The sequence below is a fragment of the Cohnella mopanensis genome, from assembly GCF_022352055.1.
GTDB classification, from domain to species: domain Bacteria; phylum Bacillota; class Bacilli; order Paenibacillales; family Paenibacillaceae; genus Cohnella; species Cohnella mopanensis.
Map to the genome: position 1 here is coordinate 1 of NZ_JAKRWM010000022.1, position 115,343 is coordinate 115,343.

At 49.6% G+C, this 115,343-nt stretch carries 109 protein-coding genes, 2 tRNA genes, 2 pseudogenes, 1 riboswitch and 1 other annotated feature (1 of these 115 running past the window's edge); of the genes and pseudogenes, 23 read left to right on the plus strand and 90 right to left on the minus strand.

What is annotated here, in order from left to right; all coding sequences use genetic code 11:
• Positions 1–142: 142 nt before the first annotated feature.
• Positions 143–233 (minus strand) — tRNA-Ser (locus L3D05_RS23125).
• A gap of 1 nt (position 234) precedes the next feature.
• Positions 235–310, minus strand: a tRNA-Asn gene (locus L3D05_RS23130).
• Between the two features lie 216 nt (positions 311–526).
• Here L3D05_RS23130 and L3D05_RS23135 point away from each other — a divergent pair.
• Positions 527–1,057 (plus strand): TetR/AcrR family transcriptional regulator, encoded by a 531-nt coding sequence (locus L3D05_RS23135; protein WP_239618750.1) that lies wholly within the window; start codon positions 527–529, stop codon positions 1,055–1,057.
• Between the two features lie 120 nt (positions 1,058–1,177).
• Positions 1,178–2,614, plus strand: coding sequence for an MFS transporter (locus L3D05_RS23140; protein ID WP_239618751.1), 1,437 nt, complete (start codon positions 1,178–1,180; stop codon positions 2,612–2,614).
• Positions 2,615–2,636: 22 nt separating this feature from the next.
• Here the strand turns inward: L3D05_RS23140 and L3D05_RS23145 are convergent, their stop codons facing one another.
• Positions 2,637–3,122 (minus strand): SprT family protein, encoded by a 486-nt coding sequence (locus L3D05_RS23145; RefSeq protein ID WP_239618752.1) that lies wholly within the window; start codon positions 3,120–3,122, stop codon positions 2,637–2,639.
• A 90-nt stretch (positions 3,123–3,212) separates the two neighbouring features.
• On the opposite strand from L3D05_RS23145, the gene L3D05_RS23150 reads away from it, so the two are divergent.
• Positions 3,213–3,569: a hydrolase/acyltransferase gene (locus L3D05_RS23150; protein WP_239618753.1), complete on the plus strand. Its 357-nt coding sequence runs from the start codon at positions 3,213–3,215 to the stop codon at positions 3,567–3,569.
• Positions 3,570–3,657: 88 nt separating this feature from the next.
• Positions 3,658–3,807 carry a cortex morphogenetic protein CmpA gene (gene cmpA / locus L3D05_RS23155; protein WP_239618754.1) on the plus strand — a complete coding sequence of 50 codons (150 nt, stop codon included), beginning with the start codon at positions 3,658–3,660 and terminating at the stop codon, positions 3,805–3,807.
• Between the two features lie 62 nt (positions 3,808–3,869).
• Here cmpA and L3D05_RS23160 read toward each other — a convergent pair whose 3' ends face one another.
• From L3D05_RS23160 to L3D05_RS23200, 9 genes are all read right to left on the minus strand, one after another.
• On the minus strand, positions 3,870–4,520 hold the full coding sequence (locus L3D05_RS23160) for a nitroreductase family protein (RefSeq protein WP_239618755.1): 651 nt from the start codon (positions 4,518–4,520) through the stop codon (positions 3,870–3,872).
• A 262-nt stretch (positions 4,521–4,782) separates the two neighbouring features.
• A complete protein-coding gene (locus L3D05_RS23165; protein WP_239618756.1) occupies positions 4,783–5,265 on the minus strand; it encodes an Rrf2 family transcriptional regulator in 483 nt (160 codons plus the stop codon).
• Between the two features lie 122 nt (positions 5,266–5,387).
• Positions 5,388–7,568 carry a Tex family protein gene (locus L3D05_RS23170; RefSeq protein WP_239618757.1) on the minus strand — a complete coding sequence of 727 codons (2,181 nt, stop codon included), beginning with the start codon at positions 7,566–7,568 and terminating at the stop codon, positions 5,388–5,390.
• Positions 7,569–7,624: 56 nt separating this feature from the next.
• Positions 7,625–8,383 carry a hypothetical protein gene (locus tag L3D05_RS23175; protein ID WP_239618758.1) on the minus strand — a complete coding sequence of 253 codons (759 nt, stop codon included), beginning with the start codon at positions 8,381–8,383 and terminating at the stop codon, positions 7,625–7,627.
• A 379-nt stretch (positions 8,384–8,762) separates the two neighbouring features.
• Entirely contained in the window at positions 8,763–9,998 is a 1,236-nt protein-coding gene (locus L3D05_RS23180) for an aminopeptidase (protein ID WP_239618759.1), read from the minus strand.
• Between the two features lie 77 nt (positions 9,999–10,075).
• Positions 10,076–10,426 (minus strand): type II toxin-antitoxin system PemK/MazF family toxin, encoded by a 351-nt coding sequence (locus tag L3D05_RS23185; RefSeq protein WP_182299522.1) that lies wholly within the window; start codon positions 10,424–10,426, stop codon positions 10,076–10,078.
• A 3-nt stretch (positions 10,427–10,429) separates the two neighbouring features.
• Entirely contained in the window at positions 10,430–10,711 is a 282-nt protein-coding gene (locus L3D05_RS23190) for a CopG family ribbon-helix-helix protein (RefSeq protein WP_182299521.1), read from the minus strand.
• 189 nt (positions 10,712–10,900) lie between these two features.
• On the minus strand, positions 10,901–12,088 hold the full coding sequence (alr, locus tag L3D05_RS23195) for an alanine racemase (protein WP_239618760.1): 1,188 nt from the start codon (positions 12,086–12,088) through the stop codon (positions 10,901–10,903).
• A 151-nt stretch (positions 12,089–12,239) separates the two neighbouring features.
• Complete coding sequence (locus L3D05_RS23200) at positions 12,240–13,373, minus strand: LolA family protein (RefSeq protein ID WP_239618761.1); 1,134 nt, start codon at positions 13,371–13,373, stop codon at positions 12,240–12,242.
• A gap of 395 nt (positions 13,374–13,768) precedes the next feature.
• Between L3D05_RS23200 and L3D05_RS23205 the strand changes: the two genes are divergently transcribed.
• Complete coding sequence (locus L3D05_RS23205; protein WP_239618762.1) at positions 13,769–14,416, plus strand: FusB/FusC family EF-G-binding protein; 648 nt, start codon at positions 13,769–13,771, stop codon at positions 14,414–14,416.
• 187 nt (positions 14,417–14,603) lie between these two features.
• Positions 14,604–15,137 (plus strand): DUF1697 domain-containing protein, encoded by a 534-nt coding sequence (locus L3D05_RS23210; RefSeq protein WP_239618763.1) that lies wholly within the window; start codon positions 14,604–14,606, stop codon positions 15,135–15,137.
• Positions 15,138–15,199: 62 nt separating this feature from the next.
• Here L3D05_RS23210 and L3D05_RS23215 read toward each other — a convergent pair whose 3' ends face one another.
• Complete coding sequence (locus tag L3D05_RS23215; protein WP_239618764.1) at positions 15,200–15,949, minus strand: SDR family NAD(P)-dependent oxidoreductase; 750 nt, start codon at positions 15,947–15,949, stop codon at positions 15,200–15,202.
• A 153-nt stretch (positions 15,950–16,102) separates the two neighbouring features.
• On the opposite strand from L3D05_RS23215, the gene L3D05_RS23220 reads away from it, so the two are divergent.
• Positions 16,103–17,008 (plus strand): LysR family transcriptional regulator, encoded by a 906-nt coding sequence (locus L3D05_RS23220; RefSeq protein ID WP_239618765.1) that lies wholly within the window; start codon positions 16,103–16,105, stop codon positions 17,006–17,008.
• A gap of 56 nt (positions 17,009–17,064) precedes the next feature.
• Here the strand turns inward: L3D05_RS23220 and L3D05_RS23225 are convergent.
• The 7 genes and pseudogenes from L3D05_RS23225 to L3D05_RS23255 form a co-directional block, all read right to left on the minus strand.
• Positions 17,065–17,523: pseudogene (locus L3D05_RS23225) on the minus strand (2-thiouracil desulfurase family protein).
• A gap of 121 nt (positions 17,524–17,644) precedes the next feature.
• Positions 17,645–18,856 carry an MFS transporter gene (locus L3D05_RS23230; protein ID WP_239618766.1) on the minus strand — a complete coding sequence of 404 codons (1,212 nt, stop codon included), beginning with the start codon at positions 18,854–18,856 and terminating at the stop codon, positions 17,645–17,647.
• Between the two features lie 10 nt (positions 18,857–18,866).
• Positions 18,867–19,319 (minus strand): MarR family winged helix-turn-helix transcriptional regulator, encoded by a 453-nt coding sequence (locus L3D05_RS23235; protein ID WP_239618767.1) that lies wholly within the window; start codon positions 19,317–19,319, stop codon positions 18,867–18,869.
• 158 nt (positions 19,320–19,477) lie between these two features.
• The gene (locus L3D05_RS23240) at positions 19,478–20,317 is read right to left on the minus strand and encodes a VanW family protein (protein WP_239618768.1); all 840 of its coding nucleotides are present in this window, start codon (positions 20,315–20,317) and stop codon (positions 19,478–19,480) included.
• A gap of 39 nt (positions 20,318–20,356) precedes the next feature.
• On the minus strand, positions 20,357–21,517 hold the full coding sequence (locus L3D05_RS23245; RefSeq protein ID WP_239618769.1) for a pyridoxal phosphate-dependent aminotransferase: 1,161 nt from the start codon (positions 21,515–21,517) through the stop codon (positions 20,357–20,359).
• Between the two features lie 172 nt (positions 21,518–21,689).
• Positions 21,690–22,358, minus strand: coding sequence for a M50 family metallopeptidase (locus L3D05_RS23250; protein WP_239618770.1), 669 nt, complete (start codon positions 22,356–22,358; stop codon positions 21,690–21,692).
• A 188-nt stretch (positions 22,359–22,546) separates the two neighbouring features.
• The gene (locus L3D05_RS23255) at positions 22,547–23,059 is read right to left on the minus strand and encodes a hypothetical protein (RefSeq protein WP_239618771.1); all 513 of its coding nucleotides are present in this window, start codon (positions 23,057–23,059) and stop codon (positions 22,547–22,549) included.
• Between the two features lie 130 nt (positions 23,060–23,189).
• Between L3D05_RS23255 and L3D05_RS23260 the strand changes: the two genes are divergently transcribed.
• The 3 genes from L3D05_RS23260 to L3D05_RS23270 all read left to right on the plus strand — a co-directional run bounded on the left by L3D05_RS23260 (position 23,190) and on the right by L3D05_RS23270 (position 28,886).
• Positions 23,190–23,603, plus strand: coding sequence for an Lrp/AsnC family transcriptional regulator (locus L3D05_RS23260; RefSeq protein ID WP_239618772.1), 414 nt, complete (start codon positions 23,190–23,192; stop codon positions 23,601–23,603).
• 96 nt (positions 23,604–23,699) lie between these two features.
• Positions 23,700–24,866 (plus strand): M20 family metallopeptidase, encoded by a 1,167-nt coding sequence (locus tag L3D05_RS23265; RefSeq protein WP_239618773.1) that lies wholly within the window; start codon positions 23,700–23,702, stop codon positions 24,864–24,866.
• Positions 24,867–25,262: 396 nt separating this feature from the next.
• Positions 25,263–28,886, plus strand: a complete 3,624-nt coding sequence (locus L3D05_RS23270; protein ID WP_239618774.1) for a glycosyl hydrolase family 18 protein — start codon at positions 25,263–25,265, stop codon at positions 28,884–28,886.
• 52 nt (positions 28,887–28,938) lie between these two features.
• Here the strand turns inward: L3D05_RS23270 and L3D05_RS23275 are convergent, their stop codons facing one another.
• Positions 28,939–29,790, minus strand: a complete 852-nt coding sequence (locus tag L3D05_RS23275; protein WP_239618775.1) for a helix-turn-helix transcriptional regulator — start codon at positions 29,788–29,790, stop codon at positions 28,939–28,941.
• A 129-nt stretch (positions 29,791–29,919) separates the two neighbouring features.
• Between L3D05_RS23275 and L3D05_RS23280 the strand changes: the two genes are divergently transcribed.
• From L3D05_RS23280 to L3D05_RS23290, 3 genes are all read left to right on the plus strand, one after another.
• Entirely contained in the window at positions 29,920–31,962 is a 2,043-nt protein-coding gene (locus L3D05_RS23280; protein WP_239618776.1) for a beta-galactosidase, read from the plus strand.
• A 137-nt stretch (positions 31,963–32,099) separates the two neighbouring features.
• Positions 32,100–33,833 carry a methyl-accepting chemotaxis protein gene (locus L3D05_RS23285; protein WP_239618777.1) on the plus strand — a complete coding sequence of 578 codons (1,734 nt, stop codon included), beginning with the start codon at positions 32,100–32,102 and terminating at the stop codon, positions 33,831–33,833.
• A gap of 155 nt (positions 33,834–33,988) precedes the next feature.
• Positions 33,989–34,405: a zinc ribbon domain-containing protein gene (locus L3D05_RS23290; RefSeq protein ID WP_239618778.1), complete on the plus strand. Its 417-nt coding sequence runs from the start codon at positions 33,989–33,991 to the stop codon at positions 34,403–34,405.
• Positions 34,406–34,494: 89 nt separating this feature from the next.
• On the opposite strand, the gene L3D05_RS23295 is transcribed toward L3D05_RS23290, so the two are convergent.
• Positions 34,495–34,941 (minus strand): hypothetical protein, encoded by a 447-nt coding sequence (locus L3D05_RS23295; protein WP_239618779.1) that lies wholly within the window; start codon positions 34,939–34,941, stop codon positions 34,495–34,497.
• Positions 34,942–35,142: 201 nt separating this feature from the next.
• Between L3D05_RS23295 and L3D05_RS23300 the strand changes: the two genes are divergently transcribed.
• Positions 35,143–35,349 (plus strand): hypothetical protein, encoded by a 207-nt coding sequence (locus tag L3D05_RS23300; RefSeq protein WP_239618780.1) that lies wholly within the window; start codon positions 35,143–35,145, stop codon positions 35,347–35,349.
• A gap of 540 nt (positions 35,350–35,889) precedes the next feature.
• Here L3D05_RS23300 and L3D05_RS23305 read toward each other — a convergent pair.
• From L3D05_RS23305 to L3D05_RS23375, 15 genes and pseudogenes are all read right to left on the minus strand, one after another.
• On the minus strand, positions 35,890–36,162 hold the full coding sequence (locus L3D05_RS23305) for an S-layer homology domain-containing protein (RefSeq protein ID WP_239618781.1): 273 nt from the start codon (positions 36,160–36,162) through the stop codon (positions 35,890–35,892).
• 149 nt (positions 36,163–36,311) lie between these two features.
• The gene (locus tag L3D05_RS23310) at positions 36,312–36,812 is read right to left on the minus strand and encodes a hypothetical protein (protein WP_239618782.1); all 501 of its coding nucleotides are present in this window, start codon (positions 36,810–36,812) and stop codon (positions 36,312–36,314) included.
• 93 nt (positions 36,813–36,905) lie between these two features.
• Positions 36,906–37,058, minus strand: a pseudogene (locus L3D05_RS26830) (IS4 family transposase); the annotation flags it as partial.
• Between the two features lie 99 nt (positions 37,059–37,157).
• The gene (locus L3D05_RS23320) at positions 37,158–37,736 is read right to left on the minus strand and encodes a hypothetical protein (protein WP_239618783.1); all 579 of its coding nucleotides are present in this window, start codon (positions 37,734–37,736) and stop codon (positions 37,158–37,160) included.
• Between the two features lie 14 nt (positions 37,737–37,750).
• Complete coding sequence (locus tag L3D05_RS23325; RefSeq protein WP_239618784.1) at positions 37,751–38,368, minus strand: suppressor of fused domain protein; 618 nt, start codon at positions 38,366–38,368, stop codon at positions 37,751–37,753.
• Positions 38,369–38,409: 41 nt separating this feature from the next.
• On the minus strand, positions 38,410–38,838 hold the full coding sequence (locus L3D05_RS23330) for an SMI1/KNR4 family protein (RefSeq protein WP_239618785.1): 429 nt from the start codon (positions 38,836–38,838) through the stop codon (positions 38,410–38,412).
• Between the two features lie 286 nt (positions 38,839–39,124).
• On the minus strand, positions 39,125–40,753 hold the full coding sequence (gene groL, locus L3D05_RS23335) for a chaperonin GroEL (RefSeq protein ID WP_239618786.1): 1,629 nt from the start codon (positions 40,751–40,753) through the stop codon (positions 39,125–39,127).
• A 44-nt stretch (positions 40,754–40,797) separates the two neighbouring features.
• Positions 40,798–41,082, minus strand: coding sequence for a co-chaperone GroES (gene groES, locus L3D05_RS23340; RefSeq protein ID WP_135152052.1), 285 nt, complete (start codon positions 41,080–41,082; stop codon positions 40,798–40,800).
• A 226-nt stretch (positions 41,083–41,308) separates the two neighbouring features.
• On the minus strand, positions 41,309–42,580 hold the full coding sequence (locus tag L3D05_RS23345) for a methyl-accepting chemotaxis protein (protein ID WP_239618787.1): 1,272 nt from the start codon (positions 42,578–42,580) through the stop codon (positions 41,309–41,311).
• A 165-nt stretch (positions 42,581–42,745) separates the two neighbouring features.
• A complete protein-coding gene (gene tatC, locus L3D05_RS23350) occupies positions 42,746–43,522 on the minus strand; it encodes a twin-arginine translocase subunit TatC (RefSeq protein WP_239618788.1) in 777 nt (258 codons plus the stop codon).
• 119 nt (positions 43,523–43,641) lie between these two features.
• The gene (gene tatA / locus L3D05_RS23355; RefSeq protein ID WP_239618789.1) at positions 43,642–43,863 is read right to left on the minus strand and encodes a twin-arginine translocase TatA/TatE family subunit; all 222 of its coding nucleotides are present in this window, start codon (positions 43,861–43,863) and stop codon (positions 43,642–43,644) included.
• Between the two features lie 40 nt (positions 43,864–43,903).
• A complete protein-coding gene (locus tag L3D05_RS23360; RefSeq protein ID WP_239618790.1) occupies positions 43,904–44,959 on the minus strand; it encodes a molybdopterin-binding protein in 1,056 nt (351 codons plus the stop codon).
• Positions 44,956–45,450, minus strand: a complete 495-nt coding sequence (locus L3D05_RS23365; RefSeq protein ID WP_239618791.1) for a MogA/MoaB family molybdenum cofactor biosynthesis protein — start codon at positions 45,448–45,450, stop codon at positions 44,956–44,958. Before L3D05_RS23365 ends, L3D05_RS23360 begins: the two co-directional genes overlap by 4 nt.
• A 55-nt stretch (positions 45,451–45,505) precedes the next feature.
• Entirely contained in the window at positions 45,506–45,997 is a 492-nt protein-coding gene (moaC, locus tag L3D05_RS23370) for a cyclic pyranopterin monophosphate synthase MoaC (RefSeq protein ID WP_239618792.1), read from the minus strand.
• A gap of 12 nt (positions 45,998–46,009) precedes the next feature.
• On the minus strand, positions 46,010–46,639 hold the full coding sequence (locus L3D05_RS23375; protein ID WP_239618793.1) for a 5-formyltetrahydrofolate cyclo-ligase: 630 nt from the start codon (positions 46,637–46,639) through the stop codon (positions 46,010–46,012).
• Between the two features lie 156 nt (positions 46,640–46,795).
• On the opposite strand from L3D05_RS23375, the gene L3D05_RS23380 reads away from it, so the two are divergent.
• The gene (locus tag L3D05_RS23380; RefSeq protein WP_239618794.1) at positions 46,796–48,712 is read left to right on the plus strand and encodes an ABC-F family ATP-binding cassette domain-containing protein; all 1,917 of its coding nucleotides are present in this window, start codon (positions 46,796–46,798) and stop codon (positions 48,710–48,712) included.
• Between the two features lie 421 nt (positions 48,713–49,133).
• On the opposite strand, the gene L3D05_RS23385 is transcribed toward L3D05_RS23380, so the two are convergent.
• The 8 genes from L3D05_RS23385 to L3D05_RS23420 form a co-directional block, all read right to left on the minus strand.
• Positions 49,134–49,946 (minus strand): class I SAM-dependent methyltransferase, encoded by an 813-nt coding sequence (locus tag L3D05_RS23385; protein WP_239618872.1) that lies wholly within the window; start codon positions 49,944–49,946, stop codon positions 49,134–49,136.
• Between the two features lie 32 nt (positions 49,947–49,978).
• Entirely contained in the window at positions 49,979–51,577 is a 1,599-nt protein-coding gene (locus tag L3D05_RS23390; RefSeq protein ID WP_239618795.1) for a 2-isopropylmalate synthase, read from the minus strand.
• A gap of 466 nt (positions 51,578–52,043) precedes the next feature.
• Positions 52,044–52,304, minus strand: a binding site (T-box leader).
• Between the two features lie 93 nt (positions 52,305–52,397).
• Positions 52,398–53,453, minus strand: coding sequence for a tRNA (adenosine(37)-N6)-threonylcarbamoyltransferase complex transferase subunit TsaD (tsaD, locus tag L3D05_RS23395; RefSeq protein WP_239618796.1), 1,056 nt, complete (start codon positions 53,451–53,453; stop codon positions 52,398–52,400).
• A complete protein-coding gene (gene rimI, locus L3D05_RS23400) occupies positions 53,450–53,947 on the minus strand; it encodes a ribosomal protein S18-alanine N-acetyltransferase (RefSeq protein ID WP_239618797.1) in 498 nt (165 codons plus the stop codon). The genes tsaD and rimI overlap by 4 nt, the downstream gene beginning before the upstream one ends.
• A gap of 1 nt (position 53,948) precedes the next feature.
• On the minus strand, positions 53,949–54,743 hold the full coding sequence (gene tsaB, locus L3D05_RS23405) for a tRNA (adenosine(37)-N6)-threonylcarbamoyltransferase complex dimerization subunit type 1 TsaB (protein WP_239618798.1): 795 nt from the start codon (positions 54,741–54,743) through the stop codon (positions 53,949–53,951).
• A complete protein-coding gene (tsaE, locus tag L3D05_RS23410) occupies positions 54,740–55,258 on the minus strand; it encodes a tRNA (adenosine(37)-N6)-threonylcarbamoyltransferase complex ATPase subunit type 1 TsaE (RefSeq protein WP_439647978.1) in 519 nt (172 codons plus the stop codon). Before tsaE ends, tsaB begins: the two co-directional genes overlap by 4 nt.
• Before the next feature lie 8 nt (positions 55,259–55,266).
• A complete protein-coding gene (gene thiL / locus L3D05_RS23415; protein ID WP_239618799.1) occupies positions 55,267–56,328 on the minus strand; it encodes a thiamine-phosphate kinase in 1,062 nt (353 codons plus the stop codon).
• A gap of 105 nt (positions 56,329–56,433) precedes the next feature.
• On the minus strand, positions 56,434–57,684 hold the full coding sequence (locus L3D05_RS23420) for a VOC family protein (RefSeq protein WP_239618800.1): 1,251 nt from the start codon (positions 57,682–57,684) through the stop codon (positions 56,434–56,436).
• 207 nt (positions 57,685–57,891) lie between these two features.
• Positions 57,892–58,025: riboswitch (cyclic di-AMP (ydaO/yuaA leader) on the plus strand.
• A gap of 6 nt (positions 58,026–58,031) precedes the next feature.
• Here L3D05_RS23420 and L3D05_RS23425 point away from each other — a divergent pair.
• Positions 58,032–58,829, plus strand: coding sequence for a CAP domain-containing protein (locus L3D05_RS23425; RefSeq protein ID WP_239618801.1), 798 nt, complete (start codon positions 58,032–58,034; stop codon positions 58,827–58,829).
• Positions 58,830–59,252: 423 nt separating this feature from the next.
• Here L3D05_RS23425 and L3D05_RS23430 read toward each other — a convergent pair whose 3' ends face one another.
• From L3D05_RS23430 to L3D05_RS23440, 3 genes are all read right to left on the minus strand, one after another.
• Entirely contained in the window at positions 59,253–59,816 is a 564-nt protein-coding gene (locus L3D05_RS23430; protein ID WP_239618802.1) for an FAD-dependent oxidoreductase, read from the minus strand.
• Between the two features lie 128 nt (positions 59,817–59,944).
• The gene (locus tag L3D05_RS23435; RefSeq protein WP_239618803.1) at positions 59,945–60,127 is read right to left on the minus strand and encodes an H-type small acid-soluble spore protein; all 183 of its coding nucleotides are present in this window, start codon (positions 60,125–60,127) and stop codon (positions 59,945–59,947) included.
• Positions 60,124–60,300 (minus strand): hypothetical protein, encoded by a 177-nt coding sequence (locus tag L3D05_RS23440; protein WP_239618804.1) that lies wholly within the window; start codon positions 60,298–60,300, stop codon positions 60,124–60,126. The genes L3D05_RS23435 and L3D05_RS23440 overlap by 4 nt, the downstream gene beginning before the upstream one ends.
• A 120-nt stretch (positions 60,301–60,420) precedes the next feature.
• Here L3D05_RS23440 and ku point away from each other — a divergent pair, with 120 nt between their 5' ends.
• Entirely contained in the window at positions 60,421–61,302 is an 882-nt protein-coding gene (gene ku / locus L3D05_RS23445) for a non-homologous end joining protein Ku (protein ID WP_239618805.1), read from the plus strand.
• Here the strand turns inward: ku and L3D05_RS23450 are convergent.
• The 3 genes from L3D05_RS23450 to catR all read right to left on the minus strand — a co-directional run bounded on the left by L3D05_RS23450 (position 61,299) and on the right by catR (position 64,220).
• Entirely contained in the window at positions 61,299–62,717 is a 1,419-nt protein-coding gene (locus L3D05_RS23450; protein WP_239618806.1) for a serine hydrolase domain-containing protein, read from the minus strand. The two genes, ku and L3D05_RS23450, sit on opposite strands and share 4 nt — an antisense overlap.
• A gap of 99 nt (positions 62,718–62,816) precedes the next feature.
• Complete coding sequence (locus L3D05_RS23455) at positions 62,817–63,773, minus strand: ATP-dependent DNA ligase (protein WP_239618807.1); 957 nt, start codon at positions 63,771–63,773, stop codon at positions 62,817–62,819.
• Positions 63,774–63,881: 108 nt separating this feature from the next.
• The gene (gene catR, locus L3D05_RS23460; protein WP_239618808.1) at positions 63,882–64,220 is read right to left on the minus strand and encodes a catDE operon transcriptional regulator CatR; all 339 of its coding nucleotides are present in this window, start codon (positions 64,218–64,220) and stop codon (positions 63,882–63,884) included.
• 136 nt (positions 64,221–64,356) lie between these two features.
• Between catR and L3D05_RS23465 the strand changes: the two genes are divergently transcribed.
• Both L3D05_RS23465 and ligD read left to right on the plus strand, forming a co-directional pair.
• Positions 64,357–65,124, plus strand: coding sequence for a DODA-type extradiol aromatic ring-opening family dioxygenase (locus L3D05_RS23465; protein ID WP_239618809.1), 768 nt, complete (start codon positions 64,357–64,359; stop codon positions 65,122–65,124).
• Positions 65,125–65,143: 19 nt separating this feature from the next.
• Complete coding sequence (gene ligD / locus L3D05_RS23470; RefSeq protein WP_239618810.1) at positions 65,144–66,031, plus strand: non-homologous end-joining DNA ligase; 888 nt, start codon at positions 65,144–65,146, stop codon at positions 66,029–66,031.
• A gap of 3 nt (positions 66,032–66,034) precedes the next feature.
• Here ligD and cls read toward each other — a convergent pair whose 3' ends face one another.
• The 13 genes from cls to L3D05_RS23535 form a co-directional block, all read right to left on the minus strand.
• The gene (cls, locus tag L3D05_RS23475; RefSeq protein WP_239618811.1) at positions 66,035–67,468 is read right to left on the minus strand and encodes a cardiolipin synthase; all 1,434 of its coding nucleotides are present in this window, start codon (positions 67,466–67,468) and stop codon (positions 66,035–66,037) included.
• A gap of 166 nt (positions 67,469–67,634) precedes the next feature.
• Positions 67,635–68,975 carry a UDP-glucose dehydrogenase family protein gene (locus L3D05_RS23480; RefSeq protein ID WP_239618812.1) on the minus strand — a complete coding sequence of 447 codons (1,341 nt, stop codon included), beginning with the start codon at positions 68,973–68,975 and terminating at the stop codon, positions 67,635–67,637.
• A 24-nt stretch (positions 68,976–68,999) separates the two neighbouring features.
• Positions 69,000–70,205, minus strand: a complete 1,206-nt coding sequence (locus L3D05_RS23485) for a glycosyltransferase (protein ID WP_239618813.1) — start codon at positions 70,203–70,205, stop codon at positions 69,000–69,002.
• A gap of 63 nt (positions 70,206–70,268) precedes the next feature.
• Positions 70,269–71,729, minus strand: a complete 1,461-nt coding sequence (locus tag L3D05_RS23490; RefSeq protein ID WP_239618874.1) for a right-handed parallel beta-helix repeat-containing protein — start codon at positions 71,727–71,729, stop codon at positions 70,269–70,271.
• 23 nt (positions 71,730–71,752) lie between these two features.
• Positions 71,753–73,219 carry an MOP flippase family protein gene (locus tag L3D05_RS23495; RefSeq protein WP_239618814.1) on the minus strand — a complete coding sequence of 489 codons (1,467 nt, stop codon included), beginning with the start codon at positions 73,217–73,219 and terminating at the stop codon, positions 71,753–71,755.
• A gap of 32 nt (positions 73,220–73,251) precedes the next feature.
• Positions 73,252–74,520 (minus strand): hypothetical protein, encoded by a 1,269-nt coding sequence (locus L3D05_RS23500; protein ID WP_239618815.1) that lies wholly within the window; start codon positions 74,518–74,520, stop codon positions 73,252–73,254.
• Entirely contained in the window at positions 74,489–75,781 is a 1,293-nt protein-coding gene (locus L3D05_RS23505; protein WP_239618816.1) for a hypothetical protein, read from the minus strand. The genes L3D05_RS23500 and L3D05_RS23505 overlap by 32 nt, the downstream gene beginning before the upstream one ends.
• On the minus strand, positions 75,778–76,926 hold the full coding sequence (locus tag L3D05_RS23510; RefSeq protein ID WP_239618817.1) for a glycosyltransferase family 4 protein: 1,149 nt from the start codon (positions 76,924–76,926) through the stop codon (positions 75,778–75,780). The genes L3D05_RS23505 and L3D05_RS23510 overlap by 4 nt, the downstream gene beginning before the upstream one ends.
• The gene (locus L3D05_RS23515; protein WP_239618818.1) at positions 76,923–78,011 is read right to left on the minus strand and encodes a glycosyltransferase family 4 protein; all 1,089 of its coding nucleotides are present in this window, start codon (positions 78,009–78,011) and stop codon (positions 76,923–76,925) included. Before L3D05_RS23515 ends, L3D05_RS23510 begins: the two co-directional genes overlap by 4 nt.
• The gene (locus L3D05_RS23520; RefSeq protein ID WP_239618819.1) at positions 78,008–78,988 is read right to left on the minus strand and encodes a glycosyltransferase family 2 protein; all 981 of its coding nucleotides are present in this window, start codon (positions 78,986–78,988) and stop codon (positions 78,008–78,010) included. Before L3D05_RS23520 ends, L3D05_RS23515 begins: the two co-directional genes overlap by 4 nt.
• On the minus strand, positions 78,936–79,913 hold the full coding sequence (locus L3D05_RS23525) for a polysaccharide pyruvyl transferase family protein (protein WP_239618820.1): 978 nt from the start codon (positions 79,911–79,913) through the stop codon (positions 78,936–78,938). Before L3D05_RS23525 ends, L3D05_RS23520 begins: the two co-directional genes overlap by 53 nt.
• A 27-nt stretch (positions 79,914–79,940) precedes the next feature.
• The gene (locus L3D05_RS23530) at positions 79,941–80,630 is read right to left on the minus strand and encodes a CpsD/CapB family tyrosine-protein kinase (RefSeq protein WP_239618821.1); all 690 of its coding nucleotides are present in this window, start codon (positions 80,628–80,630) and stop codon (positions 79,941–79,943) included.
• A complete protein-coding gene (locus tag L3D05_RS23535; RefSeq protein ID WP_239618822.1) occupies positions 80,611–81,360 on the minus strand; it encodes a YveK family protein in 750 nt (249 codons plus the stop codon). The genes L3D05_RS23530 and L3D05_RS23535 overlap by 20 nt, the downstream gene beginning before the upstream one ends.
• A 270-nt stretch (positions 81,361–81,630) precedes the next feature.
• On the opposite strand from L3D05_RS23535, the gene L3D05_RS23540 reads away from it, so the two are divergent.
• On the plus strand, positions 81,631–83,211 hold the full coding sequence (locus L3D05_RS23540) for a glycosyl hydrolase family 28-related protein (protein ID WP_239618823.1): 1,581 nt from the start codon (positions 81,631–81,633) through the stop codon (positions 83,209–83,211).
• A 1-nt stretch (position 83,212) separates the two neighbouring features.
• Here the strand turns inward: L3D05_RS23540 and L3D05_RS23545 are convergent, their stop codons facing one another.
• The 17 genes from L3D05_RS23545 to L3D05_RS23625 form a co-directional block, all read right to left on the minus strand.
• Positions 83,213–84,931: a glycosyl hydrolase family 28-related protein gene (locus L3D05_RS23545; protein ID WP_239618824.1), complete on the minus strand. Its 1,719-nt coding sequence runs from the start codon at positions 84,929–84,931 to the stop codon at positions 83,213–83,215.
• Complete coding sequence (locus L3D05_RS23550; protein ID WP_239618825.1) at positions 84,859–86,295, minus strand: hypothetical protein; 1,437 nt, start codon at positions 86,293–86,295, stop codon at positions 84,859–84,861. Before L3D05_RS23550 ends, L3D05_RS23545 begins: the two co-directional genes overlap by 73 nt.
• Positions 86,296–86,319: 24 nt before the next feature.
• Positions 86,320–87,897: a murein biosynthesis integral membrane protein MurJ gene (gene murJ, locus L3D05_RS23555; RefSeq protein ID WP_239618826.1), complete on the minus strand. Its 1,578-nt coding sequence runs from the start codon at positions 87,895–87,897 to the stop codon at positions 86,320–86,322.
• A 34-nt stretch (positions 87,898–87,931) separates the two neighbouring features.
• On the minus strand, positions 87,932–88,924 hold the full coding sequence (locus L3D05_RS23560) for a GNAT family N-acetyltransferase (protein WP_239618827.1): 993 nt from the start codon (positions 88,922–88,924) through the stop codon (positions 87,932–87,934).
• Positions 88,925–88,940: 16 nt separating this feature from the next.
• Complete coding sequence (locus L3D05_RS23565) at positions 88,941–89,975, minus strand: GNAT family N-acetyltransferase (RefSeq protein WP_239618828.1); 1,035 nt, start codon at positions 89,973–89,975, stop codon at positions 88,941–88,943.
• Entirely contained in the window at positions 89,972–91,162 is a 1,191-nt protein-coding gene (locus tag L3D05_RS23570) for a glycosyltransferase family 4 protein (protein WP_239618829.1), read from the minus strand. Before L3D05_RS23570 ends, L3D05_RS23565 begins: the two co-directional genes overlap by 4 nt.
• Positions 91,163–91,177: 15 nt before the next feature.
• Complete coding sequence (locus L3D05_RS23575) at positions 91,178–92,302, minus strand: polysialyltransferase family glycosyltransferase (protein WP_239618830.1); 1,125 nt, start codon at positions 92,300–92,302, stop codon at positions 91,178–91,180.
• Positions 92,303–92,305: 3 nt separating this feature from the next.
• The gene (locus tag L3D05_RS23580) at positions 92,306–93,232 is read right to left on the minus strand and encodes a glycosyltransferase family 8 protein (protein ID WP_239618831.1); all 927 of its coding nucleotides are present in this window, start codon (positions 93,230–93,232) and stop codon (positions 92,306–92,308) included.
• A gap of 55 nt (positions 93,233–93,287) precedes the next feature.
• A complete protein-coding gene (gene pseI / locus L3D05_RS23585; protein WP_239618832.1) occupies positions 93,288–94,340 on the minus strand; it encodes a pseudaminic acid synthase in 1,053 nt (350 codons plus the stop codon).
• A gap of 8 nt (positions 94,341–94,348) precedes the next feature.
• On the minus strand, positions 94,349–94,996 hold the full coding sequence (locus L3D05_RS23590) for a formyltransferase family protein (RefSeq protein WP_239618833.1): 648 nt from the start codon (positions 94,994–94,996) through the stop codon (positions 94,349–94,351).
• Entirely contained in the window at positions 94,990–96,033 is a 1,044-nt protein-coding gene (pseG, locus tag L3D05_RS23595) for a UDP-2,4-diacetamido-2,4,6-trideoxy-beta-L-altropyranose hydrolase (RefSeq protein WP_239618834.1), read from the minus strand. Before pseG ends, L3D05_RS23590 begins: the two co-directional genes overlap by 7 nt.
• Positions 96,030–97,238 (minus strand): UDP-4-amino-4,6-dideoxy-N-acetyl-beta-L-altrosamine transaminase, encoded by a 1,209-nt coding sequence (gene pseC, locus L3D05_RS23600; protein WP_239618835.1) that lies wholly within the window; start codon positions 97,236–97,238, stop codon positions 96,030–96,032. Before pseC ends, pseG begins: the two co-directional genes overlap by 4 nt.
• Complete coding sequence (pseB, locus tag L3D05_RS23605) at positions 97,235–98,215, minus strand: UDP-N-acetylglucosamine 4,6-dehydratase (inverting) (RefSeq protein WP_239618836.1); 981 nt, start codon at positions 98,213–98,215, stop codon at positions 97,235–97,237. Before pseB ends, pseC begins: the two co-directional genes overlap by 4 nt.
• A gap of 108 nt (positions 98,216–98,323) precedes the next feature.
• Positions 98,324–99,424 carry an SGNH/GDSL hydrolase family protein gene (locus L3D05_RS23610; protein WP_239618837.1) on the minus strand — a complete coding sequence of 367 codons (1,101 nt, stop codon included), beginning with the start codon at positions 99,422–99,424 and terminating at the stop codon, positions 98,324–98,326.
• A 46-nt stretch (positions 99,425–99,470) separates the two neighbouring features.
• Positions 99,471–100,760, minus strand: coding sequence for an aminotransferase class III-fold pyridoxal phosphate-dependent enzyme (locus tag L3D05_RS23615; protein ID WP_239618838.1), 1,290 nt, complete (start codon positions 100,758–100,760; stop codon positions 99,471–99,473).
• Positions 100,761–100,774: 14 nt separating this feature from the next.
• Entirely contained in the window at positions 100,775–101,653 is an 879-nt protein-coding gene (locus L3D05_RS23620) for an aldo/keto reductase (protein WP_239618839.1), read from the minus strand.
• Positions 101,650–102,456, minus strand: coding sequence for a cytidylyltransferase domain-containing protein (locus L3D05_RS23625; protein ID WP_239618840.1), 807 nt, complete (start codon positions 102,454–102,456; stop codon positions 101,650–101,652). Before L3D05_RS23625 ends, L3D05_RS23620 begins: the two co-directional genes overlap by 4 nt.
• Positions 102,457–102,613: 157 nt before the next feature.
• On the opposite strand from L3D05_RS23625, the gene L3D05_RS23630 reads away from it, so the two are divergent.
• From L3D05_RS23630 to L3D05_RS23640, 3 genes are read left to right on the plus strand one after another with little or no spacing between them, the layout of a single operon-like run.
• Positions 102,614–103,945, plus strand: a complete 1,332-nt coding sequence (locus L3D05_RS23630) for a DUF4910 domain-containing protein (RefSeq protein WP_239618841.1) — start codon at positions 102,614–102,616, stop codon at positions 103,943–103,945.
• Entirely contained in the window at positions 103,942–105,525 is a 1,584-nt protein-coding gene (locus tag L3D05_RS23635; protein WP_239618842.1) for a hypothetical protein, read from the plus strand. Before L3D05_RS23630 ends, L3D05_RS23635 begins: the two co-directional genes overlap by 4 nt.
• Positions 105,526–105,548: 23 nt before the next feature.
• The gene (locus tag L3D05_RS23640; RefSeq protein WP_239618843.1) at positions 105,549–106,856 is read left to right on the plus strand and encodes a DUF4910 domain-containing protein; all 1,308 of its coding nucleotides are present in this window, start codon (positions 105,549–105,551) and stop codon (positions 106,854–106,856) included.
• Positions 106,857–106,901: 45 nt separating this feature from the next.
• Here L3D05_RS23640 and L3D05_RS23645 read toward each other — a convergent pair whose 3' ends face one another.
• The 9 genes in view from L3D05_RS23645 to galU are tightly spaced (at most 40 nt apart) and all read right to left on the minus strand, a layout consistent with a single transcriptional unit that may run on beyond the window.
• Positions 106,902–107,483: a putative colanic acid biosynthesis acetyltransferase gene (locus L3D05_RS23645; RefSeq protein WP_239618844.1), complete on the minus strand. Its 582-nt coding sequence runs from the start codon at positions 107,481–107,483 to the stop codon at positions 106,902–106,904.
• Positions 107,480–108,760 carry a glycosyltransferase WbuB gene (locus tag L3D05_RS23650; protein ID WP_239618845.1) on the minus strand — a complete coding sequence of 427 codons (1,281 nt, stop codon included), beginning with the start codon at positions 108,758–108,760 and terminating at the stop codon, positions 107,480–107,482. Before L3D05_RS23650 ends, L3D05_RS23645 begins: the two co-directional genes overlap by 4 nt.
• Before the next feature lie 40 nt (positions 108,761–108,800).
• Complete coding sequence (locus L3D05_RS23655) at positions 108,801–110,153, minus strand: sugar phosphate nucleotidyltransferase (RefSeq protein WP_239618846.1); 1,353 nt, start codon at positions 110,151–110,153, stop codon at positions 108,801–108,803.
• Entirely contained in the window at positions 110,150–111,325 is a 1,176-nt protein-coding gene (locus tag L3D05_RS23660; RefSeq protein ID WP_239618847.1) for a glycosyltransferase family 4 protein, read from the minus strand. The genes L3D05_RS23655 and L3D05_RS23660 overlap by 4 nt, the downstream gene beginning before the upstream one ends.
• Positions 111,318–112,460 (minus strand): glycosyltransferase family 4 protein, encoded by a 1,143-nt coding sequence (locus L3D05_RS23665; protein WP_239618848.1) that lies wholly within the window; start codon positions 112,458–112,460, stop codon positions 111,318–111,320. Before L3D05_RS23665 ends, L3D05_RS23660 begins: the two co-directional genes overlap by 8 nt.
• Entirely contained in the window at positions 112,457–113,494 is a 1,038-nt protein-coding gene (gmd, locus tag L3D05_RS23670; RefSeq protein WP_239618849.1) for a GDP-mannose 4,6-dehydratase, read from the minus strand. Before gmd ends, L3D05_RS23665 begins: the two co-directional genes overlap by 4 nt.
• 8 nt (positions 113,495–113,502) lie before the next feature.
• Positions 113,503–114,456 carry a GDP-L-fucose synthase family protein gene (locus tag L3D05_RS23675; protein ID WP_239618850.1) on the minus strand — a complete coding sequence of 318 codons (954 nt, stop codon included), beginning with the start codon at positions 114,454–114,456 and terminating at the stop codon, positions 113,503–113,505.
• 14 nt (positions 114,457–114,470) lie between these two features.
• Positions 114,471–115,157: a sugar transferase gene (locus tag L3D05_RS23680; protein ID WP_239618851.1), complete on the minus strand. Its 687-nt coding sequence runs from the start codon at positions 115,155–115,157 to the stop codon at positions 114,471–114,473.
• A gap of 25 nt (positions 115,158–115,182) precedes the next feature.
• A protein-coding gene (gene galU / locus L3D05_RS23685; protein ID WP_239618852.1) for a UTP--glucose-1-phosphate uridylyltransferase GalU crosses the window boundary here: on the minus strand, positions 115,183–115,343 show its 3' portion. 733 nt of this gene lie beyond the right edge of the window; 161 of the gene's 894 nt are visible here — the last part of the coding sequence; its start codon lies off the right edge, out of view — the gene reads right to left on this strand; it ends in the stop codon at positions 115,183–115,185.

Sequence of the window (115,343 nt, forward strand, 5' to 3'; positions counted from 1 at the left end):
TGCGGTCTGCGGTCTGCGGTCTGCGGTCTGCGGTCTGCGGTCTGCTGTAAGGTGAACAGGGTGCGCTGAGGTATCCGAAAATCAAAAAGAGCCCTACAGCACAAGGCCGTGGACTCTTTCAAGTCGTCTTATTGAAGTTACATGGCGGGGAGAGAGGGATTCGAACCCTCGCACGCATGACACGTCTACTCCCTTAGCAGAGGAGCCCCTTATAGCCACTTGGGTATCTCCCCATGGCTCCCCGAACAGGACTCGAACCTGTGACAACTCGATTAACAGTCGAGTGCTCTACCAACTGAGCTATCAGGGAAAGTTTCAAAAGCGACAAGTAATAATTTATCATGGTTCGAAAATGAAGTCAAGCATTTGAACAATGTTTTTTTAATCTTTTTCAAAACTAATTTTCCGCGCAAAAAATCAAGAAATAAATGGCAGGAATTCATTGACAGCATCATCCTTTAAATGTTATTTATTGATTAATAAATCAAATTCAATAACAATTTCGATTAAAGGAGTCGATGCCGACGTGAGCCCCAAAGAGGAAGTCGTAGCAAGCCGGAAAGAACAGATCATTAACAGCGCAGCAGCCTTGTTCGCCTCTCAGGGTTACTACAAAACAACGACCGCCCATGTAGCGGAAGACGTTGGAGTTACCCAGCCTTATGTATTCCATTTCTTCAAATCCAAAGAACAGCTGTATCTTGCCGTATTAGAAAGAGCGTATGTAAGAATGATGAACGCCTTCTTCACGGTAGAAGCCCCTCCCGAGGAGCTAAGCATGCAAATGGGCAAAGCGTTTAACGGATTGCTGGAAACTCACAGGAACGAAATGCTGCTGCTTATGCAGAGCTTCACGACGCCCGAGCCGGCCATTCGCGAATTCGCCAAAGAAAAGTATTCTTTGATCTATGACCGTCTACTGGAAAGGTTTCAGAAAGCCGAAATCCCTAATCCGCAATGGGCGGCGAGCACGTTTATCTCATGCGGCCTGATCGTCACGTTGTCGGAAGTGCTGGAAATGCCGAAGTTATCGCCTTGGTCATCCGACCTCGTTTAATCGAGGTTTTCCGCAGCTTGTATTTATTTATCAATAAATCAAGATAATCAAAGCGGTAAGAATTTAATGCTACTAATCATTTATTTATTAATAAATAAAATATAAAAGGAGAGATTAACCATGTTTACACCCGCACGCGTACGTTTATTGTTCGTCACCTGCATCGCTTTGTTCATGGCCATGCTCGATAATCTGGTGCTCGGAGTAGCCCTCCCTTCTATTCAAAAGGATCTTGGCGCTACCTTGTCCGACCTGGAATGGTTTATGAACGCTTACACCCTTGCTTTCGCCGTCCTGCTCATTCCATTCAGCGTATTGGGCGACTCGATCGGAAGGAAGAAGGTGTTCTTAAGCGGGGTCGTCATTTTTACGCTTGGTTCGTTATTGTCCGGACTTAGCGACAGCTCCATGGAATTGATACTCTCAAGAGCGTTGCAGGGAGTAGGAGGCGCCGCTATCGTACCGCTCAGCTTGACGTTAGTGAACTCCGCCTTTCCGCCTGAGAAAAGAGCCGCAGCCATCGGCTTATGGTCGGGAATATCGGGTCTTGGCCTCAGCGTCGGTCCGCTCGTAGGGGGATTGATCATGGAAGGCGCGCCCTGGCAGGTTATATTCTACGTGAACGTACCTGTAGGTGTTATAGCGTTCGTTCTCGGGTTAAAATGGCTCGGAGAGTCGCGCGGAGTTCGCAAGCCGCTCGATCCCGTTGGCGTACTCCTGCTTACATCGGGATTGTTCGGCATTATTTTCGGCTTGGAGAGGGGAAATTCGGAAGGTTGGGGTACACCCATCGTATACGGCTCATTAGCTCTTGGCGGCTTGTTGCTCGTCCTGTTCTATTTCTGGGAGAGAACGCGTCAAAATCCGTTCGTGCGCTTCGATCTATTCCGAAGCAGAGCTTATACCTTCTACACGTTCGCTGGCTTCTGGATGAACGCCGGAGTATTCGGGGCTATATTCCTGCTCACCTTGTTCCTGCAGCAAGCACAAGGAAATACGCCGCTTGGGGCTGGAGTTAAAGAGATGGCCTGGACGACGATGACGATGATCGCCGCACCGTTAGCAGGTCTAGCCATCAGCCGGTTCGGGAATCGGACCGTTCTGCTCTTCGGACTGTTATTCCAAGCCGCCGCGCTTGCCTGGTTCGCGTTGATTATTCAATCGCAAGGCTTCGACTTCCCGTTCGTCTACATCTTAGGTCCAATGATGTTGGCGGGAACCGGCATGGGACTCAGCTTCACTCCGCTCTCTCACGGTCTGATCTCCTCGGTTCCGGAAGACGCGTCCGGGGAAGCAAGCGGAATGGGCAATGCTACTCGCGAACTAGGCGGAGTATTCGGCATCGCGATCAGCGGATTGATCTTTCAGTCGGGCGAGGCAATCCGGTCTCCTCAAGATTTTGCCGATCATATCGTTCCTAGCCTTAGCGTCGGCGCCCTCATGATGGCTATTGCTTTCCTTGGGATCGCTTTGTTCGTAAAAACCAAAGCTCGCGCAGCCTCTCCGGAAGAGCTTTCTCCGCAAAAACCATCCAAGCCGGCAGACTCCACGATTTAAATCGGCTTTTGCCCGGTCGAAATTAGGTGCCAACCGTCGGCTCAGTTTGCTGCTGTACCTGTAGTAGCTTGAGCCGGCCGCGGCAACGTCCGCACGCATACTTACGAGGGTCCGTACGCCGTTTGCGAGGATAATTCATTCCGCATGCCTGACACACGAGCAAGTACTTCACGGGAAGCCTCCTGGACGCTCCAGGCAGCGGACGGCAGTGACGCGTTGCGCCGACCTCGGCCAGCAACTGCTTGAAATCCGCATCCCGGTGCTGGAATCCTTTGCGTTGAAGATGCAAATGATAATGGCAAAGCTCGTGCTTAATAATGGCTTCCGTCTCTTCTTCGCCGTGAACGGCCAGTTGGTGCGGGCTAATCTCGATATTATGGCTCTTCGTGAAATAACGGCCGCCCGTTGCCCTTAGCCGCGAATTGAAAGAAGCGCGATGCAGGAACGGCCTGCCGAAAAAGGTCAGAGACACCCGCTCTATCCATTGTTGTAGCTCCTGATCGTTCATTTTCCATCCTCCCTGCTTGACCTACTTGAATTGTAGACTCGGATTGGGCTACACTGTCAAGTAGAAATGGTTGAGGGGAGTCCGTATCATATGCCTGAAATGTCATACGTTCTATTGCAGCAAGAAGATGGAGAGCTCCAGTTCGTGGAGATGCCCGCTTCCCATGCTTACCAATTAAGCGCCTTGAATTTACGTCTTCATAAAGAATTGTCCAAATTAACCGCGGACAACGTCCCGCAGCTCCCTAAAGCGATAGCGGAATTCCGCGCATTGGATTTGCTGGATGAGAACCAATCGCCGATCGGCGGCCTAACTTACATTAATGAACTGGAACAAACCTTCTCCTCGATTCGGGAAGGCTCCTATCCGCTAATCTCGTTATTAACGGAAATTCGGGCTCTGCAAGCGCAGCTTGAGCAATGGTATGAAGATGAGGATATGCTGTAAACATCTATCCGCCTAGGACCTGCACGGTCATCCGCCTAACCCCATATGCTATTCATACAGCATGTGATAGGGGAGGAGGACGACTTCGATGCCTCAATGGCTTTGCAACCAGCTCATGTCGGCATTCCAGAAAAAAGACCGTAGGCAAATTCGTCTGCTAAACGATTGCTGGTTTTATTACCGAGCCAAACCCGATAAATCCAAGGAAACCAAAGATACAATAGGGTTCAACCCGTGAACGATCAAAAAAAGAGCTTCTCACCCGCCAATGCTGGCAGGATCGAAGCTCTTTTTTGCTGTTTACAGGGTGAAATCATTCCATCTAACAACTTCGTCAACCGTTAACCGAACGGACGGATGTCCTTCTTTCGCGGCTTTGCCGATCGCGATCAGCATGATCGGAATATACCGCTCGCCGATTCCGAACGCCTCTAAGAACTTCTCCGCGTCGTAACCGCCCATAGGCACCGTGTCGTAGCCTCTCGCTTTGGCCGACAGCATCAGTTGCATGGACACTAGACCGCCGTCCGTATAAATAATTTTACGTGCGACATCCGGAGGTAAGGAAGAGTACATTTGCGTCGTTCTGGAAATAAAAGCATCTTTTGTCGCTTCAGGCATATAACCCGCTTCATGCGCACGATTATAGATCGTCTCGACAAGCTTGTAGCTTTCTAAGTCGCCAAGCACCGCAATGACCGCTGAAGCTTCTGCAACCTGCTGTTGATTGTACGCGATCGGAAGCAGCTTATCCTTCAACTCTTGGGAATCGATAACCAGAAACCGCCAAGGCTGAACGTTAGACGAGGAGGGCGCGCGTAAAGCTTCCGTAAGCAATTCCGTCATGTCTTCCTTGGAAATCTTAAACGTAGGATCGTAATTCCTTACGGAGCGGCGTCCATTGACGACTTCCGAGAATGTTGCATTCGACAAAACTTGTGTTGTTGTCATTGTTCATTCCTCCAATTCAAATGTTAAACTGAGACAAAACTACCACAGTTAATGAAACAAAAAACCTCATGGCCTGAAAGATAAAGATATTCCGTACACTGGCCGCCACTCGCTTTGCTTAGAATTCCCGACTTCAATCTGTGTTATTTCAAACACAGTTAGAACTAAAAAAAACGAATGACTGTGGCAAAGTTCCCTCGGAAATCAAAACCCGGTTAACTGTTGCGTATATTGCACAGTATAAATCGGTCAACTTGAAATGTCAACTGCTCAAATTCCCAATTTCATCTAGCGTAATTCCCTTGCAGTTATGGGCTCGTTCAGCGATGTCACCGATAGAATACCGACTCAGCACCTCTAGAATAGAACGGTCCATTTCCCTGGTCAACTCGCAAAAAATAACATTCATGTCCTTACCGAACGCATGCGATCCCGTCGTCTCCTTGATCCCGAGGGAGAGCAGATCGCTCACTTGCAATACGGAATAGACTTCCGCTAACGACACGGAATACGGGTCTTTACTTAACCGGTACCCGCCATCCCGACCTTCGCGGGTTTCCAATATTCCACCCTTGGCGAGATTAGCGAGAATTCGCCGTAACAAAGTCGCTTCAGATTGAAGCTGAACGGCTAACTCAGCGCTTGGACAAGTTTTGATGTTGTCTTTGGATAAAATGACAAGCGCTTGCAGCGCTAATCCAAACCATTTGGGATGATGGGATCCGACACATTTTTCCGGCTTCATTTTATCGCCTCCGATTGCTTGAATTGTATCGAACTATTGCCGCAAGAACAAGAGGTAAATGTAAACGTATCCTCTATAACGAAGCCCGAGGCGGCTAGATGTCCGCTCGGGCCCGGATAGAGTTAAGGTTGGCGCATCGTCAGGCTGACTCTGCCTTTTTTCAAATCGGAACCGAGCACCCAGACCGTTACCGTATCTCCAACCGCTACGACTTCGGTAGGATGTTTGACGAATTTGTTGCTAATCTGGGAAATGTGCACAAGACCGTCGTTCTTAATGCCGATATCGACGAAAGCGCCGAAATCGACCACGTTCCGAACCGTCCCTTTCAGCTCCATTCCCGGCTTCAAATCTTCGATATCCAGAACATCCGTGTGGAAAATCGGAGGCGGCAGTTCATCGCGGGGATCACGGCCCGGACGCTGCAAGCTGTCGATAATGTCACGAAGCGTCGGAATACCGACATCGAGCCTTGCGGAAACTTCTTCAAGCCGGATTTCCTTTAATTTATCTTTAAGCGTTTCAGTACCGATATCCGTTAATTTCACTCCGAGATCCTTGAATAACTTACCGACGACATCATACGATTCCGGATGGATCGGCGTGCGGTCGAGCGGGTTTTTGCCATCGGAGATGCGTAGAAACCCTGCGCACTGCTCGAAGGTTTTGGCGCCGAGCCTCGGAACTTTCTGAATTTGCGAACGTTCGACGAACTTCCCTTTCTCCTCGCGGAGCTTCACGATATTGCGGGCCATCGTTGCATTAATGCCCGACACGTAAGACAGCAACGACGGAGAGGCCGTATTCACGTCCACGCCGACGTGGTTAACCGCGGATTCGACGACTCCCGACAAGCTCTCGTCCAATCTTTTCTGCGTGACGTCATGCTGGTATTGTCCTACGCCGATCGCTTTCGGCTCGATCTTAACGAGCTCAGCGAGCGGATCCTGCAAACGGCGGGCGATGGAAACCGCGCTCCGCTCGGACACGTCCAGCTCGGGGAACTCTTCCGCCGCCAGCTTGGATGCGGAATAGACGCTCGCTCCAGCCTCGTTAACGATAAGATATTGCAGGCTGCGCTCGGGCATAGCATGGATGATGCCGACAACGAACTGCTCCGTCTCCCGCGAGCCCGTTCCGTTGCCGATGACGATCAGTTGAATGCCATATTGGTTAATCAACCGCCGGAATACGACTTCCGCCTCGGCTTTCTTATTGTGCGGAGGAGTCGGGTAGGTGACTGCGACTTCCATCAGTTTGCCCGTATCGTCCACGACCGCCAGCTTACAGCCTGTCCGGAAAGCCGGGTCGACTCCAAGCACGACGCGACCTTTAACAGGAGGTTGCAATAGCAGATTACGCAAGTTTTCCGAGAAGATGCCGATCGCATGCTCCTCCGCCCGCTCGGTCAATTCGCCGCGAAGCTCACGCTCGATAGAAGAGGCAATTAGCCGCTTATATGCATCCTCCGCGGATGCAGCAAGCGTATCCCGCGTAACTGACGGCCCTTTTAACGTCCTGCGGTTAAGTTCCTCGACGATCCGTTCCGTCGGAACGTCGATCGATACGGACAGAATCTCTTCCCGCTCGCCGCGGTTCATCGCCAGAACCCTATGGGGAGGCAACCGCTTCACCGGTTCGGAATATTTGTAATACATCTCATAGACGGATTCCGCTTCCGCATCCTTCGCTTTGCTGAGTAACGTCCCTTGATCCCAAGTGAATTTACGGACCCAACGGCGAATGTCCGCGTCGTCGGCGATTCCTTCAGCCACGATATCCGATGCGCCCTGAATGGCATCCTCGGGAGTTGGCACTCCTTTATCTGCATTCACATATTTCGTTGCCTCGCCCAACAAATCGCCTTGTCTAGGCTGAGAGAGAAGCCACTGCGCTAACGGTTCAAGTCCGCGCTCTTTGGCGACACTCGCGCGGGTTTTCCGCTTTTGCCGGTATGGCCGATAAAGATCCTCGACTTCCTGCAGTTTCGTTGCCTTCTCGATGGCCGCCTGAAGCTCTGCGGTCAGTTTGCCCTGCTCGTCGATCAGGCGAATGACTTCGCCTTTGCGATCCTCAAGCCCCTTCAAGTAAGTGCGACGATCATCGATGGCGCGTAATTGCACTTCATCGAGCTCGCCGGTCATTTCTTTGCGGTATCTCGCGATAAAAGGAATCGTGTTCCCGTCGTCCAGAAGAGACGCCACGGTTCTGACTTGCCCTAAGCCAAGCGATAATTCGCCGGCGATCTGCTTCAACATTCGTTCCTGCGAAGTGTGTATTGCCGTTTCGTTGCCAACGCTCATTAATAAGTGCCTCCCGCTACTATATACATCCTATTATTATGTAGTTGTTTCCAGCCTTAATCAAGCAGCCTTATGACAACAACAGCTATTTCAAAGACCAACGACATTGAGGCAATCGCCGACGCGGGCTCATTAGTGCCGTGTGGCGGCACTAATACACTGGAAACCCTGCTCGCGAGCTCATTAGTGCCGTGTGGCGGCACTCTTACGCCGGAAACCCTGCTCGCGAGCTCATAAGTGCCGTGTTGCGGCTCTATTACGCTGGAAACCGTGGTCGCTTGCTCATTAGTGCCGTGTGGCGGCACTCTTACGCCGGAAACCCTGCTCGCGAGCTCATGAGTGCCGTGTGGCGGCACTATTACGCTGGAAACCCTGCTCGCAAGCTCATTAGTGCCGTGTTGCGGCACTATTACGCTGCAAACCCTGCTCGCGAGCTCATTAGTGCCGTGTGGCGGCACTATTACGCCGGAAACCCTCCTCGCGAGCTCATTAGTGCCGTGTGGCGGCACGATTACGCCGGAAACCCTGCTCGCGAGCTCATTAGTGCCGGGTGGCGGCACTATTACGCTGGAAACCCTGCTCGCGAGCTCATGAGTGCCGTGTGGCGGCACTATTACGCCGGAAACCCTCCTCGCGAGCTCATTAGTGCCGTGTGGCGGCACGATTACGCCGGAAACCCTGCTCGCGAGCTCATTAGTGCCGGGTGGCGGCACTATTACGCTGGAAACCCTGCTCGCGAGCTCATTAGTGCCGTGTGGCGGCACTATTACGCTGGAAACCAGTCTCGCGAGCTCAATAGTGCCGTGTGGTGGCACTTTACGCTGAAACCACTCTAGCGAGCTCATTAGTGTCGTGTGGCGGCACTATTATGCTGGAAACCCTGCTCGCGAGCTCATTAGTGCCGTGTGGCGGCACTATTACGCCGGAAACCCTGCTCGCGAGCTCATTAGTGCAGTGTGGCGGCGCTATTACGCTGGAAACCCTGCTCACGAGCTCATTAGTGCAGTGTGGCGGCGCTATTACGCTGGAAACCCTGCTCACGAGCTCAATAGTGCCGTGTGGCGGCACTATCACGCTGAAACCACTCTCACGTGCGAAATAGTACCATAGCGAACCGCTATCCCCTCACTTACCGTAAAAAACGCCTCCCCGGCATTGGAAGCCCGGGAGAGGCGACTTATGAATTATGGTTGATTAGATCGCCCAGTTTCCTTTGCGGAAGACCGGCACGACCGTTCCGTCGGCCTGCACGCCATCGATGTCCATTTCCGCGGAACCGATCATGAAATCGACATGCGTAATGCTAGAGTTGACGCCATTGCTCGCCAGTTCTTCCGGAGACATATGCTTGCCGCCTTCGACGTTAAAGGCATACCCGCTTCCGATAGCCAGATGGTTCGAAGCGTTCTCGTCGAATAACGTGTTAAAGAAGAGCACGTTCGACTGCGAGATCGGGGATTCGTGCGGAACGAGCGCGACTTCGCCTAAGTAATGCGAGCCTTCGTCCGTATCCACCAGCTGTTGCAAAATATCCTGCCCCTTCTCCGCTTCGGCGCGGACAATCCGGCCTTTCTCGAAGGTGATCTTGAAGCCATCGATAATATTGCCTCCGTGGCTTAACGGCTTCGTGCTCGATACGTATCCGTTCACGCCCGTTTTCTCCGGAACTGTAAATACTTCTTCCGTAGGCATATTGGCCATGAACGGAATGTTGTTCGCGTTCGTGCTGCTAGCCGCAACCCATATGTGTTTCTCAGGCAAGTCAATCGTAAGCTCCGTTCCCGGCGCCGTATAACGAAGCGTACGGAAGTGCTTCTCATTAAGTATATCGCTCTTGTGGTGAAGAGTCGCATTGTGCTCTTCCCAAGCTTTAACCGGATCGGGAGCATTCAAGCGAACCGACTTGAAGATCGCTTCCCATAGCTGATCTACCGCGTGCTGCTCCGAGTCGCTGTTCGGGAACACCTTAAGCGCCCAATCTTTCGTCGAAGCCGCGACTACCGTCCAGCTTACTTTATCCGCTTGAATCGCTCTTCTGAATTCAGCAAGCCCTTGACCGGACGCCTTCTGATAATTGCCTATGCGCTTGGAGTCGATTCCTTTCAGCAAATCCGGATTCGGCGAAATGATCGAGATGAACGCGGCGCCATTGGCTACGAATGCGTTTCTTTTGGCCGTTTCCCATTCCGGGAACCGTGTAAACACATCATCCGCCGCCTTCTCGTACTTCAGACGGGATAACGTCTCGTCAATCCAATCCACATGCACGTTGCTAGCTCCGGCTTCGTACGCTTTACCCGCAACTAGACGAACGAGGGTAGCCATTTCGACCGAACCCGTAATAAACACCTCTTGGTTCTCTTGCACGTTTACTCCGATTCTAACGATGAGTTCCGCATATTTTTCAAGTTGTTCGTTCAATGTTGTCATATTCAAACCTCTCCAATCTCGTCGTAAAGTCACAAAAACGACAGGAAACCGCTCTCGCAGCCCCTGTCTCCGTATGTTCAAAAATCAATTAATCCTACGCTGATCTGCAAAGCTTCATCCACTTTGCGCATCGTTTCGTCGTCCAAATGCGTAATTTTGTCCGTTAAACGTTGCTTGTCGATCGTCCGTATTTGTTCCAGCAGGATAACCGAATCCCGCTCCATGCCATGGGTTTTCGCTTCGATTTCGACGTGGGTTGGCAACTTCGCTTTCTGGATTTGCGCCGTTATGGCCGCTACGATGACCGTCGGACTGAATCGGTTGCCGATATCGTTCTGAATAATCAGAACCGGGCGCACTCCGCCCTGTTCCGATCCGACGACCGGCGACAAATCCGCATAGAAAACATCCCCGCGTTTCACAATCAAAGTTTACACCCCGCTCACAAGGCGACCGAGTATATTTTCCGCATCCTCTTCCGCGTGAAACGCTTCAGAGGCCATATGCAGATTGATCTTAGCCATTTCCAAATACCCGCGCTGCATCGCGTCGCGAATTAACCGCTTCTTGCGATCAACCAGGTAGTGCTTCATCGCCTGGCGAATAATCTCGCTGCGGTTCGTGTTTTCCTTGGCGACGACAAAGTCGACTTCGCGCAACAAATGATCCGGAAGACTGATCATAATGCGTTTCGTATTGTGTAAATTGGCCACCGAACGGACACCCCCAAAGATTTTCCAACAAGCACCCTATTTCCCAGTATGCATGAGTTAGCTTAGAAATATACGATTTCGCGGTCATTCATCTTACCGCCCTTTGGCGGCGACATAGTCGTACTAATAATAATTCGATAGACGGATTTAACAATCCTGCCTTTACGGGGCAGAAAAAACCTTCCAATATTATCCTAATATCGGATTAACAACCGAGACGATCTCCCCGCCGCTTCTGTAAATACGCGGAACCCGCGCCGCCAACATGCAGATCAATTCATAAGGAATCGTGCCTAGTTTGGCTGCGACCTCTTCGGCAGTAAGAACGGCGTCTCCTTGCCGACCAATCAGCACGACCTCTTCTCCGGGTTGAATCTTCGGGCTGTCGGACGTTTCCGCTTCATTCAGACGGACCATGCATTGATCCATGCAAATCGTACCCAACACAGGAACCCTGCGTCCACGGACAAGCACTTCCGCTTTACCGCTTAACATTCGGCTAAAGCCGTCCGCATAACCGATCGGAAGGGTGCCGATAGTCTCCTCGCCTTGCGTAAAATAGCGAGTACCGTAGCTGATGCCCTCTCCAGCCGGCAGGTTCTTGATATGCACGACGGATGTTTTCAAAGAAAGTACCGGTTCTAATCGCAAATGTTCGGTATTCACTTCATCGCTTGGATATAGACCGTACATGCTGATGCCTAACCGTAACATTTGACCTACATGCTCTGGCAAATCGATTCCCGCGGCGCTGTTGCCGCTGTGAATGATGGAAATCGGCAGCCCGGAACGGCGTACGTAATCTACCACGCCTGCAAATCGCTCGATCTGAAGAAGCGTATACGCTTTATTGTCTTCATCCGCGCGAGCATAATGGGTGAACAGACCTTCTACTTCCAATTGGGGAATTGAGAAGGCTCTCTCCAGAAAACGCTCCGCTTGTTGACCCGGCAGCAAACCCAGTCTACCCATACCGGAATCGATCTTGATATGCGCCTTTAATTTACGGCCGGATGCGCTCGGAGGAAGACTCTCTACCTCATCTAACATTTGATCTCGATATAACGTAACGGTAATGCCTTGCTCTCTAGCGAGCAAATAACCTAGCGGAGGCGTATATCCCAACACCAGAATAGGAGCGTCGATTCCTGCGGCCCGCAATTGCAACGCCTCATCCAGGAACGCGACCCCCAAGTAATCGGCGCCGGAAGCCACCGCTCTTCTTGCAATCTCTACTGCCCCGTGCCCGTAAGCATTCGCCTTGACCGATGCCAACAATTTGGTGCCAACGGCTAAATGTTCACGGAAAACCCCGATATTACGATCAAGGGCGTCTAGGGAAATCTCGGCCACGGTTGGCCGGTAATAACAGTCCACGGACCGTTCACCTACCCTGCTGCGAAAAGCTACAATAAAGTAATGTTACCGGGAGGAGGGGGTACTGTCAACGTTATTCAAGCAGGCAACCTTTTCCTTCTTGGAACAGATCAGGGCCGATCAGGAAGCGATCGGCCCTGTTTGACCTGTCTTATTTCCCAGAAGATTGCTCCATCGTTTGCGCGATGCGAATCATATCTTCCTCAGGCAAATCTTGCGAGCTTAAGCGATATTCCACGCCATCATTGCTCCACGTGAGCGTTTTCGTCTCGCCTTCCGTCAAATGCCCGAGCGTAAAGCCAAGATCGCGTACGAGCCCCGCACTTAACGTGACTGCCCTATCCTTGGCTACCATCTCCACGATCGTGAAGTCGTAGCTGCCCGAGTAGCGAAGCATCACGCCTTGAGAATCCCCAATCTGCAGATCGCTATGATCCTGAAGCTCCACGCCGGCAGGCAGAGCCTCCGCGTCCGGCTCTATCATCGAGAAGCTAACCGGCTCGGCAGGCATCCCGGTTCCATCCGGCTGCGCGGAAGTCTCATCGCTCGGCGTTACCGTAGCTTCCGGAGAGGAACTGGCATTCGGCGCTGCCGAAGAATCGGGGCTCGCGCTACCCTCTCCGGTATCGGAAGGCTTCGCATTCGGCGCTATTCCCATGTTCTTATTCATGTCGAACGCCGATTTATCGAACTTCTTATCGAAGTTGAACGAGTCGAAGGCGACCTCGACCATCTTGTTGCCGTTCGCGTCCGATACCTCTACATGGCTTGGCGCATAAGTCTTCTGATCCAACCAGATCTTCTGGCGGGCGAACGAACCGTTCTGATAGTTTCCTGCCATTACGTCGAATACGTAGCTATCCTTGTCCGTCGTGAACTGTCTGGAGTTATCCAGGAGAATGCTCTTCGCTAATGTCTGGAACAAGTACACTTGGCCTTGGTTGTCCGGCCAGTCGCTTTGGAACCGGTAGCTCTTGTTGAGCTGCGGCGTCAGAACGAACACCCCTTCTTCATTGCGTAGAACGATTTGCGTGATATCCCTCTTAGCGTTAGTTAATGAAATGCGATACAAATCCGGTTTCTGGTACCATACCTCGACTTTGTACTCAAGCGGCTGCTGTCCTGTATGTAATGTCATCGTACCGCTGCCTTCATAACTCTCCATCTTGGTTACGACTTTGTCCAGGTCCTTCACGATCGAATCCGCATTTTTGCTCCCGCAACCGGCCAAGAAGATGACCGAGAATAGGGCAATAGCGGTGATCCATGAAATCCGACGACGCATGCGATCCACCCCTCTGCACATTAATAATTCCATGGTTCATTTCTATGAGGGGACTTGACCAATTATGCAGACGAGTTCCGGCTTGGACGAGAGACAAGATATTTGACAATAATAATCGGCAGGAATGTCATCAAAGGATGATCTTTGCCCGGGTAATTGAAAAGCCTTGCCGGTTTATATATACTAACCCTATCGTTCATACGAAGGAGCTGGTAACGATGGCAATAAACGATTGTCGGAATAGCACAGCTCATGCAAAGCCTGTTCAAGGGGCGATACTTTGCATGGGCGAAACGTTGGTCAATTTTGAATCGCCCGTATAAATAGTCATCGTTTCTAGTCATGGGCTTTGCACCTTATTTCCCGCAAAAATTACGGATAAGGGGCTGTAAGCTATGCAAAAACCATTTATTAGAAACCATCAATATAACTTGATAAAAAAACAGGCACGTCTTGTGCAAAATGCATTACGGACGGTGTCCGACCGCAATGTCATCCAATCCGTCAGGGAAGGTGCTGAATACACGATTGCCGAGCAGTTCCGGGAGCCGGAGCAGCGTGAGAGGGTCCAGGGTATTTCTCTGTTGGAGACGTCGGAGCAACTTGAAGCGTACCTCCGGGAGTTGGAGCTCTATCTGCTGGAATTTCCGGAGCTGACGGAAATTCAGATACGCAAGCTGTTCCCGAAGAACAAGAAGCTGAAGGTTCCCGATCTTAAGCAGATGGACCGCCGGTACATGTCCTATCTAAGCTGGATGGATATCGCCACGAATAAGCTGTTCATGGTTTATCCTGTAGACGGCCAATTCGTCGGCCTGGAAGGCAGATACACCCCAATCAATAAACAAGGCTACTGCTTTATCTGCAACAAACAGGAGGAGCTCGCCCTGTTCTCAGCCCTCTCGAAAAAGAGGCCGGAGAAGTCCTCACCAGACTACTATAAAACGGTAGGCAATTATCTGTGCACGGATAGTCAGGCGTGTAATGAGAATATGACCGACCTGTCTGCTTTGGAGAGATTCATAGCGTCCGTTATGGCCTAAGCCATCATTGAGCAACTCTTTGGCTTGTAGTTGATTGTAAACATGAAAACCATTGAATCCATATGCGCGGTCTCTGCATACGGTTCAATGGTTTTTTGCTTCTTGCAAACAGCATTATTGAAATTACTTTTCTTGGCGGATATAATGCTAAAAATAGGCTCTAGGTTATTGGAGGATACGAGACGATATGACGATCTATATCGCATTGATAAGAGGGATTAACGTCGGAGGAAATAATAAGGTTCCTATGGCCGAGCTTAAAAAGGCCTATGAAGCCATAGGCCTTAATCGAGTCCAAACCTATATCCAAAGCGGTAATGTGCTATTCGAGTCGGAGGAAAGCGCGAATATGCTACGTCCCAAGCTTGAGCAAGCGATAGAGGAGACTTTCGGCATCAACGTCACCGTCGCCTTGAGATCCGCCGAACAATGGGAACGGATCGTTGCGAATTGCCCCTATGGCAGAGAAGCACTATTAGAAGGCGCGAGCATTCAAGTCACCGTATTAACCGAACCTCCATCTCCGAAAGCCATTGCCGCACTGGAAGCGAGCAAGGACGTCGATGAGTACCATATCCATGGACTGGAAATTTACTTCTTGTTCCGACGAAGCATGCTTGATTCCAAGCTTGCCAAAAGCCTCACTAAGTTAGGGAATACCGCTACCTCTCGCAATATGAACACGATGAATAAATTAGCGGAGCTGGCTAAGAAAATGTAAACGATGCATGCTTAATAGAGGCTGCCTAATGAACGGCAGCCTCTTCCTTATCCTTAACCCGTTTATTTAAATGAAGCATACCCCTGATCGACCATGACGACGCTTCCGTTAATGGCTTCAGCTTCCTCTAGGGAAACCAAGTACACGGCATTCGCAACCGTCTCCGGTTTCGTCAACTCGCCACCCATAACCTTCGCGCGCATGCTGTCCAGCATGCCGCTATCCTTAAATCCCTGAATGATCGGCGTATCTACGGCTCCGGGAGCTACAGCAATAACCCGAATGCCATGCGGAGCTAATTCCAATGCCGCCGATTTGCTCATCATAATGACTGCGCCTTTAGTGGCATGATAAGCAAACGTACCCGGAGAAGCCAGGAATCCGAATACGGACGCCGTATTAATGATTACGCCCCTAATTCCGAGTTCCTTCATCTTATTACCCGCCGCGATAATGCCATAGGCAACGCCATGCTGATTCACCGCGATCGTTCTATGGTACAGATCCATATTTTGCGACAGAACCGGTCCCGCTCCACCGATTCCGGCATTATTGTACATCACGTCGATACGGCCATATAACTCGACCGCTTTATTCACTAACGCTTCGACATCCGCTTGATTGGATACATCCACCTTTACGAACGACGCCTCGCCGCCTTTGTCCTGAATCAGCTTAACCGTTTCTTGCCCGCCGGCTTCGTTATAATCCGCCACGACCACTTTATCGCCTTTGCTGGCGAATTTGAGGCTGGCTTCCCGTCCGATTCCGCTAGCTCCACCCGTAATAACCGCTACTCTTTGCGTAGTCAATTGAATGACCTCCTGATGTATGAAATGGTTGAATGGATTGTTGCTTGGCATGTACAACTTCCTTGCTTGCCTTCATTGTACTCTCGATCTATGATTATTAAAATTTAAGCTTTCTAAACATTCATTAAGATAGACTAAAGGATTGATGCCGGAATGCAGCTGGATCAACTAACGTTCGTCGTGGAAATCGCCAAAACAGGTTCATTGACCGCAGCCGCGAACAACATGCATGTTACGCTCTCCGCCGTCAGCCAATCCCTCTCGAATCTCGAAGCGGAACTTGGCATCCCTCTATTCGTCCGCTCGCGCCTTGGAGCGACGCCGACCGCGGAAGGACAAGAACTCATTAAAAAAGCCTTCGAAATCGTAAATAAAACAAAAGAACTGAAGGAGCTTGCCGCCAGCTATTCCACTACGCAGACGGGAGAGCTTCGACTCGCCGCCTTTCCCGGCCCTTTACTGCTCGCCATGGATGCCATCATCGACTTCAAGCAGGCATATCCATATATTCGCTTGGAAATTCACGAGAAAAGCATTACCCAGATCATTGAAGATGTTCGCCATGGAAATACCGATCTGGGCCTTATCATCATGTTCGAGCCTATGCAGCATAAAGTATCCGGGTTAAGCTACGGTCGCTTGATGGAAGGCAGAATGGTCGTTGCCGTCAATCGGGATAGTCCGCTTGCGCTAAGGAAATCGGTTACGTTGGAGGAATTAAGGCACGAACCGCTCGTTCTGTACGACGACGAGCAGTTGAAATGGTTTATGGAGCGCTATCAATCGATTTTCGATCCGGCTAACTTGTTATTTTACACAAATAATACCGCAGCCATTAACAAGGCTGTCAAAGACGGCATGGCTTCCACCATAGGACTTCATTTTTCGTTCCTTAACGAGCCGTCGATCCAGAACAGGGAAATCGTCACCGTTCAATTAGATATTCCCGATAGGCTTCCGGTATATTTGGCATGGGTTCGTGCGGAGGGCAAACATTTCCCTAAAGCATCTGAATTGTTTATCCAGAAATTAAAGCATCGCTTAGAACAATACGACTAACACAAAAACGCAACGGCTGCCGATCGCGGCAATCGTTGCGTCATTCATATCTCGTTTTACAGCCGATCCAGCTCCCGCTCGATTTCGTCCAATTGGTCCTCTCCGAATACCTTGATGCCATGCTTGCGCAATAGCTCGGCCGTCGTCCCTTCCCCGGGCACTTTCCTATCCGTGAACGTCCCGTCGTAGATGAACAAGCTGCCGCAGGACGGACTGTCTTGCTTCAGAATGGCGACCTCTACCCGATGCTCTAGCGCTAATTTCAATGTCGCTTGAGCCCCTATCTCGAACGGTTACGTTACATCGATGCCCGTTCCGGTGACGACGCGGTTCCCTTGCCTCTGCGCATCCGGTCGGGGAGTGGGCAACCCTCCGACTACCTCGGGACAAATATGCACGAATCGCCCTTCCTCGTACCATCTTAGAAAACGCGAGTCGAGACAAGGAACATCCCCGTTGTCGTATCTGACTTTATGCCCTAACAAGCAAGCACTGACCAATACTTTCCGAGCCATGGCATTCCCCTCCGTTATAGGTCATCTTGAAGAGACTTCTAATAAGGGTATTCTCCATATCCGTTCTAATTCCTTTAATTCCCATGTGAATTATATAATTTAAATGCGTCCGTTATCGTTTTCAAGACACGACCGTCTCCCTCATCGCTCTACTTTGCATCTGTACCGCCACGAACACCACAAGGAACAACACCATAAAACCCGCAGCATAGCGGTACATGACCGCATAGTCGGACACCGCCGAGATCGCTCCTAGAATGAAAGCACCCGCGGCGACTCCTAAGTCCGTGGAGTTGTAGAACATGCTATTGGCCATTCCATACTGCGCTTGCGTCGAAGAGCGAAGCATCCATGCTTGCAGCGTCGGTTGAATCGCACCGAAACCAAGCCCGTACAGTAAAGCCGATACGATAAGCATAGGCATGGTCGTCGCGAAGGAAAGTACGGTCAAGCTCGCAATCACGCATAGTACGGCAGGGATTAGAACGGCGGCAGGACCTCTTCTATCGAACAATTTACCGGATATTGGACGGATAACAATAATCGTAATCGCATTGAAAAGGAAGAAGAGACCCACCTGCTCCAGATGCATTGATTCCCCGAACAATGCGATAAAGCTCAACAATCCTCCATAAGTTACGGCGAGCAACACATTCAGAAAAGCTGGAAATAATAATTTCTTATTAAATGGCGGTTTGGATGGAGATCCTGTATTCGAGACCTCACCGTTCGAAGATCGAAGCTTCTGAGGGCTCGGCGGAATCGCCCGAGACAGCAGAAGGATAGGGAATGATAACAGAAGCGTTACCGTCCCGATCGTGGCCAGCATCCCGAACCCCGAAGCCTTCATCACATTCAGGCCGATCATCGGTCCAATCGACATCGCAAGGCTAGTCGATAAGCCGAAGTAGCCTATCCCTTCCCCCATTCTTCTACTCGGAATGATCTGCGACACCAATGTCGGAACAATCGTGCTGGCCATCCCGAAGCCGACTCCGTAGCCCACGCGCATTAGCAGCAAAGATCCGATCGAATCTGCCAATACGTATATGCAGGTTATGAATGCGGCAATTCCAAGACCTATATATAGGAGTACATTGCGATGAACTTTTCTCATTAGCATAGCGGTCAGGAACCGGGTAGCGATCGCAGTTATCGCGAATATGCTCGTTACCAGGCTGACCATCATGTCGCCGACATGAAACTCATCCTTCACATACGCCGGGAAAGACGCCAGCAGCATCTGCAAATTAAGGAATAACAATAAAGAACTTATCGTTAACGCGAGAAAGGATTTCGTCCATAGTCTAGGTTGTTGATCTTGTTGCGGCACGGTTAATCTCCTACTCTCTTTCTGTAATTTCGTTCACATGGCTGCCGATTCTAATCATCAGCTTCATCAAGGTTTCGTACTCCTCTACGGAAATACATTTCTTGATCACTTCGTCCACGTGTTTCTCGATCGGAATCGTCTCTTGAATCAGACTTTTCCCCTTGTCCGTTATATAGACTTTGAAGGAACGACGGTCATTCTCTCCAATCTGTTTGTAGACAAGTCCCTTCTGCTCTAAGTGATCCAATATTCTCGTTGTCGTCGGCCTGTCTTTGCCCGATCGTTCCGCGATATCCTTCTGGATCTGTCCTTCCCTCATGTCGACTTGATACAGAACTGACCATTGTTCCGGAGTAATGTCGTACTCCTTTAATCCGTTCTGGAACAACGACGATAACTTACGATACGTGTTACCCATTAAGAATCCTATCGATCGATTCAGATCGTATGGATTTGCCGTCATCTCGACTCTCCCCCTATCAAGGCTAATTGATCTTCTCTCATTTAGTTGTTATAACAATTATATTCACTGCAACTAATTTTGTAAAGACGCGAAAACAAAAAACCATCCCGCATGCCGGTGCGGAATGGCTGTATAGCTTGCATTTAAGTGCAAATAAGTTAGGGTTTCGATAGATAAAAAGGCTTATATATTTCTTTCTTAACGTAGTTTTTCTTCGTATACGGGAGTTCTCCGATGCCGGCGGAGCGTACCGTTCTCACGACCCAGCCTTTGCGATAAGGGCGAGGATCGTCGGACGGGTCAATGCTGCTTTCAGCGTCTTCTGGATGCAGTTCCTGAAGAACCTCGGAAGCAACCGAGACGGTATAGGGTAACGGCTTGGAAGAGACGAGCCGGCAATGGAGCATAAGATCGTTCCTGGAAAACTCGATTTCGATGCGAATATCGGCTCCATGCGTATTCTCGAACTTCAGATCCTTCCTCCCGTACAAATAAGTCGCATCCAAGCCAAGCCCGATAAACCGTTCCTCTCCCCAAAGGTCGGTGCTGTGATTGTGCTTCTCCAAGATTGCCAGATTAGCTTGCAAAGCCGCATTGAAGAGCAAAGTGCTAATTAAGCATGCTCCCCCGCCCACGACGTATTCGATCCGCCCCCGAACGAACATCGGCCCTCGGCGGAAGCCTTGCTCCTCTGTGGTGCCCTTGAAATATCTCCTTAGGGAGAAAACTTCCCCAGGCCGAACGATGACTTGATTGACGAGTTCGCAGCCAAGTCCCATATTATGAAATCGGCTATGGTTAACTTCCTGCAAATCTTCGCGCCACTTCATCTGGATGTTGATTTCAGACAAAACGCATTCGTTGTGCGCTGCCGGCTCTTCCACTTTTCGTATTTTCGAGAACCGGAAATACCACCCTCGCAATACGCTTCGCGCATCATCCAAGAGCAATCTTGCCCTGAGGAACTTAATTAAAGGTTTGGATCGGACTTCGGACATGGACGAGAAAACCTCCTAAAGAAAATGACGGCCTGATGGTTATTGGGAGAAAAAAGTAGCCAAACGATCGATCCCTTCCTTGTAAGCGTTCGATGAGAAGGAAAGCCTCAGCGAATCGGGCATTCCGAAATCCGAGCCCGGAACGGTCGCCACCCCTGTCGATTGAATGATCCGGGTTGCCAGTTCTAAACTCGTAACGATGCCTTGACGTTGCATATAAGAGGAGCAATCCAGCGTAATATAGAAACTTCCCTTTGAACGGTTAACGATGACGTCCGATGTGGACTTGAACCGTTCGACCGTATAATCGCGGCGATCGCGATACAGATTGACGAGCTGATCCACTTCGTCCGGAAGATCTAGCGCAGTAATGGCCCCATGCTGAACTACGGGATCTAAAGTCAGCATCGTATGATGTTGGACGACCGTCAACGGTTCAATCAACGACTCGGGCACGATGCAGTATCCTACGCGGCGAGCGTACATGCGGTATCCTTTGGAGAATGCATTCGTCGTTATGAAGACGGATCGGGTCTTTCCGAGCTGCACGGACGAGATCGATTCGGAGTCGAAGTTCATGTTGGCGTAGATTTCGTCATGAATGATGGCGGCTTGCCCATTCACGATGGCGTCCATCTCCAGCATCTCGTCACGAGAAACAATATTGCCGAGAGGGTTGCCGGGGGAATTGATAACGACTACCCGGGTCCGCGGCGTAACATTATCCCGAAAGGACTGCATATCCACCGCCATCGTGTTCGGATCAATGCGGTAATATCGAATCTTAGCTCCAGCCAGCAAGGCGGAAAATCGATACAGCGAATAGTACGGTGAGGGGAGCAGAACTTCGTCCTCATGGTTAAGCAACAATTGAAACAAATTGCGGAAAATAGAGCTTGTACCCGCACCGATGATAAAGCGCCGGGAAGGAATATCGACATCATATCGATCCCGATAATAAGCCGAAAGCTTCTCTCTAAGCTCCGGCAGTCCCGCCGGGAACACTTGCGAGCTTAATCTGAAATCTCCTAGAGTTTCCTCCATCTTTGCTACGATTCGCGGATGAAGCGGCAGTTCCGACTTTCCAAGCGTCATCCGAATGACATCCTTGCCATCTCGTTCCAGATCATAAGCAATCTGATCGAGTACGAACATCAAGAAACGCTGTTCGTAGAAATCGATATCCGTCCTCAGTTGCACGCAATGATCCCCCTATGAATAAAATGAGAATTTTTTAATAATTCATATCTATCTAACGTTCCTTATTTACCAAAAGTTACAAAATAGGATCGCAAATATAAAAAAAAGCCCCTGGCTTGACGGCAAGCCGGGACTGTATAATGCAGACGGTTATCAAGTTATTATATTTATTTTAATCGAAACCGCGTTTATAGAAGATCCCTATCGAAATCTTGGAGCACCACAATGAGGCTAACGTGAATACTACCCCCCAGAAAATCGCGGGAATATGCGTAACGTCGCTTAGGCTTGCCGCATCTCCCGCGGCGCCCGGATCTTGTATCGCGATCGACAAAATAATCAAAGAGCTGATGACGGATTCTACTAGACAGATGAATGCCAATAACAAGTAGTACCCCTTAAGCAAACCCGGCCGCTTGAGCAAAATCACGCCGACGGTAACCGCCGCAAAGCCGCCGCACCAAGCCATGCCGTACCCGTTGCGGACGAACAGCGCAAGTCCTAAACCCGCGACGAGCGCAATGATAATCAAGCCTATTTTTTCTTTTTTGCGATAATGCAGGTAAAACAAAAGCACCGTGAATAGAGCGGAGCCGATATAACCAGCCAGCGAGATCGGAACCGACATCCAATGATTGGCATAAGCCGTATACGTTACGCCGCTCTGGTCGGAATAAAGATGAATATAGCGTACGTCGCCTGACAGAATCAAAGTGGCGAGCGCATGGAACAATTCATGAATTAATGTATCTACGTTCCGAAAAAATTCGGAAAACGGGATTAACCGGGTTAGAAAAGCGGATATCGTTAGAAATATCGCTACCCTTAGCCATGATTTCATGTGAAACTCCTCTTTCCGAGATGTTGTCTTCCTTCATTCGACACAATCTGTTAGATTATACCACCCCCGACTCTCGTAAACTAGCATAAACAAGAAGACGCCTTAACTGCCGATCGCGGCAGCCAGGGCGTCTTCATCGTCTCATGCCAAATACGGCACAAGCTTGCTCTGCTTCATTCTCTTACTTCTTACTTCGATTCACTTGATTTCTTCTCGATTTTCACAGTTGCACTCGCGTTGTAAGGCTCAGAATGATCGTTCCCCGCCAAAGTGAGCCTAATCTCGTTATCCCCGTCGTTCAGAAGGGAAGCATCCACCACGAACGGACCATTGGCCATGATCGGGCCTTTAAGACCGTTGTTCACGTAGAAGTGAATGTGCCCTTCTCCATACTGGTGCGCTTGGCCGTAATGCTCTTGAGAGAAGGTCAAATCCGTGTTAACGATCAGGGAATACTGATCCCCGTCTTGCTGAAGCGTCGCTTCGAGTTGATACTGCTTCTGTTCCGACTCGGGCTTAGCGCTTGCCGATGATGACGGACTTGGGCTGCTGTCCGCCTTTGCAGTCTCGCTAGGCATCGGCATCGAGTGGCCGGACATATCGCTCATCGCGGGCTCCGCTGCCTCATCCCCTTTCGAATCGCAGCCAAACAGTAGGAGGAGCGCCAATAGTGCAATTCCAATGGTACCCGTTCTCAACATCGTAGTCCCTCTCTTCTTATCCACTTAAAATAATCTCTCTGTTACAATAATAGCTAGACATCCTCCGACCTTACATACATCGATGAAAGTATAACGGCCTATTTACTTTGTTCACGAAAGGATTTGGCGAATGATTGATTCCATCGATCTGACGATCATCGATTTGCTCCGGCAAAACTCTAGAATCCAGTGGAAACAAATCGGAGAACATATTCACATGAGCGGACCTGCGGTGGCCAACCGGATTCAGCGCCTGGAGGAATTGGGTATTATAGAAGGCTACACCGTGAAGCTTAACGAGAAGCTGCTAGGCAATCACCATTGCATCTTCATTACGGTAATGATGAAGGACTACGCCCATACGAAATTCAAACAATTCATCCAAACGCGGGACGAAGTCAAAGAAGCCCACCGGGTTAGCGGCGAGCCCTGCTTCATTCTGAAAGTACAGCTTGAGGATCAAGAGCTGCTGGCGCAGCTGTTGGACGAAATTCTCGTGTACGGCCATTACAAGATCAACATCTCCATCGGCCAGGTGAAATAGCGGTTAGCCGTTCAGGCTCCGTTCGGCTTGATTGCGCGTCCGGGAAAAGATACGATAAGGTTGATGCGCAATTCGATACGAAAAGGAGTTCTCTCCATGAACGACTATAAAGCAACCATACAGAATACCATTCAGGAATACTCCGCCCGATTAATAGAGCTTGCTTCATTTATCGGAGCCCATCCGGAACTGGGACATGAAGAAAAACAAGCCTCCGCCTTGCTTGGCGCGGAATTGGAGAAACTGGGATATCAGGTCGAGCGAGGGGTATTAGGCTTAGAAACCGCATTTATCGCGGAGTATCGCTCCAGCAAGCCCGGACCGATCATCGGGTTGCTCGCGGAATACGATGCCCTTCCGGAAATCGGCCATGCCTGCGGCCATCATCTCATCTGTACGATGGCGCTCGGCGCAGCTTCAGGACTTCGGGCGATCGTAGATGACACTGGCGGCACGATCCGAGTGTACGGGACTCCGGCCGAAGAGACGAAAGGCGCCAAAATCGACATGACCGCCGCCGGACTGTTCGACGATTGCGATATCGCGCTCATGGCTCATCCGTACCACGTGTACGAACGTTCCGGGGCTTCTCTCGCCATGGATGCCTTGCAATTCGAATTCCATGGCAAAGCCGCCCATGCCGCGGCCAATCCCGATCTCGGCATTAACGCGCTGGATGCGGTTATTCAATTGTTCAATGCCATTAACGCTATGCGGCAGCAAACCCGATCGGACGCCCGAATTCACGGTATCATTTCCAACGGTGGGCAAGCGCCGAATATTATTCCGGACTATGCGGAAGCCCGGTTTTATGTCCGTTCCGCTACTCGAGCTTACACCGACGAACTCGCACGCAAAGTCACCGCCTGCGCCGAAGCGGCCGGGATCGCGACCGGGTGTAAGCTAACCGTCAGCAACTACGAGTATTCTTACGATGAGCTTCGTACGAACGAAGCGTTATCGGACGCATTCACGAACAATTTGATTGCTAGCGGAATTCCCGAGCAAGACATCCAGCGCGGCCACGACAACGGCTCGCTCGATCTAGGTAACGTATCGCTCCGATGTCCGGTTATCCACCCTTACATCCAAGTCGTCAAACAACCGTACCAGCTCCACACGGTTGAGTTTAGGGATGCCGCGCAGACTCCCCCTGCATTCGAGGCAATGCTATTCGGGGCGAAGATGCTAGCCTATACCGCCAGCGACGTCTTGACGGATCCTCAATTGTTGCAGCGCATAAAGGCAGAGTTCGCGAGTTGAACATGCGAATTGCCATGTGTTAAACGAAGATTTTCTTGAAAAGCGGTTGAGCAGGAGAGTGTTTCTCCTTAGCTCAGCCGCTTTTTAGCGTTCTTGAGAAATGCGAATAATAGCGAGCCCTATCGAATGACGGAGAGACTTTGCTTCATTCGCTTAAGTCCATTGAAATGTATCATTTAAAGTTAATTACACACCTAGTTGGATGGAATCGCATTGATTAAAATCGTGTTGATTGCGGGTACGTCTTACCCGGAATTCATTCATCCGGCATCCTCCCGATCGACTTGCTAAACCTAATCATTTTCCACGAAAGCGAGGTGTGTGCCCCGTTTAATGAAAACGTTTACATTATTTAATGGAATTAAGTACGAATAAGTGAGAGGAGCCTGTGACGCGATGATTCACAAGTTGTTCCATAGGAACTACATGAAGATGGCGGTACTCATCCTTAGCTTGAGCGTGGCGTTCTCTTCAGGGGGAATGGCGCCGACTTCACATGCGGCTGAAATTACTGCACCTCAGAATCTAGCAGCGACGGAACACACTCACGATTCCGTGACCTTGTCATGGGATTTAGTAGACGGAGTAAGCTCGGACGATGGCTATAACGTATGGAACGCCGCAACCGGCGACTGGCTTGCCTGGGCTGGAGCCCCCCCAAAAGTCATCGGGGGCTTAACCGCCGCAACCGAATATTCCTATTATGTGACGCCCGGTCGGGAGAATGGCAAGAAAAGCAATATCGTTACGGTAAAGACCGATCCGGTAGATCCGAATGCATACCCGAAACCTCCCCTAACCCCTCCACATAATCTAAAAATTACCGACATTACGGATTCCAGCGTTACGTTAAGTTGGGGCGGAAGCCCATCGGCCAACGGTTATGACATGTATGTGAATGGAGGTTGGAAAGGCGGGATCTGGGACGGTTCGAACTCCTATACCTTCCCGATCGATGAAGCAACCGTAGCGGGAGCCGTATACACATTCGAAGTCGCTGCGCAGTTGATGCCCGCCGTCTCGGCCAAAAGTAACGCGGTAACCCTTACTTGGGGTGAATTAAAGGCACCTCAAGATTTAAAGATCGTAACGGCAACTCGAACGACCGCATCGCTAGGGTGGGCTCCTACGCCTGGGGCGAACGGATACGATATTTACTTGAACGACAGGCTTGCCGATACGAGTGATTCCAACCGCTATGTCCTAACCGGGCTTACGGAAGGACAATCGTATAAGGTTAAAGTCGTGGCCCGCAATAAATTATGGCAATCGCCGGCAAGCAGCGAGACAACGGTAGTACCCGGAAGCCATTATAATATCGTAACCTACTATACTTCATGGTCCGTGTATGAAAGGGCCTATGAACCATCGGATATGGATGTATCGCAAATCACGCATATCAATTATGCCTTCGCCGATCTGTGTTGGAAAGGCTACGGATCGGGCGGTCTAGCTTGTCAGAATGAAGACGTTCCGTTGCAAGCGGATTACGTATTCGACGGAGAGATCGTCGTCGGAGACCAAGAGGTCGATCTTCGGAACATGGAAAATCTAAGATCGCTTAGGGCTCAACATCCTCACCTCAATCTGATGGTGTCCGTAGGCGGCTGGTCATGGTCGAAGAACTTCTCGAATATGGCCTCGACCGAAGAAACAAGGCGCGCCTTCGCTAACTCCGCGGTCGAATACCTTCGCGAATATCAATTAGATGGACTGGACATCGATTGGGAGTATCCGGTCGAGGGAGGGTTGGAAAGCAACTCAAGAGCCCCTGAAGATAAAGAAAACTTCGTTCGTTTAGTCCGAACCATTCGCGAAGCGCTGGATGCCGCAGGTTCGGTGGACAATAAGTATTACCTGCTGACGATCGCTTCCGCCCAATCCGACGCTTTCGTCGCGAATGCCGATCTGGCCCAATCATCGAAGTATCTCGATTTCATTAACATCATGACTTACGATTACGCAGGTACATGGGAAAATCTCGCCCATCATAACGCGCCTGTGTATTATGACAATAAACATCCTAAAGCCTCTGCCCAAAGGAACAACGTCTCCGCTGCGGTTGCAGGCCATCTGAACGGCGGAGTCCCTCATTACAAGCTTGTATTGGGAGTTCCCTTCTATGGATTCGGATTGATCGGCTGTCCGCCCGCTGGGCAATATTCGATATGCGAGGGCGGAACGATACCCTCCGACGAGAAATTCGGAACTTGGGAAACCTATGCGTTCGCTTTCTTCGATATCGAAGACAACTATTTGAATAAGAATGGCTATGTCCGCTATTGGAACGAAGCTGCCAAAGTTCCTTATCTCTATAACAAAGAGAAGCAACGTTTTATTTCCTATGATGATGAGGAATCCATGATGTACAAAGCTTCCTTAATCAAAACCTTGAACCTGGCAGGAGTAATGAGCTGGGACATCAGCCAAGATCGAAACAAAACCTTATCCGCTCAATTAGCGCATGACTTGTCCATCTCCGACACCGTACACTCCTCGATTGCGGCACCGGGCAAGTTGCTCGCGAGATCGATCGGCAGCAACTCCGCTGTCGTTGCGTGGGAGGCTTCTAAGGATGCTTCGGGGTATGACGTGCTAGCAGGCCATACTTGGGTTGGTTATACGACAGCAACGGAATATGTCGTACCGAATCTAACGCCTAGCACAGCCTATAAGGTTCAAGTCATTGCCGTTCAGAAAGACGGCGATAAGCTAAAAGGAGTCTCCACGGCTAGCAGCATCAGCTTAACGACGGCGAACGCGCCGAGCGGTTATTCGGGAGGCGGTGGCGGCGGGTATTCAGCTCCCGATCCGAACGGGAAAGCCGATCCGGGGACGAATCCATTGAAAGCGAAGATCGCTATGGAAGGAAACAAAGCGATATTTACGTTGGATACCGCAATAGCCGTTAAATCCATTCAAGCTTCCGGCTTTACAACCTCTCAAATCGTCGTAAGCACTGAAGCAGCGAAGACGGAGACCCTCATAGCGAAAGAAGTCATTCAGGCGATTGCGGCCAAAGGAGAGCAAGCTGCGCTATCCTTAATCGTGAATCAAGTGGAATATCGTATTCCGGTTAAGGCTTTGAAGCTTGCGGACAACATCTCGACTATTAGGATTACGATTCAAGCTCCGGACCAGAAGGTGACGGATGAATTCAAATCGGCAGCTCAAGCAAACGGAATTACGGTGTTGGTGAGTCCTGTGGAATTTCTGATCGAGTCGGTTGCTTCCAATGGCAAAACGACGGAAATCGAAAACTTCGGCTCCACTTATGTAAGTCGGATATTTAAGCTAAGCAATAAGGATATGCATAGGGAACGGGCGACCGGCGTAGTCTATGTTCCCGGTAACAAGAAGGTTTATTCTGTTCCGACGATATTTAAGAGCGGTTCCGACGGAACGGTTACAGCGGAGTTAAAGAGAACCGGGAACAGCATCTACGCCATCGTGGAGTCGAATCCGAGCTTCCTAGATGCGAAATCGCAGTGGGCCAAAGCGGATATCGAGTCGGCAGCATCGAAGTTCATAGTTTCCGGATTAAGCAAAGAGGAGTTCGGAGAAACTCAATATATTACCCGCGCTGAATTCGTCTCGATCATCGTGAAAGCACTGGGGATCATCCCCCAACCGCAAAGCTCGCCATTCAAGGACTTGGATAACGAAACAAAATTTGCGGTAGAGATCATTGCGGCTTGGAAGCTTGGTTTGATAAAAGGAAAGTCCGCCGACATCTTCGATCCGGCCGGATTCCTCACTCGCCAAGAAATGGCCACCGTACTTGCCCAAGCTATGGCCTTTGCCGGGTTCGCGAACAAGTCCGATCTTAACGCATTAACAGCCTATGACGATCGTGAGCAAATTTCCGCATTCGCAAAAGCATCCGTAGCGTTAATGGTAGAGAGCAAAATCATGAACGGCGTCACTCTAGCTAAGCTTGACCCGCTATCGAAGGTGACCAAAGCGCAAGCTACCGTGTCTGTTATGAGAATGCTTCGAGCTTTGAATTTATCTAATTAGGATATTGCGGTATAAGGGATGGAGTCAGGTGAACAACCTTCTCCATCCCTTTTTATGCCTCTGGCGTGACCGGCCTCGTATAGAACAAGCGATACTGCTCCGGCGTCATCCCCTCGCGTTCCCGAAAGCGGCGAATAAAGTAGCTGCTCTGGTTAAATCCCGTTTGCTCGGCGATCTGCTTCACCGTTAACCCTCCGAGAACGAGCAGCTTCTTCGATCTGGCGATTCTAGTCTCCTGCAAGAAGGATGCAGGAGATCTTCCCATGACCCGTTGAAACAGCCGGCAAAAGTAAGTCGGGCTGTAGCCCGCATAGCTCGCCATTCGTTCCAAATCCCAGTGTTCTCCGCAGCTTGCCGATATTTGGTCGGCAGTCTTGCGAATCCTTTCCTGATAATCCAATCCGGGCGATGCCGACAATCCCTCCGAGCTTCTGAGAAGCTCGACCAGCAATTCATACAATGTCGCGGATACGATCGTCTCATTGCCGCTTTCGTAAGCGGTGGATAAGCCCAGTAGCTTGTCCAGCAAAGAACGGATTCGTTCCTGTCGACCGAAGGTAAACAGCCATGGTTTCCCTATTCCCCGCCCCTCCAGTAATGCGTCAGCTCCCGCCCCGTAGAAATGAATCCAGTAAACGTCCCATGGCTCCGATCGGTTCGTCTCGTATTGCTGCGGTTCCCCGGGTGCAAACAAGAAACCTTGTCCCGCTTGAATTTCCGTCGTATGCCCTTTATACGTAACTTTTCCCCCGCCATCGAACAACAGATGAAGGTTGTAATAACCGAATAACCCCTTAGGGCGAAGCTCCCTATGCTTAGCTTCTTCCAAGTAACGTCCGCACGACTCGGGAAAGACGACGTACCGTCCGAACCCAGGCTTAGGCAAGTAATAATGAAGTTTCATTATCGGCACCGCATTTCATAAGATATTACTATCTATCATAAAATCATGTTATATAAGCCTTTAATAAAAAGGAATACAATCATTATACATCATATGATTATGCTACTACATGATCAAAGGAGCGTTACTATGTCAGCCAAATTGCTAGGCTCGGATGATTTTCAGTTAGGCGTTTGTTACTATCCGGAGCATTGGGACGAATCGTTATGGGAAGATGATTTTCGCCGGATGAAGGAGCTTGGATTAAGCGTCGTAAGGGTGGGAGAATTCGCTTGGACGATTTTCGAGCCTGAGGATGGCACCTTTTCCTTTGATCTATTCGACCGCGCACTGGATGCAGCCCATCGTTACGGGTTAAAGGTCATTATGGGAACCCCCACCGCCACGCCTCCGGCTTGGTTGACCTACCGATATCCCGAAGTATTGAACGCTAGACAGGACGGGGTTGTCTATCAACATGGCCAGCGTCGCCATTATAACTATAGCAGCCCGGTCTATCGCTTCTATTGCGAGAGAATCGTTAAGAAAATGGCGGAGCATTATTCCGCTCATCCCGCCATTATCGGTTGGCAGATCGACAACGAACTGAATTGCGAGACGAGCGAATACCATTCCGAAGCCGACCATATCGCATTCCGTAAATGGGCTCGCAACAAATACGGCTCGTTGGACAAGCTTAACAAAGCATGGGGAACGGTATTCTGGAGCCAATCTTATACCGACTGGGAGCAAGTATTCCTTACGCGTCCTACTCCATCGAACTCTCCTAACCCGCATCAGTTGCTCGACGAAAAAAGGTTCATATCGGACAATACGATAGCCTTTGCCCGTCTGCAAGCCAATATTCTGCGCGAGTACGCGCCTAACCAGTGGGTCACGACGAACGGCCTGTTCGGACATCTCGACAATCACGCCATGACCGACGAATTGTTGGATTTCTATTCTTACGACTCTTATCCGCAATTCAGTTCGTTGGAGGATCTGGATAACAAAGGTTCCTTGCGCGATCGCAGATGGAGCCTTGCGTTAAGCGAGTCCCGGTCCATCTCCCCTCAATTCTGCGTCATGGAACAACAATCCGGTCCGGGCGGCTGGGTGAATCGGATGGAGATGCCTGCTCCAAGACCGGGTCAAGTCCGGCTATGGACTTACCAATCCATCGCGCACGGAGCCGATATGCTTCTCTACTTCCGTTGGAGAACCGCTACGATGGGAACGGAAATCTATTGGCACGGCATCAACGACTACCATAACCGCCCTAATCGAAGAGTACGGGAAATCGCGCAAATCGGGGAAGAATTAAACCGGGTCGGCTCATGGATCACCGGTCAGAAGTTCAACGCCAGCGTCGCGTTGTTAGAGGATTACGATAATAGCTGGGATGCGGAGTTTGACGTCTGGGTCAAGCCGCTCCGTTGGCAAAGCCGGGAAGCCTGGCACAAAGCATTGCAGGAACGTCACCTACCGGTCGACGTCGTCTACATGCGGGATAACACGACATTAGAGCAATTGCGTCTGTATCCGGTGCTTGTATACGCTCACGCGACTATTCTAACAGAGCAACGAGCCGCAATGCTCGACGCCTACGTCAAGGGCGGGGGCACGTTGATCATGGGAGCCCGCACCGGTTACAAAGACGAACGCGGCCAATGCAGAATGATTCCTTTCCCTGGATTCGCCGCCGATTGGTGCGGCATTACGGTTGAAGATTTCACCCTGTGCAATCCGAACTATCCGGCAGCAGCCGTGCATTGGAAAGATGCTGAGGCAGCTGATTCTCCTACAGCATTATTTAACGAGGTTCTGAACGTGGAATCCACTTCGACAGAGATTATGGCCACCTACACTTCCGCTTATTACTCCGGAGGTATCGCATTGACTCGTAATCGGCATGGCGAAGGCTTTGCTTGGTATCTAGGATCCGCCTTCACTGAACAAATCGTTCATGGCATTCTAGACCGGATTGGCGTTACATCGCCTGCAGCCGGGTGGCTGGAACTCCCCAAACAAGTGGAGATCGCCATTCGCGGACACCTCACGTTCCTGCTTAACTACAGCCACAAACCGGTCTGGTTGAACTTCCTGCGTCCCGTATCGGAACTGCTGACAAGCCATGAATTGAATGGCCGAGTCGAGCTTGCTCCTTACGGAGTGTTCCTCATCAAATCTTAAAATTCACCTTCAAATCTATGGCGACCGAACGGAGGAATAACCTCTTTTCCGTCGCTTCTTTTATTCCCCCTACATTTATTAACTCTTCAACCGATAATAGTATAAGCAATTATCATCCATGAGAGGGAGCTGCCAACATGCTGAACAACGTTTCCATCCGTACAAAACTTCTTTTTTTGCTTTTCACTCCTCTTGTCCTATTTGCAACGACAGCTATCTATCTTCTTGGTCTCAACACTTCCAACATCAATAAGCTGACCAATGTGCTGTACGAGACTAGCAATCGTTCCTCTAATCTTGTGTTGAACGCGGACAGGGATATGTACCAGGCTTATAGCGCGTACCTCCAGTTGGCCTCGCCTTATTTCTCTGCTGATAATAAAGATAAAAGCCTCATCGCATTTAACGAAAACATTAAACAAGCGAATGACCGGATCGATCAAGCTCTGAAGATCATTAAGGATCAAGGGCTAACCGGGTTAACGCATGAAACAAGCGGCAAATCCATAGAGACGATCATAGTTGAAGTAGATCGCCTCTTCAATGATTGGGCGAAACAGGCGAATAGCCACATTAACGAAAAGACATTCTCCAGCGAGAGTGAAGCGAAAATACAGTCGGAGTTCGAAGAAGCCCGCGGAAATATTAACGATTTCGGAGAAATCCTTGAAGACTATTCGGGGAAAGAAGTACAGATCATGAACGATAACGCGGCTCAGACAAGCACGTTTACCTATATCATCCTCATCGTGGAATGGATCCTCTTAATCTTTTTCGGTGTCTTCCTAATCCGTAAAGTGAGCACGACCGTTTCTTTGGTTCAATTGAAAACGAAGCAAGTATCATTAGGGGATCTGAAATATACTCCCCAACAAAAATACGATAAAGACGAGCTTGGGCAAATTTTATTTTCCGTGGATGGCATGATCGGCAAAATGCGAGAGCTCATCAGCAGCATCGCGTCCAACGCGAACGAGGTAGCCACTGCTTCCGAAGAGCTCACTCACAGCGCGCAAGAATCTTCTTCCGCGGCGAGCCATGTAGCAGAGAACATTCAAGAGATAACTTCTCTCGTAGAAGTTCAAGCGACCATTGCCGATGAGGCTAGCAAAGCGATCGAAGAGATGTCCGTAGGCGTTCAGAGGATCGCCGAAAGCACGAACACCATCTCCGATCATTCCACTCAAACGAATCAGCAGGCTGACCAAGGCAGCGAGCTTCTGCACAACTTAAAGCAGCAGATGGAACAGATGATGTCCACGATCTTGGAATTAAACCGCAGCGTCGATACCCTAAACGACAAGTCGGCTAAGATTGGGGAGATTACCGAAAATATTACCGGCTTCGCCAACCAAACCGGCATTCTTTCGCTTAACGCATCAATTGAAGCGGCTAGAGCCGGAGAACATGGCAAAGGATTTGCCGTCGTCGCTCAGGAAATCCGGAAGCTCGCCACGAACTCTCTTGAATCCGCCAATAGCATTAATGATCTCATCGCCGATACCCGGAACGAGATTGAACATGCTTCTGGTTACATGAGAATCACTGTGGAGCAATGCGAGCAAGGCACATCCATCATGGACGACGTGGCTCAAGGATTTGGGGCTATCGTGGGATCCATCAAACAAGTCACGGAGCAAATTCACGATACTTCTTCAATCACGCAGCAGATGTCCGCAAGCTCTGAGGAAGTATCCGCTAGCATGGATCAATCCTCTTCCTCCGTTAGAGAGATTGCCGGCAAAGCGCAGAACGTTGCTGCGGCTACCGAGGAACAACTCGCGCTCGTGGAGAACATCGCCCATTCGTCCGAACAACTGCAACAAATCGTGAAGAACTTGAATGCTTCCGTTCGGTATTTCAAGTTATAAGCAGTGTTTTCGCGGATCCCCCTTTAATGATTAATGCCATAGAAGATAGGGGAGGATATTCTCCAATTATGTCGAATTTTAGTACAAAGAACTTTATATCTGGTTCTAAGGTAACGAGAGGATAGCAACGAGAATTGATGAGAGGGAGTTAATCCATGTATTGTACAAGCTGCGGAAACAAAATAGAAACCGAGGAAAAATATTGCGCTAGTTGCGGGAGTCCGAATACTACGTCGGCAACGAATTCATCTCTTCTGCAGAAACAGCCGTATCCTTCTAACGAGCAGCCTTATTCACCTAATCCTAGCCAACCGTATCCTCAGAACGCCCAGCCGTACCCACAGAGCGGGCAGAGGGACATTAAGAAGGGCACAGCATATGTTGCCTTAGGTTGGGTGTTTTTTGGATTATCTTTCTTGATTATCCCGATCTTATTCGGTGGAGGAAGCTTCATCATGGGCTTCATGGTCTACAAAGTTCGTAACCAAACTCATGGTGTAGTGTTAATGGTTATGGCCGTAGTAGGAACTTTGCTTGGGGTATTGCTTGGGATTGCTCTTGCAACGGCTTAAGAGCAATTGAGAACTGCACAAACAAGAAGGGGCTGTCCCATGTTGACTATGGGACAGCCCCTTCTTGTTTAGACAATCGGAATTCCGAATTATTTATTCTTCTTCATATACTCATTCGTATACTGAACGATTTTCTTCGATATGATTTGCCCGTCATACTTGTAACGTTTCTTTAGGATGTCGTTATGTACTTTGTCTATCGCGTAATCGGATGCATCATAGGCCTTCACTTGGATTTGGTAGCTCTTCTTGATTAGTTTCTGTAGTTCTTTATCCGCCTCGGCCATGTTTTTCTTGTAAGCGATTTGGGCTACTGCTCTTGCTTTTTTAACTTCTGCTTTAGCTCCCTTGTACCAAGCTTTTTCGAGTTCCGCCGAATTATCGACGTCTTTGATACTGGATGACCCGGGCTTTTTGAAGTACTCCTCAAGCTTTTGGTTCTCTTCTTTGCTTCCGCCAACGACCTGTGGAACCGCGTTCGCAACGGTTGGAAGAGCTACTAATAAAGCTAAGCACATGATTATGATTTTTCTCATCGTTGAAGGGTTCTCCTTTTACTGTCGCTCATTCCATTATAATTCGACATTTATAAGACATGACCCTCCGTAATAGTGTATGTTTCTTGTAGAGTAAATGCATACTACTATATCAAACTGGGGGATTTCAAGTTGAAATACATAACTTCTGGGGAGTCCTATATAGAAATCGAGTGTACATCCTGTAAAAAGAGACATATCGTGCAAGAAGCCAATTACTCTGAAAAGCGTTACGGCTATGAATTGAAACCAGCGGTTAAATGCTCTTGCGGGGATGGCATAGCCGTTCAGATCGAGGTGAACAAGAAGAGTAGCGGTTCCAAATCGTTAATCATTATTATTGTATTCTTACCGCTCATTATTTTTGCGGCCATCGTCATTCAGGCGCTATTACGTAGCCTCTCATGAACAACCTCTCATTTCTCGCTTCCCTCAACCACAGATCTATAAGTATGACGGACACCAGAGACCTTATTTGCTGAATATACCTCTTTTGCTGGATACTTACGGACATGAGAGTCCTTATTTCGCACAATTCCATGCGTTTTTGGGTCGTTACGAGCAAATAAGGTCTCTCATGTCCGTTAGAGAGCGATTATTCCCTAAAACTCACAAATAAGGTCTCCTAGGTCCGTTTGGATTTGACGTCTAAACACATTGTCATTTTCTTATTTGCAAGAAAGCTATATTTTCATAATAAAAAACTAGCCGTACTTTCTAACAGCAGCCTTCCCTCCAATTTGACCCTTTTCAAGCCAATTTCTCTGGAGCATTACATTTATTTTTATGCATGAAAATGCTCCCCTTCAGTAGCAGGTTTTTATTATTTCACCTGTCTACTGTATGGGGAGCATATCGTACGAAGAATGTATGCGACTGCTTTAAACAATGAAAATGACGCCGTAGAGTACCGACGCTAGCTTGCTGCCTTAAGTATTTTCGTATCCACTAAATGAAATCTTGACCAATCAAAAATCGCATAAGAATCGCTGCAATTTCCGCGCGGGTCGCCGTTCCGGACGGGTCAAGCATTTCATTGCCTATGCCGGAGATGAGACCTTTTCCAACCGCCCACTTCATAGATCCATTCGCCCAATCGTAAATTTTGTCCTTGTCTGTAAAGCCGGACAGATCACCCGTCACTGTAATATCGCGGTTATTATGCTGTACGTAGCGATACAGCAAGACGACAAGCTGTTCACGGAGCTGTTCACGGGTCACTGTATCTTAGATGCCAAATCATGGCGCGGTTGGCCGCCAAGTTATTTTGTCCCTCGAAAGCTGATCGACCAAAGTAGGGTAAACACTGTTGTATCCCAAATATTCAATATAATCCAGAGGGTCCGTTACCTCCGCGAAGTTATATCCATCTATGTATTACTGCCAGTGCCCACTCGTTTAGCCATAATACGCTTAAATAGAAGTGGAATGTAGAGTATTGATAGTTCACAGCTCGAAAGTGTCAAAATATATGCTGCCACATCAAATTCTTTATTGATCGTTCCAACTCCATAAACGATAGCCGCGATCGGGAAAGCAACCATCAGAAGAACGATAATCACTGTTAAGCCTAGCTGTTTATCAGGTGTTAAACGTTGCTTATTTATCCATACGTATAATAGTACAGCTACAATAATAATGACCAACACCAACAGCGACCACAAAGCGAAGGTATCGAACTTCGATAGAGCCCATTGGATAAATCGCTCCTCTTCATCAAATCGAATACGGGCACGATCCAAAGACTTCACTAGTGCATCACGAACTAGAAACGAGCCGACTATACCGGTAATCGCCACAATTGAACCCATACCCAAGCACAAGCGTTCGATCTTTCTCATTTTCCAGAAAGAAAGGAGCATCGTCACCACAATTCCTATCCCCAAAACTTGTATAAAGATGCCTATATTCAGATAAATCGTAACACACCTCACTTATGATCATCTGCTTTATCATCAACCTTCATAAATCGCATCTTTGCCAGGGAACGACTCGCCTTTGCTGCTTTCTAACAGGCGGAACCAGTTTTTCTGGTAGAACAAAAGGAGAAAGACAATCCGGAATAAGTACGCGCAGGTTAAACCGAATTTCTTCTTAAACCCCGCGCCGTTCAAGTGTGTGGGATGCGCGAATAGACAGTTCAGAAGATATGGCAGTATTCGCTTATCGTGAAGTAATCACATACCGTTTCTCAAATCGTCTGTGTCGACCTGCAATCAGGGAGCAAAGACCTCCGGATTATCGTTTCTCCAGGCGCCTATGCAACCAATTAAACAGACCGTGTGCCTTATCATCACTCTATCGATCTCTCTGTTCTCATACTCAACTACGATATTTATGCCCGGCTTGCGCCATGCCAATACTCGTCCGGAAAATCCAGGCCACTCACATTCTTCATCCAGTTCAGGTTGACCATATGCCTTTATCGAATCATCCGGTGTTGAGCTCATCGTGATTCCCTCGGGAAGCTTTCCGGGAAACGGAGCTTTAATTCTGTCATCCGCTCCGGGAGCAAGAAAATGTATGGCGCCAATGATCCATCCATCTTCATTTGTATAATTAAGTCCGGTCAGATCATTTATTTTGGGTGCGCGATAAATATCGATGCGTATCGATGATTTCACAGACCAGATGATATCGTCGTTGAAATAGCTGTTAGGAGGCGGCATTCGCTTGACGCCGAACGATTGCAGTAAAGCTTGAACATTCCTGGGATTGTACGGATGGCCAAGCATTTCAACGAGCTGTTCAGATGGTTCTTTCATGCCTAAACCCATTCCTTTCGCTTCGTTCAATGCACACAACATGATTAATAAGGACGAGTGGGATCTATTATTGAATGCGGAAGCTTTTCTATGTAAGCATCAAAAGCATCTATGCCTTCTTGTAAAATTATACGTGCTTCATTAGGAGTAATTGGTATAGCCCACAAGACACTAATTATTTCTTCACCTATTTTTATTTCTTCTAATTCCTCACTTTCTCCTCTTAGTTCATCAATCAAGAGGGCTTTTGTAGTCCAGTTCTCTGGTGCGAGCGCGCTCTCAGTCATTACTCGCGGTATTTCCGAAGATTTAATATTTTCAATATTATGGGCAATTAGGTCGCAGAAATATGAGAATATGCAATCAATACTTTCTTGTCCCAAATCGGGTTTTAAAGCCAGCATCCATTCAGTCTCAGTAAGTTTTCCAGTTTTTCGAATGGAATTAGATAAGCCGACTGTTGCGAATCTTGCAGGAATATTATCATTAATTGATGGGAAATAATAAATTTCAATAGGTACGCCAATCTCCGGTTTTGTCATTATGACTCTATATTCTGGCATAGACCATTCTTTAATGTATAAATTAAGAATAATTGTTCTTCTGATGTCGAAGTCCAGAATTTTTCCTTGGCTTGACTCTCTGTTGATTTGCACATCCATCACCATTTTTCTTAATTGGTTTTCTCGGTTCTGGGATATACCTAACTCACTGAAAATTTTCCCTCTATAGCATTGAGTAGTGCCTCTGAAAAATTTGATCCAACTTGTACGGCACTGCTCCAATCCAGATCGCCAAGAGGAACTGCCCAGACCGATGAGTCCGCGGGGAGTGATTTAAAAACGTATCCATGGCCTCCTTCATTCGATCCAAAGCATAAAGATCTATTGCCTAGATACTTGTTTATTGAGAAATCTTTGTTGAGAGCCTCCAGTTCATCTATCGGCCAGAAGGAGAAGTACATATCACCAAATCGACCCTCCCCACCATTTGCCCATTGCATCCAATAGATATAGTCTTCTGGAAGATCGAGTGTATCAGAAATTTTTTCTATCACATCATTATCCAGTGGTGGATCTTTGTCGTATTGGTCAAAAATCTTTGACTTTATGATATCTATTGAATTTTTCATTAATTGAATACTCCGAGGTTATTGAAATATTTATAGCTCTTTTTTAAGGCACTTTTACGATATTTTCAAAAAAACTGCCGCTTTCATATCCTGTGATGAATAATCAAATTCTACCATGCATATGGTAATCCTTTCCGTTTGTATACGTCAAGCATTATATAAATTAATAAAATAGGCTTCTCACAAAGTTCGATTTGAACTCGTGAGAAGCCTATATGTTCATAATGGGGTCAAACTGTGTTTCCCTTACGAGAAACCCTTGATGCTACAGGCTTTGCAGCCTGTATTACATCATGCCGCCCATACCGCCCATGTCAGGCATGCCGCCTGCAGGGCCTTTGTCTTTCTCAGGCTTGTCGGCGATAACCGCTTCGGTTGTCAAGAAGACAGCCGCTACGGATGCAGCGTTCTGAAGCGCAGAGCGAGTTACTTTAACAGGGTCGATAATACCTGCTTCGAACATGTTAACCCATTCGCCGGATGCAGCGTTGTAGCCTGTTCCGACAGCTTCCTTCTTCAGACGCTCAACGATAACGGAGCCTTCTTGGCCAGCGTTAGCCGCGATCGTGCGGATTGGCTCTTCCAGAGCGCGAAGGATGATGTTCACGCCTGTTTTCTCGTCGCCTTCTGCTTTTACTGCAGCAACAGCAGCGTATACGTTAACGAGGGCTGTACCGCCACCGGAAACGATACCTTCTTCAACAGCAGCGCGAGTCGCGTTCAGAGCATCTTCGATACGAAGTTTGCGCTCTTTCAATTCTGTTTCGGTAGCTGCGCCGACTTTGATTACCGCAACGCCGCCAGCCAGTTTAGCCAGACGCTCTTGCAGTTTCTCGCGGTCGAAATCGGAAGTTGTATCTTCGATTTGCGCTTTGATTTGGTTAACGCGAGCATCGATATCGGCTTTGTCTCCAGCACCGTCTACGACGATCGTGTTTTCTTTGTTTACGCGCACTTGGCGTGCTGTACCCAATTGTTGGATCGTAGTCGATTTCAGCTCTAAGCCAAGCTCTTCCGTGATCACTTGACCGCCAGTAAGAGCGGCGATATCTTGCAGCATCGCTTTACGGCGATCGCCAAAGCCGGGAGCTTTAACGCCGACGCAAGTGAACGTTCCACGCAAACGGTTAACGACAAGCGTAGACAATGCTTCGCCTTCGATGTCTTCCGCGATGATCAGCAATTGCTTGCCGGATTGTACGACTTTCTCAAGAACAGGCAAAATCTCTTGAATGTTCGAGATTTTCTTGTCCGTGATCAGGATCAACGGATTATCAAGGTTTGCTTCCATCTTGTCCGTATCCGTAATCATGTAAGGAGTAATGTATCCACGGTCGAATTGCATACCTTCTACAACTTCAAGATCCGTGTTGAAACCTTTGGATTCTTCAACGGTAATAACGCCGTCTTTGCCGACTTTATCCATTGCATCAGCAATCAGTTGACCCACTTCGTCATCAGCAGCAGAAATTGCAGCTACTTGAGCGATGTCGTTGCGGCCTTCAACCGGCTTGGAGATCTTTTGCAATTCTTCTACAGCAGCTCTAACCGCTTTGTCGATCCCTTTACGGATGACCATAGGGTTAGCGCCGGCCGTTACGTTCTTAAGGCCTTCGCGAATCATCGCTTGAGCAAGAACGGTTGCCGTAGTCGTACCGTCACCGGCGATATCATTCGTTTTGGTAGCTACCTCTTTAACAAGCTGAGCTCCCATGTTCTCGAATGCATCTTCCAGTTCGATTTCTTTAGCAATCGTTACGCCATCGTTCGTGATCAGAGGAGAACCAAATTTTTTCTCCAATACAACGTTACGACCTTTTGGTCCAAGCGTTACTTTAACTACGTTAGCCAATGCATCTACGCCGCGAAGCATCGCGCGACGAGCGTCTTCGCTGAATTTAATTTCTTTAGCCATCGTTAATTAACCTCCTTAGATTCTGTAATTCTGTAATTCTTTAATTAACCTACGATCGCGTGAATATCGCTTTCTTTCATGATCAAATACTCTTTACCTTCGTATTTGATTTCCGTTCCTGCATATTTAGAGAACAACACACGGTCGCCTGCTTTAACTTCCAGCGCGATCCGTTCACCGTCTTTAGTCAAAGCTCCGCTACCAACCGCAACAATCGTTCCTTCTTGCGGCTTTTCTTTTGCAGTATCCGGCAATACGATACCACTAATCGTTTTTTCTTCTTTTGCGTTCGCTTCTACGAGAACGCGGTCACCTAAAGGTTTAATCATGTAAATAGCCTCCTTCTTAAATTGTACGTTTTTAAATTTGAAGCCATTCCCTGTTAGCACTCAATTGTGTTAAGTGCTAATAACCATTTTCTATGATACGGTTTTTAAAGATGGTTTTCAAGTCCTTTTGCGTTAAATCCTATACAAAAAAATGCGAATCCGCGTTTGCCGCGAATTCGCATCGAACTTGCATCCTATCCAGTATTGCCCTTATTTCATCCGGCAATCAGGTTTTGAAATTTCCTACCAAGCCTTTAAGTCTGGTTGCCATCGAGCTTAAATTCTCTGCCGTACGCGCCATCTCTTCGGTCGAAGAGAGCTGCTGCTCCGTCATGGCAGAAACTTGCTCTGTAAAAGAAGCCGTTTCTTCGGTAATGCGGGAAATGTCCTGAATGGATTGAACGACAGAAGCGCTGCCCGCGGACATTTGCTCTACGGAAGCGGCCACATCAACGATATTAGAACTAAGCAGTCCAACCTTGCCTACGATATCGCGGAAGGTTTCTTCGGCGTTCTCCATGCCCGTTACCGCTGAGAATACTTGTCCTGCACTCTGTTCGAACATTGTAGCCACTTGTCCGATATCACTCGACATCGTCCCGATCGTATCCCCGATCTGAACAGCGGATTGTTGCGTCTGATCGGCTAGCTTGCGGATTTCTCCAGCTACGACGGCAAAGCCGCGTCCATGCTCGCCCGCGCGTGCAGCCTCGATAGCCGCATTAAGCGCCAGCAGGTTCGTCTGGTTCGCAACTTCCGAGATATAACCGATAACTTCCCGTACTTGCTCGGATTTATGGTTCAATCCTCTTACGACTTCTTGAAGCGAACGGAATGCCTTGCCTACCTGCCCGATCTCTATCGAGGTCGTCTGCAGGAGTACGGAACCGTCTTCCGCGCGGCTTACCGTCGATTGGGCGGCATCCGACACTCCTGTCGTCGTCGAAGCCACTTGATTCAAGCCGTCAAGCGTCTCTTGCATCGTAGCGGATATTTCCTGAGATTGCGCGACTTGCGTCTCGGAACCAGCCGCAACCTTCTCGACCGCTTTGGATACTTCGCTGCTTACGCGAGCGTTCTCGTCCGCGCCCTGCTTAAGCAAGATCGCCGATGCCGCAAGCTCTGCCGTGCTATCGCGAAGCTCTTTCATCATTTTCTGTAAGCCGTCGAGCATTTGGTTGGCCGCGCCGGCGAGGTCTCCCATCTCATCGGTAGATCTAATATGTATGCGTCTCGTTAAATCTCCGCCGGAAGAGGCAATATTACGCAGCGTAGACGTGACTCCGCCGATCGATTCGGTCAAATTGCGAGCCAACCACAATAATCCGAAACCGCCGGCACCAGCTAGAACCAAGAAAATAACGATGACCTCAACGAACAAGGCCTTATTTTCCGTTAAATCCATCCCCGTTATCATCAGGACTAACGCTACTGCCAGTAACACAATCATACCTACGTAACCAAACGCAATTTTTCGACCTAAAGTCATATCACGCATGCCTCTGTCCCTCCCGATATCAACAGGCTGTTGTAAGCCCTTTCCTGAAACAAGTGTATCATAATTTTGACAATTGGAATATCGAAATTTGACACTTTTTGCTTTTAATTGGAAAGGCCGCAACCTACTTATGACCCGGGACGAAATGACTGGTTTCCATGCGAATTAATCCATCTGTTCTAACTCTTTTTCCTCGAGAGCTTTCATTCTTTTGCCATACGCGATTCTAGACAAAAGTACGCTTAATTCATAGAGAAGAACTAGCGGCACCGCTACCAGCAAATCCGATACGACATCCGGCGGGGTAACCATTACACCGATCAGGATCAGGATAAACCAAGCAACCTTGCGCATTTTTTTGAGAATAACAGGGTTCAGAATCCCAATTCGGCTCAAAAACAAGATAACTAGCGGAAGCTCGAACAACAGCGATATCGGAAGAAGAATGTTGAACAGAAAGGAGAAATATTGAGTAACGCCGTAGGTTTGCTCCAAACCCAAGTTATTCGTAACCTTCTCAGTGAACAGGAAAGCCATTGGGAAGACGACAAAATAAGAAAAGGCTAACCCGATTAGGAACATGACCAGCGCCCATGGCACAAATTGCAGCGTGGCTCTCTGCTCCTTCGCCCCGAGCGCAGGCCGTACGAAAGACCAGAGCTGGAACATAGCGAACGGAATCGCCACGATAAACGAAATCAGAAACGCGAACTTCATATATAAACCAATAGCGTCCCAAGGTGAAAAAGCGTGAAGATCCAGATTATCTACCGGAGCGGCTTCCACCAAATAATCGAATACAGGCTGGGAAAAGAACAATCCGACAACCAATCCGAGCACGAATACGATCAAGCTATAAATAATCCTTTTGCGCAGCTCGCCGAGATGCTCCGTCAACGGCATCCACTCGTCATCCCGCAACGGAGCCGGTCTTTCCTTCATAACCTCCACCTCCTCGACAGTAACTTATTATGAATCCGTTACAACAACAGGGCTGTCCCTCGACGCAAAATAGGCTTTTGCGTCGAGGGACAGCCCCTATGCTTTCTTGACAATCCCTTTTACTCCGGGAGACGCCGCTCTGTTTTCGGTTGCTGAACCTCTTCGGAGGAAACCTCCGTGCGACGTTCTTTAGGCTCGTCCATCAATTCGTTAGCGCCTTTCTTGAACTCGCGCAGCGTCCGCCCGAATGCTCTTCCCAATTCCGGTAGCTTGTTAGGCCCGAACAACAGCAAAGCGATCAAAACTAGCAAAATAATTCCTGAAGCACCAATTCCACCCATGCTAATTCCTCCAATTCGTTTATAAAAATTGCGGGATCATTCAGCAGCGATAAAGCCCGCCGTATCCCAATCCGATAATATCTTCCTTCACGATCGTATCTCCAGCCAGAACCCTCGGCAACAAAACGTCAAAAGAAGTATAAGGGTCGTGCATTACGCAGCCAGGCAACCCGAATATCGGTACTCCGCGCAAATAGCCGAACAGCAACATCGAACCCGGCAACATCGGCGTGCCGTAGCTTACAATGTCAGTGCCCGCTTGCGCGATAGCTCCGGGAGTACGATCATCCGGGTCTACCGACATGCCGCCTGTTACGAGTATCATATCATACCCTTGTTTCAGGAAATAGTGAATTTCATTGACAATTGTTTGTCTATTGTCGGGAGCGAATCGTTGCTCGGCTATTTCCGAGCCTAAGCTTTCAAGCTTTGCCTTGACCGCCGGTCCGAACTTGTCCGTGATTCGACCCGAGAACACTTCCGTACCCGTCGTCAATAGCCCCGCTCTCATAGAACGAAGCGGTCTTACGCTTATTGGCGCGACACCATTGCCGCTCCGGTAAGCGGCTGCCAATCTTTCGACTTCCTTAATCTTCCTATCGGGTACGATTAACGGGATGGCCCTCGTCGCCGCCAACCCTTCACCGGGACGAACGACACGATGGTGGAGGACGGACGCGAGAGCAATCTCTCCCAAACGGTTAATGTCGTCGACGACTTCGCGAGCGATGCAGGCTAAGCCGATGATGTCGGACTTAATCGACACTTTGCCTTCATGCGGTTCCCCGAATGATGCATGGTCTCCGCACAACGCAACCGCCATTCGAAGCGCGGCATCATCTTCGTGCAGATCGGAATCCGCTAGTTCGATCACATAGAGATGCTCCTTGCCGATATCCTTAAGCTTCGGGATGTCCTCGATGGCGACGACATGCCCTTTACGAAACAGCCTGCCTTTGAATTCCCCAGGCACGATTTGCGTCAAATCGTGAGCCAGCACTGTTCCTACCGCGTCTTCGACCTTGACTTCCCTTAATACGGAAGAACTGATGACGGTGGATCGATCCTCCGAAGGCAACCCGGACGTGGACGTCATTGCTCTTGTCCTCCGCGCAAGCCTTTCACCTGATCCAAAGCTTCCGGCAACATATCCATTACGGCCATGAGATGTTCATGGACGCCCTTCGGATCTCCCGGCAAATTCAGAATCAAAGTTCTTCCGCGTATCGCGCATATTCCTCGGAACAGCATCCCATGCCGGGAGCGCTGGGTAACGGAAGCTCTCATCGCTTCAGGAATTCCCGGGACGATCCGTTCCGCGACCATGAGCGTCGCTTCCGGAGTCACATCCCGGATCGCAAGCCCCGTTCCGCCCGTCGTCAACACGAGATCCGCTTGATAATAATCCACCATTTCGATCAAAGCCGCGCGCAATTCGTCCTTATCGTCCGGCACGATCCGGTAATCGATAATATCACCGAACAATTCCTCTTCAATTAATTCGCGAATGACTTGCGCACTCGTATCCTCGCGTTCTCCTCGCGAACCTTTATCGCTAGCCGTCAATAAAGCGACCTTCCAACGCATTTCTTCATCCCCCCGCACCCATGAGTACGACTTTATCTTGATCTATTTTACACTGTCACTCTGCCGCCAAGGCGTAATCGCCGCTCTTACCGCCTGTTTTGATTAATAGCTTAATCGGGCCGATAACCATATCCTTCTGCAGAGCCTTGCACATATCATAAACGGTCAAAGCAGCCGCGGAGACTGCCGTCAACGCTTCCATCTCCACTCCCGTTTTTCCTGTCGTCTTTACTTCCGCCGATATCGTTAACGTGTCTTCGCCGTTGTCCGAGAATTGGATGTTTACCCCGGTTAACGGAAGCGGATGACACATCGGGATCCAATCCGCAGTTTTCTTAGCCGCTTGAATACCCGCGATTTGGGCAACGGCCAGTACGTCCCCTTTGGCAATGGAACGATCCCGAATCCGACGCAACGTCTCCGCTGCCATCGTTACGCTGCCTTCGGCAACCGCTACTCTCGCTGTCACCGCTTTGTCCGTGACATCGACCATTCTAGCACGACCCTGTTCGTTAAAATGCGTCAACTTATCGTCGGAATGATCCATTATGTATTCCCCCTATCTAAACCAAATCATCCGTTCATCCGTAGCCAATCCATGTAATCGGAGATCGTGCGGCTCAATAGGCAATGGTTCCGATACAACCTGGTCGGCGAACGCAAATCCGATCCATATCGTCCCCTCGCTGTTTAACCGTTGCCTTTCCGCGTACAAGCGATCATAATAACCGCCGCCGTATCCTAATCTTCCGCCTTGTATGTGATAAGCAATGCCTGGCACGAGCACAACATCGAGCGGTTGCGTTCTTTCTATTAAAGATGTGCTCCGTGGATCCGGCTCCGGGACTCCCCATCTGCCAGCAGTCCAGTCAGACAATGCTTCGACCTTGCGCAGCTCCATTCCTTCTTCTCCAGGCTTAATTCTTGGAGCAAAGGTCTGATCCCCGTATTCCCAACAAGCTTGGAGCATAGGCAGCGGCGAAGCTTCCGATCGGAAAGGCGCGTACACGCACAGAGCTAATGGACGTTCCAGCAAAGTCCGAATCGGGCTAAGCACCTCTTGTTCGACTATGCTACATAAGGTTGCGGAACGCTTATCCCTCATCTCTGCCGATAATCCGTCTCTGATGATCGTCATTTGGCGACGCCACTGAGCTTTCTTGTCGGCCAATCCTCCCGTTTGTTCCATAACTTGCAAGCCTACCTTCTAAATTCCGTCAACAACTATTTTCATTTTATCATTGAATGGCTATTTTCGCCAAAGAATAACGACTTGGACATGACTTACGCATTTACGGTACACTTGGAGGGTATGGACCAAAAGAACTCGTCGGAGGGATCCCTCTTGTTATTACAAGCATCCAGCATTACTAAACATTATGGCGTTACTCCTGTATTGGACGGAGTCTCGATGCAGATTAACGAACGCGACCGTATCGGCCTTGTCGGCGTTAACGGAGCTGGCAAGTCTACATTCCTTCGCATTCTGGCAGGGGAGCTGAACGCCGATACCGGCTCGGTCTCTAAACCAAGAGAGCTTAAAATCGGTTATCTCGCCCAGAACGGCGGATTGCAAGGCCATCGTACGATCATGGAAGAAATGAATTCCGCGTTCGGTCCTTTGCTTGAGCAGGAAAGACACTTACAAGAACTAGAAGCTCGAATGTCAGACCCTCAAGAGCTGGAAAACTCGGTTCGATACGAAGCTTTGCTCGCCCAATACGCAGACGTAAGCGAGAAGTTCCGGGAGAATGGCGGATTCGAAATGAAAAACCGCGTTCGCAGCATTCTCCACGGAATGGGCTTCGGAAGCTTCGCGCCTGATACCGAAGTCTCCTCCTTAAGCGGTGGACAACGAACAAGGCTTGCGCTTGCCAGATTGTTGCTCGTTCAACCCGAGCTTCTCTTGCTCGATGAGCCGACCAACCATCTGGACATCGATACGTTAACTTGGTTGGAACAGTATCTCAGATCATACGCGGGAGCAATGGTTATTGTGTCCCATGACCGCTACTTCCTTGATGCTACCGTTACGGCCATCGTGGAGATCGAGCGTCATGCGGCAACCCGGTATACAGGCAATTACAGCCGCTTCATGGATTTGAAAGCCGCCGCATTCGATCAACAGCTTAAGCTCTTCGAACAACAGCGCAAAGAAATTTCCCGCATGGAAGATTTCGTGCAGCGCAATATCGTTCGAGCTTCGACGACGCGCCGCGCGCAGAGTAGACGCAATGCCCTTGAACGAATCGAGAGGTTGGAGAAGCCGAATTCGCTGCGCCAAGCAAGCTTCTCATTTACAACGGAACGCCGCAGCGGTAAAGAAGTCCTTAGGGCCATTAAATGTTCCGCCGCACCTAAACCCGAGATGGCTCCTTTATTTCAAAATGTTAGCTTCGAGGTCAAGCGAGGCGAACGAATAGCTCTTCTAGGCCCTAACGGGGTCGGGAAAACGACCTTGCTTCGGGCGCTTATCGACAAGCTTCCCCTTCGTTCCGGGGTAATCGAATGGGGAGCCGGCGTCTCGCTTGGTTACTATGATCAAGAACAGCGGGAGCTTAATCCGGCCAACACGGTGTTAGAGGAAGTTTGGAGCGCCTTCGCCATGCAGCCGGAAGCCGAAATCCGCACCGTCCTTGGCAACTTCCTGTTCAGCGGCGACGATGTTCGCAAGAAAGTAAGCGCCCTAAGCGGCGGGGAGAAGGCGCGGGTCGCTTTATCGAAGCTCATGCTGCTTAAAGCGAACGTCCTATTGCTCGATGAGCCGACGAACCATCTGGATCTGATGAGCCGCGAAGTGCTCGAAGCCGCTTTGGACGAATATGACGGCACTTTGATCTTCGTCTCCCATGATAGGTACTTCCTGAACCGGATTGCCGATCGAATCGTCGAAATGGCTCCGGACGGAGCCCAGCATTTCCTAGGAAATTATGACGAGATGGTAGCGAAAAAGGAGGTAATGAAGGAGTGGGAATCGTCACAAGCCGACAATTCCTCGTCATCCGTGCAGCCTACCGTCAGCAACTACGAAGCGGATAAGCAAGCGAAGCGCGAGGATCGGGCACGCACGCGCAAGCGCGAGCAAGCCGAAGCCGATATTGCTCGGTTAGAGAACGAGCTCGCCGCTCTCGAGCTCGAAATGGCTTCACCTGAGATGAGCACCGATTACGTCAAGCTGCGAGAGAAACAAACCGAAGCGGAACAGAAGCGCGAGCTTCTGGATGAAGTTTATCAAGCCTGGGAAGCCTTAATGGAAGAATAAACAAAAAAAGCTGGAAATATCGTTATTCACATAGTTATACACAGCTTGCGTACAATCAAATGAAGTTGGAATGGATTAACATCCCTCTGAACTTGTTGATACGCAAGCATTTTTTTGTCGTTTTTTGCGGATCGGTATCGTTTTCCACTAACTTATCCCCATTATCCACACTTTCCACACACAACCTGTGAAAAACTCATCCCAAATTTCAAATTGTTACATCGTTGTTATACCAACTACTTTTGGGGTTTGTCCACATTATACACATGTGCTGTGGATAACTTTGTCCACAACTTATTTAACACGCTTTTTGGAAAAAAAAGAGCCATCCCTAAGCCCTGTTAATGGCTTAAGGATGACCCTTTCTAGGGGTGAGGATAGCCCGGTTGGCTTCCCTATTCCCCGTCAAGTCGGATAATCGCTAACCTTTCCTCCCAATGTACAGCAAATGGGATGAGGTGCCCAGAATATACGGGCTTTCGGATGCTTCGATGAGAAGCTGTAATACTCGACAGTACTCCCCTTCTCCTCTCAACCGCCAGTAGTCCCATTGTTCGGCAGACATACCGCCCGCAACACTGCTGGAGCCGATTAGTTTCACGCATTCAAAACCATGCGATTCCATAAAAGGCTTGATCCCCTCAATGTCGTAGTAATAAGCTCCCGTGAATCTTCCTTCGTCTTTGTGATTAAATGCTCCCGTCTGAAAAAACTCGGTTAATCCCGCCGCCGAATCATTCGGTTTCCAAGCTTCCGGATAATGCACGGATGTCGTAAAGAGCCTTATTCTCGACATGAAGGCAACGAATACGACGCCCCCCGGCTTCGTAACGCGGTATAACTCTTTTGCAGCCCGACTTCGATCCTGAGCCTGTTGCAAATGGTATAGCGGTCCGAGCATCAAGCTTGCATCAAATTCTCCATCCGAGAACAGGCTCAGATCTCTTGCATCCGCCACATGAAATCCGTCAAATCGTGAAGCGACGCCTGCTTCCTCTGCTTTGAGCTTCGCAATATCCACAAGCCGAGGCGTAAAATCGGCCAGCGAAACCTGATAACCTCGCCTCGCGAGCTCGATCGAATACTTCCCCGGACCCGCCCCGATATCTAATACCCGGCCGTGATTAGGAAGATGAGATTGAATGTGATGGCCATTCACGAGAAATTCGATCGGTTCGCGATCTAGACGCCCCCATTCATCGAAGTGGCTGTAATACTGAATGACCTTATCCAATGGATTAACCTCGCTTTTCGCCCACTCATCCGTCACTCGCCTGATGCTTCCTGACGAGCCTCTCTCATCTTGCGGGCCATCATGACGCCGTTGACCGCCGCTACGTAAGCTTTCGCAGCTGCCAGAATGATGTCCTTGTGGATTGCCGTACCGATGTTTCTCTGCCCTGCGCTAATGACGGTGACCACGGCTTCGCCGGAAGCATCTTCCCCCGTGGACAAAGAATGAAGCTCAAGATCCTCGAACACGGCGTCAACCGGCATCGCCTCGCGGATGCATTGGATGACCGCTTCAAGCGGACCTTCCCCGGCACCGGTGTAAGTGCGCTCTTCTCCATCCTCCGAACTGAAGATCGTCACCGATGCGATCCGAGAGCGGTTGGAACCTGCCAATACTTGCAGATCAACCAGGGAGTACGGCTGAACGATCGTATCGGTGGATTCCCCAACCAATTGCATCAGGACGTCGTCCGTAATGATCTTCTGCTCATCCGCTTTTTCCTTAAACCGGTTATACAAATCCTCCATTTCGGAATCGCCCAGCTTAATGCCGAATTCGGATACCCTATGCTTGATCGCGTGGCGTCCAGAGTGCTTGCCCAGAATAATCATGCTGCGCGGGATGCCCATCGCTTCCGGATCCATGATCTCATAGGTGTTGCGGTTTTTTAGCAAACCGTCTTGATGGATGCCCGACTCGTGCTGGAAAGCGTTACGTCCGACGATAGGCTTATTGTACGCGATTGGGAAATGCATCGTACGGCTAACCATACGGGAAGTTTCATAAATGTGTTCAGGTGCTATTCCCGTCTCTACGCCCATCGAATCGCCCCGGGTTTCGATCGCCATGACCAGCTCCTCCAGAGAACAATTGCCTGCCCGCTCGCCAACGCCATTCACGCTGACCTCGACTTGGGTAACGCCATGCCGGATAGCAGCCAAACTGTTCGCGACTGCCAATCCCAGATCATTATGGCAGTGGGTACTGTAAATAACACTGTCTCCCCCGCGTACGTTCTGACGAACCCGGGTGAACAAAGGACCGAATTCTTCAGGCAGCGCGTATCCCATCGTATCCGGGATATTGATGATCGTCGCGCCTTCCTCGATAGCCGCTTCGACTACCCGGAACAGGAATTCTTCGCTCGAGCGGGAGGCGTCCATCGGAGAAAATTCGATCTGATCGACGAATTGTTTCCCGTAGGAGACCATTCCGCGAAGCATCTCGATGACTTGATCCTGCGTCTTGCGCAGTTGAAAGTCGAGATGGATTTGCGACGCGGATATAAACAGGTGAAGCCTGCGGCGCGCGGCGTCTTGGGTAGCGTCTACGGCGGAATCGATATCCGCCTTGACACATCGCGCGAATCCGCATATTTCTACGTTTTGCAGCTCGCGGGAGATTTGCTGGATAGCTTGAAATTCCCCCGGACTCGATATCGGGAAACCGGGTTCGATAATATCAACGCCCATACGTGCCAATTGGCGGGCGATAACGATCTTCTGTTCAGGTTTCATAGAAGCGCCAGGCGCTTGTTCTCCGTCTCTAAGTGTCGTGTCTAATATTTGAATGCGGCGTTTAGCTGCCGTCGGCGTTACGATTACGTTTGCGTTGTCATTAATGTTTGTCATAGGGGTTAACCTCCTTAGATTTCATCCCATTAAGGGATGTCGGATCCATCCAAGAGAACGACAGACAACTTTACCCGGCAGTGATAAGTGCGCTGCCTACAGCCGCCGGATAACGCAAAAAGCCCGTCGTCTCTTAAGGCTAGAGACGACGGGCCCATAGGCCGCCGCGGTACCACTCTGCTTGGAGGGGTTCGTCTTCCGACGGACGAACGTTTCCTCCCACTTGTGCGCCGTCTTCGACCTTTCGGTAGATCGAAGATGACGAGCGCCCTATATCGGGGGCCAACCGAATCGATGTACCTGAACCCGGCCATGATCCGCACCGTATTCCTTTCCACCGTTCCGCTCCCGGGCGAGTTCGGTTCCTCTTCGGCTGCGTCGCACCGACCCGCAGCTCTCTGCTCCCGAGGAATTCCTACTACTCCCGTTCATTGCGTATACAAATATAAAAGCCCACCATCTCTATATAAGAGACGGTGGGCTAAATTAGCCATCCGCGGTACCACTCTCGTTGATATTTCCTTCAGCCATTCAAGCTCGGCCGGAAATATCCGCTCGGACCTGATCACGGGGGTTAACCGTATGAATGTACGCATCGGACATCTCGGTCCGAATGTTCCACCCATCCGCTCCCAGGCGAGTTTCAGGTTCCCATCTACTGCGTTGCACCGTCCCGCAGCTCTCTGAATTCCGGGTTTGCCCTACTGTTCCTGTTCTTCGCGTTTCGAGTAAATATGTTCCCCGTGGGGATTGGTACTTATTATATTCACCATAAAATCATCTGTCAACTCATGATTCCAAAAAAAATTCTGAGAAACCGTTATACAGACCAATCCTCAAGCGACAAGATCGGTTCGGCCTTGAGGTCCAAGGAAGAAAATTGACCCCGACGCCACTTCAGGTCGGCAGCCGCCGCGATCATCGCCGCGTTATCCGTGCATAGCTTGTTCGGCGGAATAAGCAAAGGCAAGCCCATTTCCTCGCACAACGAGCTAAGCCGTTCGCGCAAGCCGCGATTCGCCGCGACGCCTCCGCACAGAAGCATCTGGCGGGCGCCGAATTCCTTGGCCGCCTTGATCGCTTTGCCCGTTACGACGTCGATGACCGATTGTTGAAATCCTCGCGCCAGAGCGGAGAAGTCCGGAGACTCCCCTTTCATTCGCGAGCGGTTTATTTCCGATAGAACCGCCGACTTCAAGCCGCTGAAGCTGAAATCGTAGCTATCCGGCTCGAGCCACGATCGAGGAAGAACGACTTCCTCCGTAGCTTCCTGCGCCAGCTTATCCACGTATGGGCCGCCTGGATAGGGAAATTGCAGCGCTCTCGCCACCTTATCGTAGGCTTCTCCTACCGCATCGTCTCTCGTCCTGCCGATAATTCGGAACTTCCCTTCCGATTCAAGCAGAACAATCTCCGTATGCCCGCCGGATACGACAAGGGCAATGGCCGGATAGACGATGTCACCAATAAGATGATTGGCGTAAATATGTCCCGCGATATGATGGGTACCGATCAAAGGGACGTCTAGAGCAAGAGCCACGCTTTTCGCGGCGACGACACCGACCAATAACGCGCCGATAAGACCCGGTCCCTGCGTAACCGCGACCGCATCGATATCTTCCAAGCTTGTGTTCGCTTCGCGAAGCGCTTCTTCCAAGATGATCGTTATGCTCTCCACATGTTTGCGCGAAGCGATCTCGGGTACGACGCCGCCGAATTGTTTATGCGTCTCGATCTGACTCGAGATGACGTTCGACAATATTTCCCGTCCGTTGCGGACGACCGCGACCGAAGTCTCGTCGCAGCTTGTCTCTATCGCTAACAGCACGTAATCGCCTTTAGGCGAATCCGCCGATGTGTCTCTCTGTTCGTTCATCCCTGTTCCCCCTCTGACGCCGCCGCAAATTCCGAATGATCATCGTCTTCCGACACTAGATCGGCCCACATGATAAGCGCGTCCTCCATATTATCGGAGTAATAGGCAGGACGGACTCCGGAAGGCGAGAATCCCATTTTACGATATAAGGACTGCGCCCTTTCGTTGGACACCCGGACTTCAAGCGTCATGCGGCGAGCTCCGAGATAATGGGCGGTTTTCATCAATTCGCTGAGCAGCGATCTCCCGTAGCCCATCCCTTGAAATTGTGATCTTATCGCGATATTCGTCACATGCGCCTCGTCGATGATCAGCCACATTCCTCCGTAACCGATGATGTCGTTATCCGATTCCATGATCATGTATTTGGCGAAAAGATTATTCGTTAACTCGTTGCGAAAAGCTTCTGCCGACCAGGGAGCCGTAAAAGCTTCCTGTTCGATTTCCACGATCGCGCCGATATCGTTTAAGTTCATCAAGCGGTAGTTCAACATGTTACTCTCCCCTTGAAGCCGCAAGCAGCTTCGCCTCCGCTTCCGCCAGTTGCGTATAATTAGGTACGAATGTATGGATATCAGCTCGTTCACCTTGGCGAAAACGAATTTCTCCAAGCTGGCCAACGGCTTCCGCGTCCATATCGAAGCTCATCGTCCGCAAGCGAGCTCCCGATTGCTCCGCAAGTTCGATCGCGGACTGATGAACAGCGAGGTCCCCGACAAACCAAACTTCGGCAACCTGCGAATCCGTCGTAGCTTCTTCCTCGATCCTTTTCGCCCAATCCGCAATCAACCGAATGCCATCCGAATCGATCCTACTCCATTCCCCTGAGGTCGTAGCCTCGTAACGGGAAGTATAGACTTGCCCGCGTCTAGCATCCATGACGGGAACGATCCAAATTTTGCGTTCGTCAGCCATATATTCATCGGATTTCTGAAGCGAATTCCACGCTCCGAGCGCCAATGATTCCAAGCTGGATACGCCAACAAGCGGCTTGTTCCATGTCCAAGCTAACGTCTTGGCGACCGTAACCGCGATGCGTACTCCCGTATAAGATCCTGGACCTTGTCCAACGGCGATGGCATCCAAGTCTTTGCTTTGAATTCCGTTGCGGCTCAGGAGATCCTTGATCTCGGAGAGGATTCTTACCGAATGATTGCGCTCCGTAAAGGAAACAGTAGAATCCATCCTCTCCCCATTCCTCACGATTGCCGCCGCGAAAGCTGCCGTCGAAGTATCGAAGCTCAGCACCGTCACCGCGCTATCCTCGTTCTTTTTCTCAACTGCCTTCATGCTGTAGGCTCCTCCTTCTCATTCGGTTGCGAGATGAACTGGCGGCACCACGATTCGTACTTGCTTCCGACTGGACGGCAAGTAATCTTACGCGATTCCGGTCCCGTCGTCTCTATGAAAAGATGTAATCTGTCCGGTGGCAAAATCGGCTCTATGAGAGATGCCCATTCGACCAATGTCACGCCATTTCCATGAAAATATTCATCCAATCCAAGTTCGTCAGCTTCCTCAAGGGACAACCGATAGACGTCCATATGATAGAAAGGGAACACCGTCCCCTCATATTCTTTAATAATTGTATAAGTAGGGCTGTTAACGATTCCCTCAACGCCGATCGCAGCCGCGAACGCCTGCGCGAAACGCGTCTTGCCGGCGCCCAAATCCCCGTCCAAAGCGAGAACGTCACCCGGACCCGCGAGTTTAGCCAGAGCTTCGGCGAATTGAACCGTACTCATCTCCGTTGAAACTTCTCGAACGTAGTGAACCGTAGAATCGCTCTTGTCATTCCGTTGCATGCTGTATGCTACCCCTTCGGAAAATGATTATAACCCCGCTTGCTAATCGGCTTACGTGCACCGGATGAAGTTTCCATAACGACGCCTGGCGGCCCTTCTTCCACTTCTCCTATGAAGAACAAAGGGATGCCCTCCGCGCGAAAATGTTCCTTCATCGCAAGCTCATGCTGCCGTTCCGCCGTGCCGAGAAGAACGTAATCTTCACCGCCGTACAATACGAATTCCAGCGGATCCAGCCCATGATCGCGCGCGTATGAGACGAGCTCTCCTGAAAGAGGCAGCTGCGTTTCCTTCAATCGCAGTCTGACGCCGGAAGCTTCGGCGATCTCCCATGCTTCGCTAGCCACTCCGTCGCTTACATCGTTAAGAGAAGCCCCCCAACCCTGTTCCAGCAATATCCTTCCCGCTTTCACGGAGGGTGCGGGACGTTGATGGGCTTGTATGAGTCTAGGTGATAGGGAGGTTATTCTAAGGTGCTCGCTAGGGTTCGGTTTAGCGGTTTTCCCCATTAAACCGTGAAGCCCTCCAGCCGATAAGCCTGTCGGTCCGGTCAGAAAAACCAATTGTCCCGGTTTAGCGCCGTCACGGCGTATCGCCCGGCCAGCTTCAACCGTACCCATTACCGTCACCGACACGACAAGCTGCTGCGGCGAGGAAGTCGTATCTCCTCCGATAACGGCCACTCCGTAACGCTCGGCGCATTCATACAATCCATCGTAAAAAAGCTTCATCCGTTCAGAATTCCATGACGAGGGTACGCTGACCGAAACTAGAGCAAACTTCGGAAGCCCGCCCATCGCCGCGATATCGCTCACGTTTGCAGCCAGCGCTTTGTAGCCGACATCCGCCTCGCTCATCGTCGCATCGAGAAAATGTACTTCTTCTACCATAGTATCGATGGCGAGAAGCCATTCCTTAGACGATGAGCCGACAACCACGGCCGTATCATCGCCTATCCCGAGCGTAACGCCGGCTTGAGCGAGGAACTCCTTGGACTGGCGATCTTGCGTCCAGGCGCGAATGCGCTCGAATTCGTCCAATGGCAGCACGTCGTTTCCCCTTTTCGTCATTTTGTTCCTTCATTATATCGGGGTACGCCGGAACATGCAAAGACCCGTAAGGCTTATGCCGAACGGGTGTTATGCGATTTCTACCTACCAAGCCCCGTCTTCACCCTAAGATTGGCATACCATGATTAAGTTATCGTCAGGATCCTTCAATATAAAGAACGAAACTTCTGCGTACGTTTCCAGTTCTCCGTGGAACTCCATGCCGCGATTGGCAGCATAGTCATAGGCTGCTTGAATGTCATCCGTATCGAACATGAACAGATACTCGAACGGATCTTGCTTGAGATAGCGATTATGATCCAATAACAAGTCGGCCCCGCGGGTAACCGGAACGGAATAAACCGATTGTTCTGACGCTCGTTCGTCTAAAGGTACTCCTAACAGATCCACATACCATGCTGCGCTGCTACTCATCTCTCGTACGTTGATAAACGCGCCGCTTATTCTAGCGAGTATCGGACTGTTAGACTTCGGAAGTCCGTATTCTTGGTTGTCCTGCGTCCAGCAAACCATGCTCGCGTTGCCTTCCGGATCACTGAAATTGAAGTAAGACATCCCGTCGTACCGGTTCGGATCAGAGAAGACATCCGCCTTCCCGAGAAGATAAGCATGGGCTCTATCGATATCCCTCGTCGGGAACATCACGAAAGGCTTCTCTTGTCGCCAATTAGGATTGCTTTGATTGCCGGAATTCGAGTCGAGCACTAATCCCGTCCCGGGCAGATCGAACCAATATACCGGCCCGCCGTTCAGTCTCTCCTCCCGTAAAGGCAATCCCAATAATTCGCTGTACCATTCGGCGGCTCTCCGCAGGTCGGTAACGTGCACGAATAAGCTAGCTATCCGATTCTCGATCGGCAATTCTTGCTTTCTTCGTATCGGGAACCACAGCTCCATGATCGAATCCGGGTTATCATTTCCCCGATAGCGCTCATCGTACAGCTCGAACAAAGCGCCAGTTCCCCGCCAGTATTCGGAATTCGGGAGCCAGTTTTCTTCGAAAAACCGATAGGCCGCTCCAATCTCGTCGATCGTCCCTCGCCGCTGCACGACGCAATACAATCCTCCGGGAAACGACTGCCCGATCATATTCTCCGGAATATCCTCCATTGCCGTTACGCCTGCTCCTGCTATGTAATCGAAGGATTGGCCCGGTGCGTAAGCTTCATCAATTAGACTGATTCCATAACATCTACCTTCAAAATGGCGAATTTCGTTTCCACGAGGGTTAAATCGAAGCCAGAGTTTGCTGATCTCATTTTCCGAAGTTACCGTATCATCCTCAGGGGTATAACGGATCTTCTCGCCAACAACCTGAAACGGGCCTTTCCATGCAATTCGGACTTCGAAACTCATCACACAGCTCCTTCGCCTAAGTCATTCTTATTTTCCATAATACGAATGTATATTCGCCTTTTTGCCGAAAAATCCTTCTAAACGGATTATGAGAATTATATTATTAATAGATAAAAATCGTTGTAACAGCAGTAAAAATGGCGGTTTTCCAATTCCGCATGGCATTATTTATGAAATGAATTCACCGGATAGAGCTGATAGACTTTGAGATATTCCAAGCCTAAGTCCAACACGGACACGGAGAAACCACCTTTATTGGGGTGAAGCCGCTATACACGCGGCAGGGCAACTTTTGGCTCTAACCCGTCAGCTAACTCCGTAGGCAATCAAAGGGAGGAACATTAGTAATGAACAAGCGCAATTCGAAATCGAAAGGTCTGAAGAAGACTCTTATATTAGGTACGTTAGCTCTTGCAGTTGCCATTCCAACAGGCGTAGGCGCAGCATCTGCTGCAAGCACGACGGGAAGTAGCAACACTTACACGGTTACGAATATATCTCAATTGTCTAGCCGTCTTGGCATCGATTTCAATACGATTCTTCAGCAAATCATGCAAGGCAAGTATCCGGTAGTATCGAATCCGGGTACAGGCACGGGTACAGGCAATACCGGAAACAACGGAAATGTGACTACGCCTAGCAAACCTACAACACCTAGCAAGCCTACTACACCAAGCAAACCTACAACACCTAGCAAACCTAGTACGGGAACGGGGTCCGGCACGGGGACAGGTACTGGATCTGGCACGGGTACTGGCTCGGAAACGACTGCTACTTCCGCTTATGCAAACGAAGTGGTTACGCTCGTTAACCAAGAGCGTGCGAAAGCCGGTCTGAGCGCTCTGAAAATGTCCAATGCGACTTTGACGAAAATGGCGCTGGATAAAGCCAAAGATATGTACAACAACGGATATTTCGACCATAACTCGCCGACATACGGCTCGCCGTTCGACATGATGAAGCAATATGGAATCAGCTACCGTTACGCTGGCGAGAATATCGCTAAAGGACAACGCACACCGCAGGAAGTCATGACCGCGTGGATGAACAGTTCCGGTCACCGCGCTAACATTCTTGGCGCGAACTTCACGACGATCGGCGTCGCTTATTACAATGGCGTGTGGGTACAAGAATTCATTTCCTAGTATTCATTATCTTTAACCGTCTTACACGAGTCCAATCTTACCGCAATGCGGTAAGATTGGGCTCTTTAGTTTATTTAAGTAACTGCTCAGTCGCGCTAAACTCCACCAATCGAGCGTTTTCTCCTTTTTAACACTGCCCAGGCGCTTTATTTCCCTCAATTCACCCATTTTCGCCGATTTAGCACTGCTCAGCCGCCTTATTTCCTTCCAATCGCGCTTTTTCTCCCATTTAACACTGCCCAGCCGCCTTATTTCCCTCCGATCGAGCGCTTTCTCCCAATTAACACTGCCCAGCCGCCTTATTTCCCACAAACGCCCAAATGTGTAATGTGTAAATGTAGTTAAAACAAATCAAAGAAGGGCCCGTCCCGCTCGATCAAGGAATGAATCCTTAGCGGGACTGACCCTATGCGTTAACTTATCTTAAGACTTTAGAACATCATGGTCGACATATCTGTCGCCGTTGATCTCGCTAATGACGTTAATAGCGACTTTCGCGCCATCTCCGGCGGTAATGATCGTATGCATGCTAACCCCGGCTACAGTTCCGGCAGCCCAAATGTTGTCTATACTTGATTTGCCTTCCGGCGAACATTCGATAATGGTTTTAATGCGCGGCTCGGTGCCCGGCTTCGTGCGAACGCCGCTTGCCTCGGCCAGATCGACGAGCATGCCCGTAGCGAGAATGACGTGGCCCGCTTCATACGTTTCGCCATCCGTCTCGATCGTAATGAATCCATCGCCCGCAGTCAGCTTCGTTGCTTTGGCCGCTACGAATTCCGTACCGAACTTAGTGGCTTGCTTCTTGCCGATCGCAACCAGATCAGGCCCTGTAATTCCATCCACTCCGTAGTGGTTTTCCACCCACGCGCGTTTTGTAACGCTTTGATCACTGTCGATCACGAGCGTCTTCTTCCCTGCTTTTGCCGTGAAAATCGCTGCACTTGCGCCTGCGGGACCCCCGCCAATAATTGCGATATCGTACATAACAATCACTCCTTAAGGGATATAATGGAACTTACTTCATTGTAGCATGTCCATATCCTACTTTCAAAAAGTAAGCCCATACGGCGGCGATCGTTATACCCGATACGACTTAAGCGACATAGCGCAATTTAATGCTCCTTCAACCGTTCTACGCCGACGGTCTGCGTATGGGTCGGACTTTGCCCTATCTGCACGGTAGCAACTCCATTCTCGACGTCCACCTTCTCGATCCAAACCGACGGCCCGTCATCCAGTTGAACCGCAATATTGTCGGAAGAATCGTAAATTTCCTTCGCTCTCTGAGCATTCATGGTGTGTCCTCCTCCATGGTGCCTGTTGACGACTCCGAAATTAATCCGTTATGAAGAGTGACTTGCCCTCCGCCTAAACCTTCATTGACCATTCGATCGACATCCATATCGTAGACGTCTCTTCCTTCATGGATCGAATCCCTGCTCGCTTGCACATTTTGTTCCGTATCCAATCATGATCTTCCTTCCTATAGATAGATTTATGGCCTTTTCCAATATTCCCTGCCCGATTGATTTCCATGCGGACTGGGAACCTTAAAGGGAAAGTAAAGCCGCAAAGGAGATCCTGCCTCATGCATACCGTCTGGAAAGGCGCAATCAGCTTTGGTTTAGTCCATGTTCCTGTCAAAATGTTCACGGCAACCGAGGATAAAGACGTTCATTTGAGGCTCATCCATAAGGAATGCGGCACTCCTATCGCCAACGTGCGAACTTGTCCGCATTGCGAAAAGGAAGTTCAATGGGAGGAAATATCCAAAGGGTACGAGTATGAGAAGGGACGGTTCGTGTTATTCGATTCCGAGGAGCTCGATGCCATCAAACCGGAAAATACGCGGACAATACAGATCTTGGATTTCGTCGATCTGAAGGAAATCGATCCGTTGTATTATCAGAAAGCTTACTACCTTTCGCCGGATCAAGCAGGATCTGGCGCATATAACCTACTGCTTGAAGCGATGCGGCAATCCGGCAAAATCGGCATCGCCAAAATAGCGATACGCAGCAAAAGCAGTCTCGCGGCAATACGCGCAGTCGACAATTGCATCTGTATGGAAACGATGCATTACCCGGATGAAATCCGGTCGCTCCAGCTTGTGCCGAATTTGCCCGAACAGACAACCGTGAACGAGCGGGAGCTCTCGATGGCGAAAATGCTCATCGATCAGCTATCGACCCCGTTCGATCCGGCCAAATATACGGACGATTATCGCATCGGCCTGCAAGAAGCTATCCAACGCAAAATCTCCGGCGAAGGCACCGATATCGTCACTGCACCGGCAGCCGAGCGGACGAACGTAATCGACCTCATGGCTGCGCTGCAAGCCAGCTTGGAAGCGGTCAAACCCGCACAAGCAGCGCCTGCGACTCCCGACAATGACGCGACGACAGGAGATCGGAGCAAAGCCAAGCCTCGCGGTACCCGCGGCCGCAAGAAAGAAGGAGCTGTTCCTTAAACATTCGTTCCCTTAACGGGGAACGTTTGACGAAATTTTATGGCCATCAAAGCGACTTTAATGACTCCAATAACTAACCATATACCTGATAAACTTAGAATCAAGGGATAAACTCCCGGCATTGAATACATTTCGATTTGATATATCCACAACGTTTCATAACTGTAATACAAAGGGAATCCGATCTGGAACAAGAGGATAGCGGCGCTAGTACTACGTCTCAGCCAGCCTCCCTGTCTTATTCCCCAACGTCTCCAACGAATAAGCGAAAAAATGGTGCAAGCTATCAACAACAGGCATATGCTATCGACAATGGTATATAAAAACAATCGTGGGTAGGGGCGAGCTTTCACTGCTTTAACGGTTTGTTCATCGAAAGAGTTGTACAAGTCTCTCCCGATTCGATCCGCAGGCTCAACAGCATCCGGATAAAAACCGACGAAAAGATTATCTCTTGCATTGGTGAACACAATGACGGCCCGATCGAAAACTCTATTCATCATGAGATGGGTTTTGAAGACGTAAGTCGCTCCTCCAAACTCGAACAGCGAATTGGACTCGCCGAGCACGTGCATCACCGATAGAAGATTGAGTACTTGAACGCCGTTGTAAGTACCATCGCCAAGCAACATCAAGATAAAATGCGACCAGTCTTCCAAAGTCGAAACAAGATATCCCGCCGGAATCCATTCCTTCTCATAAGGTTGCGCCATGCTTTTGTTATAACCAAACCAACTGGCATGTCCCTCCGATAAAAAGCCGTCAGGGGCTTTGCTAACATCCGCGTACGTCCGCTTCATCTCGAGCGGATCGAACAAGTAGGTCTGGACGAACTGTTCGTACGTCATTCCGCTCGCGGCTTCTATGATCTGGCCCAGCAGCATGTAGTTAAAGTTCGAGTAATAGGATCTATTCAACTTCTCTTCGTTCCAAGGTACGTTGACTTTGCCCTTCTTGATATCCTCGAACGGGCTAAGGATTACAACCAATTCCATGTCACGATCGTATCCGCTGGTGAAATTAAGCAGATGGCGGACCGTGACTTGGCTCTTGGGCTGTTCCGGCAACCAAGGCAAATATTTGCCGATCGGATCGTCTATATCCAGCTTCCCTTGCTCGCTAAGAATATAGATCGCCGAGGAGGTGATCAACTTGCTGAGCGAGCCTATAATAAATCCGGTTTGCGGAGTTACGACCGTTCCTTCGCTATCCGCGTATCCGAAACCTTTCGCATATTCCAGACGGCCGTTGTCTATCATCGCGACTCCGATTCCCGGTAAATTGTACTTCTTCATCTCCGATTGGATGAATGAATCAATTGTTCCCTGTGCCAGCGAAAGAGCATAAGCCGCAGATTGATTCATTAGAATTCCGCTAAGAATCAAAAAGAAGATCAACAAGTTTCTTTTTCTCAATCGATATCATTCTCCATTCACAATCGACTCTTCAACCCAACCTTTCTATACAATTATTAGGAACTCCTTCTTTATATGTAAAAAGAAATGGATCTCAGCTCATGTTTGCTTAATCGTGCAATCGGAGACGGGAACATTCGTCACGATCGCTTGAATCGTCGGATGCCTCATCGTATTGTTCGCGGTCCACTCCATGAATTGCACCTTGACGACAAGGGAAGGGGCCATCCATTGCGCCTCTTTGCTCCTCTCCGGCCGATTCCGAAACGGCATATCGGCAACCGCGGTTTTTAACGCCAGCGACGTCAACTCGACTCGTTCCTTATCCTTTAATTTGCCTGCACCGGCATGGCCAATATAAATCAAAGAGCCTTCCTCGTCATATAAACCTAATAGAACCGAACGAACGATTTTATCCTTAATGATCACGCCGGCTATGACCGCATAGAGGTCGTAGAAGATCTTGATCTTTTGCCATCTTCCATCCTTGCCGTTAATCGCATAGGTACTCTCTATTTGTTTGCATACGACTCCCTCCATATCATGAGTTCTCATGACTTCAAGAAGGGCAGCGGCATCCTCATGATTCGTAACCAACTGCACTTGCTTCTGAGATTTGATAAGCTCAGCCAGCAGTTGCTGCCTACGCCGCAAAGGCAGATCTGTTACCCAACTGCCGTTCGCGAACAACACGTCGAAGACCATATAGGTAACCGGAGTTTCCGATACCCCCCTCCTGATACTTGCTTCATGGCGCAAGCTGTCCCTCTTCATCACTTCCTGGAAGGAGGGTTTGCTCGCATCGAAGGCGATGAGTTCTCCATCCAATATAAAAGTCGACGCGGTGCAATAGGCGGAAGGATCGGCAAATTCGGGATACTGCATCGTCCGGTCATTCCCCTTGCGGTTGATCAATCTAACGGAATGTCCATCATAATAAAACAACATCCTAACTCCATCCCATTTCATCTGGGCAATCCAGTTGAGTCCCGAAGGAATCGTTGTCGCCGAAATAGGTTCAAATGGAACAAGCGGGTTCAACTCCAAACCGTCCATCCACTCCTTCCATAGCCGATTACCGTTATCTATGCCCATACGATTCCATAATAAAACCGTCCTCCTTATTGCCTAGTGGCAATCGAAGAACGGTTGATATGGGGAAAGCTATTCCGAATGAACTTCTTTGTCCGGCAGTTGAATCCACTCGCTGGACCAGTTGGAGATGCTATCGAACAATGGAGCTAGGGCATTGCCCTTGTCCGTTAATTTATACTCAATTCGCACCGGCGTTTCCGGATAGACATCCCGCTGGATAATGCCTTCGGCCTCAAGCTCCTTAAGCCTTTCCGACAATACTTTGCCGCTTAAGTTAGGTAGCGAACTCTCGATTCTGGCAAAACGCTGAGGGCCGGAGAGCAATTGAAAGACGATCAACGCCGTCCATCGCTTGCTAAGCAGTTCCATCGCTTTCTCGAATCGAGGGCATAGCTGCGGTTGATCCATGATCATCACCTCATTTTGCTTCTCTTCCTTCTCATTATACGCTAAAAGCAGACACTTGACGAAATTTAATTTCGATAATACACTAAGTTACATAAAGTAAGTATATATGATTAAGTAACAATTGGAGGATAAGACGATGTTGCCATCCTTATTTATTAATCACGGCTCACCGATGATGATCACCCAACAATCCGACTACACCCGTTTTTTAGCGGAACTAGGCACCAAGTATACTCCGAAAGCCATCGTTATCTATAGCGCGCACTGGGAGGAAAAGGTGACTACGGTATCTTTCGCCGATGGTCCGCTGGAGACGATATACGACTTCTACGGATTCCCCGACGAGCTTTACCAAATCAAATACCCAGCGCCCGGATCGCCGGAGCTTGCCGAGCAATTGGAGAAGAAGTTACGCGCACATGGAATTCCGTCCAACAGAGATAATAGAAGAGGTCTGGATCACGGTGCGTGGGTATTCTTGCGCCATATGTACCCCGAAGCCAATATCCCCGTCGTCACCGTGTCGGTAAACCCGTTCCTCCCCGCCGCTCAACAGTTCCATATCGGCGAGGCTTTACGCGGATTAGGAGAGGACAACGTTCTTGTCATCGGCAGCGGCACGACCGTACACAACTTCAATTACATTAAGTTCGGCCAACAACATCCCGAGTCTTGGGCGGTCGAGTTCGACGATTGGCTGATCGACAATATTGAACGTAAGGATCTGCAAGCTCTCGTTAACTATGAGCAATTGGCTCCTTACGCATCCCGTGCGGTTCCGAGAGCGGAACATTTCGTTCCTCTATATTTGGCCATGGGAAGCTCGAGAGGGTTGGATAAAGCGGAAGTTCTATATCGGGGATATGAGTTCGGAACGTTCAGCAATACTTGCTTCTCATTCTAATTCACAAGGGGCGTACGGAATGGTCCCACCCCGCACGGTCGTAAAGCTCGGAGATTTCGAATTGCCGATTACTCACCCGGACAAGCTGATCTGGCCGGAGACCGGAATTACTAAACTGCGATATGTGCAACTATTGGCCGAGCTTGCTCCTTATATGCTCCCTTACTCCACCGGGCGTTTCTTGACGACGATTCGTTATCCCGAGGGCATTCACGGCGTTTCCTTCTATCAGAAAAATTGTCCCGAACCGACGCCGGAATTCGTACGTACCGCCAAGGACGGCAGCATCCGCTATGTCGTCCTGGATTCCATACCGACGCTATTGTGGCTGGGAAGCTTATACAGCCTGGAATTCCATGTCTCGTCCGACGAAATCGCTAACCCGCTCCCGAATACATGGATGCTGGATATGGATCCTTCGCTGGAGGAAGAACCTCGGCTGATGGAAGCGACCGCTCTCGTCGGCGAGTTGCTCCAATCGCTCGGCTTAAGCGCGGTACCTAAAACTTCGGGAGCGACGGGCGTACAGATCGTCATGCCTATCGAACGCGGGCCTAGCTTCGATGATCTACGGCAATTCGGCAAGTTCATCTCGGAATATTTGGTTGCATCGAATCCCCGTCTATTCACCGTAGAGCGGATGAAGAAGGATCGAGACGACCGCATTTACTTGGATTATCTTCAGCATTACGCCGGCAAAACGCTGCCGGCGCCTTACTCTCCTCGCGCCCGTCCTCACGCCACCTTATCTACCCCCTTATCTTGGGAGGAAGTACGGCGAGACGTCAAACCGACCGATTTCCATCTATTGAATATTGGAGAACGTCTACGCGAACGCGGAGATCTGTTAGCCTCCGCCTCCCGTCAAAACCTTGCTCCGATTATCGCCCATTTGGGCAAGAAGTAATCGTCACAGCAAAGGAGATAGGATGCGCGCTAACGCTTCCCTTACCTTCTGGCTGCGCGGGCGCTTCAGAAATTTCTGCAAATTAATTTCCTCGCTGTCCTTCATATCCTGCATGAAGTCCTCTTCCACGTGGGAAATCGCTGCCGGGTCGAAGAGATGGGCGTTGATCTCGAAGTTGCTATAGAAGCTCCGCAGATCCATGTTAGCCGAGCCTACGACGGCTACGACCTTGTCCATCACAAGCGTCTTGGCATGCACGAAACCTTTTTTATACTGCCATACCCGAACTCCGGAGCGCATCATTTCCTCTACGTAGGATAATGACGCGAAATGTACGAGCCACGTATCGGGGACAAAGGGAATGAGGATTCTCACATCTACCCCGCTTATCGCCGCGTCGTGGAGAGCCATCGCTATGCTAGCGCTCGGGATAAAATAGGGCGTCGTTATCCAGACGCGTTCCTTAGCTGAAGTGACCATCGCAAAGACGGAATCGTGGACCGCGTCGCCTTTCCGATTCGGTCCGGCGGGAACGATCTGCACAGGCTCGTCGTACTTGCAGTTATGGTCGGGGAAGAACGCCGGATCATCCGGCTTGTCGCTTGTCGCCATTGCCCAATCTTTCAGAAACACTTCTTGCAGCCAATAGACGGAATCCCCCTCCAGCTTAAGATGGGAATCCCTCCAATAGCCGAGGCGCGGATGCTTTCCTATGTACTCGTCTCCTAAGTTGATGCCTCCGACAAACCCAACCAGCCCGTCCACCACGATAATTTTCCGGTGATTCCGATAGTTCATCCTCTTTTTCAGAAATGAAGGCCTTAAAGGAAAGAAGCAGGCGCATTCGACGCCTCCTTCCTGCAAGATCCGAATATAAGAATCTTTCAGCTTAATGCTGCCGATTCCGTCGTAGAGCAATCTCACCTTCACACCTTGTTGCGCTTTAAGAATAAGGGCCTGCTGGAACTCCCTGCCTACCCCATCGTCCCTGACGATATAGGAAGACAGATGAATATGGGATTGTGCGCCGCGGATCGCCTTCAACATCGCCTCGTAGGTGTCCATGCCGTTATTGTAGATCTCGCTTCGGTTACGCGCCGATATCGGCAGTTCCCCTCTCTTAAGCAACGCCCGGAACAACCTCGTCCTGGAAGAAAATTCGGTTGCCGGAAGCTGATCGGGGCTTAATAGGTTATTGCTCATCTTGAGCAGCTTCGCCCTTCTGCGCTGATCCAAACTCCCCCTGCGGCGCGCTTTACGGCTTCTACGAAACTCCGTTGCTAGAAAGTAGTACAAAATAAACCCGACCACCGGGAATAGGAACAAGATGAACAGCCACGCCGTCGCATGCGCCGGCCTGCGATATTCAAGCACCAATATCGTAGCCGCTTGGAATATAAATGATAACAAAAGGATGCATAGTACAAGCCCGATCATTCGCTTACCCTCGCCGTCTATTTATGGTTTAGCGGGGATTAACCGCACACAGGGTTCATTATACCATCATTACCCTTCTTAAGGATTTGGAATCCTAGCTATAGCAAACAGACTGCCGAATGTCATTTAGCGGCAGTCTCAGACTCTGTCATGAATAACCGATGGCTTATGTAGGGGAGGTCAAATCTCTGTAAGCTTCCTTGAACCGGTTAAGATGAGGTCTGCCAACGGAATAGTATCGGAAGTCCGACTGAACCAACAGTTCCTGCCGGAACACGTTCCTCCCATCGATCAGAACAAGTGTATTCATTAACGCGCCGACTTGACGAAGATCTGCTTCAGCGAATTCCGGCCACTCCGTCAACAGACACAATGCATCTGCTCCTTCGACCGCAGTCCAAGCGTCCTTGCACCAAACGATGTTCGGATGATCGAACATTTGCCGGAAATTTACCGTAGCGACGGGGTCGTACGCACGCACTTCCGCTCCTCTGTGGACTAATTCGGCGACGATATCGAGCGATGGAGCTTCCCGAACGTCGTCCGTGTTCGGCTTGAACGCAAGTCCCCATATCGCTACGGTCTTCCCTGTCACGCTGCCGTCTAGCTCCTCCAATTTCCGAATCACGTTATTTCGTTGATCCCTATTCACCTCTACGACCGACTTCAGAAGCTTGAAATCGTAATCCACGTTACCGGCGATCTGAATGAGCGCTTTGGTATCCTTGGGAAAACAGGATCCTCCATATCCGATTCCCGCATTCAAGAAAGAGGAGCCTATGCGGCGGTCCTGTCCCATTCCTGCGGCGACCTGGGTTACGTCGGCGCCTACTTTCTCGCAGATGTTGGCAATTTCGTTAATGAACGAAATTCGCGTCGCCAAGTAGGCGTTGGAAGCATATTTGATCATCTCCGCGCTGCGGATATCGGTCACAAGAATATTGTCGGTAAGCTTCCGGTGCAAGTCCACCGCGATAGCCGCAGCCTTGGGATTGTCCGTACCGATAACGATGCGGTCCGGGTGAAACGTATCCTTCACGGCGGAGCCTTCGCGCAGAAATTCGGGAACGGAAACGATATCGAACGGTTGACCGGAATATTCCGCGATCCAAGCTCTCATTCTCTCGTTCGTACCGACAGGAACCGTGCTCTTGGTCATGACGAGCGTATAGCCGTTCATGGCTTGCCCGATATTCATGCAAGCGCGTTGAACATAACTAAGATCGGCCTCTCCGTTCGCCATCGGAGGCGTGCCTACCGCGACGACGACGATATCCGCACATCTTACCGCTGTAGACAACTCCGTCGTAAAGTCGAGTCTGCCTTCCTCCGCGTTGCCGATTAACAACTCTTGTAAACCCGGCTCGTAGATCGGAACCTCTCTCCGCCGCAACTTCTCGATTTTCAGGTCATCTTGATCGACGCAAGTGACCTCGTTGCCCAGTTCAGCGTAACAAACTCCCGACACCAGGCCCACGTAGCCGGTTCCTATTACAGCAAGTTTCATCTCTCGATTCTCCCCTCGCTATGCCTAGTCACTTAAGTGAACCCTCTCTATCAGATTGAGGCCGAAGACCAGCATTTGCTCTGCCTTCGTCTCCCAAGATTGTTTGCTGGCGGCTTCCACGATTTCCGCTTTCGATATCTCGTTTCGGTTCAATTGCTCCAGCAAATGGTTCACTTGGTCAATGAACTCTTGCTTGTCCTTGTAGAAGTAGAGAAAATGCTCGTCCCTTCTTAGCAGCTCAGGCGTAGCCGTTACGACCGTAGGGAGACCCGCTGCCGCGTATTCATATAGTTTCATCGGGCTCCTGCCAGCATTAGCGGCATGTCCCGACAAGGGCAAAAGCGCCAAATCCGATTGATGCAGGAACGCGGGTAAACGGGAATACGGTTTAGCGCCAAGCAAATAAACGTTAGAGCCGAACGACGGAAGAGCAAACCGCGGCCGCGGCCCGATGATGACGATGCTAAGATCGCGTCGCGCTTCGGCCAAGCTCTTAATCGCTTCCAGATCTAATCTGGAATCGACCGCCCCTATATAGATAGCCCGCGGTCGGGGAATTCCGATCAGCTCTTCGGGCTCATCCCCCGGATTCGAGAAATGCGAGAATTCAACGCCGTTCTCCATGACCATGCCAGGCAGTTCCGGATTCCATTTTCTAATATTCTGGTATACGGGATCGGAGGTGGCCACAACGCCATGAACTTGACTAACGATGTCCCTCTCGGCGGCTTCCACCGTTCGATCTCCCTGCATGTCTTTATAAATATCCGTCGGCCTATATAAAATGACCTTTGCCTTCAAATAATGCTGGATACCCGCAAAAACAGGCTGATCGATTAAAAGCAGGTCTATCTCCGTAAATCTATGGAAATCGAGAAGCTTGCTCAGTTTCGGAAACGCCGTAAAACGGACAAACCAGTTGTTACGCGATTTCCGAAACCAACGTCCCGCGATTTGCCACGGAATCCAAGAGAACGGCACGCAATTAATGACCGGTCCCTCTTGCTTCTTGATATTCAACCACTGCCTGAATCTACTCAACACGGTCGGTTGCCGGAGCTGAAGCAAATGCAGAGGAGTGATGGAGGTACTTACGTGCATCACGCGATGCCCCAGTTGCGCGAATTCACGCGCCAAATGGTGGGAGCCTACGACGAAAGGTCCGCCGATATAAGTATGGCTGGCGAACATAATATTCAATTTCTTCTCGCTGCTCTCACTCCCCGTCAAATCGCTTCCCTCCAAGTTGAACCGTAATGGATATACAGCTCATTCGAATCGAATAACCTTCTCCTATCGAATACAAGATAGCTCCGAGCCAAGCAAAGTGCCGCTAGTTTCATTTCTCTCAAAGACCAAATCGCTGCAGGAGCCTATTAGATAATAGGAGTGAGCAACCTGCATGGGCTCCCTTGTTTCTAACGATTCATTATCCGTCACAGTCGAATTACGGCTATCCTTCAGTACGAAATTGTCTATATTCATGCCGTTAGACTCGTTATTGTTCGACATCTTATTGCCCGAGATCGTGAGTCGATCGCTGTTCGCGGAAAAAAAGCCGAACGTCCCGTTATTCTCGAACCGGTTACCCGTTATCGTGCAATCGCTGCCGTCAACTTGCAGGCCGGAATCCCTGTTGCGCGAGATGAGATTATCTTTAATAAGCGTACCGGCCGCCGAAACGCTCATCCCCCTGCTCACGCTTTCCGAGATCGTGTTGTTTACGATCGTAACCGACGAAGCTCCCGAAGTAATTTCAATTCCGAATTGGTTGCCTCGCTTTACGGCAAATCCGCCTGCTTGCAGAACCGTGTTCCCTTCGATCTGCGTATCCTCCGGAGCGTAGGTGTCATAATTATGATCCTCGACAACGAGTATTCCGCTTGAAGAAGTACCTTCTATTCGATTATTGGATATGAGCACATTTTTGCCCCCGACGTGGGCGATCCCGCGGGAATACGACCGTTGAATGCGATTGCCCTTAATCGTGATATTGCTTGACAGCGCTTGTTGGCTGCGATAACTGACGACGGCGATCGAATCGTCCCCCGTTTCGATTAGATCGTTGTTCTCGATCGAGATATTGCTAGAACCCCCCGTAATATGAATCCCATCCGCTAAGGAGTTTCTAATCGTATTATTACGAATGATGCCTTTATTCACTTGTCCTCGAACCATGATTCCTTTCTTGTTGCCAAGCACGTTCTCTATGATGAAATTGGAAGCCTTCGAGGTGACGTAGATTCCCTCGTCATGATCGTTGCGGGTACCGCCCGGGACTCCCAAAGACACTTGCAAGTTGCGAACGGCGTTGTTGCTTGAACCTTCGATGACGATGACTCGCTCCGGATGTTGGGTGATTCTGATCTCCGACTCCCATCCGGCACCCTCCAGCTCGACTTTGTTTTTGTTTACTACGATGCTGCCGTCCACGAGATAGATTCCTTTAGGAAAATAAACGATTCCGCCGCCGGCAGAACCTGCTTTATTCACTGCCGCTTGAATCGCCCTCAGATCGTTCGTACGCCCGTCTCCCTTGGCACCGAAGTCGCGCACGTTGATCTTCTTCCCTTTACGGGTATCGACGGTCGGCTTAAGCGCAGGCGCGCTCCCTCCCTCCAAGCGAGGAGCAACAGGCGAAAGAGACGCGCCCCAATAGGTGATCGCCGCCGTGATTAGAAGGAGCGATAGAAACAGGTAGCCTACCGATAAAGCCCGTTTAGGTTTTTTGAGCGTTGCCTTATCCATTACCATCTCCACCACTCCATCCCCCTTTCTTATATTTGCTTTTTCGATATTTTCAGCAATAATTGGGAAGCCATCGATTTGAACGTATCCCGATTAAAGAAAAACAAGATGATCACGTATAGAAGGCCACCGCAAGCGACCTGAATGCTGAGAATGACGACTTGCGTGTACGTCGTTTCAATAAGCAGTCCGATCCCTAGCACCGCCAACGCCATGAGCAAGCTATAGCTGATCCCCGGCGACAAGCTTCGAAGATAGTCCCGCAAACAAGAACCGAGTTGCGACTTAATAGAGACCGAGTAATGGATGCCGAACAACAGCAATTGAGCGAGCAAGTAGGCAATCGCAACGCCTAACGCATCTCCCGTATACGCTCCGAGGGTCAGAGCGGGCGCAATGACCGCGAGGCTGATAACCGTATACTTAAACGAGATATCCGACCTCCCTATGGCTAGCAGCAAACTCGTCGTATACATAATAATCGAGCGTACAAGCAACATACCCGCCAGAATTTGAATAAGAGGAATGCTTGGCGTCCACTGATTACCGAAAGCAAGCGGAACGAGGTAAGGAGCCGTTACGATGAGCCCAAGGAAAATAGGCGCGTTCACGTAACTTACGGCGCTTGCTATCTTAAGAAAACCTAGCCGGAGCATGACGACCTGATCCTGTAATTTGGCGAGAAGCGGCGTCGCGATTTGGGAGAATAGCGGGTTCAACTTCTGCACGGGCATTGAGCAAACCTGGAAAGCGAAAGTGTAATAGCCGAGCTTCTCCGCGCCGAACATTCGGCCAAGGATGATGTAATCCAGATTGGAGATCAACGTCTGCGTCATATTTGTCCCCATCTGATACATCCCGAAGCTCAAATATCCTTTAAGGTCGGATCGGGAGAAATGCAGGCTCGGTTTCCATCTTCTCCAGCCTAAGACCGCCAAGCAGATCGATTTCAACAACGCGTTAGCCAAATGCGACCAGACTAGAGCGTATACCCCGTATCCGTAATAAGCGCCTACGAAGACAACGATGAACCCGAATAAGTATGCCGCAATATCGACTTTAGCCAAGTAATCGAACTGCAATTCCTTCTGAAATAACACTTGAAACTGCTGTCCGATCGCAGGTATGAAACATAATAACGCCATTATGTGCATCGGTCCGACCAATTGTGGCTCGTGATAGAACGAAGCGGCAACCGGAGCCAGTACCCATACCGCTATGCAGGCCACCGCTCCTGCAGCCAAATTCAACAAATACAGGCTGGACAATTCTTTGCGGGACACGGTTTGCCGATGAATAATGGCATTGGAAATTCCAAGATCGTTCATGGACAGCGCTAATGCGATGAATACCATCATCATTCCCATCAAACCGTAATGCTCCGGCTTTAATAACCGGGAAATGATAATGATCTGAGCAAGCTGTATCGCGATAGATATGATTGTAGATAGGCTAGACCATTTCATCGCCGTAATCCCTTTGACTCTTAACGACATTTCATTCCCTCATTCGGCTTGGATTAAGTCCGTCATAACCTTTTCTTGATGTACAGAAACAAAGGATGCGGAATCAGATCGATCAACGCCTTCTTCAAGCTGCGTCTATTGGCGTACGAAGGAATATTCTCGCTCTGGAACCAGTCGAAGAAGGGCCGGGCTTCCGACGGAATAAGAGAGTCGTTCTTGATGCTACGCACCCTAATTTCATCCCAATATTCAATCTTCAATTCGTGGAACGGCAACCACCCCGGAAGTTTGTTCCGGATAAGCTCGTACGTGGCTTGCTCTATAGGAAAGCCGACATGCCTCGGGTTTACCCCTTCCGCAAGCAACGCTGTTATCGTCCTTAAGCACTTCTCGCATTGGCCGCAATTTCCGTAATCCTTATTGATCCAGCAAACTCGAATGCTAACCTCCCGATTCGCGTTGCGAATATATTCGGCAATTAATGCGATCTTATCTTGCCGGGAAAGCTCCTCCCCTTCGAGTTGCACCTCCATACCCTTCCAGCGAATGTGGTTATTAATTAACGTATTCGAGCCATCGGGGATCGAATACGCCATCTTCGGGGGTAACGCCGAGGGGACGTACAGCTTCTGTATCCCGAGCGCATGCGATAGGGGAGCCACTAACCCGACAAGACCTATCCCGTGCTGGATGCCCGGCCACCAGCCGTGGGTAAACCGGCCGAAGGCAAAGGAAATCTCCTCTCCGTTCAGAATGGTTCGCAGATTAGATTTGATAAATAAGCTTTCGATCCCATGGGAAAGGCCGAACGTTTCGTTATATTGTCTAACCTGTTGCCACATCGCCGGTTCGTCAAGACGGACATCCGCCCCCCATACCGTAACCAAATACGGATTTTCTTCTTTCCTTCGTAGGAAGGTCCCCATCGAATCGACGCCTCCGCTGAAAAAGGCGGCCGATCTCGACGACTTAATGGAAGGAGTGTCTTCGGTCAAATGCTTCACATGAAGAGTTCCGCCGAACTTAAGCCGAGGATATAACGCACCGAAGGACCTCTTAGCCTTCAGCAAACTTTCGTAAAATGACTTATCCAATCGATCGACGAACACATCCGCTCCGGCAACCCAAGCGACAGGACACAGATTGGCTAACAGCGGAATAACCATAATGCCTTCAGGCACTTCGCTAATATCCTTGTCATACTCCGCGAAGAAGGATTCCCCGGAGAAAAATCGACTTACCTTAGATCCATACCGAACGGCACAACGAATCGTATATTTACCTTCTACCGCGATCCGGTCAATATGAATTTGCGTCGCTTCTTGCCCCATGACCCATCTCCCTCTTCCACTGGTAGGCGGAAATAAATACGTAACGCGCAACGATATACAATAAGGGGTAGAACGCTCTCGTCTCGAACAAATACGGAATCCGATAGCTTTCCAGCAACGATATGAAGATAATCGGAAATACCGCCAGCCAACCGAGTTCGAATCTTCTTATCCCATTGTAAGCAAGCCCTATGATTACCCCGTACACAATGGCATACAGGACGTAAAGGTAGCCGGAATCCGCGAAGATGTGTCCGAAAAATCCCATATTCGTATAATCGGGTGCGGAATAGATGCTGTGCTTTACATTCGCATACGCCTGCACGGCCTGATCCGCATGCAGAAAGTTATTAAGGGTAGTGCTTGGCACGAACATGGAGAGGAGATTCAGCCACCCATTAAACATTAACGACGGAAAGGCGACAGTCTGGCCGGACAAATCCGCCATGGCGACGGAGTGATTCACGCTAGAAGTAATGTAATCCAGAAATCTTCCTAGTCCGTAGGAATAAACCCCTTCCCCCTCGAATCCGTTGTTGGAGTAATAGCTATAGCTTCTTAGCCCTTCGGCGATCGAGAAGAAACCAACGAAAGCAACGGCCGATAAGATCATCTTCGTTAACGTCAGCTTGATCTTATTAAAGGTCATTGCGATCACGACAATAGGGATTAGCACTTCCATTAAAGCTAATCTTTCGGAGAAGAACATCCCCCTTAACACGCCTGGGAATAGGATCATCAACCAAATCCATGCGTTGCCTTTCTTCTTCATCCCGAATACGTATACCGCATATAGAGCCGCGGCAATCATGCCCAATTGAGTAAAGGAGGTAACTCCGGAAACCATCGATTTATTAACGACCTGCAGCTTGAAGGTCTGAAAATCCTGCTCGACCACCACTAAGCGAAACAGCGGACCGACTCCTTCGTTGATCACCATTCTCGCTATCCACAGCCACTGGGCACCGAATGCGATTAAGCCAAGAATAATAGCTTCCTTGCGAATCAAGCTGCCATCCCCATGAGAACTGCGAAACCTTTCCGCGCTCGGATAAGCTGCTACATTAGGGTTAACGCTGGTTTTCTCGGCTAGCCATGCGCACACCCAAATCAAGAAATAAAACAGCAAGTAATTAAAAAAACCGGATAAAGAGAAATACTTCACATAGGTAAAGTAAGGCGTACGTAAGCTCCAGATCCCCGTGCTAACGAAGAAAATAAGGAACAAGACGACCCTAGGATTCAACATGGCTAGATTCACCGGGACTCCACTCCATCCTTGGCAACCATCGGAGCACTTTGCTGTTCCAGCACGTGCCTCCGGAACCGCTCCCGAAACACCTCCGCGGAAAATCTCAGCGCGTTGTCGCGGCAGTGCCCATAAGAGATTCTGAATTCGTTAGACTCGAATTCGGCGATCGCCTCTACAAGCGAGGGAACGGTCTGCTGTCTGAAGAACACTCCGGTTGGCTTGTCTTTATCCAATCCCCTTACCGTCTCCAAAGCTCCGCCCTTGCCAAAGGCGATGACGGGCGTTCCGCACGATTGGGCTTCGACCGGAGCGATGCCGAAATCTTCTTCCGCAGCGAACACGAAAGCTTTCGCTTCTTGCATATATTTCTTCAGCAGCTCGGCGGGTTGATAACCGAGCAACGTTACATTCGACTTCGCTTTTGCTTTGATTTTCGCGAAATCGGGGCCGTCGCCGATGACAATGAGTTTCTTATCCGGGAGCTCCGAGAAAGCTTCAACGATCAAATCGATTTTCTTGTAGGAAACCATTCTCGATGCGGTCATATAATAATCCGATTTCTTGGGCTTGAACACGAAGCTGTCGATATCGACCGGAGGATAAATAACCGTAGAGCGGCGCCGATAAACTTTCCAAATCCGATTGGCGATATACTCGGAATTCGCGATCAGGGAGTTGACTCCGTTGGCCGTGCGGCTATCCCATAATCGCATGCGATGAAGCATCCACTTGGCGAAGCCTGCCTTTAAACCTTTAGTCAGACCGGAATCCTTCAAATATTGATGCTGCATGTCCCATGCGTACCGGATCGGGGTATGCACGTAGGAAACGTGCAATTGATCTGGCCCCGTTATGACTCCTTTAGCTACCGCATAGGAGCTTGAGATGACAAGATCGTAAGCCGATAGGTCGAACTGCTCGACGGCATAAGGCATTAACGCCAAATAATGACGGAACTTACTTCTGGCAAAAGGAAGCTTCTGGATGAACGACGTATGAACTCTTTTGTTCAGAATAAATTGCCGTTCGTTCGCCGGAAGAAAATCCACGATACTGTATAAATCCGCATCTGGATACAGCAGCAGAAGCTGTTCAAGAACCTTCTCGGCACCCGCATAGACGACTAACCAATCATGAACGATAGCTACCTTCATGTTCGAACAACCTCCTTGACGACATCCCAAGTTTGCTTGGCGCACTTGTCCCAGCTGAACTGGCCCGAACGCTCCAAGCCTCTAGCGCTTAGCGACTCGCGAAGCCGTTCATCCTTCATCACCCGATCGATCTTCAAGGCGATATCCGCGGGACTATCGGGATCGCAATACAACGTCGCTTCCCCGCAAACTTCGGGCAATGAAGCGTTACGGGAGACAATGACCGGGGTGCCGCAAGCCATCGCCTCTAAGGGGGGAAGACCAAACCCCTCGTATAGGGAAGGGAACAAGAAGCAGGCTGCACCGTCATATAGCGCTTTTAATTGACGGTCCGTCACATAGCCGACTAGCTTCACCTTGTCCGAATGAGGCATATCCGTCGTGCCGAATACTTTGCCGTTCGTACCGCCCGCGATGACGATCCGATAATCTACCTGCTGCAACAGATCGATCGCCCTTACGATATTGGGGAAGTTCTTGCTTGGATTCATGCTGCTTACCGCGAGCACGTAATCTTGACCGACGAGTCCGTGATCCTCCAGCATGTCCTGATCCGGCTCCACGATTTGCATATGCTCCTTGCCCAGGCTGATCACTTTAATCTTGTTCTCGTGAATGCGGTAGTGCTCGATCAGTTGGGACTTGGAAAATTGGGAGACCGTCATAATGCGATGAGCCCGGATTCCCAGCACTCTCTGAATCACTTTGTATGCATTCCGGAAAACGAATGAATAAGACTTAGGATGTTCGAAGACGGCAGCGTCGTGAATAGTCGCGATTTGATTGCCCTTCAGCAGGGGGCCGGTATTGCACAGGTTGATCAACAATCCTTTTCTAGCGTATGCAGGCAGGACAAGCTGTTCCCAGGCATGGCCTCCGAACGTTCCGATTTGCTTGATCTTGATATGCTTCAGATCAAGTTCATGAATCGCGCCGGGAGGGGACAATACGATCAGGGAGTATGCTTCCCTGTCCTCTCTTCCCTCAACGAGCAATTGATCCCACCGTTTGACCAGTTCCAGCGCATATCTTTGTACCCCCGTCACGGGTTGAGTCAAAAACCGCCCATTCACGTAAATGTTCATCTCATACCTCGAAATCTTCCTCTAAGCGAATGATCTTCACTCTGGTCGATGACGCTCTCATGCGCAAGCCTCCCGCGATTGCTTGTGATTACGAATTTGACCCCTCTTAGGTAACCCGGAATTTTGGCACGATGCTCTCTTCTGAGCAGCGCCCGCAAGAGGAACCCTAGCGACGTCCATATTAGGCAGGCATAACGCCATGCTGGGGCATCAAGCTCGCGAAGCAGGTAATCATGATTGACGATATCCATGTACGCCACTTGCTCCACCTTGTCTCTGGATAACGGAGATTGATGGTGGATGATTTTCAGATCGGGATCGATCCAAACCTCCCCATGTCGCCTAGCACACTGAGTCAAATATTGATCCTCGCCAACGCTATATCCGAGCAACCAAGGGGCCGGCCTTAGATCCATCAGCGCGCTTCTTCGAAACGACATGTTACATCCGACGACGTATTCCGTACGGAAAGGTTCCTTCTGCTGCACCCAAGTAATCATGGAGCCCCCATACCCGCTTAAAGACAATTTGCCTGGCTTGCTTGCACCGTACAGGAATACTCTGCAAAACTGCCTCCAGATGAAGCTAGTGCCGAGAAGCACGTCCCTTCCCCCAAACCCGGAAGCGTTGGGATCGCTGTCGTACAACCGCATTAACCTCTGAACATACCCCTCATAGAGCTCTACATCGTCATCGATGAACAAGATGATATCGTGCTTCGCAATTCGAACCGTTTCAATCCGCGAGAGCAGCAGTCCGGGATTTTGTTTCTTATGATAGTTCATCTCCCAAAGAGAACCGTTAAGGCTCAATGTAAAGCTGTTCAACAACTCCGTTGGCAATTCGCCATCATCCACGATCAGCACCTCAACGGGAAAATCCGTCTGTTGCATCGCCACCGATTGAAAGGTCCGCGCAAGATCTTCATGACGATTGCGGGTACAAATCGCCAACGTAATTCCCCGCTGAAGCTTCATTGGAATGCCCCTCCAATCTATAAGTCCATAGCCGGTAATAGCTCATGTTTTTGCCATAGCTGTTATCCAGCAGTAGATTGGGCTTGCCCATCAAGCAAGCGAGAATATGTCCATGCAGCCTAGAGGTCAATATTTCGTCATAACCGCTAAACAGAACAATCGCCCTTGCTACGTACTTCTCCGCCAGAGAATGCCATATAGATCTTAACGGTAAAATATTGCCGAGCCTCCGGTCGAGAGAATACCCTTTAATGATTTGCCTCAACAGCCACCTATCCCAAGCCGTGAATAGCTGAGGCCAATCCGCTACCTTGTCGCACGGGAGGATGACTTCTTGTTCAGCGCTTTCTTGATCTTTTCTTAGCAAACCCAGCCTCAACCGGGTTCCGGGAACATTCGAAGGAATCGGATACAATTGATGAGCCATATCTGGCGCCAGATAGACGTTAGCGAGAAAGCTGCTCGCCGTCTTATAAGAGCGCTCGTCCCTAACGAACAAATGAAGATCGGGGTGGGCGCTGAAGCTCAGCAATGAGCGTCGCTCTTCCGCCGGGTCGTTAAAATGAATCGTTTGAGGCAATATGACGATACGGTTGCGGGGAAAAGCTTTTAGCGCTTTCTCACGCAGCCGCTGATGATGTGGATACAAATCTCCGAAGTTGCCTCCGCCTTGGCAAACGATAATCCAATGATCCTCTACCGCCATCTTCTGGCGAAAATTAACGTATGAATATCTCTTACGGACCGTAATTCCGTAGTCCCGGAAAAAAGCCTCCGCCCCCTTCATGATCAGAAGGTCGCCGATATTGTCATAGACCGGATAATCCAAGTAGACGATCTCGGACCCCGGAGGAATCACTTCTCCGATGACGGCCAGCATTTGTTTAATCTTGTCCATCGGCTGAAAATGGTTAGCCGCTTTCATGGAAGACCTCCTTGCGGTAATCCGATTCTAGACCGGACGCGAAACCGAATAATGAGAATAAGAATGGCGAGAAGACGATTTCGTGCCGTTTAGCACACATCCGATGATCGGAGCGCCCAACTGGTCGAGAATCCTCTTCGCTTGTAATGCTTTCTCCCTGCGAGAGATAACCGAATGAACGACAAGCAAGATGCCATCGCTATTAACGGCAAGGATGGACGTATCGGTCAGGGCGAGTAAAGCGGGAGAATCGATGATGACGACATCGTATTCGACCCTTGCCTTCTGCAGGAACATCGCGATAAGGTCGGCTTCCAGGGGATTGGAGGACGAGGATAGAAAAGGACCCGAAGTCAGAACGGATAAATTACGGATGCCTACATCCTTTACGGCCTCTTCGAGGCTGAACGATTGGAATAGAATGTTCGATAAGCCGGTATCGTTCGTCGTGGAGAACGACTGATGCAGAGAGGGGCGATACGCATTGCCGTCAATAAGCAGCACTTTACGATTCTCATGGGCGTAAGCGATCGAGAGATTAACGGCGGTAGTCGTCTTCCCCTCCAGCGGCTCTGCCGAAGTCACGAGAATCACCTTGCGATCTTTCCCGTTAGGTGAATGCTCGATCATGTTCCTTAACGATCGATAGGTGTTGGATGCCTGGGAGAAGGGATCCAGATGAGTCATTAAGCTTCGTTTAACTGTGGGCGTGGACATGCTTCTCTTCACCTACTCGCTTAAAGGTTGTGACGGGCTTAATCGTCTTTAACTGTTTTTTGCTGATCTCTGCGACGTTGGCCAGTACCGGAATGCCCAGAAGCTTCTCGATATCTTCGTTGTCTTTCATTCTCCGGTCGAAAGACTCCAACAGGAATGCGACTAGGAAGGCGAGGATGGCAGATACGATTAAGCTGATCAACAGAACATAGACTAGACTGGTCTCTTGCGGTACCGTCTGATTGCGCGGGTTGGCCTCGCTTAGAATCTCCACGTTCTCGATGCGCATAATCTTCGGAATTTCATTCTTGAATACCATCGCTAACGCGTTAACGATACGCGAGGCTTTCTCATAGGATTTATCTTGTATCGTTATGGTCATAATTTGACTGCCCTGAACCGTGGTCACCTTCATCTTGGTCGCTAATGCATTTGCGGTTAGATTAAGCTCGGGATAAAGCTTGACGACCTGTTCCAATACCGGCGGGGTTTTAATAAGCTCCTTGTACGTGTTAATAAACATAAGATTTATCGCTAAGCTGTTCTGATCGATGAAAGGTTGGCCCTCTATCATGTTGGTTTTATTCACGATGAGTTTACTGCTGGCTAAATAGGTCGGTTGAGCAAATTGGGATTGTAAAACCCCCGCTCCCACGCACATCACGAGGATGATAGATACGATAAGTGCAGCTCTCCTGCGTATGATTTTGAGATAGTCGATTAAAGTCATAACTTCCTCCTACTTTCGCATGATACAGAACGTATCTTTAATACGTTCAATTTACGATACATTTTGTAACTTGTCAAGCCGTATTCCCCGGAAACTGGAGAAGCCTTCAACGCTACCTCTTAGGTGGCATTGAAGGCTTCTTTCTCTATTCGGGCTATGGTCATTATTAGCAATACGACGACAGACAACTAAGCCAATCCAAGCCAAGCCTGCATATACTGGCTTAAAAGCAGAACTCACCTTATTCCAATCAGGAAAGGATGTTGATCCATGATCGATGATCCTAGTGTCATTAGCGTCAAAGATTTAGGAGCCAAAGGCGATGGCGTAACGGATGATAGCCAAGCGTTCATCAAGGCCATTCAGACCGCGGAAAGCAAGGCCAGGAAAAATCTTGCGCCTAGCTCGGATAGCAATCAACTCGGAACCATTACGATCTATATCCCGTCAGGATCTTACCTCATTAAGAGTCCGGAAGCCATCATTAGAGGAACGTATAAAATTCGCACCGTAGGCTTGCAGATACAAGGAGCAGGCGCAGGCAATACGCAAATTTTGTTCCAACCTGTCATCGCGGGCAGCTATCTCATGAGAAATAACGACGCTTGGCTCTATCTCAATATCGATGGCATTACGTTCGACTCCAACAATACGAAAAACAACTTTATGGATTCTTACTCTAATGGCGGGGCTCAGAAATATTCGTTGAGTCGTTGTCAATTTACGGGGTCGTGGAATTATGGCATCTATTTAGAAGGAAACAACACGAACAGCGAGTTCTCTTATTATTCCTGCACATGGACAGGCAGTCACAAGATCGCGCTTTACGTGTCGGCTGCGACGGGATCGGATCAATCCGTCAATTATAATTTTTATGCCTGTAATTTCGAAGTAAGCGACGGGACCTTCGTTCGGTTCGAGAAGGGAGGAAACATTAACATCTGGGGAGGAAGCTACATTCATTACGGTACGAATGCCGGAACTTTCTTTCAACTGTTAGGCACAACCCACGGATATGGCACAGAACGGTTCCTCTGCATCGGCGCCAGGATCGAACATCGGAACGAGTTAAGCAAGCTTATCGAATGCGAGTGGTCCGGAGGAACGATAAGCTTCATCAATGTGGATATGTCCAGTTCCATGCATCTCCGTCCGCCAACGGCAGTAGCCGCCGTATTCAGAAGCGTCAATACTCAGATGCCGATTCTCAAGTTCGACAACTGCCGATTGATCGGATCCCATCAATACAACTACACGATTAACTCATGGAGCCAACGCCATAATGTTCAATACGAGAATTGTACTTTCGAGCAGCACGACGACCCTTCGACGTTCATTACGATAGCTCCAAGCGATGCCAACGCCAATAAAGGGGGCGCCCCTGTCATCAACTTTAACAACTGTCGTGGCGCAAGCAGTTCGGCCAATACAAGGAATATATGGGATTGCAACTACGGGTTCGCCACCAGCACATTGGGACTTACCTCCAAGAAAATCGCCTCGGTAAAGACGCCCGAGGGTAAGTTTCCTTATGTAAGCATCCCGACGATCGATTTTTATATGCCCCTTAACGCCATCGTGACTAACGTGACGTTATATTGGCCAGCTGCCGTCGCTACGTCCCAGAACAAAACCTGGACTTTCACGTTAAGAACTTCCGAACTGACGCCAACCGTTCTCGCGAAAGTGTCGGGAGACGGTACCAAAGCATTGGCGAATGGCTTCAACGTGTCGGTACCCCAATTATTCGCATGCAACAACGCTACCAATAGGCATCTCGTGTTCGAGTGCAATACGGCAGTCAATCAATCGATCGATGGGTGTCTATGTCTCGTCGAGTATATCGGATAAGCTATCCGATATACTCGATCAAACAGAACGCGGAATCAATGGCTTGATCGACCCCCGACCCGGAGCATAAGCGGAGATTTCGCTTAGCTTCCGTGTCGCATTCGAACATGGGATCCGTATTCTCGTAGAATCCGGCATCCGCCGGCGAAGCTTGTACGAAAGCAAGGCGGCTAGGCGATGATTCGGAGGTCTCAAGCCAATAATCGGCAACGGATAATCCCTTCGCCGCGCCCGGCTTACATATGAACTTAACATTTAGGATAAGAGAACCTAGAGGTAGGGTAAACGGTTCCTTCTCGCCTTTCATAGGGAACGAACCGAAGCTGCCCTTAATGCTTATGAGCTTCTTCTCTAACATTGCCCTATTCGTTACGCGCATTCCCACATCGGAATCGAAAAACGCCGTCTCGTTAGAGCCTTGAAGGCTGCGGCAATTGCGAAACTTCACGAGAGGACGGCCGCCATCACGCGAAGTTTCCTTCCCGTCATAGGAATAAACGATGAACTCGTCCGCGCGAAGCTCGTGGGACAGCTCGCAATTGTCATAAACGATCTGATGGGGATGTTGCCATGAATTCGATAGATAGACGTATTCATGCTTGCCCATTAGCACGCAGCTTTGGAACAAAATACTCGGCATTTTCTGATTAACGGATCGAAAGCGAGCATTCGCGGACGGTTTCAGCCGATAAGCTTGGGAGCCCATATCGCAATTGATGAAAGACAGCGTTCCATCGTTCCACTCGCATTCGATGAGCTTACTTTTCTCGTTCCGATGCTCGAATCTTGCGCCAATGCACAGGAATCTCTGCACGCCTCCGGCATGGCTCCCCCCTAACAGCTTGAAGAAGGTTCCGCCCTCCCGATCGTCGTAATGAATGAAGCTTCCGCCCCAAATATTAATATTGCCCCCTTTACCGAAGACGAGGAAGTCCCCCTTCTCTACTTCGAATTGGCAGGCAAAGAAGTTATAGTTGAGAAACTGATCCGATCCCTTGTCTTCGGACACGAACACCCCCTTGTTCACGATGCCGTTGAAGTTGCAATGATACCAGCTCATCTCGCTGTTCGTATTCGATCCTTCCAGCACGAATAAGTTGTTCCACTTGCCATTCCATAGGCATCTCTCGAAGGAGTAGTTCTGTGCACCTCCATTAGAGAGGGAGAACATAAAGTTATTGGCGGCGTTTAACGAGGTGAATTCGATATCGGCAAAGTGGACGAACAGCCAGGCGTCTTGATTATAGAGCAAGTATTGCTCGGATTTGCCATTGTTGAACAAAATCTGCGTGAGCCCTCTACCCGCCCCTTGGATGACAAGCCCTAACGATCTCGTCCGGTAGGATCGCCTCATCAACGTCTCCGGTCGGTTCAGGAGATAGCTCCCCTCGGGAATATAGAGCTTTGCCCTTCCTCTTCTATTCGGGTCTCCCAAGAAATTCGCCGCTGGATTCGAGACCGCCGCATTCTCGATAACCTGCAAAGCACGGACAAAAGCCGCGCTGCTGTCTTTCTTCCCGGTCGGGTCAGCCCCGTAGTCCAACACGTTGACGGATAACGGTTTAGGTTCTCCGGCGGTAACCTTCGCGATCGTATCCGGCCCTACCCCAGGGAGCAGATTCGCCCCCATGCTTCCCGTTAACAAGCTTAATCCGGCTGTCGCGACTCCGGCCAGAAATTGCTTTCTCCCCATTTTGCGGGAGGTGATCTTGTCATCCACTCCTTCATCCCCCTGATCTTAGCAGCTTCGGGCCGCTTTCCGTTGTTCCTGGAAATCAAGCTTGGAATAAGCACGATTACGACATAGGTTCCAAAGCAATAAGCGAACGCGTTCATCATATCCCCTCGATAAATAATGAATAAGTATCCGGCAATCAAGGAATGCGTATAGCGGTTTAACCCGACGTTCTTCTCTAGCTTATTGACTAGCCAGGCGACGAAGATCGCCCCGGCCACTACGCCGACCCAACCGAAGTTGATATAAAACTCGCTAGGAATCGGATTGGATAGATTCGTCATATGGAGCGTGTAATTTCCTGAAATATAGTCCCCTACCGCTTCTCCCGAACTAAGAGGTTTGCCTGCCCAAATATTGCGCGGAACGAAGAAGAACAAGACGCCTAACATTTGATAACCGAATGAAATTCCGTAAGTGTCACAGTATTCGAGACTCGCGATCAGATTCGAGAACGCATCGAAATGCAGCTCGGTCAGTTGATCGAACATCAGATGGTAAGGTGACGGCATCTCGAAGCCGCTTAACCCGTAGCGGAAATAGTTAAAGAAAGGAAAAACGAGCAGGAGCCCCGAGAAAATAATCCAAACGAACCGGCTTGGGCGCATCGTCTTGAAATAGAACAGATAAATAATCATGATGATGCAGAAGCCTAAATAGAACCGACTCGTATTAAAGGGGCTTAGCTGATTAAGCATCATAACGGTAGATGCGGCCAAATAACCGAGAACCTTTAAGCTTTTTGCCGTCTTCCAGCTGTCCAGCGCGAATATCCAGTTGCTGAACACGATCCCCTGTACAGAGATATTGAGCAGCAGCAAAATCGATTTATTGGAGAGTACCGCTCCGTAATCGGCAAGACCGAGGAAAAAATTTTGCTTGAACATCGCCAAGGTAGCGAGAACGATAAGCGACGACAGGATAAAATAAATAACTTTGACTTTCCCCCCGATAAAAGGAAGATTGCTTTTCCCGTCGCTGACGGGTACCGCCGATGCAGGCTGATGCCTCCAGCTTCTAAAAACGAGATATATGAAGTTCCAAGCGAAAATAATTAAATTGGCCCTAACTACTTCCCCGGCTTCGATTGGCAAGGAGTTCGGAAATACGGTACTGAAATCGATTTGAATGACCGGGGCCAGGAAAAAAAACATGTACACGAACACCCATATTATCGTATCCAGATTCAATCGTGGATAACTCAGCGACCGGTAAAATCCGATCACTATGCAAATCAAGTTCAACAGGAAGCTTACGAACAGGTAAGGATGGTTCCACTGTTCGGTATTGAAATAGCACAGGAGCGCATTCGCCATGAATGCGCAAAACAACACATATAGCTTAAGCATCGTGCGCTCCTCCTCTAATCCTATCTAGGCAGAATTTTTACTGGCTATCGCGCTTCTTCGTTTGTTGAAATTGAACTTAGCGGACAATTTGACGATTACGAAATTCATTTCCTCGACTTTCCACAATCGGATAAAACCGAAATAGAGAATCATTCCCAAGCCGAGCGAAAACGGGGTGAGCACGATTTCCCAGCCTTTGGCGTCAATCAGCTTCATCCCGCCATAATAGAAGCAATAAGCCATTGCGGCGGCTAATAAGGCGGAAGAAATGATTTTCGAAAGAAACGGAACGGTAAGGCCTAGCGGCTGGTTCGGATTCAATCGCTTATACCGCACGAGCAAATACGAGAAGGATAGAATGGATGACGACGAGCCCGATACGGCGATGCCGATATAGTGAAGCTTAGGGACTAACAATAGGCACATGGAGACGAAACAAATCAAATAGAGGGCAGAACAGTGAATAGGAATTCTCATGTTTTCCTTACCGAAGAACAGCTTGTAGCAAAATTCCCTAACCGGAATAATAACGATCCCGATCGCGAAGATCAGAAACGCGATGGCCGTCATCTCCGTTGCGGTAGAGTCGAAAGCCCCACGTTGAAACAAAATTCGGATGATCGGGAAGGAGAAAGCCATGCACAAGATCATGACCGGGATTAGAATAAGCGCAAGGCTTTTCATGCTGGTCGAGATGAGAGAGCTGTATTCCCGCTCCTTCTTCTCCGCAAGCATCTGCACGATACTCGGAAAGCTTGCGCTAATGAGCGCCGTGCCGAACAGCGTAACGGGCAGCATGATGATCCGGCTTGAGTAATTCAGCGCCGATGCGCTGCCGACCTCCAAGCTTGAAGAAAAAAACCGGGTGGCGAATTGCAAACTTTGGTCAATGATTACGAGCCCTATAACCGGTATGGAGAGCAAGACAAGCTTCTTGATGTACTCGTCCTTAACGCTCAGATACAATCGATATCGAATGCCTTTCTTAATTAAAACCGGAATTTGAACGAGTACCTGTAAGGCCGTCCCGATCAAGAACCCCCAAGCTACCGAATAGATGCCGATGGAAGCATGAAAGAAATGCATGAACGTAATGACGATTATGTTATTCAGAACAGTGAGCAGGGCAGGCAACGTAAAATGATTAAGGCTGCTAAGCACGCTGGATTGAGCATAGGAAACCGAGAAGAACAGCATATTCGGCAGCAAAATCCATAACAGATGCTTAATCTTGTCATGCTGCAAGGCATCGATCGCGAATACCGAGGATAACGAATCGCTGAAGACGTAGCAGACGACGGTAACCAGGACGATGATCACGATTAGCCAGTTTAATGTATTGTTATACATAAGGTTGGCTTTCTCTACGCTGATTTCTACTCTCTGCTTAATGAACAAAGGTATAAAGCTGGCCATGTATACCCCGCTCACGAAACTGAGCAGCATGGAAGGAATCGTGTTCGCGAACAAATAGGCGTCCATATCCACGTTCGCTCCGTAATTGTGGGCGAGCAACACTTCTCTGCCCAAGCCGAGCAAGCTGCTCAATAAATTGCCAACGAATAAAATGACCGCTCCCGAAACGATTGCTTTAGCATTCATAATGTACCCCTGTCGGATCAAGAATGATGTTCATTTATCCGATCGCTTGTTTCATATAGTAAACGAACTTAAAAAATTTACCGTAAAACTTCGAGATTTGAAAATACGGCTTCTGCTTCGCGCCGAAGGATCGAAAAAAGCTTTCAACCGACTCATGCATCCCGCCATAAAGATCGAACTGAACGGATTGCTTCGACATCAATTGAATGGCATGCCAGATCAGCATGGCGTGCGGACCGCTATTCCTGAAAGTGAAATCCTCTCCGCCAAGCAAATTATAAGCACTGACGGAATCCCACACGAGGTAAATACCGCTATGGATTTTCCCTGCTTCATCGACGGCGAACAGGATTTTCCGCCCATTCTGCTTGCTGAGCTCCTCGTCCAGTCGCTTTAAGGTTTCGAAGCGGTAGGGGATCGGCAGCGTCTTCGGATTGAAATTGCGGCTATGCATTTCATAGAACTGTTCCACGTCGTCGCTCTCGATAACCTTTAGCTTCTGCTCGGCTCTCTCGATACCGTCCCGAATATTTTCCTTGAAATTCGCGTAAACGTTATCCAACTGCGTTAAATCTTCGATCACGTACGTATATCGCGTCGTCTGCCGAAATCCTTTCCAATAGAATGTGCTCCAGTTCGTGATGTTACGGTTGAAATGCTGGTAAGAGTAATCCACATCCGGCATCTGCTCTATGATTTCCAGATAGAGTTCCCTCTCGTACGCCAATCTCGTCGCATATTTCTGGTTGGGCGGATATTGAATCCAAATTCCTAAAGTTAGAGTCAGCTCGGGCATCTGAATCAGGTTGAAGCCGTATTTCTTGGTCTTATAGTACGGCAGGCTTGCGACGATCTCGTTGCCCTTCTCCACGATGATGACGTCCCAGTTGTCCGCTCCCCCGCATACGATATCCAGCCACCAGTCCCGGTCGAACAAGGGGATGCTTGAATTCGTCTTGCAGAGCTCCCTGTATTTGCTTTTAGAATCTTTCACGATTGCGGGCTTAGCCCGGGTTGCTTCGCTCATTCCATCCACCTCCATACTATAAGTTTCCGCATACCGTGACGGTGACGATCGCGGCCAATTGACTTAAAGCTTGCTTGACGTAATAAGCGAAATGAAATAACTTCCCTTTAATCTTGGACACTTGAAAATACGATTGTTGCTTGGCTCCCATTGCCCGGAAAAACCGTTCTACCGGCTCGTGCATTCCGCCATGAAGATCGAATTGCTTCGTGACCTTCGACATTTCCTTAATGGCGTGCCAGAGCAAATAAGAATGCGAGCCGCTTTTCCTTAGTTCGGAATCCGCTCCTCCAAGCAGGTAGTACGCGCAATTCGCATCCCAAACCATGTAAATCGCGCTATGGATTCGGTCCTGCTCGTCGACCGCGAACCAGATTTTGCGGCAACCGCGTATGCTGCAGGCTTCGTCGAGCGGTTTCAATATCTCGAAGCTGTGAGGCATCGGTACCTGCTGCCGATCGAACGTTTTTTTGTTTATCTCATGGAATTTCTCCAGATCGTCGCTCTCAACAACTCTTAGCACTTTCTCCGCCTTGCGTATTTCGGCGCGGATATTGTCTCTGAAGTTGGCGTAAATCCGATCCAAATCGCGGAGATCTTCGAACACGTAGGTGTATCGGGTCGTTTGTCTGAATCCCTTCCAATAGAACGGGCTCCAATTCGTAATATTCCAATGAAAATGCTGGTAGGAGTAATCGACTTCCGGCAGCCTCTCGATCAGCTCATGGAAGATTTCGCGCTCGTAGGCATGCTTGGCCGTTTCGCTCTGCCCGCTAGGATATTTAATCCAAATCCCCATCGTTAGCGTTAACTCCGGCATCTGAATCACCTTGAACAAGTATTTCTTGACCTTATGGTAGGGTAAGCTCGCAACGATCTCCCCATTTCTCTCTATTAAAACGACATCCCATTGGTCCTCTCCGCCGCATGTAATATCCAACCACCAATCCTGATCGAACAAAGACATATCGGAATTGCTCCTGCACAACTTTCTATACTTGCTTTTGGCATTGACTACGTTGACTCTCCTGACGACCGTTTCCCCGCTCATCTCAGAACTCCTCTCCGCGTATCGGACGCTTGTCGCAGTTTCGTACGGAACATCTCCTCATAGACTGCTACAGTTCTGCTAACGTAATGTTCCCGCGTAAATTCCTGCGAATAAAGCTTGCTCGCTTGAACGCCCATCGCTTGATAATCCATGGCGAACATCCGTACAATAGCCGTCTTCAAGGCATCGCTGTTACACGGACTGACCATAATCCCCGTATTCCCCTTCACCATCTCGGGAACTCCCCCGACATCCGTTGCGACTACCGGAAGCCCTTTGCTCATCGCCTCGAGAATGACGGTAGGGAAAATATCATAGACCGAAGGAAGAATGAGGACATCGCTTTGTTCCAGCAAATCCGGAACGTCCCTGCGCAATCCGAGCATGAAGACGGTTTGCTCTACTCCTAGCCGCCTAATGAGACTCAGCAACTGATCTTTATAAGCTTTCTCATGTTCGAAGGCCACATCGCCGACGATCACGAATTTGATATCAGGATGATCTTGCTTAAGCTTTGCCGCAGCTTCGATCAGATACTCCAGCCCTTTCATCGGAGACAATCTTGCGATCGTGATCGCAATCCGGTCGCCCGACAGGAGCCCCAGTTGCTCTCGCAATCGTTCCTTGATGGGAGTTGCCGCTTGGGCGGATTTCGTAATCCCGTTATAGATTTTGACGAGCTTGTTCGACTCCCGATTGAACCATCGGAACATGATCTTGCTTCTGTCGCATAACACGATGACTTTATCGTTGAACAGGTGGTTCAGATACGCTACGAACTTGTATGCGACCAATGGTTTGCGCGCAAGCTCATGTACCGTCTGAACGGTAGGGATACCTAACCATTTCCCGATCAGATTGGCACCGATAACTTCCATCTTATGAGAATGGATCAAGTCGATGCGATACTTTCTGACGATCCCCTTAATCGCCTTCATGGACTTGAGCAAGATGTACATATTGCGGAAATAATAGCCCAAATCCGTAGGTTTGCCGAATACGGCAAGCGGACCGAATAGTACCGTTACCCCTAATTGTTCGTACTTACGCACATAATCCGTGGGTGCCGACAATAAGACGAAGCATCGGTACCGAGACTTGTCCAACCCTTCGATGAGCTGAAGCAGTACGGTGTCTACGCCCCCCACCTGGCTGGCATACGGCTGGACGAATAAAATATTTTTCATCGCTAGTACGCCCCCTTACATCGTTTCGAACTGAATATGGTATTTTTCCGCCAATTCACGGAATCGGGAGGAGATGAGCTCGTCCTCCACCTGCATCCCCATGCTCTCGATAATGAAAATGTCCAAGCTCTCTTCCGATTTGCATAAATCGAACAAATTCAATATCGCCGTGCTGCCGAAAGAGTAAATGTTCACCTTGCGGATATCGTTCTTAATCATGACCAGGTACAGCAATTCGATAGGTAACTTCTTGGGAAGGGCAACGATTCGTTCGGACATGCCCTCTATCGATAGTTTCTCTCCCGGATGTTGCTTGAAGAATAGCGGAGCATCGTCCAACTTAACGGTTTCGCCGACTCTAGCTACGATCTCTTCCAGGTAGCCCTTTCGATCGGCAATGTCATCTAGAAACGGTTCCGTAAGCACGATAGCCATCATTTCCCTACCCTTCAGGAAGTTGTCGACTTCGTGAAGCTCCGGATAGATCCGATAACATTCCTCTACGATTTGCGGCATTTGCAAGTATTCTTTGAAGGAAAGGGGTAACGCCTTCGTCTTATTCCTAAGGGGATTCTTCCTATCCGAAACAATTAATTCAGGTCGTTGAAGCCACACGGAATTGATCCATTTCAAGCTGCCGAAATACCCCCCCGGCAACCCGAGCCTTGGCGCTATTCTCTTCAACAATTGCATGTGCCACTTCGAATGGGTGCTATTGTTGATATAGTTGCCGAAGCCTTCCTCATACAGATAGGAACGCTTCCCTTCCTTGTGGAACTTGCGGATGATCGCATATTCAATGGCGACGAAGTCATGCGCTAGGAACACTTCCGAATATTGCTCAATATTCACTAGCGAAGCAGGCAAGTATTTTCTCCAAGAGTGGTAGAACACGAACTTTCGGACGGGATTCAACTTTAATTTGAACTGGTCCAAGGTGCCGTCATCGATAAACAGCACTCGGTCCCAAATTCCTGTTTCCCTAACCTTGTAGCTGAAATCCGCGGCTTCGTAGAAATGATTCAAGATGATGATGTCGCAATGATCGAAACCACACCCATGTTTGATCAACCTGGCTAGCAGGTATTGATAAGGTTTCGTGCAGACGAACAGTCTTTTATCCGTTGACGGGGATCTCACTGCTTACCTACTCCTCTTCAAGTTTATCAACAGGGTGTTCAAGAATTCGGGCAATAGCTTCCTGGCTATTTTTTTCGCGATTTGCCGTGGTCCGACGCTAGGGCGGAAGTGCTCCCATTCGGTCATAGCCAAGTATTTATAGTACTGATGCTTATAGGTATGGTTATCATGAAAATGCCAAGGCTTCGGCGTACCCGTAAAATGAATGACGGACGGCTTGCGAATCGCTTCCGCCAACGGTGCGTTTCTCTTCAGTTCCTTGTTCCCGCGAATGAGCATGTTTCTCTGAATATTCCATCGCGGATCTAATTCCAGCCACTTATCGTGCAGAATAGCATTTAGGCCATCCTGATCGTGATAGTACATCTTATCGGGGTTATCCCGAATGAACCGAATGACTTGAGCGGTAATCGATTCCCGCCTCCACTGCTGCATATTGATCAGAAGGACGCCCGAATTGAAGTATTTGGATTCCGGTGGAATGCTTAAATCCTTAAATCGGTTTCCTCCGCCTAAATCTCTTACCGCCGCGATCGGATATTGCTTCATGTCCGTCATCCATAATTTCGAAATATCATCCAGAACGATCAGATCGCAATCCAGATAGATCACCTTATCCACTTCTGCGGATTGTATGAGATCGGGAATGGACAGTCGAAAAAATGCGGATGGAGTAATGTGTCTACGGGTTGCGAACGCATAATAGGCTTCTGGGTTAACGGTCAGAAATTCGATGCTCGCCCCGAATCGCTGAACCGTTCGCACCAGCCTCAGCCTATTGGCCGGTTCAATTCCCCCGTCGATAACATAAAATTTCGCGTTCCATTCCGGAGCAAGATTCATCAGCAACGAGACGTATACAGCACCTAGATGTTGAACGTATCCGTTGTCGGTCGATGAGACGATATGAACCGTATCCGCTGCTATCATGTGGATCTCTCCCTCGCGTACATACCTGCTCTGCTTATCGCTTATTGCGAAGCCTTTATCCCAACATGTCCCATCTCGCCGCAGTGCCGGCCTTAATGTCTTTAGCCGCCGTTTTCCCCAAAAATTGATCTATGTACTTGGGCGGAAGGCCGTAACCCGGCCGAATAATTCTCACGTTGTCCTCGTTCAGTGTTTCGCCGCATGCAACATCCTTGCTAATGTAGAGAGAACGTCGATATTTAAGGGAAGATTTTTCTTTATCGCTTAAGCCATAACGAACCGTTCCTAGCGCTTGGCGGGCAATGTCCGTCTCCGATACGAGAAGCTTCATCTCCGCGGGTTCAAGCGAGAACGCGGAATCGACTCCGCCCTCGGATCGGGAGATCGTGAAATGTTTCTCGATCACCGTAGCCCCGAGCACGACGCTCGCTACAGCCGCCCCTATCCCAAGCGTATGATCGGACAATCCGATCTCGCACCGAAACAACTCTTTCATATGCGGAATCGTCAACAAATGACTGTCTGCGGGTGACGCCGGGTAATTGCTAGTACATTTAAGCAAAATAAGATCTTTACATCCCGCTTCCCTCGCGGCTTCCACCATTTCATTCAGTTCCGCCAGGGTAGCCATACCCGTGGAAATAATTAGAGGCTTCCCCGTTCGCGCCGCATGCCGAATCAAAGGAAGATCGTTATTCTCGAAAGACGCGATTTTGTAGAACGGGGTATCCAAGCGTTCGAGAAAATCGACCGCTTTCGGATGAAACGGCGTGCTGAACGGAATAATCCCGAGTTCCCGGCAGCGTTTGTATATCGGCTCGTGCCACTCCCACGGCGTATACGCTTGTTCGTATAACTGATATAAGGACTGGCCTTTCCAGAGACTCCCGGAATCGTGGATATAGAAATCCTCCGACTCCAAATCCAGCGTCATTAAATCCGCCGTGTACGTCTGCAGTTTCAGAGCGTGCGCCCCCGCAGCCGCGGCAGCTTCCACGATCTCGAGAGCTTTCTCGAGGGACTGATTATGGTTTCCCGACATTTCCGCGATAATGAATGGCGGATGCCCCGCCCCTATGGCGCGGTGCCCTAACCGAATCTCGTTCATGCTTAACTTCACCTTCTTTTCTCTACTTTGACCTCGAATGTGCTTCCATCCAGTTCAAAATAACAAGGGTAACGGTCATTATCCGCAACGCGCATCAACCGGAACTGCTCGCGGATCGAGAGATCCGGATCCAATCTGCTGTCCGCCGGCGTTCTCCTTGGATAATAAGTGCTTTCCCCGTGCTGATCTTTAGCTTGCTCGATCACGGTCGGGTATTCCCGCAAAAACCGATTGCACAGGGCGATCGTTTTCCGGCCGAGCTCCAGCCTCATCTCGTCGATCAATTCCGTTCCTTCGAACACGATTTGCTCTCTTAAGTAGATAGGCCCGTCATCCACTTTCTCGGCTGCTTCGAACAGGACGACAGGTATTTCGTTATCGCCGTTCAGAATTTGCCAAGTTAACGGGGACCATCCTTTCCCCTTCGGCAAGTCGCTCGCATGAACGACGAGGTTATGGCGATTGCGGGAGAGGAGAACCCGAGGCACGATCTGTTCGCAGCCTAGGAAGAAGGCCATGTCGCCTACTGTGAGCTCCGACACCTCGTGTATCCATATAATTTCTTCCGCGAATTCCTTCAATGTTGGCAACCACTTAGGAATATGGTCGTTGATCCAGTTTTTCCGATCGGATACGACCGTAATTTGTTTCAGCATTTCAGCAGCTCCTTTACCATTCGTTCCGCTCCGAGACCATCCACGAGGTTGCCGCCTCGCATTGACATCGTTGATCTGAACTCGGGGTTTTGCATGAATTCCAGCACTGTATCCCGAATATGATCGGACTTCACATCCGCGGAATAGCCCAATAAGACGATTAAACCGCTCTTGGCCGCATATTCCGACAGCTCGACTTGATTATCCGCGGTCATGATAACAAGGGATGGTAAGCCGAGACAGCATCTCTCCCAAGTCGTCGTACCGCCTGAGCCGATCGCTAGATCCGCTTCCTGCATAAGCTCAGCCATATTCTCCGTGTGGTCCAAGCATTGTACGTTATCCAGCTCCTTGCAGAGAGCGCGGATGCGGCCCGCTTGCGCGTTAATCTTGCCCATTAGAACTTTCGCGCGTAGCTTGCCTGGCCACAGTTCCTTCAGCTGCCGCAGCGCCTGCAATGTCTTCGTCGTTTCCCCGGTGTGGTCTGCGCCTCCGAATGAAATGAGAAGGTTCGTGACTTCGTCGGAGCGATTAATCCCTGATCTTGCCGCTGCGAATTCCGGTCTCAGCAGCGCATACTGCGGACCCAATCGCAAGGAAGTATCCTGCTCGACGAGCTTGGAATAACGTTGCTCCGCATGGTCGTATAAATTCTGATCGAGCAAGAGATCGCAGCGATGCGGCCGATTCGCAAGATCGTCGATGACCATTATGTTCTGAACGTGGGGGCGCACGACCGCCTCGTATCTAGCATCCAGCCCGTAATGATCCACAATGAGCCAAGAAGCTTTCATCCGCTGTTCATAGAGGTATGCGATTGTTTGCCTCGCGTCTTCCTCCCATCTCTCGTCATGGCAAGAGATCGCATGAACGGAATACCCGCGGCTGTGAATATAGGCAATAAGATCCCCCTCTAGCTTCCTGCAAATAAAAGCAACATCCGCATGCTGCTTTAACCGGTCCGCTAGAGTTAAGCATCTCATGACGTGACCCGTCCCAATATGGATCGAAGCGTCCGTTCGAATGACTATTCTCATCTGCGTACGCTTTCCTCCATGCAATCTCCGATCACTTGCCTAACAGCTGCAATGACATCCTCGACGTCTTCGTCCGTCATTCCCGGATACAGCGGGAGCGTTATTAGGCTTTCATAGACTCGTTCGGCTTTCTTGCATAACCCTTGCGGATAACCCAATCTTCTGTAGTACGGATGTAAGTAAACCGGGATATAGTGCAAATTAACTCCAATATTCAACTCGTGCAGACGGTTGAAGATGTCATCTCGTCCGACGCTCAATTGTCCAAGGTCCAAACGAATAACATACAAATGCCAACTCGACTCCCCGAACTGCTCTTGATAAGGGATCCCGATGGCCGACATTTCCCGAAAGGCATGGTTGTAGGTATCGGCGATCTTCCTTCGCCTGCTTACGAAGGCATCAAGCTTATCTAGCTGGCTAATGGCAAGCGCCGCCGAAATATCCGTCAGCCTATAGTTGTAGCCCAAGCTCTGCATCTCGTAATACCACTTACCGGGAGGCGCTTGGTCCAACCGGCTAGGCTCGCGCACGATGCCATGGTTGCGGAAATCGAGCAATCTCCCATAATAAAGCTCGTTGTCGGTCGCGATGACGCCGCCTTCCCCAGCCGTAATGTGCTTCACCGGATGTAAGCTGAACATGGTCATATCGCTGATTGATCCGATCGGGCGCGAACGGTAAGTTGCTCCTAGCGCATGCGCGGCATCCTCGATAACGACTAGCCCGTGCTTGGCTGCCAGCTCTTGGATTGCCGCCAGATTCGCGGGCTGCCCGGTGAAATCTACGGGAATAATCGCTTTAGTCCGTTCCGTAATGAGGCTTTCTACCGCTCGTGGATCGATGTTGTAGGTTTGCTCGTCGATATCGGCAAAGACGGGGGTACCGCCTTGATACAGAACGCAGTTAGCGCTCGCGGCAAACGTCATCGGAGTCGTGATCACTTCATCGCCCTCGCCGATGCCCGCCGCATAACAAGCGGCATGCAGCGCAGCCGTTCCATTGGAGAACGCCACCGCGTAGCGGGCTCCGACTTTCTCGGCAAGCTTGCTCTCGAACTCCGGAACGTAAGGCCCTGTCGTCAAGTAGTCCCCGCGGAGCACAGCGGTTACCGCCTCAATATCCTTCTCGTCGATCCATTGCCGACCGTAAGGCAGGAATGAAGATCGTCTCTTATAACCTGCTTGACCTGCTCGAACACTCATGCATATTCACCTAGATACTGTATGATTTCTTCATCCGTTAACCAGTGGCTATTCGTGTGGCTGCTATAACTGAATCTCTCATGCAGAGGAACTCCGCCATAATACTCGGTTTCTTGGTCATCCAACCAGATCGGATATTCCGGCTTGATGACGAAATAATCGTCGAACTCCACCGTTTTGCGGGCATCGTCTTCCGTAATCATCGCCTCGTGGAGCTTCTCTCCCGGACGAATGCCTATGTACTCCACCCTGCAGTTTGGTGCGATAACCCGAGCCAGATCGACGATTTTGACGCTTGGAATTTTCGGTACGAAGATTTCGCCGCCCTTCATGCGCCCCAAGCAATCCTGAACGAATTGCACGCCTTGGTCCAACGTAATCCAGAACCGGGTCATTCTCTCGTCGGTAATCGGAAGGCGACCGGAATTTCTTAGCTTATGGAAGAAGGGAATGACGCTTCCTCTGCTTCCGACCACGTTGCCGTATCTCACGACGGAAAATTTGGTTCCAACGTCGCCGACATAGGAGTTCGCGGCAACGAACAGCTTATCCGAAGCCAACTTTGTCGCACCGTATAGATTGATCGGATTGGCCGCTTTATCCGTGCTTAAAGCGATAACGCGCTTGACTCCCCGATTGATCGCCGCATCGATGACATTCTGAGCGCCGAGAATATTCGTGCGCACAGCTTCGAATGGATTATATTCGCAAGCCGTCACATGCTTGAGCGCCGCTGCATGAACGACGATATCGACTCCGTCGAAAGCTCTGTTTAACCGCTCTTGATCCCTTACGTCACCGATGAAAAATCTCATTCTAGCATCCGTGAATTCTTGGCTCATCTCATACTGCTTCAACTCATCCCTGCTTAGAACGATGACCTTCCGAACGTCCAGCTCCAGCATCTTGCGAACGAACTTTTTGCCGAAAGATCCCGTCCCGCCAGTTACTAGCACCGTTTTACCATTGAAGTCCATGAAGTATCTTCTCCTCTTCGTTCGATACATTTTGTTATCATATTCTAATAATATGTTACGATTTGTATCATGTCAATCATTAACATTTTTCTTTTGCTTACCACGAAATCAGTTCGTGATAATGCTTGCTATTTGTATCGTTCCCGCCTCGTTTGACGGGACTTCAATCCGTATTTTATGCGTTCCTTTATCTAGATCGTCAGAGATCAGATTCTCCCAATTCACTCTGAAAGGCGCACGATTATTGAATTCATTGATTAGTTTCCCGTCAATGAATACGCGATATTTGCCACCTGTCACGTCCGCCCACTTCTCAATGCCGATCAAGCTACCCGTAAAGGTTTGTTCGATTGAGGATCCCGCCGTTCCTAAAACGCCTTTGGATGTGATCTTGAATCCTTCTGCGTTCTCCCAGTTCGTTAATCTCCTACCCGATTCGAATAACTTAGACCCGTCATACAAGCGCGTTATCGGAAACGGATTCCGGGTCGCCGGCTGGCTAGAATACTTAGAAGCAATAGTCTTATAAATGCTTTTCGTGTAATAATCGTAGCCTTCGGTATTCGGATGTACGCCATCATCGGTTAATGTACTGTAGAGCTTGCCCGACTCCTTGAAGGCTTTGCGCAGATCTACGTTTAGTAGATCATAGTGTGTAGATACCGACTTAATCGTAACGGCGAAAGCTTCGCTGGATAGGCTGTTTTCGATCAGTGTAACGATTTCAGCTAGCGGATAATCATGCATAATCTGTCGCACTAATGCTTCATAGCTCTCTTGAAATCTTTCAAGAGAATCCCCTTGATCGTTCTGTCCGAAACACAGAATGACCATGTCATAGCCATCTGGATGTTTCAAATGCGTAAGGTAATCAATCCAACCCCCGAAAGTGACGGCACCTCCGGTCGCTACAATATCATGGAAGGCTACACCCTTATACGCATCACGGAGCTGCTTATCAAGTCCGTTAAACCATTTCCCTTGATCGCTGCCTGCGCCATCGCTCTGCCCGATGCTGTCACCTAAGACAAGGTACCGGATGTTCTTGCCCAGAAGCAACTTCTCGTACAGGTTCCTGTCGTTTGGGGAATTCTCTTGATTTGCGTGCGCCACGTACGGCTTCAAATTTTGACGATCATAGTAATAAGCGAACACGAACATCATGATAAGAACGAACATAGCGCAAAAGTTAATAAGAGCTTTGTTCATACATCATGACCTCCGTTAAGCGATGATAATATGTTTATCATTCCTTCTATCTCAGCTTGAACAGAGGTTCTAACGGCTGACACTTAAGTCTCCGTTCCAGCTGCCGATCTTCCATAGCGGCTCTCATTTCCCGCAGCACATCGTCATAGGCTCCGAGCAACCTGGAAATATCCTGGTCGGAATGGGTAAAGCTCATATTGTGCGAACCGACGGTTAATATGCCGCGAGCAAGCATTTCCTGCATGTAGAACGTTTTAATTACCCACGAGCTATAATCCGGCGTGTCGTGGATCGTTAAGAACGACCACGGCGGACTGCCCGCGACGGACAACACGTTATCCAGCCCATGCGCCCCTATTAGCCCGCGGAGTCCATCCATGACTTTGCTCCCTTGGGCATGGAGCGTTGGAATGACGGGTTGAGATTCCATTTTATTCATGGTCGCCAGCGCGGCTGCCAGGGAGAGCGTTTCTCCCCCGAAAGTGAACGAGAAGAAAATATCCTCCATCACTTTCATGATCTCCTTCCTGCCGACGATGGCGGAAATCGGGTAACCGTTAGCCATCCCTTTACCAAAAGTCGCGACATCCGGAGTAACGCCGAAGCTGCTCTGCGCTCCTCCGAGGTGATACCGGAATCCCGTGATCGTCTCGTCGAAAATAAGCACCGAGCCCTTCTCGTCGCACAGCCGCCGAATGCCTTCAAGGAATCCGGGAACGGGGAGCGTCATATTCATCGGCTCCAGAATAACCGCGGCGATTTGACCGGGATATTCGGCAAATAGCTGTTCCAACTGGTCAAGCCGATTGTAGGCGAAGGAATGCGTAAGCTGACGCACGGCCTCGGGAACGCCCAGATGCCGCGCCGTCGATCCGATATACCAATCCTGCCAGCCATGATAACCGCATGTCGCAACATGCTCTCTTCCCGTATAAGCCCTCGCCAAACGAATCGCTCCCGCGGTGGCATCCGAACCGTTTTTGCCGAAACGCACCATCTCTGCGCACGGGATAAGCTCCACCAACTTTTCCGAGACCAGTATTTCCAGCTTGTGGGGCAAGCTGAAGGAAACTCCGTTACTCATCTGGCTTCTAACGGCGTGATCGACATCCGGGTCTTGATAACCCAAGCTGATCGCTCCCAAGCTATTCACGAAATCGATATACTCATGACCGTCGGCATCCCATACATGACTGCCCAAGCCTTTTTCAATAAAATACGGGGATACTTCTAGCGGATATTGGGTTTTGCTCTTACTGAAAGTCTGGCTCCCAAGCGGGATCGTCGTTAACGCCCTGCTTAAGAGAACCTCGGATTGCGCATATCGAATAGACATTAGAATCACCTTTCTCAGCTAATTTTCCATAAGGATGGATTTAAGAGCGTGGAATCCGTGGAAGCGAACTGCGAGAAGTCGAGCCCCTTAGAACGATTGGCCGCACAAGCGATCAGTTGCCGCAACTGCTCCGAACGATTTACCCCGCACACGAAAGCATCGATTTCCGGAAGGCCGTCCACGAAGGCGAGAGCCGCTTCAATAGGATTAATTCCTTGCTCGGTAATATATTGTTGGAAGCTTAAGAGCTTTCCGACATGAGGCTGGAAATAAGCGGGTATAGCGTTCGGCTCCATACAGAGCAGCCCCTGAAGGAATACCGATCGGGCTTGTATTTCCATGCCCAGCGACCGGCATCGGCTCAGAAATCCGTTCCGGACGAGACGTTGGTCGAACAGATTAACCGGCACTTGAATGAGATCGATCGGGTAACGGCTGATGAGCTCGTCTAGCGGGTCTTCCGCGTAGGCGGATATGCCAACCTTCATCGCAAGGCCCATCCTTTTGCACTTCTGCAGCCCTCTCATGATTTCATCGCCATAAGGAGAGAGCAGTTCATCCGCCCGATGCAAGAGCAGGCCGTACACGTTTTGTTGCCCTAGCCTGTTGAGCGACTCCATCAGAAGCCTTACGACTTCATTCGCATCGAACGACGTTCTATTCGGCGATAATCCGGGAAGCTTAGTCGTTATTCGGAATGTATGGCGCTTAGACAATAGCCGGCCGAGTACCTGCTCGCTTTCCCCGTACATCGCCGCCGTATCGATAGCGGTTACTCCGCTTTCCTCCGCCAGCCCCAATATTTCCTTCGCTTCATCAAGCGAAGTTTGTCCCCCGGTGTTCGATACGCCGTAATTCATGCCGAATTGTACGGTACCTAGCCCTAGCTTCATCCCGTTTCCGCTCCCTTGGCTTCCGTCATCGCAACCCCGCCTAGCTCTTGGGAAGAACTGTTTGAACCTTCGTTTCGTTGATAGAGGCTATTGATCTCTGCCAGCCAAGGATATTGCTCCACGATGTTTAACCATGCTTCCCATGTAGCACTTATTGTTGGAATTCCTAAATCTGCGGCTTTAGCCGATAGCGCGAGCAGAAACTCGTAATCCTTCTGTTCATCGAGCGTCCATCTCAAACCGGAGTAGTCTTGGGGAGCCGACAGATTAGCGCTCGGGAACCATTCCGGGTGCCCGTGTATGAACGGAGTCACATGTTCCCTATCAAACCGGTTGCTCGTTTCTTTCCATGCCCGTTCCAATGCCTCGAACGAGAACACTTCTACGTCCAGACCGTCCGGAAATGTAGGAGGATGTATATTCGAAACGTAATCCAGCGACGGTTGCCGATCGATGTATTTCCCGACGACGGCATCGACAATCCCCGGGTCGATTAACGGGCAATCGCCGGTAATCCTCACGATGGCTTCCGCTTGCGTAATTGAGGCAACCCGGTAGTACCGATCAAGGACATCATTCTCGTCTCCCCGGTATACCGGGATGTTCAATCGTTTCATCTCTTCCTCTACGGCATCGTCTTTCTCCGAACAACTTGTAGCCACTACAATCTCGTGCAGCGAGCGGCATTGGGACAGCCGCTTATGAATGAGCTCCAACACTGTAACTCCATCTAACGATCGCAATATTTTGCCTGGTAATCGGGACGATCCCATGCGCGCCTGAACGATGGCGACGACCTTCATTTCTCCACCCCAAATCTTAGAATCGACTACCAAAAACGTGGTTGACTGACTTTGAGATGTAGTATAAAGTAAAATTATGTTAGATACAATACGTAACACTAATATTACAAAATGTATATTTTTGCAGGAGGTCATGATTGAAATGGAGCTTTCCCAAATGAGTCGTCAAAGAATGAAACAACTCATTGAACCCTACTACATGCTCAATCGCGTTGCCGTAGGAGACGATACTTCGTTGTACGCCCGTAGCCTTGCGGAGTATTTAAAGGTTGAGCCGCTCTCCCTGCCATCGGGAACGAAATGCTTAACTTGGACGATTCCCGACAAATGGGTCGTACACGAAGCCTACATTGAAACTCTAGACGGGGAGCGAATCGCCGATTTCGCCTGGCACCCTCTCTACTTGAACTCCTATTCGATCCCCTTCAGCGGAATAATCGCCAAAGAAGAGCTGCTTAAACATGTCACCTCCCATCCCGTGCTCGAGGATAGGCTCGTTTACATGAATCGCTGGCAATATCACAAGAAGCATACGCAATGGGGCTTCAGCGTACCTAGAACGGTAGTCGAGAACCTGGACGAACAAAGCTATCGGGTACATATCGACACCGCGTTCGAACCAGGAACGATGGAAGTTATCGACTGGACATTGCCGGGACAATCGACCGAGACCGTATTTTTCGCCGCCCACACGTGCCACCCGGGCCAAGTGAACGATGGCGCGGCCTGTATCGCCGTTCTGGTCGAGTTATTTCAATATTTGGAGTCGTTGCCCGAGCGGCATTATACGTACCGCTTAATCCTCGGACCCGAATATTACGCTGCCGCGGCGGTATTGGAACACGGCAAAGACATCCAGCACCTCCGGTACGGATTTTATTTGGATATGATGGCCAATGGTTTGCCGCTAAGCTTCTCCCGCTCCTTCCATGGAAATAGCTATGCGGACAGAATTACCCGTAGCGTTCTGGCCCATTACGATACCGATCGGATTGATGCTCCTTATCGTAGCTTGTACGGAAACGACGAGATGTTCTATGACGGACCGGGGTTTGAAATTCCGACCGTTTGCCTTAGCCGGCATCCGTATACGTATTACCACACCGATTGGGATAATCTTGATCACTGCGATTTCGATAAATTGGAGGAGTCTCTCGATATGTTGAAAGATGTAATCGAAACCTTCGAAACCGATGCCATTCCGACCCGCCTATTCGAAGGCCCTTTGTATTTAACGGAATACAATCTCTATATCGATCCGAAGCTTGACCAAAGAGGGTATACCGCGCTGCAAGAAATCCAGATTCTCATGAACGGGGAAAGAAGCTGCCTGGACATCGCGGAGATGATCGGAGTAGATTTTCTCTTCGTGCGGAACTTCGTTAATGAACTTAGCAAACACGGGCTCGTCGCACTCGCGTATGGTACGGCGCAGAAAGCAGCAACCTCTTCCCCTTCGCATGTTCTTTATGCGGAGGCGATGAAATGAGAAGCTACCATCACCACTTGCTGCATACTTCCGGTCCAGTCGAGGCGTCGATCATGCACAAGCCGACTCACCGTTCTTCCGCGATCTTTCCCGTTTTCCACACGGCCGGAATGACCACCCGAATCTGCTTCCTTGGATACTGGATGGTTAAACGCAACCTGCCGGAAATCCAATCCGTCGTCACTTTGCGATCAAAAGAAGGCACGATGATCTACCGAACGGCGGAACTAATAACAGAAGCCAAAGCCTATAGGATCGAGCTTATCGATCTGTTGACCGCTATAGCCTATGAGAACCCAATCGGATTTACCGGCAGCATGGAGCTCGAATTTTTCTCTTCCCGTGATCTCGTGTTCTCCTATCCCGCGTTGGTCGTCAATTATTACGGTCCCGGATACGGCAGCGTCGTGCATACGGCTCAACGTATCTATAACGATGATGAGGATCGCCGTACCAACCAGGAAAACCTTGTCTCGGAAGCAGGTTTCAACATCTACGCCGACGGCGACAGGGAACCTTTTTTCTCTTTCATCAACGGATTCGAACCGGTAAGAAACGGCAAAGTGACCTTGAAAATATTCAACAGCAAGAGAAGTACGATGGACTTGCATATAGACGTTCCTTTGTTGGCTCCTTACGAAACGAAGGTTATTTATCCCGATCGACATGCGGATCTTCAAAGCTTTCTAGGTGGCCATCCGGGAACAGCCCGAATTAGCTTTGACGTCGATTGGGTATTCCCTCGAATCATAGCCGGTAACGTTCAGCGTTCCACAGAAGCGTTAAGCGTTACGCACACCTATTACGACTGCTCCACCAGGATGAGTAAAGACGACTATTGGCATGAACCGCAGGAGGGATGGCATTCCGCCAGCATGCTTATACCGGTTACCCTAATGGCACAACGCTATACGCATGTGAATTTCTACCCGATCTATTCCCCTTGCGAACTAGCGGTCGATATCGAGCTATACGACTCCGAAGGAACTCTTCTTGGATTCAAGAGCCAAGTACAAATCCTCTCTCCAACGGATAGCCGATTACAAACCGTCGATCTCCAAACCCTATCCCTAGAACTCGGCGTCGAAAGCGAGCTTGCCATGAGCGCGAATCTCATCGCTCGCCCCCTCGGTAATAGCCGGCTGCCAACGCGATTAAAAGTCGGTTTGGATTACGGTTTGAACGCGGATGCGCTTCCCTGCAATATTTGCAAAGGCATGGACGTATTCAACCCTTCGCTCGAGCATAAGAAAAGGAGCTTCCACTGGGCTCCGGTCGTAAGCGATCAAGAGGATGCCACCGTATGGATCATGAATAGCAGTCCGATGAACCCTTACACTCGAACGGCATCCGTTCAGTTAACGTTCTATCGCGAACAAGATTCCGCAACGCTCACTCGGCAATTGACCCTATCTCCTAACGGAAGCTACTGCTTACGCCTAAGCGAGAATGCCGAGCTACAGCATTTCTTCGGCAATCGAATAGGCTGGTATACATGCGTCTCGGATAACCCGCATATCAAAACCTATTACTTCAGCGAAGGAAGCTCCGGCCTCGTCGGCGGAGACCACGATTTCTAATTTCGACAGAGGAGAATTATCACATGCTAATGGATTTATTCGATCGGTTGTTCCCTATTAATCGGAGTATTACGGGCGATGGCGTAAGGCAGTCGCTCAGCATTTTAGGAGAAGTCGTTCCTATCACCCAGCACGAGTATCCATCCGGGATGGAATGCTTCGACTGGACGATTCCTAAAGAATGGAACGCTAGAGCCGCTTACGTCAAAGACGGCCAGGGACGTACGCTTATCGATTTCGCGAACAACAATTTACATCTAATGGGATACAGCGTGCCCTTCCGGGGTTACGTGAGCCGGGAGGAGCTTATGGCCCATTTGCACACGAAGCCGGAACTCCCCGATGCGATCCCGTACATGATGTCCTACTACAAAGAAAATTGGGGATTCTGCGTAGAGCATAACCGGCTTCATGAATTTACGGACGATTGGTACGAAGTGATGATCGACTCCGAGTTGAAGGAAGGGCATATGACTCTCGGGGAGGGCTATATTCAAGGCGCTTCCGACAAGGAGATTTTACTATCTACTTACGTTTGCCATCCTTCGATGGCCATTAACGAGCTTTCAGGCCCGTTAGTCCAAACAATGGTGTACCGATATTTGCTTCAGAAGGAAAACCTTAAGTTCAGCTATCGGTTTCTGTACATACCGGAAACGATCGGCTCCTTGTTATATTTAAGCCAACATGGGGAAGATCTCAAAAGAAAGGTAGCCGCGGGGTACGTCATCACATGCGTGGGACACGGGAAGAGCTATACTTATAAGAAGAGCAAACGCGGCAATACGCTTGCCGACAAAGCGGCGATCCATGTCCTTAAGCAATCCGGCAAACCCTATCAAGTCGTGGAATGGAACCCCTTCGGCAGCGACGAAAGGCAATATTGCAGTCAAGCCTTCCAGCTTCCGGTAGGAAGCCTCATGCGTACGATGTACGGAGAATACCCCGAATATCATACTTCGTTGGATAACCGTGAGCTTATTTCGGAAGAAGTGCTGCAGGAAACCGTTCAAATGTACATCGACCTGATTGAAACGCTCGAAGCCAATGAAACTTATGAAAGCACCCATATTCACGGCGAGCCCAAGTTGGACAAACGCGGATTGTATCCGTATATGGGAGGAACCCGTACGCAAGCCGAGAAACATCGCATATTAGCCATTACGAACTTAATCGCTTTCAGCGACGGGTCCCATGATCTGATAGATATCGCCGAGAAGCTGAACGTAATGGGGAAAGATCTTCGTGAATCCGCTCTTCTGCTGGAACAACACGGCTTGCTCCGCAATCCAAACCATTTGCGATTGGATTTGGTTACCCAGATGGGATAATTCATCGGCACGCGAATCAAGAAAGGGACTATCCCGTGGTCTTGTTCAGACCTTGTGGGATAGTCCCTCTTCCATGTCATCAAACCTCATCTTGATATATTTAGCCGGCGTTCCGGCATGAACTTCATTACCGGATATATCATGCAAAACCGTGCTTCGTGCCGCGACGACGGCCATTGTACCTACCGTGATGCCAGGATAAATGAACACATCGCTGGCGATCCATGCCCCATCCTCGATTCGGATCGGTTTCACCACCAGCGAGAAAGCTGGATCGTCCGTCCGATGGCTACCCGTGCATAAGTAGCTGTTCTGCGAGATCACGCAATGCTTACCGATCGTAATTGTATCCAAGCTGTATAATTCGGCATGATCCCCAATCCAAGCGTGTTCTCCTACTTTTACTTTCCATGGATAAGTAAACCTAGCCGATGGCCTAATCTTGGCTCCTTTGCCGATATCCGCTCCGAACAGCTTTAACAGTCCATTTCGCCAGCTATACATCGGCTGCAGAGACCATCGAAACAGCGTCCCTTGCACGAACCACCACAGCAGCACCACGATCCCGCTTCTTCCTCTGGAATAATGGGCTTGGCTGTACATATCTAACCTGACTTGATTATTCATGGCATTCCTACCCCTAATTCAACCATAGTTTGTTGGAAAGCATTCATGACCGATTCATAGCCGAGATAACTGACCGCATACTCCCTTGCCCGGTCGCCATGGCGCTTACGGTCGTCCGAACGCTCGGATAGAGACATTAAAGCTTCCGCAAGCTTGATCGCATCCTCGGGAGGGATGAGAATCCCCGCCTGCGATTGCTGCATGACCGAATGCACTGCCGTCTGCTCCTCCGCGGCTGCGATAACGGCTCTGCCGCTTGCTAGCATGCCGGTCAACTTCGAAGGCATCACGAGATCCGAAGTATTGCGCTTCTGCATCAGAAGATGAACATCGGCCATGTTGAGCAGTTCATTCAACTTCTCCGCGGGCTGCAGAGGAAGGAATCTGACGTTCGATAAGCGTTGACGGTTTGCCCTCTCCATGAGCTTGGATTTGGCCACGCCTTCTCCGCACAGCATAAACCGGACATGGGACATCGATTGCAGCCTTTCCGCCGCGTCCAGCACGGTATCCAAGCCTTGCTTCTCTCCCATATTGCCGGAATAGAGCACCACCAAATCTTCACGGGTATAGCCCATCGTCTCTCTAAACCTGTTCCGCGTTTCATCAGGCAACGGATGAATGACGGAAATGTCGACCCAGTTAGGGAAGAGCTTAATCCGGTCAGGCGGCACTCCCTTCATCAGCAACCGTCGAGTCATCGGCTCGCTAATGGAGGAGACGGTATCAAACCTTCTCATTAACCAGCTCTCCAATCCGATGACCCACTTTTTCAATCTTTTATGGTTAGGCAATAACCCCAGATCGAAAGCCGCATCCACTTCAAAGTCCTGGACATGGAGCCAAGTCTTTATTCTTAGAAGCTTGGCAATCATTACGGCCATAGGCGAGAGAGCTAGGGGAGGTTCAACGATGAGACACACATCCGGTCTCCAGAGCATGTGCTTGATGAATAAAGGAATACTGGAAAGCGCAAAAGAGAACAGGTGCAGCAGTCTCTTGAGCCCGGATCCCGATTTCGGAACCCATAACGGACAGCGCCATACTTTGGCTCCATTCCACAATTCCTTCGAGTAACGGTAAGAGGAATATCCAGCCTGCACCTTCCAATGCGGATAATAGGGAGGTGCTGTCACCACTCTCACCTCATATCCGTGCTCTGTCAGCCACTGGACCATCTCTCCGTTATATTTTCCTATACCCGTAAGCTCCGGAACGAAATTGATGCTATACAACAATAGTTTCTTACGACGCGGTGTGTGCCCCGACTCGCCCATTTCAACCAACTCCTCCAACTCCTCCTATCTGTCCAGACGACTATACCGCCGCTTCTCCCCAAGCATACGAGAATTCCACGACATCATCTCGCAGGAGATTTCCTCCAATTTGAATTTCGATCATTTCCAAGTTCGTGATCGCTTTTAGCCCATGCTTGGCTCGGGGAGGAATTTGACAGACGGAACCCGCTTCGACGGGAATCGTCTTCCCATCCAAGTACAGCTCGCCCTTCCCGCTAAGAATGTTCCATACCTCGGTCCGTTGAAAATGAACCTCTATGCTTCTCTGCGTTCCCGCGATCATCGATATCCGGCTCGTCATCGATTCCTTATCTTCGTCGCTTATATATTCCAGAACTTTGGAAGTTCCCCATTGATGCTCCTCATACATAGGCCTTTGCTCGAAAAGAATCCATTCCTTCAGCCGAGTGCTTGCCGCCTTATCGGAAACAAGAATCCCATCTGGACTTGCCGCCACGACGACGTCCGACAATCCCAATACGGTAATCGGAATATGAAGCTCATTGATGATATGCGTATTGTTCGAGTCCTCGCTCATGACGCTTTTCCCGATCTGAGAAACCGCCATTTCCTCTGTCAACGTATTCCAAGTGCCTAAATCCTTCCAATAACCGTCGTATTTCAACATCACGATCTCGTTACATTTCTCTACGACCTCATAATCGAAACTCGTCTTCTTTAATTGGTGGTACTGCTTAACAAGCTCCTCGTATTGCAACGCGACCCCTTGTTCATATAAACGGGTAATTAAGTAATCCAGCTTAAAGGCGAATACGCCGCAGTTCCACAACGCTTGCTCGATCTCGATAAGCGACTCCGCTTCGGATTCGGCTGGCTTCTCGCGGAAACTTTTCACCTTCCGGTAATCGTCGGCAACCACGGAGGCATCCGGAACGATATACCCGTATTTGGACGACGGATACGTCGGCTGCACCCCAACTAATGCTAGATTGGCAGAAGAGTGATTCACTATCCGATCCAGCTGTTTCAGATTTTCGAAAAACCGATCTTCCACGTAGGTATCAACCGGGAGCACGACAATCGTCTCCTCCAGATTCGCACCCAGAACGGAGTACAGATAAGTTGCCGAGAGAGCGATCGCCGGAAAGGTGTCTCGTCGTTCCGGTTCGATGATGATCGGAGCGTCCAAACCGATCTGGCTAGTTATCATTTCCACCTGTTTCGCGCTCGTGGCGAACATGGTGTTATTCGCTAGGCCCACGTTATTCAACTGCCGCCATACGCGTTGAAGCATCGATTCCATTTGTCCGGCGGGATTACGCAATATTTTGAGAAATTGTTTAGACCGGGCATCGTTGGATAAAGGCCATAGCCGTTTACCGGATCCTCCGGATAATAAAATGATTCTCATGCCACTTCCTCCTCGCGATCGTGTTTATCATTGGCGAAGAACCTCTGGTATTGAGCTCCGAATTTCTCCTGCGTAAGCATCGATGAATACTCGTTCGACACTTCATTAGGTTGCTCGTGGTTGCCGTTCAACCGATCTAGCGCGGCTTGCAGCTTGCGCGCCAGATCATCCGTCCGATCCGATTCGAAAGTTAATCCGAGCCGATAGTTCTGAATCGTAAAACCAACCTCGCCATGACTAGGACCCACGATCAGTTTATTTCGCGCGGCTCCTTCTATAAGCGGCCCGCTCTGCGCCGAATACATGCTTCGGTACGGTAGCACGACGGAATCGCACGTTTGAAAATAGTAACTCGCTGCTTCGGGAGAAATGTACTTCAGGTCAAGAAATACCTTATTCGCTATTCCGCTTCCATGAGCGATACGTTCGATATCCTCTATATTGAAATAATCTTCGGATCCGGCAACCAGGACGGTAAATTCTTCGTCGCTCAATTGGGCAGCTGCTTCAAGGAGAAGATCTATCCCTTTGTCGTATCGAAGTCCGCCAAAACATAAGAAATAAGGTCTTTTATAGGGTGCCAGTTTTTGCTTGAGCCGTTTAATTTCCTCCATCTCGGAATCTTGGACATCCCTATGATGGAAAGAGGGGAAATGGATGGTGACAACCCTTCGGCTGCTTACATGCGCCAGGCGACGCCTAACCTTCTCTTGGGTTAATTGGCCATGTACGACAATCCGGTCGATCATTCCCGTATTCAGCAACCAATAGAACGCTTTTTCTTTCCACTTCCTGGTCGGGTACCAATGCAGCGTCCCAGTAATCTCTAACCTTAATAAGAGAGGAAACAATAAGATGAGGGATATGATGCAGTTATCCATGAACAATAGATGAATTTTGCGGTATCGGTTTTTGCGAGCGTAGTTCAGCATGTGGAATAAGACTATCGTTCTTGCCCTTATGCTCATGATTCCTTGTCTCGGAGGGAGGGTAATATTGTTCACAATAATACCTGCCTCTTGGAGTTCATGCACGATATGCGGGTTGTTCGTTTCGGTGTAATAGCATACCCGATTGGATTCCCCCTCTGTTTTGACATGCTTCATGATGGAGGAGTTGTAATTGTAATGATGTCCGTCGTTCGACAGATCGAAAAATAAAATATCATCCAATCCTTTCAGCATCCCCGCTTACAGATGGCTGTTCCAGAAAAGAAGCCAACCGTTCCATGTGTCTTGCAGCCATGTGTTTAATAGTATAGCGATCGGAGATTTTCAGGCTTTCCATGCCGAATCCATCTCTGATCGCATCATTTTCCAATAGGTATTGGCATTTCTGAACGAAACCGTTTATGTCCTGAGTATCTACGATGAATCCGTTTCGGCCATGGTCTACTAAACTGTACGCCGCCCCGGCTCCCGTCGTGGTGACGATCGGCAATCCGAACGATATCGCTTCGTTAATGACTAGTCCCCATACGTCTTGATGCGTTGGCAAGACGAACAAATCGGCAACCCGGTAGTAATCGATCAATTGCGCCCTGTCCATGTAGTCTTTAATGACAACGTTTTTGAGTCGTAACTCTTGGATGATTTTCCTATATTCGTCCTTTAAGGGACCGCCCCCGATGATCACCAATGAGGTTTGGCCGTCGTCCAAAGGGGCTGAAGCCTCAAGAAGCTCCGAGAACCCTTTGCGTGCAATGAATTGGCCTACGGACACAACCACCTTCGATTTCAAACGTTCTTGTCGCTTGAATTCCTCTAGCTTCTCTGGCCGCATCGGCGCCCTTTCCGCATCGCTATAAGATAAGGAAGCAAACGGATACTCGTATATGAATGCAGGATTCGCGCCGTAATGAATCAAATATTCCGTACAATGACGCCCCGAAGATAACCAACCCGTCGCGGACGAAATAAAATATTTCTTTATTTTGTGCTTCCACTCGCTTTCCTGCGTTACGAATCCTCCATCCGAGTTCAGCAAGAACGGAATCCGGCGGGATCTCAGCCACTGAATCGCGGCCATTTCCGTTGGAGAGCTGTAGCAACCTAGGACATAAACGTCGAACTGACTCGCTCTCAGTTCCTTAATAATCGACCAGTTGACATGCTTATCTACGCCTAACGTAAGCCCCTTAAGGAATTTGTACGAAAAATTCATCTCGCCCTTCTCCACTTTCCAGTGGCGATTAGATTCGGATTCCGCTTCAAACCATACGGTTAACTGACATGTTTTGCCCAACTCATTGAAAAATTCTACCCGGTAAGGCGAGGGAATGTTCGTAATGAACAAAACCTTCATCATACGACTTCGCTCCAACTTGCCGCGACCAATGGATTCGGGAGATCATAATCCTGCTGCTTCAGGTGGCTATCCGAGAGCGCTTGATTTAACCGAAGATCCGAATCCACCATCATCTGGATAAGTTGCTCGAAGCCTATTTTACGCTCCCAACCTAGCTGCTTGACCGCCTTCTCCGGGTTGCCAAGAAGCAAGTCGACCTCGGCGGGTCTGTGAAACCTTTCATCGTTCACGACATAATCCCTGTAATCTAACCCCACGTAGGAGAATGCAACCTCCAGCAGTTCCCTGACGGAATGCGTCTCCCCGGTAGCGATGACGTAATCGTCGGCCTTCTCCTGTTGCAGCATAAGCCACATAGCTTCCACGTAATCGCCAGCAAATCCCCAATCCCTTCTGGCATCAAGATTCCCCATTCGGAGCTCGGTTTGCATGCCGAGCTTAATCCGCGCAACGGCATTCGTGACCTTGCGAGTAACGAATTCGAACCCTCTCCGCGGAGATTCATGATTAAATAAAATTCCCGAGCAAGCGAATAGATTAAAGCTCTCGCGGTAATTAACGGTCATCCAATGGCCGTATACCTTTGCGACTCCATAAGGACTCCTAGGGTAAAATGGGGTTGTTTCCTTCTGTGGGGTTTCCAATACTTTACCGAACATCTCGCTGCTAGAGGCTTGGTAGAAGCGAGCCGAGGGTTTAATCAGGCGAACCGCCTCCAGCATATTGGTTACCCCGATAGCCGTTAGCTCGCTGGTCAGCAAAGGCTGCGGCCAAGAGGTTTCCACATAGGATTGCGCCCCCAGATTATAGACTTCATCCGGATCGGAAATTTGCATCGCCCGGATTAATGAGCTTAGATCGGACAAGTCGCCGTCGATAATCTCGACTTTGTCCAATACGGGCTCGATATTTATGTAGTTTGGCGTACTAGTCCTTCTCCGTAACCCGTATACGCGATACCCCTTATCCAGCAAAAACTCGGCTAGGTAGGATCCGTCTTGTCCGGTAATTCCTGTAATGAGAGCTCTTTTCATATATCCTCCTAATATTCGCCAGCCAGGGCTAGATTTTGTTGACTACCTACATACCATTGATAAGTGGCTTCAATTCCTAACTTAAGCGGTATGCGGGCATGCCACCCCAAGCCGGATAGCTTGGAAATGTCTAACCTTTTTCTTGGCGTTCCATCCGGCATGCCTTCGTTGAATACCAGCTCGCCTTCATAACCAACCACTTCCTTCACAAGATTGGCTAACTCCATGATCGTTAGATCTTCTCCTACGCCGATATTCACGATTTCATTGTCATCGTAATGCTTCATGAGGTGCACACATGCGTCCGCCAAGTCGTCCACATGTAGAAACTCGCGATAAGGTTTACCTGTACCCCAGACCTCTACCTGTTCCTGACCGCTAGCTTTGGCATCGTGCATCTTCTTGATCAAGGCCGGCAACACATGAGAAGTTTGGGGGTCGAAATTGTCATGAGGCCCGTAGAGATTCGTTGGCATGACGGAAATGAAATTCGACCCGTATTGACGGTTATAGGACTGGCACGTGACAATACCGGCGATCTTCGCGATGGCATAAGGCTCGTTCGTAGGCTCGAGCAATCCGCTCAACAAATATTCCTCTTTAAGGGGCTGCGGGGCGTATTTCGGATAGATGCAGCTGCTTCCTAGGAAAATAAGCTTTTTAACGCCGTATTTGTATGCAGCTTCGATAACGTTAGTCTGGATGAGAAGGTTCTCCCGGATAAACTCCGCGGGATAATCCCGATTAGCGACTATTCCCCCAACCTTCGCCGCAGCAAGGAATACATACTCGATGGATTGGGACGCGAAATAATGGGTTACGGCATGGGCATCTCTCAAATCCAACTCGCTGCTGGTGCGGAACACGAGATTAGAATATCCCTCCGACCTCAATTTCCTTAAGATCGCCGATCCGACCATCCCTCTATGACCCGCAACGTAAATTGTAGAATTATGATTCATAGGTTACCCTCGTCTCAATAGGCATCTTTGGCTCTAAACAGGACACTGATCGTTCTGAACATCAACTTGATATCTAACCATATCGATCTCTTCCGGATGTATTCCAGGTCCAACTCCACCATAGCGTCGAAATCGACGGAGTTACGGCCGCTTACTTGCCACAATCCCGTACACCCTGGCGTAACCTGAAGCCTCAGCCTGTCGTAGGCCGAGTAGGTTTCCACTTCTCGCGGCAGCGGCGGTCGCGGACCCACCAAGCTCATCTCACCTTTCAGCACATTAAGAAATTGCGGCAACTCATCCAAGCTCGTTCGTCGGATAAACCGGCCTACCCTTGTCACCCGCGGGTCGTTCTTCATCTTGAACATCGACCCGTTGACCTCGTTGAGGTGTAGTAAATGATGTAGGATGTGATCCGCATTCCTAACCATGGAACGGAATTTGTACATTCGGAATATTTTCCCGTTCTTACCCACCCGTTGCTGAAAGAAAAAGACGCTGCCTCTCGGATCCTCCACCTTAATGGCCAGTGCCACGGCAAGATATACCGGCATCAATAAAATAATACCGATTAACGCTAAGCCGATATCCAGTAACCGTTTGACAATGTCTTGGCGCATTCGAATGCTGGGGGCCGAGGTATTGGGATAGACGTAATAGGAATTGGGATCGATCTCTAATTCGGCTTCTCTGGGAACCATCCGTGACCACTCCTATGAACCTTCTTTATATTTTTTGCAGTTTAAGGTTGCTTACGATATCTTCTAGAACGTTGATCAGGGGAAATTTCAATTCCTCGTTCCGAAGGGCGAAGTCAAGAGTCGTAATAATAAACCCCAGCTTGTCGCCTACGTCGAAACGTTTCCCTTCGAAATGATAAGCATATA

What these genes read in the sequence shown, in the direction of transcription:
- L3D05_RS23140 (WP_239618751.1), top strand. Translation starts at nt 1,178, where the DNA reads ATGTTTACACCCGCACGCGTACGTTTATTGTTCGTCACCTGCATCGCT.
- L3D05_RS23145 (WP_239618752.1), bottom strand. Translation starts at nt 3,122, where the DNA reads ATGAACGATCAGGAGCTACAACAATGGATAGAGCGGGTGTCTCTGACC.
- L3D05_RS23150 (WP_239618753.1), top strand. Translation starts at nt 3,213, where the DNA reads ATGCCTGAAATGTCATACGTTCTATTGCAGCAAGAAGATGGAGAGCTC.
- cmpA (WP_239618754.1), top strand. Translation starts at nt 3,658, where the DNA reads ATGCCTCAATGGCTTTGCAACCAGCTCATGTCGGCATTCCAGAAAAAA.
- L3D05_RS23160 (WP_239618755.1), bottom strand. Translation starts at nt 4,520, where the DNA reads ATGACAACAACACAAGTTTTGTCGAATGCAACATTCTCGGAAGTCGTC.
- L3D05_RS23165 (WP_239618756.1), bottom strand. Translation starts at nt 5,265, where the DNA reads ATGAAGCCGGAAAAATGTGTCGGATCCCATCATCCCAAATGGTTTGGA.
- L3D05_RS23170 (WP_239618757.1), bottom strand. Translation starts at nt 7,568, where the DNA reads ATGAGCGTTGGCAACGAAACGGCAATACACACTTCGCAGGAACGAATG.
- L3D05_RS23180 (WP_239618759.1), bottom strand. Translation starts at nt 9,998, where the DNA reads ATGACAACATTGAACGAACAACTTGAAAAATATGCGGAACTCATCGTT.
- L3D05_RS23200 (WP_239618761.1), bottom strand. Translation starts at nt 13,373, where the DNA reads ATGCGTCGTCGGATTTCATGGATCACCGCTATTGCCCTATTCTCGGTC.
- L3D05_RS23205 (WP_239618762.1), top strand. Translation starts at nt 13,769, where the DNA reads ATGCAAAAACCATTTATTAGAAACCATCAATATAACTTGATAAAAAAA.
- L3D05_RS23210 (WP_239618763.1), top strand. Translation starts at nt 14,604, where the DNA reads ATGACGATCTATATCGCATTGATAAGAGGGATTAACGTCGGAGGAAAT.
- L3D05_RS23220 (WP_239618765.1), top strand. Translation starts at nt 16,103, where the DNA reads ATGCAGCTGGATCAACTAACGTTCGTCGTGGAAATCGCCAAAACAGGT.
- L3D05_RS23235 (WP_239618767.1), bottom strand. Translation starts at nt 19,319, where the DNA reads ATGACGGCAAATCCATACGATCTGAATCGATCGATAGGATTCTTAATG.
- L3D05_RS23240 (WP_239618768.1), bottom strand. Translation starts at nt 20,317, where the DNA reads ATGTCCGAAGTCCGATCCAAACCTTTAATTAAGTTCCTCAGGGCAAGA.
- L3D05_RS23250 (WP_239618770.1), bottom strand. Translation starts at nt 22,358, where the DNA reads ATGAAATCATGGCTAAGGGTAGCGATATTTCTAACGATATCCGCTTTT.
- L3D05_RS23255 (WP_239618771.1), bottom strand. Translation starts at nt 23,059, where the DNA reads ATGTTGAGAACGGGTACCATTGGAATTGCACTATTGGCGCTCCTCCTA.
- L3D05_RS23260 (WP_239618772.1), top strand. Translation starts at nt 23,190, where the DNA reads ATGATTGATTCCATCGATCTGACGATCATCGATTTGCTCCGGCAAAAC.
- L3D05_RS23265 (WP_239618773.1), top strand. Translation starts at nt 23,700, where the DNA reads ATGAACGACTATAAAGCAACCATACAGAATACCATTCAGGAATACTCC.
- L3D05_RS23270 (WP_239618774.1), top strand. Translation starts at nt 25,263, where the DNA reads ATGATTCACAAGTTGTTCCATAGGAACTACATGAAGATGGCGGTACTC.
- L3D05_RS23275 (WP_239618775.1), bottom strand. Translation starts at nt 29,790, where the DNA reads ATGAAACTTCATTATTACTTGCCTAAGCCTGGGTTCGGACGGTACGTC.
- L3D05_RS23280 (WP_239618776.1), top strand. Translation starts at nt 29,920, where the DNA reads ATGTCAGCCAAATTGCTAGGCTCGGATGATTTTCAGTTAGGCGTTTGT.
- L3D05_RS23285 (WP_239618777.1), top strand. Translation starts at nt 32,100, where the DNA reads ATGCTGAACAACGTTTCCATCCGTACAAAACTTCTTTTTTTGCTTTTC.
- L3D05_RS23290 (WP_239618778.1), top strand. Translation starts at nt 33,989, where the DNA reads ATGTATTGTACAAGCTGCGGAAACAAAATAGAAACCGAGGAAAAATAT.
- L3D05_RS23295 (WP_239618779.1), bottom strand. Translation starts at nt 34,941, where the DNA reads ATGAGAAAAATCATAATCATGTGCTTAGCTTTATTAGTAGCTCTTCCA.
- L3D05_RS23325 (WP_239618784.1), bottom strand. Translation starts at nt 38,368, where the DNA reads ATGGATGTGCAAATCAACAGAGAGTCAAGCCAAGGAAAAATTCTGGAC.
- L3D05_RS23330 (WP_239618785.1), bottom strand. Translation starts at nt 38,838, where the DNA reads ATGAAAAATTCAATAGATATCATAAAGTCAAAGATTTTTGACCAATAC.
- groL (WP_239618786.1), bottom strand. Translation starts at nt 40,753, where the DNA reads ATGGCTAAAGAAATTAAATTCAGCGAAGACGCTCGTCGCGCGATGCTT.
- groES (WP_135152052.1), bottom strand. Translation starts at nt 41,082, where the DNA reads ATGATTAAACCTTTAGGTGACCGCGTTCTCGTAGAAGCGAACGCAAAA.
- L3D05_RS23345 (WP_239618787.1), bottom strand. Translation starts at nt 42,580, where the DNA reads ATGCGTGATATGACTTTAGGTCGAAAAATTGCGTTTGGTTACGTAGGT.
- tatC (WP_239618788.1), bottom strand. Translation starts at nt 43,522, where the DNA reads ATGAAGGAAAGACCGGCTCCGTTGCGGGATGACGAGTGGATGCCGTTG.
- tatA (WP_239618789.1), bottom strand. Translation starts at nt 43,863, where the DNA reads ATGGGTGGAATTGGTGCTTCAGGAATTATTTTGCTAGTTTTGATCGCT.
- L3D05_RS23360 (WP_239618790.1), bottom strand. Translation starts at nt 44,959, where the DNA reads ATGACGTCCACGTCCGGGTTGCCTTCGGAGGATCGATCCACCGTCATC.
- L3D05_RS23365 (WP_239618791.1), bottom strand. Translation starts at nt 45,450, where the DNA reads ATGCGTTGGAAGGTCGCTTTATTGACGGCTAGCGATAAAGGTTCGCGA.
- moaC (WP_239618792.1), bottom strand. Translation starts at nt 45,997, where the DNA reads ATGGATCATTCCGACGATAAGTTGACGCATTTTAACGAACAGGGTCGT.
- L3D05_RS23375 (WP_239618793.1), bottom strand. Translation starts at nt 46,639, where the DNA reads ATGGAACAAACGGGAGGATTGGCCGACAAGAAAGCTCAGTGGCGTCGC.
- L3D05_RS23390 (WP_239618795.1), bottom strand. Translation starts at nt 51,577, where the DNA reads ATGACAAACATTAATGACAACGCAAACGTAATCGTAACGCCGACGGCA.
- tsaD (WP_239618796.1), bottom strand. Translation starts at nt 53,453, where the DNA reads ATGAACGAACAGAGAGACACATCGGCGGATTCGCCTAAAGGCGATTAC.
- rimI (WP_239618797.1), bottom strand. Translation starts at nt 53,947, where the DNA reads ATGTTGAACTACCGCTTGATGAACTTAAACGATATCGGCGCGATCGTG.
- tsaB (WP_239618798.1), bottom strand. Translation starts at nt 54,743, where the DNA reads ATGAAGGCAGTTGAGAAAAAGAACGAGGATAGCGCGGTGACGGTGCTG.
- tsaE (WP_439647978.1), bottom strand. Translation starts at nt 55,258, where the DNA reads ATGCAACGGAATGACAAGAGCGATTCTACGGTTCACTACGTTCGAGAA.
- thiL (WP_239618799.1), bottom strand. Translation starts at nt 56,328, where the DNA reads ATGACGAAAAGGGGAAACGACGTGCTGCCATTGGACGAATTCGAGCGC.
- L3D05_RS23420 (WP_239618800.1), bottom strand. Translation starts at nt 57,684, where the DNA reads ATGAGTTTCGAAGTCCGAATTGCATGGAAAGGCCCGTTTCAGGTTGTT.
- L3D05_RS23425 (WP_239618801.1), top strand. Translation starts at nt 58,032, where the DNA reads ATGAACAAGCGCAATTCGAAATCGAAAGGTCTGAAGAAGACTCTTATA.
- L3D05_RS23430 (WP_239618802.1), bottom strand. Translation starts at nt 59,816, where the DNA reads ATGTACGATATCGCAATTATTGGCGGGGGTCCCGCAGGCGCAAGTGCA.
- L3D05_RS23435 (WP_239618803.1), bottom strand. Translation starts at nt 60,127, where the DNA reads ATGAATGCTCAGAGAGCGAAGGAAATTTACGATTCTTCCGACAATATT.
- ku (WP_239618805.1), top strand. Translation starts at nt 60,421, where the DNA reads ATGCATACCGTCTGGAAAGGCGCAATCAGCTTTGGTTTAGTCCATGTT.
- L3D05_RS23455 (WP_239618807.1), bottom strand. Translation starts at nt 63,773, where the DNA reads ATGGACGGTTTGGAGTTGAACCCGCTTGTTCCATTTGAACCTATTTCG.
- catR (WP_239618808.1), bottom strand. Translation starts at nt 64,220, where the DNA reads ATGGATCAACCGCAGCTATGCCCTCGATTCGAGAAAGCGATGGAACTG.
- L3D05_RS23465 (WP_239618809.1), top strand. Translation starts at nt 64,357, where the DNA reads ATGTTGCCATCCTTATTTATTAATCACGGCTCACCGATGATGATCACC.
- ligD (WP_239618810.1), top strand. Translation starts at nt 65,144, where the DNA reads ATGGTCCCACCCCGCACGGTCGTAAAGCTCGGAGATTTCGAATTGCCG.
- cls (WP_239618811.1), bottom strand. Translation starts at nt 67,468, where the DNA reads ATGATCGGGCTTGTACTATGCATCCTTTTGTTATCATTTATATTCCAA.
- L3D05_RS23480 (WP_239618812.1), bottom strand. Translation starts at nt 68,975, where the DNA reads ATGAAACTTGCTGTAATAGGAACCGGCTACGTGGGCCTGGTGTCGGGA.
- L3D05_RS23490 (WP_239618874.1), bottom strand. Translation starts at nt 71,729, where the DNA reads ATGGTAATGGATAAGGCAACGCTCAAAAAACCTAAACGGGCTTTATCG.
- L3D05_RS23495 (WP_239618814.1), bottom strand. Translation starts at nt 73,219, where the DNA reads ATGTCGTTAAGAGTCAAAGGGATTACGGCGATGAAATGGTCTAGCCTA.
- L3D05_RS23500 (WP_239618815.1), bottom strand. Translation starts at nt 74,520, where the DNA reads ATGGGGCAAGAAGCGACGCAAATTCATATTGACCGGATCGCGGTAGAA.
- L3D05_RS23510 (WP_239618817.1), bottom strand. Translation starts at nt 76,926, where the DNA reads ATGAAGGTAGCTATCGTTCATGATTGGTTAGTCGTCTATGCGGGTGCC.
- L3D05_RS23515 (WP_239618818.1), bottom strand. Translation starts at nt 78,011, where the DNA reads ATGAACATTTACGTGAATGGGCGGTTTTTGACTCAACCCGTGACGGGG.
- L3D05_RS23520 (WP_239618819.1), bottom strand. Translation starts at nt 78,988, where the DNA reads ATGAAGCTTCAGCGGGGAATTACGTTGGCGATTTGTACCCGCAATCGT.
- L3D05_RS23525 (WP_239618820.1), bottom strand. Translation starts at nt 79,913, where the DNA reads ATGAAAGCGGCTAACCATTTTCAGCCGATGGACAAGATTAAACAAATG.
- L3D05_RS23530 (WP_239618821.1), bottom strand. Translation starts at nt 80,630, where the DNA reads ATGTCCACGCCCACAGTTAAACGAAGCTTAATGACTCATCTGGATCCC.
- L3D05_RS23535 (WP_239618822.1), bottom strand. Translation starts at nt 81,360, where the DNA reads ATGACTTTAATCGACTATCTCAAAATCATACGCAGGAGAGCTGCACTT.
- L3D05_RS23540 (WP_239618823.1), top strand. Translation starts at nt 81,631, where the DNA reads ATGATCGATGATCCTAGTGTCATTAGCGTCAAAGATTTAGGAGCCAAA.
- L3D05_RS23550 (WP_239618825.1), bottom strand. Translation starts at nt 86,295, where the DNA reads ATGCTTAAGCTATATGTGTTGTTTTGCGCATTCATGGCGAATGCGCTC.
- murJ (WP_239618826.1), bottom strand. Translation starts at nt 87,897, where the DNA reads ATGAATGCTAAAGCAATCGTTTCGGGAGCGGTCATTTTATTCGTTGGC.
- L3D05_RS23560 (WP_239618827.1), bottom strand. Translation starts at nt 88,924, where the DNA reads ATGAGCGAAGCAACCCGGGCTAAGCCCGCAATCGTGAAAGATTCTAAA.
- L3D05_RS23565 (WP_239618828.1), bottom strand. Translation starts at nt 89,975, where the DNA reads ATGAGCGGGGAAACGGTCGTCAGGAGAGTCAACGTAGTCAATGCCAAA.
- L3D05_RS23570 (WP_239618829.1), bottom strand. Translation starts at nt 91,162, where the DNA reads ATGAAAAATATTTTATTCGTCCAGCCGTATGCCAGCCAGGTGGGGGGC.
- L3D05_RS23580 (WP_239618831.1), bottom strand. Translation starts at nt 93,232, where the DNA reads ATGATAGCAGCGGATACGGTTCATATCGTCTCATCGACCGACAACGGA.
- pseI (WP_239618832.1), bottom strand. Translation starts at nt 94,340, where the DNA reads ATGAACGAGATTCGGTTAGGGCACCGCGCCATAGGGGCGGGGCATCCG.
- L3D05_RS23590 (WP_239618833.1), bottom strand. Translation starts at nt 94,996, where the DNA reads ATGCTGAAACAAATTACGGTCGTATCCGATCGGAAAAACTGGATCAAC.
- pseG (WP_239618834.1), bottom strand. Translation starts at nt 96,033, where the DNA reads ATGAGAATAGTCATTCGAACGGACGCTTCGATCCATATTGGGACGGGT.
- pseC (WP_239618835.1), bottom strand. Translation starts at nt 97,238, where the DNA reads ATGAGTGTTCGAGCAGGTCAAGCAGGTTATAAGAGACGATCTTCATTC.
- pseB (WP_239618836.1), bottom strand. Translation starts at nt 98,215, where the DNA reads ATGGACTTCAATGGTAAAACGGTGCTAGTAACTGGCGGGACGGGATCT.
- L3D05_RS23610 (WP_239618837.1), bottom strand. Translation starts at nt 99,424, where the DNA reads ATGAACAAAGCTCTTATTAACTTTTGCGCTATGTTCGTTCTTATCATG.
- L3D05_RS23615 (WP_239618838.1), bottom strand. Translation starts at nt 100,760, where the DNA reads ATGTCTATTCGATATGCGCAATCCGAGGTTCTCTTAAGCAGGGCGTTA.
- L3D05_RS23620 (WP_239618839.1), bottom strand. Translation starts at nt 101,653, where the DNA reads ATGAAGCTAGGGCTAGGTACCGTACAATTCGGCATGAATTACGGCGTA.
- L3D05_RS23625 (WP_239618840.1), bottom strand. Translation starts at nt 102,456, where the DNA reads ATGAAGGTCGTCGCCATCGTTCAGGCGCGCATGGGATCGTCCCGATTA.
- L3D05_RS23630 (WP_239618841.1), top strand. Translation starts at nt 102,614, where the DNA reads ATGAGTCGTCAAAGAATGAAACAACTCATTGAACCCTACTACATGCTC.
- L3D05_RS23635 (WP_239618842.1), top strand. Translation starts at nt 103,942, where the DNA reads ATGAGAAGCTACCATCACCACTTGCTGCATACTTCCGGTCCAGTCGAG.
- L3D05_RS23640 (WP_239618843.1), top strand. Translation starts at nt 105,549, where the DNA reads ATGCTAATGGATTTATTCGATCGGTTGTTCCCTATTAATCGGAGTATT.
- L3D05_RS23645 (WP_239618844.1), bottom strand. Translation starts at nt 107,483, where the DNA reads ATGAATAATCAAGTCAGGTTAGATATGTACAGCCAAGCCCATTATTCC.
- L3D05_RS23650 (WP_239618845.1), bottom strand. Translation starts at nt 108,760, where the DNA reads ATGGGCGAGTCGGGGCACACACCGCGTCGTAAGAAACTATTGTTGTAT.
- L3D05_RS23655 (WP_239618846.1), bottom strand. Translation starts at nt 110,153, where the DNA reads ATGAGAATCATTTTATTATCCGGAGGATCCGGTAAACGGCTATGGCCT.
- L3D05_RS23665 (WP_239618848.1), bottom strand. Translation starts at nt 112,460, where the DNA reads ATGATGAAGGTTTTGTTCATTACGAACATTCCCTCGCCTTACCGGGTA.
- gmd (WP_239618849.1), bottom strand. Translation starts at nt 113,494, where the DNA reads ATGAAAAGAGCTCTCATTACAGGAATTACCGGACAAGACGGATCCTAC.
- L3D05_RS23675 (WP_239618850.1), bottom strand. Translation starts at nt 114,456, where the DNA reads ATGAATCATAATTCTACAATTTACGTTGCGGGTCATAGAGGGATGGTC.
- L3D05_RS23680 (WP_239618851.1), bottom strand. Translation starts at nt 115,157, where the DNA reads ATGGTTCCCAGAGAAGCCGAATTAGAGATCGATCCCAATTCCTATTAC.